Raw genomic sequence first — 115,343 nt, forward strand, 5'->3', positions numbered from 1 at the left:
GCTCAGGGGCGCAACCCGCTGCATCTCGTCTCCGCCTGGGCCAGCCGACAGCGGCTGGTGCTGGGCCAGCAAGCCTGCGAGGCGAAGTCGAACGAGATCACCGCCATTCCACTGCTGCTGGAGCGCTTGGCCCTGACCGGAGCATTGGTAACCATCGATGCCATGGGGTGCCAGACCAAGATCGCCCAAGCCATTCTCGACAAGGGTGCCGACTATCTGCTGGCGGTGAAGGGCAACTGGCCGATCCTGTGCGGGGAAATCGAGCGCTACTTCAGCGAGGCACGCGACGGCGTATCCGACACGTTCACCACCACCGACGGCGACCATGGCCGGATCGAAGTCCGCCACCATGTCGTCAGCCACGACGTCGACTGGCTGTCCACCGACCGCCGCTTCCCGGGCGAGCCCCGCTTCCCCGCCTTGACCAGCATCGCCATGGTCGAGGCCGACGTCGAGCGGGAGGGTAAGCCCAGCCGAGAACGGCGTTACTTTCTCTCCTCGGCACGCCTCGACGCCCGTCTCCTGGCCCACGCTGTCCGCTGCCATTGGCATGTCGAGAACCGCCTGCACTGGGTGCTTGATGTCGTCTTCCACGACGACCTCTCCCGCTTGCGGTCCGGCTTCGGCCCTCAAAACATGGCCGCCATCCGGCACATGGCCATAAACCTCATCCGAAAGGCCCCAGGCAAACAGAGCCTGACCGTCAAGCGTAAGAAAATGTCCTGGAACGCCGACTACCTCGAAACCGTCATCCGGCAGCGCGGCTAACGTCGGTCAAGCGATTGCCCTGGAGTCAAGTCCGACCGTTCATGGCGTGACGGCGGGTCCGGAAACTCTTGCGCCGCCGCGGACTTTACGCTCCCCTTGCCGACAGCGCGCCGGAAAGCGGGATGGAAGCGGCAGGATGGAAGCGATGGAACGGGTGGATTGCGTGGTCGTCGGGGCGGGCGTGGTCGGTCTGGCGGTGGCCCGCCGGCTGGCGCGAAGCGGACGCGAGGTGATCGTGCTGGAAGCGGCGGACGCCATCGGCACCGGAACCAGCTCGCGCAACTCCGAAGTCATCCATGCCGGCATCTATTACCCGACCGGCAGCCTGCGCGCCCGCCTGTGCGTGCCCGGCCGCGACGCGCTCTATGACTATTGCGCCGCCCATGGCGTGGGCCATCGCCGCATCGGCAAGCTGATCGTCGCGACCGAGGAGGCGCAGTTGCCGAAGCTGGCGGCGATCCGGGCCCAGGCCGCCGTCAACGGCGTCACCGACCTGACCGAGGTCGACGCCGCCACCGCGATGCGGTGGGAACCGAACCTGCGCGGCGTCGGCGCCCTGCTGTCGCCCTCCACCGGCATCGTCGACAGCCATGGGCTGATGCTGGCCTTGCTCGGCGACGCCGAGGAAGCCGGGGCGATGCTGGCTCTGCGGAGCCCGCTCGAGCGTTCCCACCGCGGCGTCGCCGGATTCGAGCTGGAGGTCGGCGGGGCGGAGCCGATGCGGATCGCCTGTTCCACCCTGGTCAACGCCGCCGGGCTCGGCGCCTGGGCCGTCGCCCGCGCTCTGGAGGGGCTGGATGCCGCGCATGTGCCGCCGCGCGTGCTGGCCAAGGGCAATTACTACGCCCTGGCCGCCGGGCGTTCCCCCTTCTCGCGGCTGGTCTATCCGGTGCCGATCGAAGGCGGGCTCGGCGTTCACCTGACGCTGGATCTGGCTGGACAGGCCCGCTTCGGTCCCGACGTGGAATGGCTGGGCGACCTCGCCGGGCCTGTCGACTACGCCGTCGATCCGTCCCGCGCCGAGTCCTTCTATGGCGCGGTGCGCGCCTATTGGCCGGGCCTGCCCGATGGCGCGCTGGTGCCGGCCTATTCCGGCGCGCGGCCGAAGCTGAGCGGGCCGGGGCAGCCGCAGGCCGATTTCCTGATCCAGGGGCCGGACAGCCACGGGGTCGAGGGGCTGGTCAACCTGTTCGGCATCGAATCGCCCGGCCTGACCTCCTGCCTGGCCATCGCCGACGCGGTGGCGATGGCGCTTGGCGAGGCTCCGGAAATCCTTAAACCCGCCTGAGACGCACGGGGTTCTTGACCCCGGCCGGGGATCTCCCAATCTATAGCCATGGTGGCGCCGGCCGATGCTGGGCCACCAACCCGCCGGGCGCCGGAAACGGGCCCACCTTTCGCAACTCGCTCCCGTCGTGAGGAGGATGCGTCGTGACGACTCGCCTTTCGCTCTTCAACAGCCCGCTGCTGCTCGGCTTCGACCAGTTCGAGCGGACGCTCGACCGGATCGCCAAGAATTCGGCCGAAGGCTATCCCCCCTACAACATCGAGCAGATCGGCGATGACGGCCTGCGCATCACGCTCGCCGTGGCCGGCTTCACCTCCGAGGACCTGTCGGTCCAGATCGAGGACAACCAACTGGTCATCCGTGGCCGCCAGACCGACGACAAATCGCGCGTCTACCTGCATCGCGGCATCGCCGCCCGGCAGTTCCAGCGCAGCTTCGTCCTGGCGGAGGGGATCGAGGTGGTGGGCTGCTCGCTCGACAACGGGCTGCTCAACATCGACCTGACCCGGCCGATGCCGGAGCCCAAGGTCCGCACCATCAAGATCGAACAGCCGAAGAAGGCCGCGGGCGGCGCCATGCCCCGCACCATCGACGTGTCGGCCGACGGCCGGGACGACTGACGGCGGCCATCCGATCCCCCGTTGATCCTGTCCCCGCTTTTATCTGATCCAGGTCACGGCCATCCTTCGGTTTTTCCGACATTCTATGCTTGCGGCCGCCCATGACGGGGAGCCGCCGGAGATCACCATCATGATGAACGACACTCACAGCCAGTTGCGCCAGCTGTCGTCCCAGGATTTCGCCAGCTTCGGCCTGGGCGACGTCGCCTATGTCCGGCCGGTCGAGATGGAAGGCACCGCCGCCTTCGCGATCCATGCCGCCGATGGCACGCCGCTGAGCGTCGTCGCCGACCGCGAGCTGGCCTTCGCCGCCATCATCCAGAACGACATGGAACCGGTCAGCGTCCACTGAGCCCCCGCAGCGACGCGCCCGCCACCGGACGGGCCCATCGCCATGCCTCAATTACTGATTGATTGTTGCGCTTTTCCGTTGCAACAGACAGCATCTCGATCCTTGTCAGCCCTGACTCCTGTTGTAAGGTAAGCTCAGCGATAATCGCCCATACGGGATGCGAAGAGCAATTGGGGGACGGTCGGTTGGACGGTGGGGCAAGCGAAACGGTGACGGATGCGAAGTCCGCTCCCGACATGGAAAAGCGCAGAGCCTGGGACGACGAGGCTCGTGACTCCCTGCATATTCTGCCCTTGTCAGCGATCCCGCTGGAAACCCCTGGGTTGCAGCACGCCCGGCTTATCAAGAATGTCCGGCTGCAAACCGTGGTGGAGATGTTCCGCGACGCCCAGGCCGGCAGCGGCCAGGTGGCGCCCCGCCATCTCCCCCCCTATTTCGAATCCAACAAGGATGAGATCGAACGCGATCTGATCAAACTGGAAAAGATCGGCACCGCGTCCAGCTTCGATGTCTATTCCTCACGGATCGAGCTACGGCGGCTGAACATCGACGTCAACAATGTCGAATCGCTGACCCTGTCCGACCGCAAGAAGGCCGAGCTGACCAACTACATGCGGGTCTTCACCCGGCCGTTGATGGAATATGTCTATGGAACGGAGGAGCTCCACGTCTCCGACGTCACCGACATCATCCAGCTGTTCGCCAATCCCAACCGGGACGAGGCTCTGCGTAATCTGCGCATGATGGCCGACCGGTTGGACATCGGCCTGAACGAGATCCCGCAGTTCCTGGAGGAATATGGCGACATCTTCCTGTCGCTGGCCTATTTCCGCAAATGCCTGGACGAGATCGTGCCGGAGGTCCAGCGTTTCGTCACCTGGATGGGGGAAATCCGCAGTTCCGCCGAAGTGAAGCGCGATTCCCGGCAGATGCGGATGCTCGACGATATCGCCCGCGACCTGACCGACATCTCCACCTCGATCACCGGCCGGTTCGAGAGCTTCGACAACCGCTCCAAGGATTTCTGGAGCGACATCAACGCCGATACCTTCCGGTCGATCCGCGAACTGATCTCCTCCCACCATGTCACCATCGGCGGGGTGCTGTGCGGTCTGGCGGTCAAGATGACCCTGTGGAAACACCGCTTCGCCCGCGGCGGCGGCGGGCCCAACCGACGCATGGAATTCGTGAAGTCGGAGATCCTGCCCGGCCTGTCGCACATCAAGGCGCTGGAACAGTCGGCACGCACCGGACACCTGTAGGGGGAAGGCGTCGCCAGCGGCACGCCTTCTTCCCCTCAATCCATCGACAACATCTTTCCGACACCATTATCGAACAGGATGGTGGCGAACAGCGTCAGGATCGGGACCAGAAACATCAGCCCGATGACGCAGCGCACGATCAGATCCTTGCGGCGGACGGAACGGCAGAGCGGGCAATCATTGGGACCATGCCCGTAATCGGACCCGCAATAGGGGCAGGCGGTGGTTTCGACCATGGCGGATGGACTTTCAGCACGGGACGACGGCCCTGGAACCGACGCCATTCTGAACCCGCGACCCGGTCAAACGTCATGAAATCCCTGTCATACTTAAGGCTTTTCCGGCCCGAGGCCCAACGGCGACTCCCGGCCGGCTCAGGCCGCCCGCTCCAGCGGAACCAGCCCGGCGACGCTGCGGCCGAACTGCGCGACGAAGCGGTCACGCTCGGCACCGGCCAAGCTGAAGGTGACATGCAGGCGACCATCCGGACCGGGCTGCGCCGCGCGCACGACGGCGGGAACCGGCTCCAGACCCGGCAGGGCGATGCGCAAGGCGCTCCCTTCCTTCAGCCCATCCCAGGCCTCCCGCGGCAGGCCGCTCAACTGGGCGCCGCCTTCCGACGCGTTGTCGACCGTCACCGGCACCTCTCGCCCGCCGACCACCAGCCGGCCGGCGCGGTTCAGCGGATAGCGCGGCGCGGCGCGGCGGTTCACCTCCGGCGTCGCCGTACGGATCGCCTCGATCAGGACGCGGCGCAACTGGTCGATGCTGGTGGCGACACGGGCGGACAGGCCGTTGACCTCGACGGCGCGCTCGCCGGTTGTCCCCGCTTCCTGAGAGACCGCGGCGATGCGGGTCGCCACCTCCTGCGCGGCGTTTGAGGTCTGGACGACGTTGCGGGCGATCTCTCCGGTCGCCGCCTCCTGCTCCTCGATGGCGGCGGCGACGGTGGCGGACACGGTTTCGACACCGCGCACCCGATCGGCGATGGCGCGCACGGCGTTCACCGCCTCGGCCGTGGTGGCCTGGATGGCGGCGATCTGGCTTTCGATCTCGTCGGTCGCCCGCGCGGTCTGGCCGGCCAACAGCTTCACCTCGCTGGCCACCACGGCGAAGCCCTTCCCCGCCTCGCCCGCCCGTGCCGCCTCGATGGTGGCGTTCAGCGCCAGCAGATTGGTCTGGCCGGCGACGTCGTTGATGAGATTGGTCACCTCGCCGATGCGGGTGACGGCGTCGGCAAGACGCTGGATGGTCTCCTCGGCCCGGACCGAGGCGTCGACGGCGTCGCCGGTCATCGTCGTCGCGGTGCCGATCTGCGTCGCGATCTCGCGGATCGAGGCGCTGAGCTGCTCCGACGCGGCGGCGACGGTCTGGGCGTTCGACAGGGCCTGGGTCGCGGCGGCGGCGACATTCTGGCTGTTGTCGCTGACCGCACGGGCGGACTCGGCCATGCGGGTGGCGTTGTCGGCCATCTGGTTGGTCTGGCTGGCGACCACATCGACGGCGTTCGACGCCTCGGTCTCCACCGTTTCGGCCATGAGCAGCAGGGCGGCCTGCTTCTCGCGCTCCGACCGTTCGCGCTCCTCGTCGCGCTGGCGCCGCAGCCGTTCGGCCTCCTCCGCATTCTCCTTGAAGACGCGCAAGGCGCGGGCCATCGCGCCGATCTCGTCGCCACGGTCGGCACCGGGAATGGCGACGGCGAGATTGCCCTGCGCCAGCGTCCGCATCGCCGCGGTCAAGTGACCGACCGGCCGCACCACCCGCAGCCGGATGCCAATCACGCCCAGCATCAGAACCGCCAGCACCAGGGCCGAAACCCCCCACACGGCGGCCATGAACAGGCGCTCCCGGTCGTCGGCATAGACCTCCGTCTCGCTGTTGTAACGGTTGGCATCCTCGACGATCCGGTCGATGACGGCGCGATGGGCGGCATAGGCGTCTGCGATGACCGCGTAGGAGGCGCGCGCCGCCGCGTCGTCCTTGCGGACGAGCGCCGGCAGGAACTTGGTCTCGACCTCGGTCCAGAAACGCATCACCGGCGCGTGGGATGTCCGGGTCAGTTGTTCGAGCAGGGGGGGATCGAAACTTTCCTTCAACCAATATTCATGGCGCTCGTCGTAATCCTTGCGCAGCTGCGCCAACCGGGCCCGGCGCTGATCGATCGACGCCGGGTCGTTCATCGCCAGCGTCGCCTCCAGATAGGCTTCGATCACATATTCCGGCGGCGGCAGGATGTCGGCGATCAGGTCCTTGCCCAGCACGATGCGCTGGTAGATCGGCCCCCCCACCTTCAGTTCCCGGATCGCCAGCGCGCCGGTGACCACCACCGCCAGGAAACCCAGCGTGACCACCACCCCGAACAGATTGGTCAACGCGGCAATCCGGAGTTTCTTCAACATGTTGCAACCCCTGCACGGAACCGAAGGCAAAAGGCTGCTTCTCAGAATACACCAGAGGTGACAAGTTAAAAACTTGCTCGATTATCGTGACAGAAAGAGATGACGCCCTGTTGCGCTCTTTGCCTGCGGAATGTGCGGGGTCTGCACAAAACAAGACCAAAGAATAGGTGCCAAGCTCAAGCCAGGACCAAGGTGCCAACCCAGCCGACCAGGGCGAGAATCACCAGCATCACCAGCAAGGCCACGATGACGGCGTTGGTGCGGCGAATCGAGAGGCAGCGCGGGCAGCCCTCCTCGGCAGCGGGGTAGCGATGGGCGCAGCGGGCGCAGCGGACAAGCTGTTCGGTTCCGGTCTGGTCCGTCATTGGCGGGTTCCATGGAGTCGGGAGACTGGGAGGCGCCATGGATAGCACGACAGCCAGCCCGCATCCATCGGCAGGGAGCCCGTCGCCCGGCCGCCCGTCAATCGGCCGCGGTGGTCTCGATCGGTGAGGTGGCGCGCAGTTCCGCCGCCTGCGGACGGCGCGGACTGTGGTCGAGCGGCTCCAGCAGCGGCATCTCCGCCCCCTCCGGAGCCGCATGCAGGTCGCGGAAGCGGCGGGCGCTGACCAGCACCCGCGATTCCAGCGTGCCGACCGCGCTGTTGTAACTGCCCACCGCCTTGTCAAGCTGCCCGCCCAGCCGTTCCATATGGCCGCCCAGGTCGGCCAGCCGCTTGTACAGCTCGGCGCCGAGAGCGCTGATTTCGCGGGCATTGTCGGCCAGCCTCTCCTGGCGCCAGCCATAGGCGACGGCCCGCAGCAGCGCGATCAGCGTCGTCGGGGTGGCGAGGATCACACGGTGGTCGATGCCGGCCTCGATCAACGCCGGATCCTGCTCCAGCGCCGCCGAGAAGAAATTCTCGCCGGGCAGGAACAGCACGACGAATTCCGGGCTGTCCGCGAACTGGTCCCAATAACCCTTGGTGCCGAGCTGCTTCATATGGTCGCGCACATGGCGGGCGTGGCGGGCCATGCCGTCGCGCCGCGCCACCTCCTCCGTCGCCTGGATACCGTCGAGATAGCCCTCCAGCGGCGTCTTGGCATCGACCACGATGGTCTTGCCGCCGGGCAGCGTGACGATCAGGTCGGGGCGCAGCCGGCCGCCATCCACCGAAAGCTGTTCGACGAAGTCGCAATGGTCGAGCATGCCGGCCATCTCGCAAACCCGGCGCAGCTGGATCTCCCCCCAGCGCCCGCGCGCCGCCGGGCTGCGCAGCGCCCGGACGAGGTTGCCGGTCTCCGTCCGGAGCGCGCTCTGGCTTTCCACCAGCGACAGCACCTGCTGCTTCAGCCCCTCATAGGCGCCGGCCCGCGTGCTTTCCAGCTCGCGGATCTGACGGTCCATCGCGTCCAGGGTCTGGCGCACCGGATCGACGATGGCGGCGATGGCGGTCTGGCGCTTGTCCAGGTCGCCCTTCGCCTGCTCCTGGAAGCCGGCCAGCGTCTCGCGCGCCAGATCGAGGAAGCTGCGGTTGTTCTGATGCAGGGCCTCGGCCGACAACGCCTTGAAGCTGTCGGCCAGCGCCGCCTGGGCACGCTCCAGCAGCGCCATCTTCTCCGCCGCCGCCGTCCGTTCGGCCTCCAGCCGGGTGGAGAGCTGGGCATGGCGTTCGCGGGCGGCGGCGACCTCGCCATGCAGGCGGGCGATCTGATGGTCGCGCGCCTCGATCTCCTCGCGCAGATCGTCCTCGCTCCGTTCGGCGAGGTCGAGGCGGGTGGCGAACTCCGCATGCAGGGCGGCGGCGGCGGCCTCGGTACGCCCGGCGGCGGCGCGCGACACCGCCCAGGCGGCGGAGACGCCCAGCAGCAATCCGGCCGCAAGCCCGATCGCCAGCGACAGGCCATCCACCACGATCCCGTTGACCAGGAACTGTGTCACCCCCCATCCCCCGCGTTTTCGATCCATGATCGGCGCCATCATCGCGCAAGCCGGCACAGCCTATCGGAACGAAACGGGAATTGGAACAGGGCGCGAACGGCATCAAACCAGCTCGCGGCAGCCGCGACGGCCGGGCCGGCGCTTTCTCCGCTTGCCCAACCAAGGATGTCGCGCCATATCGGAAGCCATGCCGAACGACCCCATCCCCGACGACAAATCTTCCGATTGCGGCCCCAACTGCGGCGGCCCGCGCGTCCGCGCCATTCCGCCCGGCGAGGACCGCGAGCGGCTGATGTGCCCGGATTGCGGCTACATCGCCTATCAGAACCCGCTGATCGTGGTCGGCGCGGTGGCGACCTGGGAGGATGGCCGCATCCTGCTGTGCCGCCGCGCCATCGAACCGCGCAAGGGCTTCTGGACCCTGCCCGCCGGCTATATGGAGGAGCGCGAGAGCACGCGGGAAGGTGCCGCCCGCGAAGCCTGGGAAGAGGCTCGGGCCCGCATCGAGATCGACCATCTGCTGGCGATCTACGACATCCCGCGCATCAGCCAGGTCCAGATGATCTTCCGCGCCCGCCTGATCTCCCCCGAGGTCGAGCCCGGCCCGGAAAGCCTGGAGGTCGGCCTGTTCGCCTGGAACGAGATTCCGTGGGGCGAGCTTGCCTTCCCCACCGTCATCTGGGCCTTGCGCGAGCATCGCGAACGGCTGGGCCGGTCTGACTGCGCCCCGGCGGTCAACCCCACCCCCGACGCGCTGGCGCGCTGGGAAAAGATGCTGTAGGCGGCGGCGAAAGCCGCCTATCTCCCCTCCGCCGGGAATTTCGCCACCAGCTCCCGCTCCGCCCCGTCGCGCCGGATGGTCAGCGGCAGCCAGGTGCCCGGCGCCTGACGGCGGATCAGCGCCACCAGATCGGCCGGCGCGTGCACCGGCATACCGGCGGCGATCAGGATGCGGTCGCCGGGGCGCAGGTCCGCCGCCGCCGCCACGCTGCCGGCGCTGACCGCCCCCACCGTGATCCCCTCCGGTCCGGGGTCGAGCTGGACGCCCAGCTTGGGGCGCGGCGGCTCGGCATCCTCGCGCTCCGGCCCCAGGCCGAAGACGGCGTCGGCGATGCGGCCGTCCAGCTCGTCGCAATCGCGGTCGGCATCCCACGGCAGCAGCACGGCGGCATCGGCGATGCCGAGGTCGGCCAGCTGGTGGGGAACGCCATCGCGGCCGGCGACATGGCCTTCGCCCAGGATGCCGATCACGCTGCGCCCGGTGGCGCGGCGGGTCTCGGCGATCCTCTCCGCCATCGCCCGGTCCCACACCCCCTGCGCCTCGATGAAGCGCTTGGCGGCGCTGTCGGCCACATCGGCGGCGGTATCGGCGCGGGCTGCGGAACGGGCTTCCGACCGGTCATGCGCCGCCAGCGTCTCGGTCAGGCGGGTGCGATAGGCCTCGGTCGGCGGGGCCGGCGTGCCGACGCCCTCGCGCTCCGCCTCCGGGATGGTGGCCCAGCCGTTGCGGGCGGTGCGGCTGATCAACGAGCGCTCCACATTCAGCGCCACCACCGGCAGCCGGTGCAGGCGGGCGAATTGCAGGATCGGCAGGTAGAATTGCGGGTCGAAGCCCCAGACCGTACGCCACTCCATCGCCTTCAGGAATTCGCCTTCCGTCATCCCGCCCGCCGTCCAGCGGTCGAGCACCGGCTGCAACCGCCGGGGCAGCATCTCCATCCCGATGGCGAGGTCGGGGTTCAGCGCATGCAGCCCGGCCAGGGTGTGGAGCTGCCAACGGTGATGGTCGGGCTTGTCATGCTGTTCACCCAGCAGGACCACCGGCGCCTCCGACAGGCGACGCATCAGCGGAACCGGCTCCATCGCGGCCCCCGTGCCGTCGGCCCAAAGTCCGGGCGGAACGCAGCCGGTGCGCACGGCGTCCCCGGATCCGACATCCGTAGCCCGGGCATCGGCGGCCTGGGCATCGGCGGCCCGGAAAGGATCGGCGAAGGACAGGAACGCCAGCCCCAGCAGGGCGATGAGGCGGCGCGGAGCGGGGGCGGCGAGACGGAAGGGCTGGCGCGGCAAGGCGGGGCTCCGTCGGTGCGGGGATTGCGCCAAGGTTGGCGTGGCGGGGCGCGCCGTCAATGGACAAGTCCGCCGGTTGCGTCGTTCGGCCGCGCCGGAAGCCGGAAGCCGGCAACTGGCGGAACCGCCGGCGGAATCGCGGGCCGGCATACTGCCGGATGACAGGCGGAGCGGCGGCGGTTAGGATCGCCGCAAGCGGTGGACCGCCGGCGGATGGGGCTCCCGATGCCGGCATCCGTACCTCCCAAGGCCGTTCCCAGGGCGTCCGCTTTCCCCGCCGACCGCAATCATTCGTGAAGCGCAGCCGCCATGCCGCACCGCAAAGTCGTCATTCTCACCGGCGCCAGCCGGGGTATCGGACACGCCACCGTCACCCGGTTCAGCAACGAAGGCTGGCGCGTGATCTCCTGCTCGCGCGAGGAGGTGCCGGCCCATTGCCGCCGCGACCCCAACTGGACCCACCATATCCCGGCCGACCTGTCGGACCCCGCCAGCCGCGCCGCCTTCGTCGAGGAGGCCAACAAGGCGCTGGATGGCGCGCCGCTGCACGCCCTGATCAACAATGCCGGCATCTCGCCCAAGACGCCGATCAAGGAGCGGCTGGGCTGCCTGAACGGCTCCATCGAGGGCTGGCACCGGGTGTTCGAACTGAATTTCTTCGCCGCCCTGGTGCTGGCGCGCGGCTTCGCCGCGCCGCTGTCGCGGGCGAAGGGGGCGATCGTCAACGTCACCTCGATCGCCGGCCATTCGGTGCATCCCTTCGCCGGCTCGGCCTATTCGACCTCGAAGGCGGCGCTGTCCGGCCTGACGCGCGAGATGGCGGTGGAGTTCGCCGAGATCGGCGTCCGCGTCAACGCCGTCGCTCCCGGCGAGATCGAGACGGCGATGACCGGCCCGGAATATGACGTGCTGATCCCGCGCATCCCGCTGAAGCGCATGGGCACGCCGGAGGATGTCGCCGCGGTGATCTTCTATCTGTGCGGCCCGGACTCGGCCTATGTGACCGGGACGGAGACCTTCATCACCGGCGGGCAGCATCTGTTCTGAGCGATGGGCGGGGGCTGCGGCATGCGCCCCCGCCCGACCAACCGCTATTCGACCAACCGCTATTTCCCGGCCCGCCAGGCGATCAGCCGCCGCGCCGCCTCGGCGATGGTCTCCTCCGACCCGGCGAAGCTGAAGCGCAGGAAGCGCCGGCCGCGGGCGGTGTCGAAATCGATGCCGGGAGTGCAGGCGATGCCGGTCTCCTCCAGGAGCCGCTTCGCAAGCGCCTCGCTGTCGTCGGTCAGATCCGACACGTCGGCATAGATGTAGAAGGCGCCGTCGGCCGGGGCCAGCTTGGCGAAGCCGGCCTTCGGCAGCTCCTCCAACAGCAGCGCGCGGTTGCGGGCATAGCGGGCGACGTGGCCGTCCAGCTCCTCCGTGCAGTCGAAGGCGGCCACCGCCGACACCTGGCTCAGCGTCGGCGCCGAGATGAACAGGTTCTGCGCCAGACATTCGACCGAGCGCAGCAGATCGTCCGGCACGATCATCCAACCGAGCCGCCAGCCGGTCATTGAGAAATATTTGGAGAAGCTGTTGACCACCAGCGCCTGATCGTTGACCTCCGCCGCGGTGACCGCGTCGGTGCCATAGGTCAGGCCGTGATAGATCTCGTCCGACACCATGCGCACGCCGTTGGCGCGGCACCAGTCGGACAGCGCCGTCAGCTCCTCCCGGCTCAGCATGGTGCCGGTCGGGTTGGCCGGGCTGGCGACGATCAGACCCTGCACCGGCTCGTCCAGCGCCTCCAGCAGCGCGACGGTCGGCTGGAAGCGGTGTTCCGGCCCGGTCGGCAACTCCACCGGGATGACGCCGGCGGCGGTCAGGGTGTGGCGGTAGGCCGGATAGCTGGGCGACGCCATCGCCACCCGGTCGCCCGGATCGAACGCCGCCAGGAAACCGAGCTGGAAGGCGCCGGAGGAGCCGGTGGTGACGACGACCCGCCGCTCCGGCACCTCGACGCCGTAGCGGTCCTTGTACCATTTGGCGATGGCCGCGCGCAGCGGCGGGATGCCGAGCGCGCCGGTGTAGCCCAGCGGATCGCTGCCGACCACGGCGGTCGCCGCCGCTTGCACCACTCCCTTCGGGGCGCCGCTGGAGGGCTGCCCCACCTCCATATGCAGCACCTCCAGACCGGCGGCCTCGCGCTCGGCCGCGGCGCGCATCACTTCCATCACGAAAAAGGGCGGGATGGCGCCCCGCTTGGAAACCTTGGGCTGCTTGCTCATGCTCGTCCGTCTCTAACGATTGTCCGGCTCTGCCGATTGTCCGGGCGGGATCAGTCCCGCTGGCGTTCGCTTTCCACCGTCAGCGCGAGGCTGTTGGCGCGCGGGTCGGCCGCCGTCTGGCAATAGCGGATGCCGTCCTCCGTCGACACCCGGCAGCCGACGAAGCTGACCCGGCCGGGGATCGATTGCGGGCGCGCCGACTGGATCTGCGTGGCGGTGGATTTCTCCTCAAGGGCGGCCGGAAGGGCGGCCGACAGCAGGGCCGCCGGGCCGGCGGCCGGGCCGTCGTCGCCGCCTGCGGTGCCGACCCCGGCGAACAGGGTGCGGCCGACGATGGCGTTGGCGATCAGCGCCGGGGCGCCGAAGCCGCCGCGATCCACGCCCTGGGCAACCAGCATGCCGGTGCCGGCGATGCCGCGGCCGGTGCCGAAGGGCGCGCCCTGGGTGAAGGCGCAGGCGGCGCCATTCTCCTCCGCATCGATCACCATCGCGCCGGCCCCGGCGGCGGTCGGCCCCCTGCCGGTGGCGCCCAGCAGCTGGGCGGCGCGGCTGGCGCGCTCGGCCGGCGGCAAGGCGGCGACCGCCTTCCAGGCCTGGATCAGGGCGGTACCGGCCTCCGGCTCGTTCAGGTCGGGAACATGCAGGTCGGTGATGTCGAAGGGCAGGGTCAGCGTGCCGGCGACGCGCGGCTGATAGGCGCGCAGCTGTGCCGGATCGATGCCGGTGCCCTGGGCGACCGTCGCCGCGAGCGGCCCGCTGTAGAAGGCCCCCACCCCCTGGCGCCGCAGGACCGACAGGGTCGCGGCCAGCTCCGGCTGGGCGGCCACCGCGCCGACGGCGGGGCTGCCGCCGGCCAGCAGGCGGCGGCGCGTGTCCGACTCGCCGGCCAGCTTGCCGCCGAAGGTGGTGAGATCCTGCACCAGCGCGCGGCTGAGGCCGGGGGAGAATTGCGCCAGCTGTTCGGCGGGAGCCACGACCTGCTCCCAGCGCAAGGTGCCGGCGGCGGCCTGGACGGCATAGAGCCCGCGCGCCATGGCCGGCATGGCGGCACCGCCGGGACCGGCCGGACGCGGCAGGAAATCGATGGTGCGGGCCTTCTTCGACGCGGCGTCGAACAGCACGCAGACGCCGCCGCCGGTCAGCCCGACGCGCGACGGCAGGCTGGCGGTCATCGCCAGCGCCATCGCCGCCACCGCGTCGCCGGCCTTGCCGCCCTGGGCGATGATGTCGCGCCCGACACCGGCGGCATAGGGCTCGTCGGCGACGACGAAGCTCTGCACCAGGGCGTTGGTCTTGAACTTGGTGTTGACGCAGCCCGGCAGCAGTGATGCAGCTATGGCAACCGCGCCCAACCGTCGCCAGATTCGCAAGCGAGTGTGTCGCGGCCCGGAGTTCCGCCGGTCGCGCGCGGGGGTCCGCTGTTCCAAGCCGGAGGTTGTCACGGTGCGCATGCCCAGCAGGCTGGTTTCGGTCGTCGCCATCATGTCCATGTGTCTGATGTCGCTGGTGTGGGGGGCGCCACCGGCAAACGCGCAGCGCCGCCAGGAGATGCAGATCCTGAGCGACGCCGAGACGGACCATATCATCCGCAAGATGGCCCGGCCAATCTTCCAGGCGGCCGGCATCGACCCGGAGTCCGTGCAGATCCTGCTGATCAACGACCCGACGGTGAACGCCTTCGTCGCCGGCGGACAGAACATCTTCATCCACACCGGGCTTCTGCTGGACGTCGACAACGCCGACCAGCTGCTGGGCGTGATCGCGCACGAGACCGGGCACATCGCCGGCGGCCACCTGATCCGTGGCGCCGACGCGATGGACAACGCCTTCCTCACCTCGCTGATCGGCATGGGGGTGGGCATCGCCGGCGGTCTGGCCTCGCGCAACGCCGGGGCGGGGGCGGCCGGCATCATGCTGGGCCAGCATCTGGCCGAACGGAACCTGCTGTCCTTCTCCCGCACGCAGGAGGCGTCGGCCGACCAGGCCGGCCTGTCCTTCCTGGAGCGCTCGGGCATCTCCGCCGTCGGGATGGAGACCTTCCTGGAAAAGCTGGGCGTCTTCGATCCGCTGCTCACCGACCGCGACGCCGGCTATCGCCGCACCCATCCGCTGACGCCCGAGCGCATCGACGCGGTCAAGGCCTTCGTCGCCCGCTCGCGCTATGCCAACGCCACGCTGCCGGCGGCGACCGAGGCCGACCTGCAACGGGTCAAGGCCAAGCTCTACGGCTATATCGACCCGCGCGGCGCCCTTCAGCGCTACAAGGCGACCGACCCGTCGCCCGCCGCCCGCTATGGCCGCGCCTACGCCTATTTCCGCCAGGGCGACCTCAAGCAGGCGACTCCGCTGGTCGACGGGCTGATCGCGGACGAGCCGACGAACCCCTATCTCTACGAGATGAAGGGCGACCTGATGCTGCAAACCGGCCGGGCGCCGGACGCGGTGGCCCCGTATCGAAAGGCCGTAGAGCTCGCTGGTTCCGAATCCGGAACGATTCGCGTCTCCCTCGCCCACGCGCTTCTGGAACAGCATGACCCCCGTCTGGCCGACGAGGCGCTGAAAAATCTCCAGATCGCCGCCAAGGGCAAGGCGCAGTCGGCCTTCCTGTGGCGGCTGACCGCCCAGGCCTGGAGCATGAAGCGGAACGACGGCATGGTCGCCTACGCCACCGCCGAAGAGGCGCTGGCGAGAGGCGACATGCCGATGGCCAAGGCCCAGGCGGAACGGGCGGAAAAGCTGCTGCCCGCCGGATCGCCCGGCTGGCTGCGCGCCCAGGACATCCGCGGCCAGACCGGCGGGGCCGGCGGCGACAGGCAATAGCGTGAGCGGCGGATCATCCGTCCGGTAACGCAATGGTCACCGAACCGTCCCCGCCGCGTCATCGCCGCTTGCTATTCCGCGAACATCGAGCGGGCTCCGGAGGGTCGGACGCCCGGTTCCGTCCACGGAGTACACCGCATGCCGTCCGTCCGTCCGTCGTCCTGGCGCGGCGCCCTGCTCGCCACCGCCACCCTTCTGTGCGCCGCCGGCCTGACCACCGTCCCGGCGAACGCCCAGAGCCAAGAGGCCAAGCGCTATCCCGCCACGCTGGCCGGTCATGCCGTGCTGCCGGCCGATACGCTGGTGCAGGCGCCGGCCGATGCCGGGCCGCTGTTCGCGACCTCCGGCAAATTCACCAATCCCGACCGCAGGCGGGTGGACGCGGTGGGCAGCATCCGCGCCACCTCCTTCGCCTCCGACCCCAAGGTCCCGCGCGAGACCGAGATCCTGCTGCCGGTCGCCGGCCAGGCGGTGCAGGGCTTCTCCGCCGTCGTTCCGCAGGCCGATGGCGAGTTCCTGACGCTGACCGACAATGGCTTCGGCAGCAAGGTGAACTCGGTCGACGCGCTGCTGATGATCCATCGCGTCAAGCCCGACTGGCGGAGCGGCGCCATGCGGCGGCTGGACACCCTCTTCCTGCGCGATCCCGACCGCAAGGTCCCCTTCGCCATCGTCAACGAGAACACCACCAGCCGCTACCTGACCGGTGCCGATTTCGATCCCGAATCGCTGGTGGTCCAGGCCGACCGCCTGTTCATCGGCGACGAGTTCGGCCCCTATATCCTGGAGCTGACCAAAGACGGCGTGGTCGTCGCGGTGCATGAGACGGTGGTCGACGGCAAGCCGGCCCGCTCGCCCGACCATTACCGCAACAACGGCCTGCCGGCGGTGCCGGGCGCGGTCAGCTTCGAGGTCCGCCGCTCCCGCGGGTTCGAGCCGATGGGCGTGTCGCCGGACGGCAGGACGCTGTACCCGTCGCTGGAAGGCCCGCTGTGGAACGCCGCGGCGAACGCCTTCGAGAACAAGGACGGCCGCGCGTACACCCGCATCCTGGAATTCGACGTCGCCAGCCGCACGTACACCGGCAAGTCCTGGAAGTACAGGCTGGAGGACAATGCCAACGTCGTCGCCGACATGGCGATGATCGACGCCGGCAGCGCCCTGGTGATCGAACGCGACGACACCACCGAAGGGGCGAGGACCGAGGCCTGCCAGGGCGAGGTGAAGCCGGATTGCTTCAACGCGCCGGCCGCCTTCAAGCGCATCTACAAGATCGACATCGCCGGCGCCGACGCCGACGGCTTCGTCCGCAAGGTCGGCTACATCGACCTGACCGACATCGCCGATCCCGACCACAAGGCCCGCGCCGGGCAGGCGCCGGACGGCCATTTCGTCATGCCCCATCTTGGACCGGAGGGGGTGACCATCGTCGATGCCGACCATATCGTCGTCGTCAACGACAACAACCTGCCCTATTCCACCGGCCGGACCATCGGCAAGGCCGACGGCGACGAGATGGCGCTGCTGTCGGTGGGCGACCTGCTGCGCGCCCGCTGACCGTCGCCGATCGCGCAAAGGTGATATCCGGGCAGGCGCTTTGCACTTGTCCGGATTTGATTGTCGGTTCAGTGTGGGCGGCCTTCGGCTCAATTCCTTTCGTGCTTCGGAGACCGCCCTCATGCGCCCCGCCCTGCCGTTCCTGCGTTCCGCCCTGCTCGCCCTGCCCGTCGCGGCGGTGGCGCTGTCCGCCGCCATGCCGGTCCGGGCGCAATCGGCGGGCTTCGACGGCACCCAGAAGGCCGCCATCGAGAAGATCGTCCGCGACTATCTGATGGAACATCCGGAGGTGATCCTCCAGGCCGTCGACGCCATGCAGGAGCGCCAGAAGACGGCGGAGGCCGAACAGGCCCGCAAGGCCCTGTCCGAGAACAAGCAGGCGCTGACCCGCAACCCGGCCGACGTCGTCGCCGGCAACCCGCAGGGTGACGTCACGGTGGTCGAGTTCTTCGACTACCAGTGCGGCTACTGCAAGGCGGTGCAGGCCGACACCCAGACGCTGATCAAGGGCGATCCCAAGCTGCGCTTCGTCCTGAAGGAATTCCCGATCCTGGGTCCGGCCTCCGTCGTCGCCTCGAAGGCGGCGATCGCCTCGCGCGGCCAGGGCAAATATATGGAATTCCACAACGCCCTGATGGCCCAGCGCGGCCAGCTGGACGAGGCCGTCATCATGCGGCTGGCCAAGTCGGTCGGGCTCGACACCGACCGGCTGAAGAAGGACATGGAAGCGCCCGACGTGCTGAAGGTGATCGCCACCAACCAGGCGCTGGCCGAGAAGCTGAACATCCGCGGCACCCCGGCCTTCATCTTCGGTGACGAGCTGGTGCCGGGCGCCATCAAGCTGGACGACATGAAGCGGCTGACCGATGCCGCGCGGGCCAAGGGCTGAGGCTGACCGTTCCATGACCGGAATGACCGAGCGGGCGAAGCCCTCCATCGTCGTCTTCGATGTCGGGCAGGTGCTGATCGAATGGGATCCGCGGCATCTCTACCGCGAGCTGTTCGACGGCTATGAAGACCTGATGGAGGATTTCCTCGACCGGGTCTGCACCCCGGCCTGGAACCTGGAGCAGGACCGCGGCCGCCCCTGGGCGGAGGCGGTCGCCCTGCTGACGGCGGAGCATCCGGACTGCGCCGAGCTGATCCGCGCCTATGACGATATGTGGGAGCGCATGGTGCCCGGCCCGATCCCCGGCACCGCCGACATCCTGGCGGAGCTGAAGGCGCGCGGCGTTCCGGTCTACGCCATCACCAACTTCTCGGTCGAGAAGTTCGAGTTGACGCGCAAGCGCTTCGACTTCCTGAACAGCTTCGACGGCCTCATCGTTTCGGGACAGGAACGATTGGTGAAGCCCGACCCGGCGATCTATCGGCTTTTCGTGGATCGTTACGATCTCGAAGCGAGCGATTGCTACTTCATCGACGACAACCCCGACAATGTCGAGGCGGCCAAGTCGGTCGGCATGTCGGCGCACCTGTTCGCCGGCGCCGAGGCTCTGCGGCGGGATTTGCTGGCTTTGGGGTTGCTGTAGGGCGGCGCGCGAAAGCCCCCGCCGGCTTCACTCCGCCGCCGCCTCGCGGTCGGTGGCGGAGTTGAAGGCATAGGTCTTCCAGGTCGGCTCATAGCTGTCGTCGGCCTGATTGCCCCAGACCGACCAGTTGGGCCGGGCGCCTCGGGCGAACATCTCCAGGAACGGACCGGGGCTGCATGCCTCGATCAGCTCATACTGCTCGTCGGGCTTGCGGCTGTGCTCGCGCTTGCGGCTTTCGATCAGGTTGACCTGGGTGCGGCCGGGCGGCAGCGTGCGGGCCTTCTTGCCGCGCACACCGAACAGGATCAGCTCGGTCACGTTGCGGAAATAGAAGCCGACGCCGCGCCCGTCGGATCCGCCATCCTTGCGCACCTTGTGCCAGATCAGATTCGTCTTGTACTCGAACCCCCAACTGCGCATCACCTGCAAGCCTTCCGGCAGCAGCGCGTTGGGAACCCAGAGATAAAGGTGGGCGGTCGGTGCCGCGATGTCGGCGACCGGCAGGGCGCAGATGTCCTCCACCGTCATGGTGCCGTAGCGCGACAGGCGGCGATGCTCCGGCGCCATCTTGCCGGTGCGGTTGACGAAGCGCCAGGGCGGGTCCGCCATCACGGTGGCGAAGCGCCGGTCACCGGCGAAGGCCACCAGATCCCGCGCCGGATCCGATGCCGTCGCCACCGTCTTGCTGTCGCCCATCGCTGCCTCGAAATCCTGAACAAATAGGGTACCGGAAGGGGTGCAAACTCGCACGGGGGGACAGCGGCGTCAATCCGGTCTGAACCGCCAAGCCGACGCCGTCACAGGCGGTGGCGAGGAGGAGCGTCAGGGCGGCCCGCCGCTCATTCCTCCTCGCCGGCCTCGGCCATGGCGCGCAGGGCGGCACGTTCGGCGACGCTCACGGTCAGCCCCTGGGTTTCCACACCGATGGCGCGCAGCTTGGCCAACGCCCGCGACAGGGTTTCCGGCTGCATGCCCAGACGCCGGGCGATCAGCGCCTTGTCGAAGGGCAGCTGGAACTGCGCCGGCCCGTCCCCCGGCGGGCAGACCCGCATCAGGAAGGCGGCGACCCGCTGGGGCGCCGGCTGGACCTGAAGCTGTTCGATCTGCGTCACCAGATGGCGCAGCCGGACCGACAGCGACCCCAGCATGCCGAAGGCGATGCGGTCATCCTCGCGCAGGCAACGGGCGAAACCGTCGGCGGTCAGGGTCAGGACACGGGCGTCGGTCACCGCCTCGGCACAGACCGGGAATTTGCCGTCGGCGAACATGGCGGCCTCGGCGAAGCTTTCCGCCGGGCCGATGACATGCACCACCGCCTCCGTCCCATCGCGGGTCAGGCGATACAGCTTCACCCAGCCGTCGAGCAGGACGAAGAAGCGGTCGGCCGGCTCGTCCTGAAGGAACAGCGTCGTTCCGCGCGCCACCGGGCGGACGATGGAAACGCCACCCAGCAGCGACACCGCCCGGTCGGTCAGCTTGGCGAACAGCGGAATGGCGCGCAGGGCGGCGGCATCCTCCGCCGACAAATGGGACGCCGACAAATGGGCCCCTGGCAAATGGGCCCCTGGCAAATGGGAATGATTGACGGTCATGACGGCTTCACCTCCCCGGCCGCTGGCGGCATTGGTGTTGGTGGGGGTGGCGCCAGCCGGGAACCGCGCAGCAGCTTCCAGCCATTGACGACGATCCCGGTCAGGTCCGAGACCATCGCCGGCAGCGACCCCACCAGACAGTTGTGCAGGAACCAACAGGGCAAGGCCACCAGCATGGTGCCGCGGAAGCGGGTAACCTCCGTTTGATAACGGGCGATGCTGATCAGCGCCGTGCCCGCGGCGGCGAAGGCGGAGGGCACCCCGGTCCAGGTGAGCGCCATCGCCAGGGCGATCACCGGCAGGATCGCCAGATAGACGATGCGGAACCCGGGCCGGCTGCCAAGCGCCAGCGCCGCCGCCACCTGCAACGCGGCAAGCCCGTTCAGCGCCGCTCCGGTCGGGGCGCCCACCATGGCGAAATGCAGGGCGAAGCACAGGCAAGGCACAAGCTGCACCAGCAGCATGCCGGTCCGGCTGCGGAAGAAGGGCCAGAGCATGCCGCCAAGCGTGCCGCAGAAGCCGAACAGCTGGGCGACGGACCATCCGCCGCCCTGTGCGGCGGGGAGCAGGTCGGTCAACAGCTCGCTCATACCGGATCGCGCCTTCGACAGCTTGGGAGCAACAAGGAAAAGCCGACAGCGAACCGGTCGACAGAGAACCGGATGGGATGCCGGCCACCCGCCAACGCCGGCCGCCCCGGAGGGCGGCACGATGGAGCGGACATCATCAAAAGCAGAAGAGCGGAAGACACACGCAACGAACAGCCGGGCGGGACTCGAGCCACGACCGGATCACTCACGAGCCAGGACCGCAAAAGCAGCAGAATAAAAGACAAGAACGCACGGCGCCCCCAACCGAGAGCACCGTGCGCTTAAAATCCGGATTCGCACCGGGACACCCGAAGCCAAAGCGGCTCGGGGCATCATCAGGCTTTTCAGCCAAGCGGAGCCAACCGTGATGGAGAGCGTCCGAACGGGACAATCGCCACCAAAGCCGAGGCCCGGATGAACCGGAACCTTACAGGTACTCGACCTTGCCCGCTTCCGGACCCTTCTGGCCCTGGCGAACGGTGACGCGCACCTGATCGCCTTCCTGAAGGGTCTGCATGCCCGAACGGCGCAGCACGTTGACATGGACGAAGACGTCCTTGCCACCGGTGCTGGGCGTGATGAAGCCAAAGCCCTTGTCGGCATTGAACCACTTCACGGTGCCGTCGACCTCTTCGCCGCCGCTGCCGCCGGCATCGTAGCCGCCGCGGTCATAGCCGCCACGGTCGAAGCCGCCGGTCCGCGGACGGGCCGAACGCTGAGCGGTCGACGCATCGACCGAGTGGATGGAGGCCACCTGCGGACCCTTCGGCCCACGGGCCAGGTCACAGGTGATGGTGGTGCCTTCGTCCAGCGCGTCGTAGCCGGCGGCCTGAACCGCGGAGACGTGCAGGAAGGCATCGGGCGAACCGTCCTCAGGCGACACGAAGCCGAACCCCTTGGTGGGGTTGAACCACTTCACGGTGGCGGTGACGTTGGACTTGGTGATCTCGGGAGCGCGGAAGCCCTGGCGGGGCGGGCGGTCGAACATGTGTCTTCAAGCTCATAGAGTGTGCCGAAAGTCTGTTGTCACAGGGATCCGGCCCCAGGTCAAGCCTTCCAAAGGAAAGATGACCGAATCGCTGCCAAATGCCCCACCCCCGACCAGGGCGTGCCGCCCAGCCGGCGCCCCGGACCAGCGTAAGCGGCACCGAAGTGCCGTCCCACGCCCCCGCTTCCCACCAGCGGCATGCCACCGATGGCGCGACTCGGGAGGTTTTACACGCGAGCCGTGCGGATCACGCCCAGCCCACCGGCAGGCTCAACGTGGGATGGTCGGTGTGCCCGTGACCATGCGGATGGATGGGTCGCTGGTCCACCGGACAGCAATGCCGGCAAAGGTGGACGGAACCTTTCCGCCCGCCCGGCGGTCATCCCGACAGCCCCCTCGTCAGGAACCGGGACGGCCAATGGAGCAGCGCTGGCCCCATCGCGCCTCCGGATCGTCCCCCACGCGCCCGCGACGCCGCGCAGGCCGCCGGCCCCGGCCGCTGGTTGGCCTCTGTGCGGCGGAGGGCGCGGCCCCGGACATGAACGGCGGCTGACGCCCTCAGCGCGCCGTGGCGGCGGCGGGAGCCGGGGCCGGCGGCAGGACCGGTATGGCGGTGGGTGGCGTGGTGCGGCGCGGCTGGGACGGCGCCACGTCGGCCGACAGGACGGCGTCACGGTCGCGGCAGCGGTCGACCACCTTCTGGCCGCAGGCGACGAATCCCAGATCCTTGTTCAGGCAGACCCGCACCTCCGCAACGTCGCGGCGGGAGCAGATGATGGCGACCCCTTCCGCCGTCAGGCCGGGGTTGGCCTCCAGGAACAGGCGTTCCACCTGCGTCGCCGGCACGGTCGGACCGGGAACCTTCAATTGTTCCGGGATCGCCACCTTGGCGGCCGCGCCGCGCAGCTTGGCGAAATAGTCGGTGGCGTTCAGGCCGGAGCAGGTCCCGTGCTTGGTCCATTCATGCATCATCAGCCCGACGCTGGGCATCACCGTCATGGTCTGGTCCACCACCGCCTTGGGCAGGTTGCGGTCGCGCGTGCAGGTGGCGGGATAGCTGCCGTCATTGTATTGCGGCCACAGGCCATGGACGACGAAGCCGTATTTCCGCTCGCCGCACTGGTCGGGATCGGGGCCGTTCTTGTCGCGGGCGCAATAGGTCGGCGTCCAGGACAGCGACAGCAGGTAATAGTCGAAATTGCCCGGCTCCGCCCGCCTCTGCGCCCAGGACGGGCTTGCGGCGAACAGTCCGGCAACCAGAACGGACAGGAATGCGGCAGCGGCGCATCTCATGACGGTCTTCCCCACGGATATGCTTCCCTGCGTTGCATACCATGGAAGGTGATTGCTGTCTCTGGGTCTCGACGCCAGTATCACTCGACCGGCCGTCCTTCGGCTGAACGCTCGCGCCTTCCCTCCCACAAGCGGGTATAGTGACCGGCATGTTCACCCTGTCCGCCCCGATCCTGCTGCGCGCCTATGCCGCCGGCATCTTCCCGATGGCCGAAAGCGCCGAATCGCGGGAGTTGCACTGGTTCGACCCGGAACGCCGCGGCATCCTGCCGCTGGATGGCTTCCACGTGTCGCGCAGCCTGCGCAAGACGCTGCGCCGCCGCCCGTTCGAGCTGCGCTTCGACAGCGCCTTCCGCGCGGTGATCGAGGGCTGCGCCGAAGCGACGGAGGAGCGGCCGAAGACCTGGATCAACGACGACATCATCCGCCTCTACGGCGACCTGTTCGATAGCGGTTTCGCCCACAGCGTGGAATGTTGGCGCGACGGCCGGCTGGTCGGCGGGCTTTACGGCGTGTCGATCGGCGGCGCCTATTTCGGCGAGAGCATGTTCAGCCGCGAGACCGGCGCCAGCAAGGTGGCGCTGGTCCATCTGGTCGCCCGCCTGCGCGCCGCCGGCTTCGCCCTGCTCGACACCCAGTTCGTGACCGAGCATCTGAGCCGCTTCGGCGCCGTCGAAATCCCGCGCACCGAATACCGCCGCCGCCTCGCCGCTGCGATGGAGCGCAAGACCGATTTCCGCGGCGTCGATCAGCCGGCGGCACTGGCCGAGCTGCTGGAGACGGCGGCCACGCCCCCCTCCTGAGCGTCTCCCGCCACCGGGAAGCCACCGGGGGTTATGCCGGAAGCGTCACGCCGCCGCCTCCCCCTACCACGCCCGATCCGTTGTGCGTCGCGGCGACGCCCGCCATGCTCCGGCGATCCGATGCCCCGTCGATCGCCCGATCCACCACCATGGCTGAAAGGCGCCCATGCGCTTTCGCGACATCTCCTGGTTCCTTCCGGCCCTGACCATCGTCCTGACCATCGTCCTGGCCGGCATTCTGATCGGCGCGCCGATGATGGTGCTGAACGGCTTCCCGCTGACCTTCGACGACACGCCGGGCTATCTGGAGCCGGCCTTCAACATCCTGCACCGGGCGGCCCAACCGGCCTGGACGCCACCGGCCGACCTGTCGCCGCACGGCCCCGTCTCGACCAACATCTTCTTCCTGCGGCCCTTCGGCTACATGCTGTTCCTGCTGCCCTTCGCCAGCGGCTGGGGCCTGTGGCTGATCCCGCTGGCCCAGGGCATCCTGGCGGCGGCGGTCCTGCGCGCCGCCTTGAGCGCCTGCTTTGCCGCCGGAGGCGCGGCGATCCGGCCGGGAGCCTTCCTCGGCATCGCCGCCGTGCTGGGGTTGACCACCAGCCTGTCCCTGCATGTGGCGACGATCATGCCGGATTTCCTCACCGGGCTGCTGATCCTGCTGGTCTATGTCGTCGCCGTCCGCTGGCCGGCGCTGACCATGGCGCAGCGGTTGCTGGTCATCACCACCCTCACCGGGATGATCGTCTCCCATCTCAGCCATCTGGCGATCCTGGGCGGGATGACCGTCCTGCTCGGGCTGTGGGCGTTGTGGCGGGACCGCGGAATGCTGCGGTCGCTGGCCTGGGGAGTGCTGCCGCCGATGCTGCTGGCGGCCGGACTGCTGACGACCGCCAACCTGCTGACGGCGGGGCGGGCGGTGCTGTCGGAAAGCTCCCCCGTCTTCCTGCTGGCCCGGCTGATCGGCGACGGCCCGGCCCGCGATTATCTGGCCGAAGCCTGCCGCAGCCGCGATTACCTGCTGTGCGGCAGCCTGGACCGGCTGGACCGCAGCGCGCCGGGCTATGTCACCTCCGACTATTTCCTCTGGCATCCCGACGGCGCCCGCCGCCGGTTCGGCGACCAGCCGCGCTTCGTGGAGGAGGCGGCGGAGATCGCCCATGACACCATCGCCACCCGGCCGCTCGCCGTCGCCGGACACGGGCTGGCGAATGCCGCCGGACAGCTTCTGAAGGTGCAGCCGGACGATACCCTGGACGATCCGGTCAAGCCGCTGACCCGCCGCCTGTTCAGCCGGTTTCCCGCGACGGTCTATGCCGCCTTCGACCAGTCGCTGCAAACGCGGCGGATCTTCCCGCGCGACGGGCTGGCCCTGGTCCAGGATTTGGCGCTGTCACTCGGCGGACTCGGGCTCGCCGCCCTGGGGCTGGGCCGCTGGCGGCGGATCGACGGCCGGCTGCGGATGCTGCTTCTGGTGATCGGGCTGGGGTTGGCGCTGAACGCCATCGTCACCGGCGGCTTGTCGGCGGTCCATGACCGCTATCAGAACCGCGTCATCTGGCTGTTGCCCTTCGCCGCCCTGGTTCTGCTGGTGGCGGCCCGCAGCCGCGACGCCCTGCCCGCCGGGCGCGGGGATCACGAGCGAAGGGATCATGAGCGCGGGGATCAGGCGGCCGGGTGGAACACGCCGCCGGGCATGGGCGCCGGAACGCCGGTGGTTCCCGGCAGGCTGAGCGGCAGCCCGAGCCGGCTGCGCACGGCGAGATAGCCGAAGGCCTGGGCCTCCAGCGCGTCGCCGTCCCAGCCGACCCGGTCGGCCGGCTCGACGGGCACGCCCAGCCGGTCGGCCAGCATCGCCATCAGCGTGGCGTTGTGACGCCCGCCACCGCAGACCAGCCAGCGCACCGGCGCCGCCGGCAGATGGGGCAGCACGCGGGCGACCGAGCCGGCGGTGAAGGCGGTCAGGGTGGCGGCGCCATCCTGCGGCGACAGGCCGGCCACCGGCGCCGGGTCGAAGGCGTCGCGATCCAGCGACTTGGGCGCCGGACGGTCGAAATAGGGATGGGCCATCAGCGTGGCCAGCGCCGCATCGTCGACCAGCCCCGCCGCCGCCAGCGCGCCGCCGGCATCGAAGCGGCCGAGCCCGTGGCGCAGCACCCAATCATCGATCAGGGCGTTGCCCGGCCCGGTGTCGCAGGCGACCACCTCGGCCTCCCCACCCCCTGCCTGCCCGCCCCCTGCCTCCCCGCCGCCCGCCGGCTCAGGCCCGATCCAGGTGACGTTGGCGACGCCGCCGATGTTGAGGATGGCGAGCGGACGCGGCAGCCCATGGGCCAGTGCCCGGTGGAACAGCGGGACCAGCGGCGCCCCCTGCCCGCCGGCGGCGACATCGGCGCTGCGGAGATCATTGACCACGGCGATGCCGGTCGATGCCGCCAGCCGGGCGCCGTCGCCGATCTGCCGGGTCAGGCGCCGGTCGGGATCATGGTGGATGGTGTGGCCGTGAAAACCGATCAGCGCAACCGCCGCCGGCGGGACGCCCGCCCGCTCCAGCAGGCGGCGCACCGCGTCGGCATGGGCCTCGGTCAGCTCCCGCTCCACCCCGGCCACCGGCTCGCCGCCATCGGTACGGCCGAGACAGCCGCGCAGCCGGGCGCGGAACGCGTCGTCATAGGGGATGGTCAGGAAGCCAAGCGCCTCCACCCGGTCACGGCCGTCGGTGCGCAGCAGGGCGGCGTCGATGCCGTCCATCGACGTGCCGCTCATCAGGCCGACCACCGTGCGCAGCCCCTCCGTCGCTTCCATCATCCGCTCCGCGTCCCCTGAAAGATGCGGAACACCCTAACTCAACTGAGCCAGAGTTGCAGCATCAGCCGCTCGCGGCTGACCGGCGGGGTGGCCCGGTGGTAGCAGGAGGTGTCCTCCAGGAAGCCGGTGCCGGCCGGCCCCTGCACCACCAGCATGCGGTCGCGGGCGAAGCGGGCGAACAGCTCCTCGTCACGGGCGTTGGCGGAGCCCAGCAGCATCCGCAGCGACTTGCCCTGGTGGCTGCCGCGAACCAGCGCATGCTCGCCGGCGCCGGGACCGACATCGGTCAGATAGAATTGCGCCGAACAGAAATGGAAATCATGGACATCGTAATGCCAGTCGATGGTCTGGCCCAGCCGCCGGCGCTCGTCGTCGTCGGCGTCGGTGACGAAACTCCAGAACAGGCGCGGGATGATCTTGCTGGCGGGAAAGCCCAGGAAGGCGCCGGCGCAGTCCATCAGCAACGGGTCGCGGCAGACCCGGCGCACCGCCGGGCAATCCAGCGGATCGGGAACGATGCCCATCACCGCGGGCGATCCATCCTCAAGCCGGCCGTTGCGGACGGACTGGCGGTGGAACATGCGGTCGTCGCGCAGCCGGCGCTGCAAGGGGGAGTGGGTGGCGAACTCCACCATCTCCTCCACCAGCGGCCGGGGCAGGTCGAAACCGAAGGCGATCGACTGGCGCCGCAGGTCGGCCAGGGCGCGCTCCACCGTCTGGCCGGCGAACAGGCTGGAGGGAAGCGGAGGCAGGGCGATGGGCGGACCGGCGGGCGCCCGCTGCCGCGAGCCGGGCGACAGGCGGCGCAGCGCGCTGTAGCCGCGCCGCACCGATTCGAACCGGCCCAGCGCATAGTGAAGCTCTCCGGCGACGAGGCGCCGGGCAATATTCGCAACATTCATGGCGTCTGCATCCCTGGAACGGCCGAAGGACCAAGAGCGCGGTGAGCGAACCGCGGCTGGTTGCGCGGCCTCTGGTGCCGGAATGCGCGAAGTGTAGGCAGGTTTGCGGTGTTTCCAAAAATACCCTTCTGGCGTACGACCACCTGTCGGGCGGCCACATGCCGGGAGGATAGCCGGGCCGGCGGGGCGCCCGCCCCGTCCGGTCCTTACCGGACGGAAAGGGGCCCCATCCCGCCATTCGCGGTTACAGCGCCTGCACCGCCTTCAGCACCGCGGCGACATGGCCGGTGACCTTCACCTTGCGCCAGACGTTGCGCACCACGCCGTCCTTGTCGATCACGAAGGTGGCGCGGTCGATGCCCATGTATTTGCGGCCATACATGCTCTTCTCGACCCAGGTGCCATAGGCCTCGCAGACGGCGCCGTCGCCGTCCGACGCCAGGGTGAAGGTCAGCTCGTGCTTGGCCTTGAACTTGTCATGGCTGGCGACGCCGTCCTTGGAGACGCCGATCACCACCGCGTCGACGGCGGAGAAGTCGGGCAGCTGGTCGCGGAAGCCGCAGGCCTCCGAGGTACAGCCCGAGGTGTCGTCCTTCGGGTAGAAATAGAGAACCACCGGCTTGCCGCGCAGGGCCGACAGGGTGACGCTGCCCCCGCCATCGGTCGGCATGGTGAAATCCGGGGCGGGCGATCCGACGTCTACGGTCATGGCTGCTCGAATGTCCTTCTCGTTGGTGGCGGGGGTGGGGAACCCTCAGGCCGGGGGCGTGGTGTCGGGTGGGGCCAGACGGCCCGCCGGCTCCTCGACCAGGGCCTTGAAATGGCCATGGGCGCGGGCGGCGACGGCACGGATTCTGTGGTCAAGCTCCGGGAAGTCAACAGCGCCCGGCTCGCGCCCGCCCGGAAAACCGGTGGGAAAGGCGGCGCGGACCAGCCCGGCCAGCAGGCTGGGCGCCACCTGGTCGGGGTCCAGCACACCCGCCGTGGTCAGCCGCAGGAAGCCCTGCACCCGCCGCCACAGCCGCAGCGTCGCCTCCAGCTCCTCCGCCACCGCCGGGTCCAGGGCGCCGGCCGCGGCGGCGGAGCGCAACGCGCTGGCGGTGCCGATATGCAGGATGCCCGGCCGCTCGTGGGCGAAGCGCAGTTGCAGATATTGGGCGATGAACTCGATGTCGATCAGGCCGCCGCGGGCGTATTTGACGTTCCAGACATTGGCCGTCCCGAACTCCTTGTCGATCCGGCGGCGCATGTCGGCGACATCCCGCAGCAGCCGGTCGGCATCGCGCGGCGCCGTCAACACCGAGCGGAACGCCGCCGACACCCGCTCCGCCAGGGCGGGGTCGCCGCCGATCACCCGGGCGCGGGTCAGCGCCATATGCTCCCAGGTCCAGGCGTCGCCGGCCTGATACTTGGCGAAGGCCTCCAGCGAGGTGGCGAGCGGCCCGGCATTGCCGGACGGGCGCAGCCGCATGTCGACCTCGTACAGCCGGCCGTCACCCATCGGCGCCGTGATGGCGTTGGTCAGGCGCTGGGTCAGCTTGATGTAATATTCGTTGGGCGACAGCGGCTTGGCGCCATCCGACAGGCGCGGCCCCTCACCCGGCGCCACGTCGTAGATCACGATCAGGTCGATGTCGGACGTGATCGTCAGCTGGCGGCTGCCCAGCTTGCCCATCGCCGCGACCACCCAAGCACCGCCGGGAATGCGGCCATGGCGCTGGGCGAACTCCTCCTCGACCCGGCGGGCGAGGTCGGGCACGACGATGTCGGCGAGATCGGCCAGGAAGACGCCGCAGCGGTCGCCGTCGGTGATGCCGCGCAGGATGTGCACCCCGGCGCGGAAGCGCTGGTCGTTGGTCCAGCGCCGCGACAGGGTCAGCGCATCCTCGAAATCGCGGGCCGCCGCCATCACGCGGGCATGGTCGGCGGCCAGCCCCTGGTCCCTGCCCGGCAGCGGATCGAAGAAATCGGGCGACAGCACCGCGTCCAGCAGCGACGGGTTGCGTGACAGGGTCTGCGCCAGCTGGGGCGCGATGCCCATGATCTCCGCCACCAGCTCCAGCAGCCAGGGATTGGCGACGAACAGCGAGAACAGCCCGACGCCGGCCGGCAGCTTGCCGAGGAAATCGTCGAAATTCATCAGCGCCGAATCGGGCGTCGGCGTCTTGGCCAGCGCGCTCAGCAGGGCCGGCGTCAGCTCGGTCAGCAGCTCGCGCGCGCGGGCCGACCGGGTGGCGCGGTAGCGGCCGCGGTGCCAGGCCGACACCACGCTGATGACGCGGGCCGGATCGGCGAAGCCCATGCCGGTCAGCGTTTCCACCGTGCCGGGATCGGGGTCGGTGCCGGTGAAGACGAGGTTGCCGGGACCGGACAGCGACGGCGCCTCCTCGAACAGCTCGGCGTAACGGTCCTCGACCTGCCCCAGCGTCGCCAGCAGCTCCGCCCGGAAACCGGCCGGGTCGTCATAGCCGAGGAAGGTGGCGAGATGCGCCACCCCGGCGTCATCGGCGGGAATGCGGTGGGTCTGCTGGTCGTCGATCATCTGGATGCGATGTTCGACCCGGCGCAGGAAATGATAGGCCCCCGCAAGCTCCTCCACCGTCTGCGCCGGCACCCGGCCGACACCGCAAAGCGCCTCGTTCGCCATCAGGGTCGGGGCGATGCGGACGCGCGGGTCGCGCCCGCCGAAGATCAGCTGCTGGGTCTGGGCGAAGAATTCGATCTCGCGGATGCCGCCCCGCCCGACCTTGATGTCGTGGCCGTTGACCGTCACCTCGCGGTGGCCCTTGTGGGCGTTGATCTGGCGCTTGATCGAATGGATGTCCTGGATGGCGGCGAAATCCAGGTTGCGGCGCCAGACGAAGGGTTCCAGGAAACGCAGGAAGGCGGCCCCCGCCTCCGGATCGCCGGCGATCGGACGGGCCTTGATCATCGCCGCGCGTTCCCAGTTCTGGCCGACGCTGCCGTAATAAATTTCGGCCGCGGAGACGGAAACCGCCAGCGGCGTCGCCCCCGGATCGGGGCGGAGCCGGAGGTCGGTGCGGAAGACGTAGCCGTCCTTGGTCCGTTCATCCATAATGCGGACAAGATCGCGTGCGAGCCTGATGAAGGTCCGTGCGAGGTTGTCCGGCTGGGGCGTCTGCACAACAGCGTCGTCGTACAGGACGATCAGGTCGATGTCGCTGGAATAGTTGAGTTCGCGCCCGCCAAGCTTGCCCATGCCCAACACGATCAGGCCCGAACCGATCCACGGCCGCTGCGGATCCGGCAGCGTCAGCGTCCCCGCCTCCGCCGCGCGGCGCAGCAGGAAAGCCGTGGCCAATCGCACCCCCGTCTCCGCCAGTTCCGACAGGGCGCCGGTGACGCGGAACAGCGGCCAGGCCCCGGTGATGTCGGCCAGCGCGATCAGCAGCGCCGCCCGCCGCTTCGCCACCCGCAAACCGGCCATCAGCCGGTCCATCGATTTTTCCCCGCCATGCTCGGCATGGAGGGAGGCGATCAGGGCGGCGAAGGTGGCGTCGAAGCCGTCCGTCAGCGTCCGGACGACGAAGGGCAGCTCCCGCGTCAGGCTGTGGCCGAGATACGGGCTGTTGCCGCACACCGCCGCGATCAGCGCCCGCCCCGGCTCCGACTCGGCGAAGGCCTCGGCCCAGGCCCGCGCCTCCGGCTCCGCCATGGCGGCCTGCTGGCGCCAGCGTTCCATCCCCTGCGCCGCCTGCGCGGCGTCGAAGGGCTTCGGCAAGGGGCTTGGGAACGACATGGACGTTGGCATGGGCGCTGGCATGGCGGCGGTCTTTCCTGCTCAAAACATGTGCAGAAAGCTGCACGCCTCGACGGATAAGGTCAATCTGAGCGTGCTTTTTTCGCATCACGGTGCCCCTTGATCCGTCGCACCACCAAGATTCTCACCCTGACGCTGACCGGAAGCGCCGCCGTCGCCATCGCGGCGGGCGGGCTGTTCGCCTGGCGACTGGCGCAGGGGCCGATCACACTCGACGCGCTGATCCCCTATGTCGAACGGGCGTTGAGCGACCGCGACGGCCGCGTCCGCACCGAAGTGGGGGAACTGGTGCTGTCGCTGGAGAGCGACGACGCGCTCCAGGATGGCGGCGGCCGGCGCCTGGACCTGCGCGCCCGCCGGGTACGGGCGCTGAACGCCGACGGGGTGGAGCTGGCGGCGGTGCCGGAGATGGGCATCGGCTTCTCCATCCCGGCGCTGCTGCGCGGCACGCTGTCGCCGACGCGCATCGATCTGGTGCGCCCGCGCCTCAGCGTGCTGCGCCGGGCCGACGGCAGCCTCGCCTTCGACGTGCGGGCGGAGACCGAACCGGACCGCAAGCCCGATGACGGCGCTCCCGACCTGATGGACGAGGCGCTGGAAAGCCTGCGCCGCCCGCCCGACATCGACCGGCCGCTGGGGCTGCTGCGCCGGCTGTCGGTGGCGGGGGCCGACCTGCGGGTCGAGAACCGCATGCTCGGCCTGTCCTGGCATGCCACCCGCGCCGACATCGTCCTGACCCGCGACGCCCAGGGCGCCCAGGGCCGCGCCCGCGTGACGCTCGATCTCGGCACCGCGGGCGGCGGCACAGCCGGCGGAACCGGGGCCGCCCGCGCGGTGACCGTCGCCGCCACCGGCCATTACAACATCGCCGACACCACCACCGACCTTTCCCTCTCCGTCGATGGGCTGGAGCCGGCGGCCCTGGCGGAGATCGGCCCGGCGCTGGCGCCGCTGTCGGCGATCAGGCTGCCGCTGTCGGGCACGGTGAGGACGCGGCTCGATTCGCGGTTCCAGCCCTTGACGGCCGACCTCGCGCTCAACAGTGGCGGTGGCGGTGGCGGCACCATCGCCTTGCCCGAGCTGTGGCCGCGACCCGTCTCCGTACAGAGCCTGGCGCTGCGCGGCACCCTGGATGTGGCGGGCCGGCGGTTGCGGATCGCCGATCTGGCGCTGAAGGCGGAGTCGCCCGACGACAGCGGCCCGCTGGCGCTGAATGGCCAGGGAGAGCTGGGTGAGACCAACGGGGCCCGCGATCTGCAAGCCCGCCTGTCGTTGACCGCCGGCGGCCGGACCGCCGGGCTGGAGCTGTCGGGACGGCAGGGACCGGACGGGAACGGCGGCGCGACGGCCCGCCTGACCACGCTCACCCCCGCCGCCATCGCCGGCCTCGCCCCGCCGCTGGCGCCGCTGAAGGCGGCCGAGCTGCCGCTGTCGGGAACGGTCGAGGTCGCCTTCGATTCCTTCCTGCGGCCGACCGGCGGCAAGGCCGACCTCAGCGCCGGCCGGGGACGGGTGATCCGGCCCGACCTGTTCGACGGGCCGCTGCCGATCGATTCGGCCCGGCTCCGCCTGCATGGCGACCGCGACCGCATCGAGCTGGACGGGCTGAACGCGGTCCTGGGCGAGAGCGGCGGACCGCAGCCGCGGCTGGAGGCCAGCGGCACCGCGCTGCGCCAGGGCGACCGCTTGACGGTGGAGGCGAAGACCGTCGCCCGCGCCGTGGCGCTGGACGAGCTGCACCGCTACTGGCCCCTGGTCGCCAGCCCCAACGCGCGGGAGTGGGTGACCCGGAACCTGTCCCGCGGAACGGTGACCGAGGCGCGGGCGGAGGCCACGCTCTCCCTGCCGCTCGGCGGTTCGGGGGGCTCGGGGGGCGCGGGCGAGCCCGATCTGACCCGCTTCCTCGCGACCATGGCGGGGGAGAACATCAGCGTCCGCTATTTCAACGACCTCACTCCAGTCACCGGCGCCGGGCTGGAGGCGACGACCGACGGCACGACCTTCACCGTCCTGACCAAGGGCGGGCGGATTCACGATCCGAAATCGGGCGACATCGAGCTTGGCGACGGCAAGGTGGTGATCGGCGGGCTGGACATCGGCAAGGAGACGATGGACATCCGCCTGCCCATCCAGGGGCCGGTCCGCTCGATCATGACCCTGATCGACATGCCGCCGCTGGGCTATCCGACCAAGCTGGAGATGGACCCCAAGCGCACCCAGGGCACGGCGGAGGCCCAGCTCCACTTCGCCTTCCCGCTGCTGGCCGACCTGAAGGTCGAGCAGCTGGAGCTGGACGTGGCCGGCAAGCTGCACAAGGTCGGGGTGGAGAAGGTGGCTGCCGGGATGAACGCCACCGATGGCGAGCTGTCGCTGGCGCTCGACCTGAAGGCGATGCAGATCAAGGGCGCCACCAAGCTGGACGGCATCCCGGTCGCCATCGATTGGACCGAGTCGTTCGACGGCGCCGCCAAGGGTCCGCGCACCCGCATCGCGGTGAAGGGCGACGCCACCGCCGACGACCTGCGCGCCCATGGCATCGACCTGGAGGACCGGGTGCAGGGCCCCTTCGGCGCCGACCTCCTGTTCACGGTCGACCGCAGGCGCAAGCTGGCGCTGACCGCCGCGCTGAACCTGGAGAAGACCCGGCTGTCGATCGAGGAGCTGGGCTGGGCCAAGCCCCCCGGCAAGCCCGGCACCGGCAAGCTGACGCTGGAGTTCGACAAGGACCGCCCGACCCGGATCAGCAACCTGACCATCGACGCCGGCGGGCTGAAGAGCGTCACCAACCTGGAACTGGCCGATGGCGGCAAGCGGGTGGCGCGGGTGCAGACCCCCAGCTTCACGCTGGGCCAGACCGACCTGCGCGCCGACCTGACCGTGCTGCCCCCGACGAAGCCCGGCGGCCCGTCCGGCGGCTATTCCGGCACCATCACCGGCGCCAGCCTGGACGCCCGTGGGCTGACCGGCAAGACGCCGTCGGGCGAGGGCGCGGTGACGCCGCCCAAGAAGCCGTCATCGGCCAGCGACGGCGGCCGCAACACCCCGCTGGACGTCACCATCAAGTTCGATTCGGTGGTGTTCGGCGACGGGCGACGGCTGCGGCAGGTCGCCGGCTCGCTGCGGCGGGACGCCAATGCCTGGACCCTGCTGGACGTCAGCGGACGCAGCGACGGCGGCGGCGTGTCGCTGAAATGGCGGCCGGGGCCGCAGGGCCTCTATGACCTCGCCATCTCCGCCGAGGATCTGGGGTCGGCCTTGATGGCGATGGACCTGAACGACCGCATGCGCGGCGGCCGGCTGACCCTGACCGGCCGGTCGGCGGAAGCGCGGGCCGATGCCGCCATCGTCGGCAAGGCGGAGATCCGCGACTACACGCTGATCGACGTTCCGGCCTTGGCCCGCATCCTCAACGCCATCTCGCCGTCGGGCTTCGCCGAGCTGCTGGGCGGCGGCAAGGGCATCAATTTCGGCCGCATGTCGGCGGAGTTCCGCAAGGAAGGCCGGACGCTGACGCTGAAGGATTTGCGCACGTCGGGCTCGGCGTTGGGCCTGACGCTGGAGGGCCAGATCGATCTGGACACGGAAAGCGCCAATCTGAGAGGCACCATCGTGCCGATCTATGGCCTGAACCGCCTGATCGGCCAGATTCCACTGCTCGGCGACGTGCTGAGCGGCGGCGAGGGCCAGGGCATCTTCTCCGCCACCTGGCATGTCCAGGGACCACTGTCGGACCCCGACGTGTCGGTCAACCCGCTGGCGGTGCTGGCCCCGGGCTTCCTGCGCAACCTGTTCTTCCTGGGCGACGGCGGCGCGACGGCGCCGGACACGAGGCCGCCGCCGGAGTCGCATATGAGGTGAGGGGTCAGCCCCCCACCTTCACCAGCGCGTGGCGCTTCTTGCCGGCGCTGAGCTTCACCACGCCGTCGGCGTTCAGGTCGGCGGCGGTCGCCTTCGCCGTCTCGTCGGCGATCGGTCCGTCGTTCAGCTTGGCGCCGCCGCCCTTGATCAGCCGGCGCGCCTCGCCCTTCGACGCCGCCAGACCGGCCGACACCAGCAGATCCACCACCGGCAGACCGGCCTCCAGATCGGCGCGGGCGACCTCGATGCTGGGCAGCCCGTCGGCGGCGGCGCCCTCCTCGAAGGCGCGGCGCGCGGTCTCGGCGGCCTCCAGCGCGGCCTCCTCGCCATGGGCCAGCCTCGTCACCTCGTTGGCCAGGATCTTCTTGGCCTCGTTGATCTCGGCACCCTGGAGGCTCTCCAGCCGGGCGACCTCGTCCAGCGGCAGTTCGGTGTAGAGGCGCAGGAAGCGGCCGACGTCGGCATCCTCGGTGTTGCGCCAATATTGCCAGAACTCATAGCTGCCGAGCTTGTCGGCGGTCAGCCAGATGGCGCCGGCCGCCGTCTTGCCCATCTTGGCGCCCGACGAGGTGGTCAGCAGCGGCGTGGTCAGGCCGAACAGTTCCGCCCCGTCGGTGCGGCGGCCGAGCTCGACGCCGTTGACGATGTTGCCCCACTGGTCCGACCCGCCCATCTGCAAGCTGCAACCATGGCGCCGCTTCAGCTCGACGAAGTCGTAGGCCTGGAGGATCATGTAGTTGAATTCCAGGAAGGTCAGCGGCTGCTCGCGCTCCAGCCGCAGCTTGACCGAATCGAAGGTCATCATGCGGTTGATGGTGAAGTGGCGGCCGATGTCGCGCAGCAGCGGAATGTATTTCAGCTCATCGAGCCAGTCGGCATTGTTGACCATAACCGCGTCGGTCGGGCCACCCGTTGTTCCTTCGGGGGCGAAGGTCAGGTATCGGCCGAAGATGCGCTTGATGCCCGCCATGTTGCCGGCGATCACCTCGTCGGTCAGCAGCTGGCGCGCCTCGTCCTTGCCCGACGGGTCGCCGATCTTGGTGGTGCCGCCGCCCATCAGGACGATCGGCTTGTGTCCGGTCTTCTGCAACCAGCGCAGCATCATGATCGGCAGCAGGCTGCCGACATGCAGGGACTCGGCGGTGCAGTCGAAGCCGATATAGGCGACGATCGGCCCCTTCCGCGCCCGCTCGTCCAGCGTGGCGAGGTCGGTGCACTGGTGGATGAACCCGCGCTCCTGAAGGGTGCGCAGGAACTCCGAGGCGGGAGCCGAGGGGGTCGTCGTCGTCATGGCCGCAATCCGGCAGTCGTTGGAAAGAAGGGCGGAGAATTACCGCGGTCTGTTAGCACGGAAACGGCCCCTGCCTCAATGCGGCGGCCCGGTCGCAACGGCGGGAACCCCGGCGGCCGCGGCTCCGTTCCCATCTCCAGACATCGCGGCGCCGCAGCAAGTGAAAACCCATATTCGAAACCTGGGAATTCGCGTGGATCGCCGACAAACGCAATTGACATTGATTCTCAAGACAAGCGGCCGCCTCGCTCTGTATTTCCAGCAGCATGGGCCAGACCAAATGATAGTGACTATCAACTACATCTTTGTTTCAAACAGAGATTTTTATTGTCGGAGTCCTTCAGCCGTGCCAAGGTGCGACAAATCGTCTATTTCGGAGTTGCCCGCCATGCAAGGCGATCAAGGGGTCCTGGACCGTCTGAACAAGCTGCTCACCGGTGAATTGAGCGCCGCCGACCAGTATCTGTCCCATGCGCGGACCATGGAGGACATGGGCCTCAAGGCGCTGAGCGAGCGCATCTCGCACGAGCGGGTGGAGGAGCTGGAGCATGCCGACAAGCTGATCCGCCGCATCCTGTTCCTGGAAGGCACGGCCGACGTCGCCAGCCGCGACCCGATTCACATCGGCAAGACCGTGCCGGAGATGCTGCGCAACGACCTGAACCTGGAATATGAGGTGGTCGCCGCCCTGAAGGAGGCCATCGCCTATTGCGAGCAGGTGAAGGATTACGACACCCGCCGCATCCTGGTGGAACTGCTGGTCGACACCGAGGAGGACCACGCCTACTGGCTGGAGCAGCAGCTCGGCCTCATCGACATGCTCGGCCTGCAGAACTACCTGCAATCGGCCATGGGCGGCTTTCCGAGCTGAGGGGGGAACGGACCATGAAGGGCAACAGTGACGTCATCGCCCAGTTGCAGATCGTCCTCAAGGACCAGCTGACCCAGATCAACCAGTATTTCCTGCACGCCCGCATGCTGAAGAACTGGGGCGTCAAGGCGCTGGGCAAGTGGGAGTATCACGCCTCCATCGAGGTGATGAAGAGCGCGGACGAGATCATCGAACGCATCCTGTTCATCGAGGCGATCCCCAACCTTCAGGATCTCGGCAAGCTGCGCATCGGCGAGAATGTGCAGGAAATCCTGTCGAGCGACCTCGACGCCGAGCAGGAGGCCCGCGACCGCATCGCCGCCGCCATCGCCGTCTGCGAGGAGAAGGCCGATTACGTGTCGCGCGACGAGCTGTCCGAGCTGCTGGAAGAGTCGGAAGAGCGCATCGACTATCTGGAAACCCAGCTGAGCCTGATCGACGACATCGGTCTGGCCAACTACATCCAGTCGGCGATGGGCGAGATCAAGGACTGAGTGGAATTGGGGGGCAAGCGCTCCTTGCCCTCTTCCCCTCAGGCCCGCGCCAGAATCTCCTCCGCCAGCGCCTGCATCTCGGCAGCCGCCTGGGTTTTGCGCGCGGCCTCCGTCACCGACAGCCCGGTCATCAGCGTGCCGGCATAGGCGGTGCGGTTGCCGACCTGCGCCGCCGCCAGCTCGACCGCTGGCGGGGCGACCAGCTCATGCACCTTCGCCACCAGCTCGTCGGCGATGCGGGCGCGCGGCGGCACGCGGTTCAACACCAGCAACAAACGGCGCTTCTCCTGCGCCGCCAAATCGATGGTGGGGTGGACCGCCCACAAATCCATCGGGCTCGGCTGCACCGGCGCCACCACCAAGGAGGCGGCGCGGACGGCGATGCGCGCCTCGGTCTGGGCATGGGGGGGGCTGTCCACCACGACGATGTCATGGCCGCGCGCCAGCCTCTCCACCTCCGCCTGGGTGCGCCAGCCGGTGATCTGCACATGGGTGAAGCCGGGCCGGCCATTGGTCGCCTCCGCCCGCACGGCATGCCAGCGGGTCAGGCTGCCCTGCGGGTCGATGTCGACGGTGGCGACGCGGTGGCCGAGCTGCGCCCAGGCGATGGCGAGATGGGCGGCCAGCGTGGTCTTGCCGGCGCCGCCCTTCTGCTGCGCCACGGTGAAGACCTTGCCCGTCATGCCCGCACCCATCATGTTGTGTTCGGTGATTGCGCACTCCCCTCATAACCTTCGGCATGGCACCGGTGCAACCGCGCGAATTGACACCGGTGCAGCACGGGCTAGAAAGACGCCGTGACCGACCATCCCGCCCCCGCCCCCGGTGAAAAGCGCCCGGCGCTGATCCCGACCACCGCCGCCGGCCTCAAGCGCGCGGGCGAGCTGCTGCGCGCCGGCCGTCTGGTCGCCTTCCCGACCGAGACGGTCTATGGGCTGGGCGCCGACGCCACCGACGACCGCGCCGTCGCCGCCATCTTCGCCGCCAAGGGCAGGCCTCAGTTCAACCCGCTGATCGCCCATCTGCCCGATCTGGCCTCCGCCCAGTCCTGGGGTCTGTTCGACGAGCGGGCGCTCGACCTCGCCGCCCAGTTCTGGCCCGGCCCGCTGACCATGGTGGTGCCGCGCCCGGCCAACTCCGCCCTGTCGCTGCTGGTCAGCGCCGGGCTGGACAGCATCGCCATCCGCGTGCCCGGCCACCCGGTCGCCCAGGCCATCCTGCGCGCCGCCGGCAAGCCGATCGCCGCCCCCAGCGCCAACCGCTCCGGCGCCGTCAGCCCGACCACGCCGCACCATGTGCTGGAAAGCCTGGGCGAGCGGGTCGACGCCATCGTCACCGGCGGCAAATGCATGGTCGGGCTGGAATCCACCGTCATCGACCTGACCGGTCCGGAGGCGGTGCTGCTGCGGCCCGGCGCCGTGCTGCCCGACGAGATGGAGCGGCTGATCGGCCCGGTCCGCCTGTCGGCCGGCGACCCGACCGCGCCCAAATCGCCCGGCCAGTTGGAAAGCCATTACGCCCCCGACGCCGCGGTGCGCCTGAACGCCTCCTCGGCGGCGGAGGACGAGGCGTTCCTGACCTTCGGTCCCGACCGATTCGTCTTCGGCGGCGCCACCCGGCTGAATCTGAGCCTGGAGGGTGACCTGAACGAGGCGGCGGCCAACCTGTTCTCCCACCTGCGCAGCCTGGACCAGAGCGGCGCCAAGCGCATCGCCGTGATGCCGATCCCGGAGCTGGGCTTGGGGCTGGCGATCAACGACCGGCTGCGCCGGGCGGCGGCGCCGCGGGGATGAGGGCATCGCCGGCCTCCGCCCTGATCCAGCGGAGAAAGGCGCCCACCGCCGGCTTTTCCTCCGCCCCGCCCGGATAGACGAGGTGATAGGCGAGGCCGTTCGACAGACGTTGGTCGAACAGGACGATAAGACGCCCCGCCGCAAGATCGTCGGCGGCAAAACAGTGCCGGACCAGCGCTATTCCCAATCCGGCCTTGGCAGCCTCCATCACGCCGTTGCCATCGGCGAAGACGGGCCCGCGATCCGCGCCCGCATCCGGCACGCCGGCGGCACGGAACCACAGCGCCCAGTCCCCGCGGTGCTCGTCATGCAGAAGCCGGTGCGCCGCTGGCCCCCCTGCCGGATCGGCCGCCAGATCCGCCGCCAGATCCGCCGGATGCCGAACCGGCGGTGCGGCGCGCAGATAGTCGGGGCTGCACACCGGAACCAGCCCGTCGTCGATCAACCGCTCGGCACATAGGCCTTCGTAGGCACCCGGCCCGTGACGCACGGCGACGTCGACACGGTCCTGCGCGAAATCGACAAGCCGGTTGGTGACCCCGATCCGGACATCGATTCCGGGCGCGACCGCCTCGAAGCGCGGCAGGCGCGGAACCAGCCATTGCACGGCGAAGGCAGGGGTGCAGGACAGCGTCAGTTCCGGCCTGCGGAGCCCAACCGTGAGTTCGGCGGTCGCGTCCCGGATCAGGCGGAAGGCGGTCCGTATGGCCGCATGATAGGCCGCCCCCTCGGCGGTCAAGGCGAGGCTGCGCGGCCCGCGCTCGAACAGCCGCAAGCCGAGCGCCGTTTCCAGCTCCTTGACCTGGAGGCTGACCGCGCCCGGCGTCACGTTCAGCTCCCGCGCGGCAAGCGTCATGCTGAGGTGACGCGCGGTCGCTTCGAAGGCGCGCAGACCGGCAAGCGGGGGCAAGGAAGGCATCATGATTTAGAAAATCTCACTCCTATCCGAAAAAAGACTCGTTTGCCCAACATCAAGACCGGACGCTAATTTTAGCTCAGCTCAATTGAACAGGAAAGGCCGGACCATGGCGGGAGCGCTTGGACCAGGACCGACCATGGCACGGGCACCCCAAACATCCGTTTCGACGGCAATGGCAATTCCACCGCAAGAAACGGATCGCTGCCAGTCGACGCCGCCGTGCAGGATGCCGGAACCCGGCATGTCCAGCCCCGGACACACAGCCGAACACTCAAGCCATCGATGGAAGGCCGCCCGATGACCGCACCGAACCGCAAGCCGATGGACCTGACCGACTGGAGCCTGCTGGTCGCACTTTCCATTCTGTGGGGTGGGTCCTTCTTCTTCATCGGCATCGCCGTGCGGGAGTTGCCGCCGCTCACCGTCGTCGCCATGCGGGTCGCGCTGGCGGCCTTGGCGCTCGGCGGGCTGTTGCGGATCCTGGGATGGCGGATGCCACGCGACCGCCGGACATGGACCGCCTTCTTCGGCATGGGGGCTTTGAACAACCTCGTTCCCTTCTGCCTGATCGTCTGGGGACAGACCCAGATCGCCAGCGGCGTCGCCTCCGTCCTCAACGCCACCACGCCGCTGTTCGGTGTCGTGGTGGCGCATGTCCTGACCCGCGACGAGAAGATGACCGGCAACCGGATGGCCGGGGTTCTCGTCGGCTTTGCCGGCGTGGCGGCGATGATCGGCCCCTCCGCATTGAACGGGCTTGTCGGAGCCGGGCCGCAAAGCGGATTGCTGCCGCAACTGGCGGTGCTGTGCGCCGCTCTGTCCTATTCCTTCGCCGGCATCTTCGGCCGGCGATTCAAGAACATGGGGGTGTCGCCCCTGGTCACCGCGACGGGACAGGTCACCGCCTCCACCCTGATGCTGGTGCCGGTGGCCCTGCTGACCGATCGCCCCTGGACCCTGCCGATGCCCGGTGCGGCCACCTGGGGCGCCGTCATCGGCATCGCCCTGCTGTCCACCGCCCTGGCCTATGTCATCTTCTTCCGCGTCCTGGCTTCGGCCGGCGCGACCAACCTGATGCTGGTCACCTTCCTGATCCCGGTCAGCGCCATCCTGCTGGGCAGCCTGTTCCTCGGCGAACGGCTGGCGGTCAGGCATGGGGTCGGGATGGCACTGATCGCCGGCGGGCTCGCCGCCATCGATGGAAGACTGCTCGCACGGCTGGGACAACGCAGATCCGCATAAGCCGCCAAGGGATAGAAAATGATCGGCGAAGACGTTAGAAGGGACCGATTGCAAGCCCCTTAACCTGCTTCGGACGCCTTGCCATGACCGTTGCCGCCGCCCTCGACCAGATCCGCGCCATCGTCGGCCCGTCCGGCATCCTCACCGACGCCGCCGACATGGCCCCCTACCTCGCGGAATGGCGCGGGCGCTTCAAGGGCAACAGCCCGGCGGTGGTCCGCCCGGCCAGCACCGAGGAAGTCGCGGCGGTCGTGAAGATCTGCGCCGGGGCCGGCATTCCCATCGTCCCCCAGGGCGGCAACACCAGCCTCGTCGGCGGCTCCATCCCCTATGAGGAGGGTCGCGAGATCGTGCTCAGCCTGTCGCGCCTGAACCGCATCCGCGACATCGACACGCTGAACTACACCATGACGGTCGAGGCCGGCGTGGTGCTGACCAGCATCCAGGAGGCCGCGGCCGACGCCGACCGCCTGTTCCCGCTCAGCCTGGGCGCGGAGGGCACGGCGCAGATCGGCGGGCTGATCTCCACCAACGCCGGCGGCATCAACGTCCTGCGTTATGGCAACACCCGCGATCTGGTGCTGGGGCTGGAGGTGGTCCTGGCCGACGGCCGCGTCTGGGACGGCATGCGCCGGCTGCGCAAGAACAACACCGGCTACGACCTGAAGAACCTGTTCATCGGGGCGGAGGGCACGCTGGGCATCGTCACCGCCGCGGTGCTGAAGCTGTTCCCCCGCCCGCGCCAGTCGATCACCGCCTTCGTCGCCGTGCCGAGCCCCGCCGCCGCCATCGAGCTGCTGGCCCGCCTGCGCGCCGCCTCCGGCGACGCCGTGTCGGCCTTCGAGCTGATGTCGCGCCGCTGCCTGGATTTCGCGCTGAAACACGTCGCCGGCACCATCGACCCGCTGTCGGAGCCGTCGCCCTGGTATGTCCTGACCGAGCTGACCGCCGGCACCCGGTCCGACGCCTTCCAGGAGACGGTGGAGACGGCGCTTGGCGAGGCGTTCGAGGCGGAGCTCGCGACCGACGCCACGCTGGCCCAGTCCGACGCCCAGGCCAAGCAGCTTTGGTTCATCCGCGAAGCCATCGTCGAAGCGCAGAAGTTCGAGGGCGGCTCGATCAAGAACGACGTGTCGATCCCGGTGTCCCGCGTCGCCGAGTTCATCGAACTGGCGGAAGCGGCGGTGGCGCAGGCCTGCCCCGGCATTCGCCCGACCCCCTTCGGCCATGTCGGCGACGGCAACATCCACTTCAACCTCAGCCAGCCCGAGGGGACCGACACCAAGGCCTATCTCGACCGCTGGGACGAGATTTGCCATGTGGTGAACGAGGTGATCTTCAAGCTCGACGGCTCGATCTCCGCCGAGCATGGCGTCGGCCGCTTCAAGAAGGACGAGATGCCGGCCATCAAGGGCCCGGTCGAGTTCGACATGCTGCGCGCCATCAAGGCGACACTCGATCCCAACGGCCTGCTGAACCCCGGCAAGATGCTGCCCTGAGGACCTCTCACCGGTCGCCCCCATCGGCCGCCCCCATCGGCCGCCAGTGTCATAATATTGCGGGGGACAGGCTTGCGGCGAAAGACGTAGGCCGCGCTTGTCCCCGGCGCGACACAAGGCTATGGTGCGGCCTCCGTTTCTTCTGCGCCTGTCGTACCGCGAGAGAGAGTTTTTCCGATGTCCAAGCCGCGCACTCTGTTCGACAAGATCTGGGACAGCCACGTCGTGCATCGCCAGGACGACGGCACCTGCATCCTCTACATCGACCGCCATCTGGTCCATGAAGTGACCAGCCCGCAGGCGTTCGAAGGACTGCGCGTCGCCGGCCGCAAGGTGCGGCGTCCGGAAGCCACTCTCGCCGTTCCCGACCACAACGTCCCCACCACCGACCGCTCCAAGGGCATCGTCGAGGAGGAGAGCCGGATCCAGGTCGAGACGCTGGACAAGAACGCCCGCGACTTCGGCGTCCGCTATTTCCCGATGGACGACGTCCGCCAGGGCATCGTCCATATCGTCGGTCCGGAACAGGGCTTCACCCTGCCGGGTGCGACCATCGTCTGCGGTGACAGCCACACCGCCACCCATGGTGCCTTCGGCGCCCTGGCCTTCGGCATCGGCACGTCGGAGGTGGAGCATGTGCTGGCCACCCAGACCCTGCTGCAGAAGCCGGCCAAGAACATGCTGATCCGCGTGGACGGCAAGGTGAATCCGGGCGTCACCGCCAAGGACATCGTGCTGGCGATCATCGGCCGGATCGGCACCGCCGGCGGCACCGGCTACGTCATCGAATTCGCCGGCGAGGCCATCCGCGACCTGTCGATGGAAGGCCGCATGACCGTCTGCAACATGGCGATCGAAGGCGGCGCCCGCGCCGGCCTGATCGCCCCGGACGAGAAGACCTTCGCCTATGTCCAGGGCCGCGCCCTGGCGCCGAAGGCCGGTGCCTGGGAGCAGGCCGTCGAATATTGGAAGACGCTGCCGTCGGACGAGGGTGCGGTCTATGACGCCACCGTCGTGCTGAACGCCGCCGACATCGCCCCGCAGGTCACCTGGGGCACCAGCCCGGAAGACGTGCTGCCGATCACCGCGACGGTGCCGAACCCGGCCGAGATCGCCGATGCCGGCAAGCGCGCCGCCGTCGAGCGCTCGCTCGCCTACATGGGCCTGACCCCCGGCCAGCCGCTGACCGAGGTGAAGGTGGACACCGTCTTCATCGGCTCCTGCACCAACGGCCGCATCGAAGACCTGCGCGCCGCCGCCGAGGTCGCCAAGGGCCGCAAGGTCGCCGCGGGTGTGCGCGCCCTCGTGGTTCCCGGCTCGGGCCTGGTCAAGGAGCAGGCCGAGGAGGAGGGTCTGGACAAGGTCTTCACCGAGGCCGGCTTCGAGTGGCGCGAGCCGGGCTGTTCGATGTGCCTGGCGATGAACGCCGACCGCCTGGCTCCCGGCGAGCGCAGCGCCTCGACCTCCAACCGCAACTTCGAGGGCCGCCAGGGCCGCGGCGGCCGCACCCACCTCGTCAGCCCGGCGATGGCGGTGGCGGCGGCGGTGACCGGCCATCTGGCCGACGTGCGCACGCTCGCCTGAAGACGGTAAGCGGTCCGGATTCCGGATACGGCAAAACGCCGGCTGCGATGATCCCGCAGCCGGCGTTTTTTATGTCTCCAACCCCGTTCAGGTCGGAACTGGCAACGCCTCTATGAGCAGCTGTTCATAGGTCCAGGGCATATGCTGCCACAGCAAGGAATAGGTGGTGTTCACATAGAGGCTCGATGATGTCGGAATGTTTATGTTCCAAGGCTGGGGAACGGTCCCGGTTGCGGGTGCATTTTCGGGTGCCGAACCCTGCTGGACGAGATACGCCGGGAAAGGAACCTGGGATTCGCCGTTCATCGGAAAAGTGTAGGTATCTGCCGGAGTCTGTGGGCTTGCAGCAGTGACCGGAGTTCCGTTCAGGATCACCGGCGTTCCGACATGCATATAATTCAGGTTGCTAGGAAGATTCAGATCACTCAGAAAGGATAGAACATAGTTAGTAACCTTCTGATAACCAACCGTATCACCCGCAAGTTCTGCGATCTGCTCGATAGAAGACCAATAGTTCAAGTCACTGGTGGTTTGCAAGGTTACGGGAACCTGCGGAACCGTGTCCAGGCTGTTCAGCACGGCATAGAAACCAAGGCTCTGCTCACCGAAAAGCGCGCCTTGCTGCTGACAGAGAATATTGGTCGCGTAAGAGAAATAGTCGTTGCCCGGCTTGGGCTGGGCAAAGGCATAGCACTTGACGTTGATCGTGCAGTTGGAAAACGGCTGTGTCGCCAGCCAAGCAGCATACAGCGCCGCCATGCCCGCGCCCAGGCTATGCCCGGTGACGTAAATGTTGACCTGGGGAAGTCCGGTCACCGGATTTAAGGTCGCCGTATTATGCGCGGCATTGCTGTTTGCCACAACCTCTCCCAAAATTTTAGAGAGACGACCGTAAAGAGAATTGATGACCGGAATCGTCACTTCTTTCCAGAGTATTTTCTTAGTCTCGTATTCAACTACCTTTTCTTCCAGGGCATTATCCAAGCTCTCCAAAGACATTCGGAACCCGAGATGAACGAGCGCGTTCTGAGCCACCTGAATATTGGAGGCGTCGACATAGCTTCTTTTTGAACTGAAGTCATTTAGAAGCGACTGCACATCAGCCGGCAAATTGTTCCAAATATCCGCAGGAATAAGACTTTGCATCGACCCCGGCGGTATCTCTTGCGCGGTGATCGGCAGGGCGATGAAATCCTCAACCGCGTTAAGGCCAGTCATCGTCCCACGAAACGCTACACAATAGGTCGGGATCTCAGACTGATTCACCAGACCGGCAAACAATGCCTGATTGCCAAGTGAGGAATTGACAATCCAGTTACCCCAAGTACCGCTACCAGCCGCACACCAGTCCGACGGCCAGCGATCATAGAAAAGCGACGGCAGATTCTGCTGGGTGGCCGAATCGAAAGGCGCGCCGCTGGCTGGCAATGTGGGGTCAAGCAGAGCCACCGCGCCTGATGGAACATTAAGGGGAACAAAACTATCAACGGCAGCTGCAATCTGCATGATTTCCAGAGCTTCAGCAGCATCATAGGCAGCGCCGAACGGCGGAAGAGCCATCTCAATCTCCCTTTATCATCATTTTTGAATGGGTTCCATGGAGGGCGCGTTTGCATCTGAAACTTGCGCCTTCAATTGTTATTTTGCGTTCAAAATAAATAATTTAAAATAGTATTTTTGATATAATTTTCTACTATATTCTTCTTTTCTCTCGAATCATGTATTACAAATTGTATTTTTTGATCACAATGATCATTTTATTCATATGGTTTCCATACATTTCCCCCACTTTTCTGATTTTCCGATAATTTTCCGCTTAAGAGTGCCGTAAACATTGCCCTCTGACAAAACCGCGAATTGCCTCTTCGCCCATAATAATTGCCAGACATAACGCATTTCCCCGATTTTCGAAATATGGCATGGGGAAATCCAAGACAAACATGTGTCGTTGACATTACCGCAAAAAAATTTATGCGAGCTTCTTCACTGCATCGTCTTCGTTTTTTTATGATGCATGGTGCAGAAGCTCCACTTTCATAGAGCGCATTCTAAGGATCGCGCCAACCCTTCGGTTCAATCACCCCGGCCGCGCGCCTGCCCCAGCAACCCTTGCGGCCGGAAGATCAGGAACAGCGTCAGCAGCCCGAATGCCACGATGTCCTTGTAGGCGAGGGCGAAATAGGCCGACCAAAACGTTTCGACCAGCCCCAGCAGGGCGCCGCCCAGCATTGCCCCCGGCACCGAGCCGATGCCGCCGACCACCGCCGCGGCCAGCGCCTTGAAGCCGATCAAGTAGCCGGTGAAAAAGTTCACCCCGCCGTAATAGAGCGCGATCACCGCCCCCGCCGCCGCGGCCAGCCCGCCGCCGATGGCGAAGGTCGCCGCCACCGTGCGGTTGACGTCCACCCCCACCAGTTCCGCCGCCGCGATGTCGTCGGTGCAGGCGCGGTGCGCCCGGCCGAAGGCGGTGTGCCGCATGATCCCCCACAAGGCCGCATAGAGCCCGCCGGTCAGCGCCAGGATCGCCAGCTGCGCCGTCAGCGCGGTGACGGTGAAGGCGCCGTCGCTGGCCAGGTCGAAACGCTGGGTCAGCACCGGTGCCGGCCACCAGTCGCGGGCGCCATGCAGCAGCCGCACCCCTTCCTGATAGGCGATCGACAGCCCGACAGCGACGATCAGCGGCGTGTGGCCGCGCACCCCGCGCAGGCGGCGGAACACCAGCCGGTCCATGGTCCAGCCCTGCACCGCGGTGAAACCGATCACCAGCACCAGCACGCCGAGCAGGGCCGGCGGCCATGTCGCCCAACCCGCCATCCCCAGCCCGGCCCCCGCGATCGCCGTCACCATGGCACCGATCATCGTCAGTTCCCCCATCGCCAGATTGATCTGGCCGAGGATGGCGTAGACCAGGGTATAGCCAAGCGCCAGCAGCCCATAGACACAGGCGACGGTGGCGGCGTTGATGATCTGCTGGGCCAGGAACAGAACGGGGGTCCAGCGTGTCGGCGGCGCCCGCTTGGCCTCGACCACGCCGCCGGCGGCATCCCGCGGCGGCTTGATGCGCAGCCATTGCATCAGCATGGCGAAGCGGACGTCCGTCAGCCAGCCGCCGCGGTCGGTCGCCGCCGCGACGAGGATCCGCCGTCCCTCCTCCATGCCGGTGCCGGCGAAGCGGCAGGCGACCCAGTGGCCCTGATTGGCGCTGCGGTAATCGACGCGCAGCACATGCCTGTCTTCGCCGTAGGTCCGGGTGGAGAGGTCGGTGACCGGGCCGGACTCGAAGGCCGGGATCAGCTTCCGGCACAGCATGTCCTGGTCGGCGTCGACGCCGCACCCGGTGAGCATCAGCAGGACGAGGCACAGCAGCGGCAGGATGCGGAGCACGGAACCGCCCGGTCAGGTGGGATGCGTCAGCCTACCGTCAATTCGGACGGGTGGGAAGGCGGGAGGATCGCACGCCCAGGGGAATCGCATACGGAAAAGCCTTGCCATTCCTATCGGATTTGATTCTACCCGGCGGACCGATTTGGGCGTTGGGGGAACGAGATGGAAGGGTTCAAAGCGTGCTTTGGAGCGCTGGACGATCCACGACGGGGCAATGCTCGTCAACACGACCTTCATGAAATGCTGATGATCGCTCTCTGCACGTTCCTGTGCGGTGGGCGAACCTGCATCGACATGGCGGAGTTCGCTGACGAACGTCAGGAGTTTCTGGGCGAATTCCTCACCTTAAAGGGCGGTCCGCCATCGCACGATACCTTCAGCCGGCTGTTTCGTCTCCTTGATCCCAAGCAGTTTCAGGCCTGTTTCCGCACCTTCATGGACCGCTTTGCCGAGACCTGCCAGGGCGTCATCGCCATCGACGGCAAGGCGCTGCGGCGCTCCTTCGATACGGCGAGTGCTAAGTCGCCCCTGCACATGGTCAGCGCCTGGGGGTGCGAGCAGCGTCTGGTGCTCGCTCAGATCGCCACCGACGCCAAGTCCAACGAAATCACCGCCGTGCCCACGTTGTTGGAGATGCTGGCGCTCAAAGGGACCATCGTGACCGTCGACGCGCTCAACTGCCAGCGCGACATCGCCCAGAAAATCATCGATCGGAAGGGCGACTACGCCTTGGCGCTCAAAGGCAATCAGGGCACGCTCCATGCTGACGTGAGCCTGTTTCTCGACGATCCCGAGACCACGACCACCACCAGCCACACCACCGTTGATGGCGATCATGGCCGCATTGAGACCCGTACCAGCGTCGTCTCCACCGACATTACCTGGCTCCAGGCCATTCACCAATGGCCTGGGCTGGCGGCCATCGGCAAGGTGGTCCGTACCCGCGAAACCCCGGCCAAGACGACGACGGAGACCGCCTACTACCTGTTCAGCACGCCGCTCTCCGCCGAACGCTGCGGTGAGGTCGTCCGCGCCCATTGGGGCGTGGAGAACAGCCTGCATTGGCGCCTCGACGTCACCATGAACGAGGATCAAGCCCGTAACCGCAAGGACAACGGCCCCGAAAACCTCGCCGTCCTCCGGCACCTCGCCATCAACCTCGTCTCAAAGGATGCTTCCAAGGGGTCTACCCGCGTCAAGCTGCTGCGAGCCGCCTGGAATTCCGCCTTCCTCCGAAAACTGCTCGCCCAAATCTGATATGCGATTGCCCTGATCGCACGCCTCCTTCTTCGCCGACCGTGCCTACACACAATATCCTGATCCGTATCAAGCCCGCCATCTTTGAGCAATGCGTGCGATATCTCTGCCCATCAGAGATGGCCACCTGTTCAACTCCATGTTTTTTTCTGTCGATAAGGGCTATTCTTATGAACGAATATCAGATCAACCTGCCACAGGGCGATATCCAAAGGTCTATGCAAGTAATCGATGATATCATACACAACAAAATCAAAGGGCCTGAAGAAATCTATAATTTTCCCCATGCGAGGATTTTCGTCAAGCATCGACGCCTCAATAACAAAAATGGAAGACTCTTCAATAAGAGAAGTCGCCCCCTTAAGAACCTCCATCTCAGCCCCATCAACATCAATTTTCACCAGATATGGTCCGATTTTCCCTGAATCTTTGCAAAATTCATTAAGAGAAATACCCTCTACTATACGGCATTCACCACCCGTCACACGGTTCCTTGCCAAGACGTCAGAGTATTTTCGGTCATCCGAGACCCAAAGCTCAACAGGGGCATTTTTTGATGCAACCGCAACCATATGATATTCGGCACTCTTGAGCTGTGAACACAGCCCCTTAAGAGCGTTTTCACATTCCGCCACCGGTTCAAACATCACATGATGCGCCTGAGGAAACACATCGAATAACGGAGGAGTGCCGGTTTGGGCGCCGACGTCGAACACCGTGGCCGGCTGGAATCCCAAACGCATAAGATTGTAGAGAGCGCCGTGCTTGGAATTCCTGACGAATGACGTTTGTCCCCTGGCAAGGTAAAGCAGGGTTCTGGCGATCAGATCACTGGGATTGCGACTCAGGAAATCCTCGTACTCTTTTTGGACGCCCTCCGCATCTCCCTCAATATGCTTCTCAATAATATCCAGAAGAGTGCTGCTATTCATGAGACAATCCCCAAACTGACGGTGTCTGAGAGAATTTTATGCGATTTCATTAGGATATGGTAGTGCCTCACGGAGAGGCGGCCCAATCCGCCACCTATGACGCAAACCTTTGTTCCGCCACCGCTGAACCATGCATGCGGAGGCTGGCGCGCTGAAGCGGTGGCGATCCGAATCGATGCAACCCAATGGCCTGAAGACCGCGGCCGGGCATTCGCTGACGGCGGACAGGTCCATGCCATCGGCGGGCAAGCGGCCTGCCCGCACGCCAACATCGCAAGCCGCCATCGCCTGCCGCCCCGCTCTCCAAAGGAGATCCGGTTCAGCGCCGATCAGCCCCCCAAGCTGAACCCTCACTCCACCATGTAATCCCGCACCAGCAGCTCGGCGATCTGCACCGCGTTCAGCGCCGCACCCTTGCGCAGATTGTCGGCGACGCACCAGAAGGACAGGCCGTTCTCGACCGTGATGTCGTCGCGGATACGGCTGACGAAGACCGGGTTGTCACCGGCGACCTCGACCGGGGTGACATAGCCCTCGCCGGTCTGCTGGTCGACCACCGACAGGCCGGGGGCGGCGCGCAGGACGACACGGGCCTCCTCGGCGCTGATCGGCTCCTCCGTCTCGATGTTGATCGACAGGGCATGGCCGATGAAGGTCGGCACGCGGACGCAGGTGGCGGCGACCTTGATCTTGGGATCGAGGATCTTCTTGGTCTCCACCGTCATCTTCCACTCCTCCTTGGTGGAGCCGTCCTCCATGAAGACGTCGATGTGGGGGATGACGTTGAAGGCGATCTGCTTGGGGAAGACACTCTTGGCGACGGGATCATTGACGAAGATGGCGCGGGTCTGGGTGAACAGCTCGTCCATCGCCTCCTTGCCGGCGCCCGACACCGACTGGTAGGTCGAGACCACGACGCGGTGGATTTTGAAGCGGTCGTGCAGCGGCTTCAACGCCACCGCCATCTGGATGGTGGAGCAGTTGGGGTTGGCGATGATGCCGCGCTTGCGATAGCCGGCCAGCGCCTCCGGATTGACCTCCGGCACCACCAGCGGCACGTCGGGATCCATGCGGAACTGCGAGGTGTTGTCGATCACCACGGCCCCGGCGGCGGCGGCGCGCGGCACATGGACGGCCGACACCTTGGCGCCGGGCGAGGACAGCACGATGTCGACGCCGTGGAAGTCGAACTTGTTCAGGTCCTGGACCTTGAGGATGTCATCCTCGCCATAGGACACCTCCTGGCCGATCGACTTTTCGGAGGCGAGCGCGATGACCGTGTCGGCCGGGAACTTCCGCTCGGCCAGCGTTTGCAGGATCTCGCGCCCGACATTGCCGGTGGCGCCGATGACCGCGACGGTATAGCCCATGACGGTGGTTTCCTTCTGCCGAATGTCCGCGAAGACAAGAATGGTGCCGGGGGGCGATAGGAGCTAGGCGCTTTCCCGGCGAATTGCAACCCGTCCGGCCGAACGGACGGGGCATGACAGATCACCGGGCGGGTTGACATGCGATGGAAGGCGGCGGGAAGATTCCCGCGCCTCAACAGCGCCCCAAGGGGCCTCCAGGGAGATATCACGGATGACCAGCTTCAAGCGCGGCCTTATCGCGCGGACTGTTCTTGGCGCCGCCGCCCTCGCCCTCGCCGGTTTCGCGACCCCGGCCCTCGCCGACACGCCGAAGGACGCGCTGGTGATGGCCTGGCAGTTCGACGACATCGTCAGCCTCGACCCCGGTGAAATCTTCGAGCTGTCGGGCGCCGAATACAGCGCCCAGGTCTATGACCGGCTGATCCATTTCGACGTCAACGACGTCAGCAGGATCGAGGGCGAGGCCGCCGAAAGCTGGACCGTGTCGCCCGACGGCAAGACCTTCACCTTCACGATGCGCAAGGGCATCGCCTTCCATTCCGGCAACCCGCTGACGGCCGAGGATGTCGCCTGGTCCTTCTCCCGCGCGGTGAAGATGAACAAGGGCCCGGCCTTCATCCTGAACCAGTTCGGTCTGACCCCGGACAATGTCGACCAGATGGTCCGCGCCACCGATCCGCAGACGCTGGTCTTCACCACCGACAAGGTCTATGCGCCGACCTTCGTGCTCTATTGCCTGACCGCCGACGTCGCCTCCATCGTCGATTCCAAGCTGGTGAAGAGCAAGGAGAAGGACGGCGATTTCGGCGCCGGCTGGCTGAAGACCAACTCCGCCGGCTCCGGCCCCTTCATCCTGAAGCAGTGGAAGGCGAGCGAGCTGCTGACCCTCGACGCCAACCCGAAATACTGGCGCGGCGCGCCGAAGCTCAAGCGCGTGCTGATCCGCCACATCGCGGAACCGGCGACCCAGCGCCTGCTGCTGGAGAAGGGCGACGTCGACGTCGCGCGCAACCTGAAGCCGGAGCAGTTCGAGCCGCTGAAGGCCAGCGACACCATCCGTCTGGTCCAGGCGCCGAAGGGCACGCTGTGGTATCTCAGCCTGAACCAGAAGAACCCCGCCCTGGCCAAGCCCGAGGTGCGCGAGGCGTTCAAATATCTGGTCGATTACGACGCCATGGCCGGATCGATCATGAACGGCATCGGCGCCGTCCATCAGGCCTTCCTGCCCAAGGGCTTCCTGGGCGCCGTCAACGAGAACCCCTACAAATACGATCCCGCCAAGGCGAAGGAGCTGCTGGCGAAGGCCGGCTATCCCGACGGTTTCACCGTCAGCATGGATGTCCGCAACACCAACCCGACCCAGGACATGGCCCAGGCGATCCAGGCCAGCGCCGCCAAGGCCGGCGTGAAGATCGAGATCATCCCCGGCGACGGCAAGCAGGTGCTGACCAAGTACCGCGCCCGCAACCATGAATTGATGATCCAGCAATGGGGCGCCGACTACCAGGATCCGCACTCCAACGCGGAGACCTTCGCCTCCAACCCGGACAATGGCGACAACGCCAAGTCCAAGACGCTGGCCTGGCGCAACGCCTGGGACATTCCGGAGCTGACCAGGAAGACCGCCGCCGCCGTCGAGGAGCGCGACGCCGCCAAGCGCGCCAAGATCTATGACGAGTTGCAGCGTTCGATCCTGGCCGATTCGCCCTTCGTCGTCATGTTCCAGCAGACGGAGATGATCGCCGAGCGCAAGAGCGTCACCGGCCTCGTCTGGGGCCCGAGCTTCGACACCAACTTCTACTGGAAGGCCGAGAAGAAGTAAGGATGCGGAGGGGGCGCCCACCGCGCCCCCTCCCGTCCCGGTTACGCCCAGGCCCGCGCGTCCTCGACCACCACGGCGAGGCTGTCGGACAGGCCGGTCAGCACACCGCGCTGGATGTCCGCCGCCGGCACCACCCCGCCCTTGCCGTCGGGCAGATCGCGGGTGGCGGTGGCCGACGCCACGACCGTCACCCGCCAGCCATGATCCACCGCCGACCGCGCGGTGCTGCTGACGCAGTTGTGGGTCATGAAGCCGGCGACGATCATCTCCGTCCGCCCGGTGTCGCGGGCCACCGCCTGCAAGCCCGTGCCGGCGAAGGCGTTGGCGAGCTTTTTCACGATCACCGCTTCACCGGCGCGCGGGGCGACGGCCGGAATGATCTCCGCCGTCGGTCCGGTGGGATCGAACAGCGGCGCTCCGGCCGCCGTGTGATGGACGATGTGGATCACCGGCACGCCGTTGGCGCGGGCGAGATCCAGCAGGGCCGCCGCCCGACCGACCGCCGCATCGACGCCCGACAGCCGCAGGGCGCCATCGGTATATTCACGCTGAAGATCGATCAGCACCAGCACCGCCTTGTCGAGCGGGCTCGGGGTGTTGGGCGCGCCGACGATCTGGCGCAGGGTGGTGGCCGCCGGGGTGGTCATCGCGGAATGCTCCGTGGTCATTGAACCTCGATGGCCCGATGGTGCCCGGTTCACCGATGCCCAGCCATCCGCTATCCTCGCACGATGACTGTTCAGAAATTCACAGGCCCGCCGCTCGACTGGGACGACCTGCGGGTTTTCCTGGAGTTGGCGCGGACCGGCAGCCTGTCGGCGGCGGCGCGCGGCCTGCGGCTCAGCCACGCCACGGTCGGGCGCCGGCTCGCTGCGCTGGAGGCCACGCTCGGCCGCGGCCTGATGGAACGGCGGCCCGACGGCTATGTCCTGACCGGGGAGGGCGAGAGCGTCCGTGCCCTGGCCGAGGCGATGGACGAGCGGGCGCAGGCCATCCGCCGCCGCGAGGGCGGCGACACCGGGCTGACCGGCACGGTGCGGCTGACCATGACCCAGGCGCTGGCCGACCTGTTCCTGATCCCGCGCCTGGGGCCGTTGCGGGCGGCCAACCCGGCGCTCGATCTCGAGATCATCGTCGACAACCGCACCCTCAGCCTCGCCCGGCGCGAGGCCGATCTGGCGATCCGGCTCGCCCAGCCGCAGCGCGGCGATCTGGTCGGGCGGCGGCTGGCGACGCTGGGCTACGGGCTCTATGCCGCGCCGGGCGCGCCCGACACGCTGATCGCCTATGACGACTCGATGGCGGAATTGCCGGAGGCACTGTGGCTGGACCGTCATGGCGGCGGCCGGCGCGTCGCCTTCCGCTGCAACAGCGTGCAGGGGCAACTGGCGGCGGCGGTGGCCGGATTCGGCACCGCCCTGCTGCCCTGCATGCTTGCCGACGGCGTGCCGGGACTGGAGCGCCTTGCGCCGACCGGCCCGCCGCTGACCCGCGAAGCCTGGCTGCTGGTCCACCGCGACCGCCGCGACGTGCCGCGCGTGCGGACGGTGATCGAGCATCTGGTGACGGTCTTCACCGCCGAACGCGCAAGGTTGGAAGGCGCAAGGTTGGAAGGCGGTTGACGGCCCCCCACCGCCGCCGCCACCCTCCGCCGGCCATCATCGGAAAGGGCTTGTCCGCCATGTCGCTCCGCTTCCTCTGGTTGGCGGGCCTCGCCATCGCGATGGCATTCCCCGCCCCACTCCCCGCCCAGGCGCAGTCCCGGCCCAACGACGAAGCCTTCTCCAACGCGGTGGTCGCCGCAGGAAAAACCATCACCCGGGCGCAATGCGCCGGGTTGGAGGTGCGGGAGACCGCCAGCTGGGTGGAGATCGACGGTCGCGGCGAATGCCTGCGCTATTACGCCGCCGGCCTGAGGCCTGGATCAAACCCGATCGTCGCGGCCTGGATGCATGGCGACGTCATGGGCTCCAAACCGGAGCAGATCGGGCATCAGGAGGGGTTGAGCGTCGCCACCATGATCGAACAGGAACGGGTCCTGTCGGCGCGCTTCGGCGTGCCCTTCATCTTCCTGGCCCGTCCGGGAGCCTATGGCAGCTCCGGCAAATTCTGGACCATGCGCCATACCCGGCGCGAGGCGGCGCTGATGAACGCCCATCTCGACCTGCTCAAGAAGCGCTACGGCATCGGGCGATGGTCGCTCGGCGGAAGCAGTGCGGGAGGCACGCTGACGGCCGAATTCCTGGCCCGCCGCAGCGACCTGACATGCGCCGTCATCTCGTCGGGAGCCTCCGCTTACGAAGCCTATCTCCAGGCGCATGGCGTCAAGACCCGGCCGGCCAAGCCGGAAACCTGGTTCGACCCCTACCGCTCGCTCGACCTGATTCCCAAGGACCCGGCGCGCCGCATCTTCGTCATCGGCGATCCCAGGGAAACCAATGTGCTGTTCCGCACCCAGCGCCTGTATTTCGACGGGCTGACGGCACGCGGGCTCCAGGCCTGGCTGGTCCCGCTCGAACGGGCCCGGCCGCCGCGCTATCACGGTCTGGTTGATTTCGGCGAAACCGCCACCGGCCTCTGTGCCCAGGGCGTCGCGACGGAAGCGCTGTTGAAGACGCTCCGATCCATGCCCGACCAGCCGGAGCGGATCAGCAACTGACCGGCATCAGTAGCGCGCCGCCAGGAAATAGAGCCCGTCCGGCGGGCAGGTCGGCCCGGCCTTGGCGCGGTCGCAGGCCTCCAGCGCCCGGCGCACGTCGTCCGCCGTCCATTTGCCGGCGCCGACCAGCTCCAGCGTGCCGACCATGTTGCGGACCTGATGATGCAGGAAGGAGCGCGCGGCGGCATGGACGCGGATCTCGTCGCCCTGGCGTTCCACCGCCAAGCGGTCGAGCGTCTTCACCGGCGACTTGGCCTGGCACAGCGCGGCGCGGAAGCTGGAGAAGTCATGCTGGCCGACCAGCACCTGCGCCGCCGCGTGCATCGCGTCGGCATCCAGCGGGCGGGTGACATGCCAGGCCCGGCCGGATTCCAGCGCCAGCGGCGCCCGGCGGTTGACGATGCGGTAGACATAGGCGCGGCCGGTCGAGGTCAGGCGGGCGTGGAAGTCCTCGGTCACCGCCTCCACCTCCAGCACGGCGATCGGCGCCGGCTTCAGATGGAAATTCAGGGCGTCGCGCAGCTTCAGCGCGGTGAAGGGCTTTTCCAGGTCGAAATGGCAGACCTGCCCCAGCGCATGCACCCCGGCATCGGTGCGGCCGGAGCCATGGACCCGCGCCACCTCGCCCGACAGGCGCCGCACCGCCTCCTCCAGGCTCTGCTGGACGGAGGGGCCGTTGTCCTGGCGCTGCCAGCCGACGAAGGGACGGCCGTCATACTCGACGGTCAGTTTCCAGCGCTGCACGGCGGTCAGTCCGCGACCGCTTCGGTCGAAAGGGGAGCGGAGACCGGCTGCCCGACCGCCAGCGCGAAGCCGCGCAGGAAGGCCGCCCCATCGACCGGCGCCTTGCCCGGCCGCTGCACCAAGATCAGCCGCACCGCGCCGTCGGCGCAGGCGACCGTCAGCCGCTCATCCAGCAATGTACCGGGGGTTCCGGCGCCGGTCGCCGGCTCGGCGGCCAGAACCTTGATGCGCTCACCGTTCGCCGCATCGAACCAGCAGCCGGGCCAGGGCGTCAGCGCCCGGACCTGCCGCTCGACATAAGCGGCGGGCCGGGTCCAGTCGAGCCGGCCATCCTCGCGCGTCAGCTTGGCGGCATAGGTGACGCCCTCCTCCGGCTGCGGCTCGGCGGTGAGCGTGCCGGCGGCGAGCCCCGCCAGCGCCGGGACGATCAGGCGGGCGCCAAGGGCGGCCAACTCGTCATGCAGGCTGCTGGCGGTGGTGGCGGGGGTGATCGCCACCGCTTCCCGAGACAGCATGGCGCCGGTGTCGAGCCCGATGTCCATCTGCATGATGGTGATCCCGGTCTCGGCATCGCCGGCCAGGATGGAACGCTGGATCGGCGCCGCCCCGCGCCAGCGCGGCAGCAGCGAGCCATGCACGTTGACGCAGCCCAGCCGCGGCGCCTCGAGGATCGGCTGCGGCAGGATCAGGCCATAGGCGGCGACCACGGCGACATCAGCCTTCAGATCGGCGAACTCCGCCTGGGCCTCGGCGTTGCGCAGGCTCTTGGGCGTGCGCACGGGGATGCCATGCTCCTCGGCGAAGCGGTGGACGGGCGATTTCCGCACCTGCTGGCCACGGCCGGCCGGGCGCGGCGGCTGGCTGTAGACGCGGACGACCTGATGCCCCGCCTGGATCAGCGCGGCAAGGCTGGGCACGGCGAAATCCGGCGTGCCCATGAAGACGAGACGGAGCGGGGTCATCGGGATTCGATCGAGGCGGGTCAGGCCGTCGCCTTCTGCATCTTCTGGACCTTCTTCAGCAGGATGTTCCGCTTCAGCATCGACAGGTAATCGACGAACAGGACGCCGTTCAGATGGTCGATCTCATGCTGGAGGCAGGTGGCGAGCATGCCCTCGGCCTCGATCTCCTGCGGCTGGTTCCGTTCGTCGAGATAGCGGACGCGGACGCGCTGCGGACGCGTGACCTCGGCATACTGTTCGGGCACCGACAGGCACCCCTCCTCGCACACCGCCTTGTCTTCGGAGGACCAGATGATTTCCGGGTTGGCGAGGCGGATCGGGTTCGGCGGCTCGCCCTTCTCATGGACATCGACGACGATGACGCGGTCGAGCACGCCGACCTGGGGGGCGGCCAGACCGATGCCGGCGGCGTCGTACATGGTCTCGACCATGTCGTCCATCAGCTTGACGACGCGCGCATCCACTTCGGCGACGGGTTGCGCCTTGCGCTTCAGGATCGGATGCGGGGCGACGAGGATCGGAAGACGGGCCATGGGTGCTCAATGCCGGTAAGGGGGAGATCAAACGGACAAGGTAGGCGGACCGAAGGGTCCGGTCAAGGAATCGGACCTGTGCGAACGACGCGAAACCACCCGCCGAGCAGGGTTGCACCCGGCGCCGGTTGGGCGTAGTCGATGCCGATCATGCCGGATGCCGCCCCCTCACCGCCCCCTCCCACTCCCCCGCCCCCGCGCTGGACCCAGGATGCCGCCCTGGCGCTGGTGTTCCTGACCCGCCTGCCCGTCCCTTCCATCGGTCCGCTCGCCAATCCACTGGCCGGTCCGCTGGCCGACGGCGCGTCCGCGCGGGCGATGGGGTGGTTTCCGCTGGTCGGCGCGCTGGTCGGGCTGGCGGGCGGAGCGGTGTTCGCCGCCGCCGCCGCGCTGCACCTGCCGCCGCTGGCGGGAGCGCTGCTCGCCCTGGCGGCGACGGTGCGGCTGACCGGCGGGCTGCACGAGGATGGCGCCGCCGACGTCGCCGACGGCTTCGGCGGCGGGCGCGACGTGGCGCGCAAGCTGGAGATCATGCGCGACAGCCGGGTCGGCAGCTATGGCGTGCTGGCGCTGGTCTTCTCGGTCGGCATCCGCGCCGCCGCCCTGGCCGCCCTGCCGGTGCCGGCGGCGGTGGCGGCGCTGGTGGCGGCCGGCGCCCTGTCGCGTTGCGGGCTGGCGGCGATGGCCCGCGTCCTGGCGCCGGCGCGACGCGACGGGCTGGCGGCGGCACAGGGCAAGCCGGCGATGACCACCGTGCTGCTGGCGCCGGCGTTCGGCATCGCCATCGCCGCGGCGGCGCTCGGCGGGCTGGCCCTGCCGGTGCTAGCCTTCCCCTCGCTGGCGGCGACGCTGCTGGCGGTGGCCGCGGTGACCGCGCTCGCCCGGACGCAGATCGGCGGACACACCGGCGACGTCTTCGGCGCCGCGCAGCAGGTGGCGGAGGCCACCGTCCTTCTGACCCTCTCCGCGTTACTGGGAACCACGGCATGAGCGCGCCGAGCCTCACCCCCCTGACCGTCACCCGCTGGTGGCTGATCCGCCATGCGCCGGTCCACAACCCGGACAATGTCATCTGCGGATCGAGCGACCGGGAGGCCGACACCGGCAACCGCGCCGCGGCGGCGGCGCTGGCGGCCGGGCTGCCGGCCGACGCCCTGTGGCTGACCAGCCCGCTGCGCCGCAGCCGCCAGACCGCCCAGGCGCTGTGGAGCCGCAACCCCCGCCTCGCCGGCGCCGCCGTCGTCGAACCGGCATTGGCCGAACAGGATTTCGGCGCGTGGGAGGGCATCAGCCACGACAGGGCGGCGATGCGCGACGCGGAGGCGGCGGCGCGCTTCTGGCGCGATCCCGCCAACCACGCCCCGCCGGGCGGCGAGAGCTTCGCCCTGGTGATGGAGCGCGCGGCGGCGGCGCTGCTGCGGCTGACCGAGATCCATGCCGGGCGGGACGTGGTGGCGGTGATCCATGCCGGAACCATCCGGGCGGCGCTGGCGCTGGCGCTGGATCTGACGCCGGAGGCGGCGCTGCGGCTGCGGATCGACCCGTGGTCGCTGACCCGGATCGACCATCACCAGCACGCCGCCCGGGACGCCGCCGACGCCGCCGCGGGCTCCTGGTCCGTCGGGGGAGTGAATCAGCGGATGGGAACCTTCTGACCCCGCCAGCCGTTCCCCTGTCTCCGTTGGGCTACCGAACGAGAGGCAGACCATGGCTCACAGCACCACCGCCGGCCAGAGCCCCGACAAGGGCGATGTCAAGAAGCTCTGGGAGATGATGAAGGGCGTCCAGGTCGCGATGATGACGACGCTGGACGACAATGGCCGGCTGAACTCCCGTCCGATGGCGACGCTGTCCCATGCGGGGTTCGAAGATGGCGCCTTGTGGTTCTTCACCCGCGCCCATTCCGAAAAGGTGGCGGAGATCGACCGCCATTGGCGCGTCAACCTCGCCTACGCCAACCCCGACAAGCAGGATTACGTCTCGGTCTCCGGCATCGCCGAGGTGGTGCGCGACCGCGACAAGATCCGCTTCCTGTGGCGGGACATCATGACCACCTGGTTTCCCCAGGGACCGGACGACCCCGAGGTCGCCCTGCTGAAGGTGTCGGTCGATCAGGCCGAATATTGGGACAGCCCGTCGAGCGCCATGGTCCACGCCTATGGCTATGTGAAGGCGAAGCTGACCGGCCAGTCGCCCGATCCGGGCGATAACGCGAAGATCGCGTTCCAGTAGAGCGGGCCGGTAAAGAGCGGGTCAGCAATGGGCTGGCGGCGGAAGCCAGCCTGACATGAAAACGCCCTCCCCAACCGACCGCGAGGCCGGCAAGGGAGGGCGTTATTCATTGAACGGTCGGATCGACGCTCAAAAGCGTCGGAAACGCCGCTTACCAGCTCTTGGCGCGGGCCGCCGGCTTGCCGTTGCCGTGGGCGTCACGGCGGGCATGGCCATGGTCCGGGCGGGAGTCGCCGCGGTGGTTGTCGTTGCGGGCATAGTCCGGACGCGGGCCGCGCGGGGCGTGCGGACCCTTGGACTCGCCGTTGCGGTGCCACGGCTTGCCGGCGCCGCCGCCCGGACGGCCGTTGCGCCCGGCCGGACGGCCGCCGCCACCGGTGGTGAAGGGGCGCGTCGGCTCCAGGCCGGGCACCACATGCACCTCCAGCGTCGCCTTCGTGTAGCGCTCGATGCGGACCAGGGTCTCGCGGTCGGCGCGGGCGGCGAAGGAGATCGCCACGCCAGAGGCGCCGGCGCGGCCGGTACGGCCGATGCGGTGGACATAATCCTCCGCCGAACGCGGCAGGTCGAAGTTGATGACGTGGGTGATGTCGCGCACATCGATGCCGCGGGCGGCGACGTCGGTGGCGACCAGCAGGCGGACCTGGCCGGTGCGCAGGCGCTGGAGCGTGCGGTTGCGCTTGGTCTGGTCCATGTCGCCGTGCAGGGCGGCGGCGGCATGGCCGGCGGCGCTCAGCTCCTCGGCCAGCGTGTCGGCGTCACGCTTGGTGGCGGCGAAGATGATCGCCTTGCCGACCTCTTCCTGGGCGGCGAAATGCTGCAACAGGCGGCGCTTGTGGTCCATGTCGTCGGCATGGTGCAGGCGCTGCTCGACATTGACCGAGGTCGCCTGGCTCTCGACGGCCACGCGCTCCGGGTTGCGCAGCAGGTTGCCGGCCAGCTGCGCCATGCGGCGGTCCAGCGTGGCGGTGAACAGCAGGGTCTGGCGCGTCGGCGGGCAGCATTTGGCGATGGTCTCGACATCGTCGAGGAAGCCCATGTCCAGCATGCGGTCGGCCTCGTCGAGGATCAGCACCTCGACCTCGTCCAGGGCGATGCGGCGGCGGGCGACATGGTCCAGCAGGCGGCCCGGGGTGGCGACGAGAACGTCGACCGGGCGCGACAGCAGGCGCAGCTGCTCGCGGTAGGGCATGCCGCCGACCACGTCCACGATGTTCAGCTTCATGAACTTCGCGTATTTGCGGGCGGCGTCGGTGACCTGCTTGGCCAGCTCGCGGGTCGGGGCCAGAACCAGCACGCGCGGGGTGGCGGCGCCGTTCAGCGGCAGCTCGGCGGTGCGGGTCAGCGCCGGCAGCATGAAGGCGGCGGTCTTGCCGGTACCGGTCTCGGCGGTGGCGAGGATGTCGCGGCCCTGGAGCGCCGGCGGAATGGCGGCGAGCTGGACCGGGGTCGGGGTGGTGTATTCGAACGCCTCAAGGGCCTTCAGGACGAGCGGGTGCAGACCGAGTTCGGAAAACGACAAGTCGGATCAACCTTCTCAAAGCAACACGGCACGGCCCCGCGCGCCCCGATGGCGGGCGTGGGACATACCGGCGAACTCGCCGGGAGGAGGTCGATAGAGGGAGAGGCGTCTATCCGATGCAACGGCAAGAGCGCCCCCATCACCTCGGGACGTTAACCGTTGCGCAATCACAGCGCGTCTCGCTCAAGAGACGCGCGAGCCTCCAGCGATCAAGGCGCTCTACATAGGCTATTGCGCCGCACAAGACAAGGCCCATCGCGGAACGAGCCCCGCGCCGGTCACTTGACGACCATGCGTTCGATGTAGATGTCGCGGAACAGGCCGGTCCCGGCCTCGCGGTTCACCGCTTCCTTGATCCGCGCCTTCAGGAAGTCGGCGGAGCCGCTGCCGGTGAGATTTTCGGCGCCGGCCTGGCTGACGGTCTGGAACAGCCGGTCGGCGATGCGCTCCTGATAGCGCAGGATGCGGTCGGCCTCGACCTTCGGCGCCAGCACCAGCGAGACCTGCATCTCGACCGCCCGCGACCCGTCCAGCGGCACCTCGAGCGCCGGCAGCCGCGCCAGCTGCGGCTTCGGCCCCATCCGCGCCTCGATCCGCCGCTGGTCCAGCATGCGGTCCAGCGCCATGCCGCCGCCATAGGCCAGCCCGGCCAGGGTCAGCAGGGCGATCACGACGATGATCAGCAGGCGGGCGGGACTTCCCGGCTGCGGCGGGACATGGGGATGGGTCTCCGGCTCCTCGCCGACCGGAGCGAGCGGCCGGGTCTGGAACGGTGATCCATGCAAAGTGCGGTGCGTGGCCATGGTCGGCCTCCTCCGGGCCGGACAGTGGCATGCCCAAGGATAGGGCGATGGCGTTAAGATTCAGTGGAGGTGATCGTATGATCCCTCCTCACCGCACGCAATCCGCCAGCCCGTCGCGGCGCACCAGCGCCATCCGCCGTTCGATCACCCCGGCCCGCCGGGCGACATAGGGGCCGGGGCGCGTCGGCGACCAGTCGCGCGGGTTGGGCAGCACCACCGCCAGCAGGGCCGCCTCGCGCCGGGTCAGCGCCGCGGCGGACTTGCCGAAATGATGCCGCGCGGCGGCCTCGGCGCCATAGACCCCGTCATCCCACTCGATGATGTTCAGATAGACCTCCAGGATGCGGCGCTTGCTCCACAGCTGCTCGATCAGCAGGGTGAACCATGCCTCCGCCCCCTTGCGGGCCCAGCTGCGGTCGGGCCAGAGGAAGGCGTTCTTGGCGGTCTGCTGGCTGATGGTGCTGCCGCCGCGCAGGCGCTTGCCGTCCTCATTCTCCTCGAAGGCATCCTCGATGGCGGCCCAGTCGAAGCCGCCATGGCCGCAGAAACCGCTGTCCTCCGAGGCGATCACCGCCTCGACCAGGGCCGGGGAGATGCGGTCCAGCGGCTCCCAGTCGCGCGACAGGCCGGAGCCGCCGATCGCCCGGATCAGCATCAGCGGGGTGACCGGCGGCGGCACCACCCGGTAGAGCGCCGCCCACAGGAGGGAGACGGCGACCAGCCCCACCACCCCGATCAGCGCCCAGCGCAACAGCCTCCGCATCCCGCCCCGTCCCCGCTTCGCATCCCGTCCCCCTCAATGGGGGTGAAGCGGCGGCCCGTCAACATCCGGCGCTCGCTTTGCGGCACGCCACCGCCCTATAGTGCCGGCGATGGACCTGACCGCCGACCCCAGCCCGATGCAAGGCCCGATGCACAGCCTCGACGACGCGCCCGCCATGGTGGCCGGCGCGCGCCGCGTCGTGTCTCTGACGCTTGACGGCGAGGTCGAGGAGCTGTCGCTGGCCGCCGCCGCGTCGGCGGTGCGCCGCCAGCCGCCGCTGCTCTGCCATGCCCGCGCCTTCGCCCGCCGGCTGGGCATCGACGGCTTCCCGGCCTTCGACGTGCTGGAGCTGTTCGCCTTCGTCCATCCCGCCCGCTTCTGCGTCCCCACCCCGCGCGGCATCGCCGGGGCGCTCGACCTGCCCACCCCCGACGGGCACGAGGCGGAGGCGCTGGCGCTCCAGCGCGCGGTGCGCCGGCTGCTCGGCGATTTGGGAGCGGCCGGGCGAGAGGAGGCGTCCGACCCGGTCGCCTTCGCCTGGGAGATGGGGCGTGCCGGCTGGCCCTGGGCGCCCGCCGTGCTGGCGGCGCTCGGCAAGCCGGACGGGCCGGAGAAGGGGGCCGCCCGCTCGGGCCTGCGCGTCTGGACCCGCATCAAGGAGTGGGAGGAGGGCGCGCCGCCGCCGCCGCCCGCCCAGAATCCGGTCGATCCGGAGGAGGCGCGCCGCCGGCTCGCCGTCCTGCTGTCGGCCAGCGTGCCGGGCAAGATGGCGGAGCCGCGGCCGCAGCAGGCGGATTACTCCAGCGCGGTGTCCGCCGCCTTCGCCCCGCGCCAGCTGCCCGACACCCCGAACGTCGTGCTGGCGGAGGCCGGGACCGGGGTCGGCAAGACTCTCGGCTATCTGGCGCCGGCCACGCTGTGGGCGGAGAAGAATGGCGGCACCGTCTGGATTTCCACCTACACCCGCAACCTCCAGCACCAGATCGACGCCGAGCTGGACCGGCTCTATGCCGACCCGGCGACCAAGACGCGCAAGGTGGTGCTGCGCAAGGGGCGCGAGAATTACCTGTGCCTGCTGAATCTGGAGGAGGCGGTGCGCGCCATGCCCTTCCAGCCGCACAACGCCGTCGGCGTCGGGCTGATGGCGCGCTGGGCGGCGGCGACGCGCGACGGCGACATGACCGGCGGCGACTTCCCCGGCTGGCTGGCCGACATCGCCGGGCGCGGCCCGACGCTGGGGCTGGCCGACCGCCGCGGCGAATGCATCTATTCCGCCTGCGACCATTACGCCCGCTGCTACATCGAGAAGAGCGTGCGGCGGGCGCGGCGCGCCGACATCGTCATCGCCAACCACGCGCTGGTGATGGTGCAGGCGGCGCTGGGCGGCGGCGAGGAGCCGACGCTGCCCAGCCGCTATGTCTTCGACGAGGGGCACCATGTCTTCGACGCCGCCGACAGCGCCTTCGCCGGCCATCTGACCGGGCGCGAGACGCAGGAGCTGCGGCGCTGGCTGCTCGGGGCGGAGGAGACCGGGCGCAGCCGCGCCCGCGGCCTGAAGCGCCGGCTGGAGGACATCGTCGCCAACGACGAGGAGGCGCTGCGCCATCTCGACGACGTCCTGATGGGGGCCCGCGTGCTGCCCGGCGACGGCTGGTCGGCCCGGCTGGCCGCCGACAACCCGCAGGGGCCGACCGAGCGCTTCCTGCTGCTGGCGCGCCAGCAGGTCTATGCCCGCACCGCCGGCCAGGGCGGCCCCTACAGCCTGGAGGCCGACAAGGCCTATCCGGTCGACGGGCTGCTCGACGCGGCGGCGGAGCTGGAGCAGGCGCTGGTCCGCCTGTCAGAACCGGTGGAGGCGCTGGCCCGCCGGCTGGCCCAACGGCTGGAGGACGAGGGCGCCGAACTGGAGTCCGACCAGCGCCGCCGCATCGACGCGCTGTCGCGCGGCCTGCACCGCCGCGGCACTCTGACGGTGGAGGCATGGCGCGCCATGCTGCGCACCCTGCCGACCGAGACGCCCTCCCACTTCGTCGACTGGTTCGCGGTGGAGCGGATCGACGGGCGCGACGTCGATGTCGGCCTCTACCGCCACTGGGTCGATCCGACCGTTCCCTTCGCCGAGGCGCTGGCCGGTCCCGCCCATGGGCTGGTGGTGACCAGCGCCACCCTGACCGACGGCACCGGCGACGTCGGCCAGGATTGGCGGGCGGCGGAGGACCGATGCGGCGCCAGCCATCTGCCGGCCCCGGCGATCCGCGCCCAGGTGCCCTCCCCCTTCGACTATCCCAAACGCACCCGCGTCTTCGTCGTCAACGACGTGCGCAAGGACGATCTCGGGCAGGTGTCGGCGGCCTACAAGTCGCTGTTTCTGGCGGCGGGCGGCGGCGGGCTCGGCCTGTTCACCGCGATCAGCCGGCTGCGCGCCGTGCGCGACCGCATCGCCGAGCCGCTGGACCAGGTCGGCATCCCGCTCTACGCCCAGCATGTCGATCCGCTCGACGTCTCCACCCTGATCGACATCTTCCGCAACGAGGAACATGCCTGCCTGCTCGGCACCGACGCGGTGCGCGACGGGGTGGACGTGCCGGGCCGATCCTTACGCCTGATCGTCTTCGACCGCGTGCCCTGGCCGCGCCCGGACATCCTGCACCGCGCCCGGCGCGACGCCTTCGGCCGCCGCCGCTACGAGGACATGATCACCCGGCTGCGGCTGAAACAGGCCTTCGGCCGGCTGGTCCGCCGCGCCGACGACACCGGCGTCTTCGTGCTGCTGGACCCGATGATGCCGAGCCGGCTTGGCGGCGCCTTCCCGGAGGGGGTGGAGATGCGGCGCGTCGGGCTGAAGCAGGCGGTGGAGGAAACCGCGGAGTTCCTGCGGGGCTGGTGAGGGGAGGAGATCCGGAACTCACCCGGATCCCCTCCCCCGATCCGCACCGCCCATCCGCATCGAAGACCGGGAGCGCCTATGCCGCCTTGATGGCGTCGAGGAAACGCTCAACGTCGCGGCGCAGCCCCTCGGCCTGCTGCGACAGGCTGCCGGCCGCGCCCAGCACCTGCTCGGCCGCGACGCCGGTCTCCCCGGTGGACTGGGTGACGCCGCCGATCGTCGAGGACACCTGCCGGGTGCCGACGGCGGCCTGCTGCACATTCCGCGAAATCTCGGCGGTCGCCGCCCCCTGTTCCTCGATGGCGGCGGCGATCGACATCGAGATGTCGCTGATCGACGAGATCGTGCCGCTGATGCCCTCGATGGCCTTCACGGCGCCACCGGTGGCGTCCTGGATGGCGGCGATCTGGGCGGCGATCTCCTCGGTGGCCTTGGCCGTCTGGTTGGCCAGGCTCTTGACCTCGCTGGCGACGACGGCGAAGCCCTTGCCGGCCTCCCCGGCGCGGGCGGCTTCGATGGTGGCGTTCAGCGCCAGCAGATTGGTCTGGCCGGCGATGCTGGTGATCAGTTGCACCACCGCGCCGATCCGCTGCGCGGCGTCGGCAAGCCCGCGCACCGTCTCGTTGGTCCGGCCGGCTTCGGTCACCGCCTGCCCGGCGATCCCGGTGGAGCGCGTCACCAGCGTCCCGATTTCGCGGATGGAGGTCGACATCTCCTCCGCGGCGCTGGCGACGGTCTGCACGTTGGCGCTGGTCTGTTCGGCCGCCGCCGACGCGGTGGTCGCCTGTTCCCGCGTCTGCGTGGCGGTTCGCGACATGCTCTGGGCGGTGCTGTCGAGTTCGGTGGCCGCGGCCGCGACGGTCCGCAACGCCTCGGCGGCCTGCGCTTCGAACCCTCGGATCAGATTGTCGACCGCTTCGGCGCGGCGCAGCTTCACCTCCTGTTCGGCGGCCTGCGCGGCGGCAAGCCGGTCGGCCTCGATCAGGCCATCCTTGAAGATCTGGACCGTCCGCGCCATCTCGCCGATCTCGTCCCCACGCGCGATGCCGATCACCGTCGCCCCATAATCGCGGCGGGAGAGGCGCAGCATCGCATTGGTCAGGGAGACGACCGGGCCGGCGATGGTCTTCACGGCCAGGACGCCGCCGCCGGCGCCGACCATCAAAGCCAGGACGATCGCGATCCCGACGCCGTTGAACGCGCTGCGGTAGGCGGCTTCGCCCTCCTGCGCCGCCGCGTCGGCTTCGCCCGCGTTGAACGCGATCACCTCTTCCAGCGCCGCGTCCAGCTTGCCTGAAAGCACGGCGGATTCGGTCCGATAGATCTCGGCGGCTTCGGCATCCGCGTTCTTGCGGGCGAGCGGCAGCAGCTTCTCTTCACTGAGGGTTTGATACTGCTTCCAGTAACCAAGGAAGTCCTGATACAGCGCGGTTTCACGCCCGGGTGTGATCAGCTTTTCATAGCTGGACTGTGCGGCCTTGAGCTTGCCCAGCACCTCCATACGGCGATTTTCGGCGGTCTGCAGGTCGGCCGGAGCATCACTCAGAATGACGCGGGCCTCGCGACTGCGGTAGAGCGCAACGAAGGTACGGATTTCGCCGAGGGCGCGGACCGATGGCAGCGCATTGCCGCGAATGACTTCGGCCCGCCCATTGAGAATCGAGACCTCCTTCAACCCGAAGCCGCCCAATCCTATGATCAACACCAGCATGATGCCGATCAGATACAGAATCTTGTTCCGTATCGACAGATTTTCCACCAGCTTCATCTTCGCCCCCTTCTTTCAAAGCGTGGATTTCCAAGCACGCCTGCGACACAGTTCGACCCGATCCGGTCACGGCCATGCCATCCCGCTCCTCAAGAGCGGATGCCGGTCGTCGCGCTATGAACCGTCAGTCTCCCGATCCAGGCCGGCGCCCGCCCCATCGGCCTTGCCGATGGCCAGGGACAGGCCGCAGAGCGCGAAGGCCAGCACCGCCCCAATCCCGATCCCGAGACCCATGAAGGCCGATCGGCGGGCGGTCTCGCCATTCAACGCGGTTCGGTTCGCCTCGGTTCGGGTCGCCTGGGCGGCATTGAACGCGATCAGTTCATCGAGAACCCTGTTGGCCTGGTCGAACAGGGAATAGGAGTCTGTTTGATAGACCCGGAACGCCGCGTTCCTGTCATTTCTGTGGATCGCGGCAAATATCCTCTGTGTGCTGACGGCCTGGTAGATTTCCCAGATTTCCGTGTATTTCCCGTAGAGCTCGCTTTCCTTTCCCATTCCCAGGATTTTCTCGTACCTGGAGCGGGCCGCATTCAGAGCCCAGGCCTTCTCGGCCAGCAGACTTTCCCTGTCCTGGAATTCCCCGGACCCGGCCTCAAGGACCGCCAGACCTTCGGTATTCCGGTAAATCCCGCTGCGCGTTCGGATTTCCCCCAGCGCGACGACCGATGGCAGCCAAATCCCCCGATCACCCCTTTCCCCAGGATCGATGCCCGAAAGCCACCCCAGGACACCGGCCACGAGCCCCACACCGATCATCACTCCGACCAGGCAGAGCCGCTTTGTCCCTACCAGGGTCTGGTCGCGCATTCTCGCTCATGACCCCGAGGAACAAGGTAAGGCACGTTTTTTCATGTCATTTCCCGCTAGACTTTAATGCGGAGTTTTTATTGATACACGTAAAAACGCGCTACAAACACATTATAATCCCATCCACAGCCGCATCTCCATACGGCTGCGGGTGACGTTACAAAATTTCAATGATGAAATTTTACATAATTATCTTTAAGATTATTGCCCTAATTTATTCATTTCATTCCGACGGCTTCGCCGCTCACCCCCCTTCGATGCCAACCACCATGACCCTGGAGTCGCGCCCGGACCATGGACACGGATTGCCCAACAATGAGGCAATGGATTTCCGTGTCAACCACCTGTCATGCGATACCCCCACGCCGGACAGGGAACAACCCTCGCCCCCAGCGCTCTTGCCCGATAAAACCAAATAATTGAATTATGATCACCGCATATATCTAGATAAAAATAATCGTGTAAGATTTTTACCCTCATAATGAAACTAAATTTCTCACAAAACTCCATAATGAATGCACACAGTACAAAAAAAATTTTGTTAACGCATATTAATATATATATTTGATTTTACAATGTGTATCTTAATTGATAACTGAATCAATGCTGACTTATCGGTTCTACTTGATGGATTTCGCCTATTCACAAGATCATATTCATCTGCCACTTTCCAGCCTGCAACCTACACAAGATAACGACTTGCGCAGCGTATTGCGTGTCTTTTGGCACGACTGCCACATCGACCGACGACAAACCGCGAAAGTGATTATAATAAATAGCGATTCCATGTCGCAGGCAAAGCGTTAGGATTGAGTCATATTAAAGCAAGACGCCCAGACCCAGCCGTAGGCACAGACCAAGATGCTTGACAGAAGCACAAAAAATAATGCCGCATATCTCCCAGACTCTCATTTGCATACGCTATTTATTGTATATCAATTGCACGAATACAAGTGCCATTCGTCGATGAGGCACCAGCCTATCCGCAGCGCGCCCTGCGGATCCGAAGGCATGACGATGGGCTTTGAATCATTCCGCCATCATCGTCGCATCATGAATCGGATTGAGAGACGGCGATGAATCCATATTCCGAACGTCTGAAGTCAATCAGAGACGATCTTGACGAAACCCAGCGATCGATGTCCAGGCGCTTCAATCTTGGAGAGAACACCTGGCAGTCATACGAACTCCACGGGAAGCTGCCGAAGGGAGAAACCTTGGTGGAGCTGGCCCGACTTGGGTATGACATCAACTGGTTGCTGACAGGGCGCGGCGCCATGAAGGTCACGCCGACGGAAGAGGCGACGGCATCACCGTTGAACGACGCTCTGATTGCCGACGCGATCGACTTCGTTGAACGGTGGCTCTCGGAAAATGGCTGCCACCTTGCGCCCCGGTTGAAAGGCAGAATTGTTTCCGCGCTCTACACCTTGGGAATCGACGAGGCCGGCGGCGACAGGCCAAGGCTCAACACGGCGGCGGCAAGACAGCTGATCTGGTTCGCGCTGCAAACCGAGAGGCAGGAAAAACCCTCCTGAAAGCGGCTGGCCGGCGCTGGGGAAAGCCCGGTTGTGGACCTTCCCCCTTGAAGTCGGCCGGCAAAGACGACCGGCTTGCGTCACGCCGCGCGGACGGAGGCCAGAAAGTCCTGCACCTCCCGGCTCAGGCGGTCGGCGTTCCGCGACAGCAACCCGGCGGACTCGAGCACCTTGCCGGCGGCGCTTCCGGTGGCCTCGGCGCTCTGGGTGACCCCGCCGATGCTGCCGCTGACCTGATGGGTTCCCTGGGCGGCCTGCTGCACGTTGCGGGCGATCTCGCGGGTGGCGCTGCCCTGCTCCTCGACCGCGGAGGAGATGGTGGTGGAAATCCCCTTGATCTGCTCGATGATGTTGGAAATGCCCTGGATGGCGGCGACGGTGTTGCGCGTCTCCTCCTGGACCGAAGCGATCTGCTGGCTGATGTCCTCGGTCGCCCGCGCCGTCTGGTTCGCCAGACTCTTCACCTCGCTGGCGACGACGGCGAAGCCCTTGCCGGCCTCACCCGCACGCGCCGCCTCGATGGTCGCGTTCAGGGCCAGCAGGTTGGTCTGGCCGGCGATGTCGTTGATCAGGCTCACCACCTCGCCGATGCGGTCGGCCGCCGCCGTCAGCTTGCGCACCAGTTCGTTGGTGTTGGCGGCCTCGGCCGACGCGGTGTTGGCGACGCGGGCCGATTCCTCCACCTGACGGGCGATCTCGGTGATGGAGGAGGACAGCTCCTCGGTCGCGGCGGCGACGGTCTGCACATTGGCCGATGTCTGCTCGGCCGCGGCGGCGACGGTGGCGGCGGCCGACGTCGACTCGTCGGCGACCGACGACATGCTGCGCGCGGTGCTCTGCAACTCCCCCGACGAGGAGGACACCGCCGTCACCATGACCATCACCTTCTGTTCGAAATCGTCGGCCATCCGGTTCATGGCGCGCTTCTGCTCCTCGGCGGCACGGGCCTTCTGCGCCTCCTGCTCCTGGCGCAGGCGTTCGACCTCCAGGGCGTTGGTCTTGAACACCTCGACCGTGCGGGCCATCGCGCCGACCTCGTCGTGCCGGGCGGTGCCGGGCACCTCGGCGGCCAGATCGTTGCCGGCCAGCCGCTCCATCACGGCGCGCAGGGCGTTGACCGGCCCGGTGATGCCGCGACCGATCAGCCATGCGGCCAGCATGCCGAGCAGCGCACCGATGACGCCGGCGATGAGGGCGGCACGGGAAGCCCAATCGATGCGGTCGCCGATGTCCTTCGCGGTGTCGCTGTTGAGACGCTCGACATAGGCGCTGGCGGCGTTGTTGGCGTCGGCATAGCGCTTGGCCCCGGCATTCACCTCGACGATGGCCTTCTGGTATTCGGGCGAGGCGCCGTCGGCACCCTTGGCCTTCAGATCGTTGAAGGCCCGCGCCTTCGCCTCGAAATCGACGATCGACTCCTCGAAGGCCTTGACCAGCCTGCGCCCCTCATCGGTGATCAGCAGGCTCTGGACAGTCTGCAACTGGGTGCGCGCCTGGGCGAACGCCTCGTCGCGGCCCTTCAGATAGCCGGCGTCGCCGGTGGCGGCATAGCTCCAGGCCATGACCCGTCCCTGCCGGACGCTCAGGTAGGAGTCCTTCATGCCGATCACGACCGCCGATCGCCTCTGCGCCAAGGCGGCATGGTCCCCGAGGCTCTCGAACTCGGCCATCGAGAAAGCCGCGAGGGCGATGATCAAAGCGACAAGAAGTCCAAACCCCGCCATCAAGCGCGCGGAGATGTTCAACCTAGCAAGCACCGTTCGTCTCCAAATCCATCGAGAGTGTCGTTCCAGGTGGCCGCCCAGCAGGGGAAGCCAGGCTCACTGGCGACCTCCACGCGCCTCCGCAAAGGGCAGGCCCGAAAACGCCCACCCCCCAAATGCGTCAACCATACCGGAGATACATTAATATACGGATAAATGAAGAACACTCAGCCACGTTGAAAACGCAACACTGCGTTAAACCACTATACAGAGAAGGTCCGTTGCGAACTTGAAACAGAGCCTGCGCACCATAGGGAAACCGGCGCCCCAGCCAGCCACGAGCATTCCGGTCCCAGGCAATTTCAACACTGATGGTTTGGAATCCCCCCATATCTCTTCCACTTATCCTTGCGAACCCGACCCGCAGCCGCCGATCTATAGGAGTGCCGGCCTTCATCGGTCACCGTCGGCCGCCGGGATGGCGGCTGCTGGACGATGATGAGGAGGAGCTGGAGCGGCCCGCGCCAGATCACCCCGCCGGATGCGAAACCGCCGCCGGCTCCAGATATTTCCGGGCGGAGGCGGGAACGCCGCCGGGAAGATAGCCGGCGGCGATGTCGGCGAGCGGCACCGGACGGCCCAGCAGATAGCCCTGCATCAGGTCGCAGCCCCTGGATCGCAGGAAGCGGAACTGCTCCTCCGTCTCCACCCCCTCGGCGATGGTTTCCAGGCCGAGGCCGTGGGCCATGGCGATGATGGCCTCGACCAGCCGGGCCGCCGCGGCGCCGCCGCACATCTCCGAGACGAAGCAGCGGTCGATCTTCAGCATGTCGAAGGGATAGCGTTGCAGATAGCTCAGCGACGAGTAGCCGGTGCCGAAATCATCGATCGACAGGCGGATGCCGTGGTCGCACAGCCGGTGCAGGGCCTCGGCCACCTCCGGCGCCTCGCCCATCAGGACTCCCTCGGTGATCTCCAGCTCCAGCCGGCTTGGCGGCAGGCCATGGCGGGACAACGCCCCGACCACATGGGCGACGAAGGACGGGTCGCGCAGCTGGCGGGGAGAGACGTTGACGGCGACCCGCGGCGCCGACGGCCCGATGCCGAACAGCCCCACCGTTTCATGGATCGCCGTTTCGATCACCCAGGCGCCGATCTCGCCGATCAGCCCGACCTCCTCCGCCACCCCGATGAAGTCCCCCGGCGCGGTCAGCGAGCCGTCGGGCTGGCGCCAGCGCAGCAGGGCCTCCAGGGCGATCAGCCGGTGGCCCTCCCCGCCGGCCGGTCCCCCGGCCCGGAGAATCGGTTGGTAATGCAGAACGAACTCCGACCGCTGGATCGCCAGCCGCAAGCGGCCCTCCAGGGCGATGCGCCGCTGCGCCCGCTCATTGATCTCCGCCGTGAAGAACTCGTAACGGTTCCGGCCGCGCTCCTTCGCCCGGTACAGCGCGAGGTCGGCGCTGCGCATCAGGTCGGGCCCGTCGGCGCCGTCGGTCGGGAACAGCGCGATGCCGATGCTCGCCGTCACGAAATGATCCTGCCCACCGATGCGGAAGGGCGGCACGAAGGCGTCCAGCACCCGTTCCGCCACGCCGCGGGCGGCGTCGGTCCCGGCGATGCAGGGCAGGACCACCAGGAACTCGTCCCCGCCCATGCGGGCCAGCGTGTCGCCCTGGCGGATGATGGTCGACAGCCGGCCGGCCGCCGCCTTCAGCAGCCGGTCTCCCGCCTCATGGCCGAGCGTGTCGTTGACATTCTTGAAATTGTCGAGGTCGATGAACAGCAGCGCCGACGTCAGCTGGCCGCGCCGGGAATTCACGATGGCCTGTTCCAGCCGGTCGCGGGTCAGCAGGCGGTTGGCCAGTCCGGTGAGCTCGTCGAAATGCGCCTGCCGATAAAGTTGCTCCTCATAGCGGCGGCGGAGGGCGATGTCAGTCTCCAGCGCCGCATTGACCCCGGCCAGTTCGCAGTTGGCCGCATAGAGATCGCCCGCCAGATCATTGAAGGAGTGGATCAGCTGGTCGAGTTCGTCCGGGCCCCCCCGTTTCGGCCGCCCCCATTTGGATCGCTCGATGGACAGCGACAGCGGGGAGGACCGGGGATCGTGGCTGCGCAGGGCGGTCGCGATGGCGATCAGATGGCGGGTCACCAGCCGGTGGCAGATGAACAGGATGAAGCCGGACAGCAGGAATGTCCTGATGCCCTGGCTGATCAGGATCACCTCCGCCGTGGTGAGGAGGCGGCGGTAGACGTCGTTCAGGCTCGCCTGCACGCGCAGCACGCCGAGCGTCACCGCCTTGCCCTCCATCTCGCGGGTCAGCGGCATCTCGACCTCGATGTCGGCCACCTCCAGCGGCGTGCCGACCGTAAGGGCGAGGCGGCTGTTCGCAAGCTCCCCGGTCTCCCTCACCTGCGCCATCCTGATGTCCGGCAGACCGACCACACCATTCAGCAGCAGGCGGAGCTGGTCCTGATCCACCACCCACAGGCTGTTGCTCAGGCTCGGAACCGTGCTGAGGCGGATGTCCTCGAAGCGGTCATGGATGTCGCCCACCTCGCGCCGGAATTCGAGATAGAGCTGCGCCGCGGTCGACAGCAGCGTGATGAGGGAACTGAACAGAAGGATCGACAGCAGAAGGCGCATGGCGATGCCTTCGCCGGGCCACAGGGCTCGCAGGCGTCCTTTCCAGGATCGGGGTTGGGGCTGCGAACAGCCCTTTCCGTCCGGACGGAGCGTCATCGCTCGTTCCGGGCGGCCTGCTTCGGACATGACATGGCTCCGCTGTGATCACCGACAGGAACGGTAGCTGAAGCGCAGGCACGGGAAAAAGTCAGGGACGCTGCTGATCCGTCATCGCCAGCCGGCCCCGCCGGCCCCGCCAAACGCGTTCCTCGCCGCCCCCGCAGCGAACTCCCGAGTTGTCGCATCGCATCCGCCCCGCGTCACCCAACCCACCGCAACGGCACCGCAATCGGTCCCTGGGAGTATCCCTGGCCACCCCCTTAAGCTCATCTGAACTTTTATGAACTTATTATGATCGGCTCATGCGACCGGACCAGTTGTTGCAATCGAGAAAAGGCGACGCGAAACTTTCTCCAGCGCGCCAATGGCCATAGTGCTTCCGGCGCCTCGACAGCTTGAAGGCGGACAATTCGGAAACGCCAGTTTTCGATGCTCATCGTAATCCCGGCCATTCTACACTGGAGACGGCGTGATGAAAGCTCTTCCTCGCCTGTTGCTGGCCATCGCGGTCTGTTTCCTTGTCACCGATGGCGCCCAGGCACGCGATCCTTCCGTCACCTTCATCAATCCGGGAGCCGAGCGCTCGGGCGACGTGTGGGAGCTGATGCCGCGTTTCATGAAGGCGGCGGCGGATCAGCTCGGTCTCCGGCTCGAGGTCGTCTATGCCAACCGCGACCGGATCCGCATGGTGGAGCTTGCGCACCAGATCGCCGCAAGGCCGGTCCCGCCCGATTACGTGGTGCTGGTCAATGAGAAGGAACGCGCGCCCGAGATGATGGAGGCGTTCCGCGGCACGGCCAGCCGGCTGTTCCTGATCCACAACGACCTGAGCGCCGACCAGCGGCGTCTCCTGGGGAACGAGCGCGGGGCGCTGGCCAACTGGATCGGCACCATCACCGCCGACGACGGCGAGATCATCCGGGCGCTGATGGGCGGCCTCTACCGCAAGACCACCGGGGAGCCGCGGATCATCGGGATCGGCGGCGATGTCGCCACCCCGGTCTCCGCCCTGCGCGAGGCGGCCATGCGCGACTTCGTCGCCGGATCCGGGCGCGGCCGGGTCCTGCAAGTGGTGCCGGGCAATTGGGAACGGGATGACGCCCGCAGGAAGACGGCGAGCCTGCTGGCGCGCTATCCGGATGCCAACATGGTGTGGGCCGCCAACGACAGCATGGCGCTGGGCGCCTTCGACGCCGTCGCCGACGGCGGGCGCCGGGCCGCGGTGAGGGTCGGCGGCATGGGCGCCTTTCCCCAGGCGCTGGACAGCGTGGCGACGGGGGGGCTCGCCGTCACCTCCGGCGGCAATCTGCTGACCGGGGCCTGGTGCATGGTGATGATCCGCGACTATGACGACGGCGTCGATTTCGCCGCGGCGGGCGGCGCGCGCCAGACCAGGGGGACCATCCTGCTGGCCGAGGACGAACGCTCGGCCACGCTGTTCCGCGGCCTGATCGCCGAGCCGTCCCGCATCGACTTCCGCCGCTTCCTGCGCTCGGCCGATCCGCGAAAGGCGGGCTATGATTTCAGCATCGGCACCGTGACCGCGGCGGCCCGCTGAGGGGCAATCCGTTGAGACGCGGCCGGTTCAGGCCGCACCCTCAGCCGCCGGGCGCATAGACCGCCAGCAGCGCCGACAGCGTCACCACGCTGAGCACCGTCGACACCAGGATGGCGGAGGAGGTGCGCTCGACATAGGTCTGGTACTGGTTCGCCACTACGAAGGTCAGCGCCCCCGTCGGCAGCGCCGCCAGGATCACCGCGCTGGCGGTCCAGAAGGGATCCATCGGAAACAGCGTCCGCGTCAGCCCCCAGGCCAGCGCCGGATGGACCAGCAGCTTCAGGGCGCTGATCCACCCGGCCTCCGCCAGCCCGGCGGTCAGCCGTTGCGAGGCCAGGAACAGGCCGATGGCGAACAGCGCGCAGGGGCCGGCGGGGGACCCCATCAGCTCGCAGAAGGTGGCGACCGGCTTCGGCACCGCCACGCCCGGCAGCAGCGCCGACCAGGCGATGCCGGCGGCGGTGGACAGGATCAGCGGATTGCGCGCCAGCGCCCGGCCGACGTCGCGCAGAGCCTTGCCCAGCCCGTTGCCATGGCTGTTGGCGAATTCCATCCAGATCACGGCGATGCCGACCATGATGGCGCTCATGATGACGGTCGCCAGGATGGTGGGGGCGAGATGGTCCGGGCCGAAGGCGGCCAGGAACAGCGGAATGCCCATGTAGCCGGTGTTGGAGAAGGCGGCGTTCAGCCCCTGCATGCAGTGGATCTGCGTGCGGTCCCGGTGGAGGGCGCGGCCGAGCAGCGCCCCCAGCCCATAGACCAGCAGCATCGACCCCAGAAAGGCGCCGATGAAGGGACCGTTGAAGATCTCGGGAATCGAGCGCCGCGCCGTGCCGAGGAACAGCACCGGCGGCAGAGCCATCCAATAGACGAACTTGTTCAGCGCCTCCGACGCGGCGGCGCCGAGCAACTTCGACTTCCCGGACAGGAAGCCGGCCAGGATGATGGCGAATACGGGAAATGCGACATTGAGGACGACGGTCATGGCGCGCAACAATAGGCGACCCCAACCGTCGGCGTCGAGCGGGCGACCCCACCGCGCCGAGCATGGCACCCTTGACGCCGCACGGACGGCGTTCAAGAGTGCCGACCCGACATGCGACCACTCCCCGGGGGAGACCGCCCCATGAGAAAGCCGACCGATTCCATGATCGACCACCATAGCGCGCTCATCTACGTCATGGTCCTGGTGTCCGCCTGCGACGGCGACATGACCGACCCGGAACTCGAGGCGATCGGCGAGAATGTGCGCTACCTGCCGATCTTCAAAGATTACAGCGGCGATCAGGTGATGGCCGCCACCCGCGAATGCACGGCCATGCTGACCGACAGCGACGGGCTGGACACCGTGCTGACCATCATCGAGCAGGCCCTGCCGTCCAAGCTGCGCGAGACCGCCTATGCGGTGGCCTGCGACATCGCCGCCGCCGACCCCAAGGCCTCGCAGGAGGAGCTGCGGATGCTGGAGATGCTGCGCCACCGGCTGGGGGTGGACCGTCTCTGCGCCGCCGCCATCGAACGCGGCGCCCGCGCCCGCCACATGCGCCTGTGACCGTTTCCATCCGTATCGTTGAAAGCACCGACATGAGCGAAGAGACCATCCGCCCCGACCTCGGCGGCCAGCGCATCGGCTTCATCGGGCTGGGCCTGATGGGCAAGCCGATGGCCCGTGCGCTCGCCCGCGCCGGCGCCGAACTGGTGGTGACCAGCCGCAGCCCCGGCCCGGTCGCCGAACTGGCGGCGGAGGGCATGATCGCCGCCACCGGCCCGGCCGCCGTCACCGGTCAGGCCGACATCATCATCCTGATGCTGCCCGACACCGTGACGGTGGAGTCGGTCGCCGACGCCCTGCTGCCGGTCCTGCGCCCCGGCCATCTGGTGATCGACATGGGCACCACCGCCGTCGCCGCCACCCGCGCGCTGGCCGGGCGGGTTGCCGAAGCCGGCGCCGAATGGCTCGACGCCCCGGTTTCCGGCGGCACCGTCGCGGCGGAGTCGGCGATCCTGACCATCATGGCCGGCGGCAGCGACGCCGCCTTCGCCCGCGCCCTGCCGCTGTTGCAGGCGATGGGCCGCCGCATCACCCATGTCGGGGGGAGCGGGTCCGGCCAGATCGCCAAATCGGCCAATCAGGTCATCGTCGCCCTGACCATCGGCGCGGTGGCGGAGGCGCTGGCGCTGGCCAGGGCCGCCGGCGCCGATCCGGCCAAGGTGCGCGACGCCATCCGCGGCGGCTTCGCCGAATCCCGCATCCTCGACCTGCATGGCGCCCGCATGGTCAGCGGCGATTTCACCCCCGGCGGCCGCGTCGCCACCCAGGTCAAGGATCTGCGGCAGGCGGAGGAGCTGGCGGAGCAGTCCGGCATCGACCTGCCGACCCTCGGCCTGACGCTGGAGCTGTTCGAGATGCTGGTCGAACAGGGCGACGGCGCGCTCGACCATTCCGCCCTCTACCGCCTGTTCGCGCGCTGAGGCTGAAGGGCTGGAACCGCGGGGACGGAGCCGGACGCTCCGTCCCGTCCGTCATCATTTCACCCCGCCGCCATTTCCTCCATTGCGGCGAAGCTCCGCTTTCCGCAAGTTTCTTGTCAAAACGATTGAGCGCAGGCGCCGCATCGTCCATTCTCCCGGCTTTCCACAGGGTGGCAAGACACTGCCGATCCCTATCGTCTAGACAGGTCAGGCGGCGATGACGGGCGAACGCATCTATCTCTACGACACCACGCTGCGCGACGGGGCGCAGACGCAGGATGTGGATTTCTCGGTCGCCGACAAGATCGCGATTGCCAGGGACCTCGACCGGCTGGGCATCGACTACATCGAAGGCGGCTGGCCGGGCGCCAACCCGACCGACGACCGGTTCTTCGCCGAGGCGCCGGAACTGAGCCGCGCCATCTTCACCGCCTTCGGCATGACCCGCCGTCCCGGCCGCAGCGCCGCCAACGACCCGCAGCTGACGGCGCTGGCGCAGTCGCGCGCCAAGGCGGTGTGCATGGTCGGCAAGAGCTGGGACTTCCATGTCGACGTCGCGCTGAACATCCCGCGCGCGGAGAATCTCGACCTCATCCGCGACAGCATCGCCGCCCTCCGCGCCGCCAAGGGCGAGGCGCTGTTCGATGCCGAACATTTCTTCGACGGCTACAAGCGCAACCCGGCCTATGCGGTCTCCTGCATCAAGGCCGCCCAAGACGCCGGGGCGCGCTGGATCGTGCTGTGCGACACCAATGGCGGCACCCTGCCGCACGAGATCGACGCCATCGTCCGCGAGGTGGTGGAGACGCACGGCATCCCCGGCGACCAACTGGGCATCCACTGCCACAACGATACGGAAAACGCCGTCGCCAACTCGCTGGCGGCGGTCAGGGCCGGCGCCCGCATGGTCCAGGGCACCATCAACGGGCTGGGCGAGCGTTGCGGCAACGCCAACCTCGTCTCGCTGATCCCGACGCTGATGCTGAAGATGGGCTACGAGACCGGCATCCGCCGCGAGGATCTGCCGCTCCTGACCCAGTTGAGCCGCGCCTTCGACGACCGGCTGAACCGCGCCCCCAACCGCCATGCGCCCTATGTCGGCGCCAGCGCCTTCGCCCACAAGGGCGGGCTGCATGTCTCGGCGGTGGAGAAGGACCCATCCTCCTACGAGCATGTGGCACCCGACGCCATCGGCAACCGCCGCCAGATCGTCATGTCGGATCAGGCCGGCCGCTCCAACCTCATCGCGCGGCTGCGCGATATCGGGATGGCGGTGGACGCCAAGGACGAGCGGCTGACCGGCCTGCTCGATCTGGTCAAGCGGCGCGACAGCGACGGCTACGCCTATGACACCGCCGAGGCCAGTTTCGAGCTGCTGGTGCGGCGCGAGCTGGGCGAGGTGCCGCGCTTCTTCGAGCTGCTGCGGTTCCATGTCACCGACGAGCGCCGCTACAACGCGGTCGGCGAGATGGTGGTGGAGTCGGAGGCGGTGGTGCGCGTGCGCATCGGCGACGAGCTGCGGATGGAGGTGGCCGACGGCAACGGCCCGGTGCATGCGCTGGACGTCGCCATGCGCAAGGCGCTGGAGCCGGCCTATCCGGCGCTCGCCAAGGTCAGCCTGTCCGACTACCGCGTCCGCATCCTGGCCGCCAAGGACGGCACCGGCGCCATGCCGCGCGTGCTGATCCGCAGCGCCCGCACCGACGGCACCGAATGGTCAACGCTGGGCGTCTCCACCAACATCATCGAAGCCTCGATGGAAGCGCTGGTGGACAGCTACACCTACGCCCTGATGAAGGGCGACGCGACTCCGGTGTGATCCCCGCCCCCCCTTCGGGGAAAGAGGATCACGCGTCCCCTTCCCAGCGGGGCGGCGATCTGTTAGGGAACGCGGTTTCGGGGCGCTCGCATTCACGCGGGGACGGCTCCGGTCATCAGCGCCCGTATTGCCGCGGGACCGCTCTCGGAGGATCATCGCCATGCTCTGGCTCGCCGCCTATATCGGCAGCATTCTTGCCATCAACTTCGCGTTCAGCCTGTTTCCGCACCTCGATCTCGTCTGGTCCTGCTGGGCCGGGCTGATCTTCATCCTGCGCGACATGGTGCAGGTGCGCTATGGCCATTGGGCGCTCGCCGCCATGCTGGGCGGCACCGTGCTGTCCTACCTGCTGACCGATCCCTTCGTCGCCACCGCCAGCGTCGCCGCCTTCGCCGTGTCGGAGTTGATCGACTGGGCGGTCTTCACCATCACCCGCCGCCCGCTGCGCGACCGGCTGTGGATCAGCGCCGCCCTGTCGGTGCCGGTCGACACCGCCATCTTCTTCGGCATGCTCGATGTCTGGGATCCCAGCGTCTGGGCCGCCAGCTTCGCGTCGAAGCTGCTGGGCGTCTCGGTGGTCTGGCTGCTGATGCGGGCGCGCGACGGCCGCATGGTCGGCGCGGCGGCGTAAATCCGCGGGCGCCCCTCCCCCGCTCGCGCACAGGCCCGCGGAACGGGGCGCCTTCCGCTCAGAAGCCGCTGACGAACCGGTTGAACAACCGCCCCAGCGGCCCGGTCAGCCGCAGCCCGCCGACGGTGGTGGTGAGGCACAGGCACCCCTCCTCGTCGGCGACGGGCCGATGGTCCAGCGACGGATCGCCGACGGCGATGTCGCCAGGCTGGAAGGTGCCGAACTCGTCGGTGAAACCGCCCTCCAGCACCACGGTCAGCTCGATCTCGCCATGGGTGTGGCGCGGCACCCCGGCCCCGCCCTTCATCCGGATCAGCCGCGTCGATCCCCTCGGCCCGGACAGCAGATCCATGCAGCGCATGCCCGGCTGGAGAAAGCGCCAGCCCTTCCCTCCCAGCCGCCCGTCGCGGTCGAGCCGGCCGCGCAGATAGCCGCGCAGCGGCTCGGGAAAAAGCGAGCGTTCGCTCGGCGATGCCGCCATGGCCGGGTGGGAGGCCGGGCGGGCGGCGGGACGGACCATGAGACGGCAAGGCGCCGGCCGCTCGTGATCGAGCCGGGCCATCAGCGCCTCCAGACAGCCGTCGGACAGCGGCTCCGGCTCCAGCTCGTCGAGCAGGGCCCCGCCGATCGCCTCCATCTCCGCCACCGCATGGCGACAGGCGGGGCAGAAGGCCATATGGGTGGCGACGGCCAGCGCCGCGCCTTCGCACAGGGCGCCGCCGGCGTAATCGATCAGCAGGGTATCACCCGGATGGTGGCTTGGCCGGTTCATCGGAAATGCCTCACCCGACATCCTTCAGCGACCGCCGCAGGCGGTCCATCGCCAGGCGCAGGCGCGATTTGACGGTGCCGAGCGGGATGCCGTGCTCCACCGAGATCACGCTGTGCGGCTTGTCCTCGAAATAGGCCATGCGCAGCAACTCCGCCTGTTCGGGCGGCAGCTCCTTCAGCGCGGCGCGCAGGCGGCCGCCGCTTTCCTTCGCCTCGATCCGGCGATCCGCCGACTCCTGGGGTTCGGGCACCAGGGCGGGATCGTCCGGGTCGATCTCCGGCCGCTGTTCACGCCGCAACGCATCGATTCGCTTGTTGCGGGCGATGGTGAACACCCAGGTTCCGGCAGAGGCATGGACCGGGTCATAGGTTTCGGCGCGGCGCCAGACCAACAGCATCACCTCCTGAACAAGCTCCTCGGCCGCCCCGGCATCGCACCCCAACCGGCGCAGATACGTCTTCAGCCGCGGCGCGAAATGATCGAACAGAACCCCGAACGCCTGCTTGTCCCGCGCGCGCCCGACGGCGACGAGACGGTCTTCCAGGCTGGGGGCCGTGTCGGCCGCGGGGGTGTGCTGATCCTGCATGCGCCCATTCAAGGGGAACATCGGCCCCGGCACAAGCCGGGGATGACACCCATTCCCGGAAATCGCGCCGCCGCCCCCCTTTTCAAGGCCCCTGCGTCAATCGCGCATCCCACCCGCGAACAAGCCGGCCCCGCATATCGTATCCCGCCTGTCGATACGCAACCCTCCGGTCGTCGGATCACGAGGACTCCCGGCCTGCGGCTTTTTTCAGGAATGTCCGGGCGGGCCCTAGCGCGGAAAACCCATGGCACGCAGGGACTCCGCCACCTCCGGCGTCTCCAGCGCCTCGATGAAGCGGCGGACGGCGGGACGGTCACGGCGGACGGACGGAACGACGAAGTCGTAATGCTCCTCCTGCAACGGCAGGAACCCCAGGCCATAGAGGTTGGCCGCGGTTTCGATGGCCATTCCCCAGTCGGCGCGGCCCTGCGCCACCGCGACGGCCACGGCGTTGTGCGATTTGGCCTGCGTCCAGTATCCCACCGGCCGCGCGCCGCCCAGCAACCGGTCGGTCAGGATGCGGGTGCCGCTGCCGGCATTGCGGTTGATCAGGATGCAGTCGGCCAGCCCGGCCACTCCGCCCACCGCCTCTTCCGCCGTCCGGCCTTCGAAGCGCGGATCGCCACGGCGGAAGACGATGCCCTGCATCCGGCGGTAGCCGGTGACGAGCTCCAGCCCCGGCGCCAGGAAGGGCGTGTTGTAGGCGCCGGTGGCCGGATCCATCAGATGGACGGGGGCGATGTCGCATTCCCCCCGCCGCGCCGCCGCCAGCCCGCCCATCGAGCCGACATTCAGCGCCTTGACCGTCATTCCCTCCGCGATCAGCCGGCCGAGCACCGCGTTCAGACCGATGCACTGGCTGCCGACCACGATCAGCTCCGCCGGCGCCAGCGCCCGGCCGATCAGCTGGACCGACACCGGCGTGCCCGCCTCCACCGCCTCGGCCTGGGCGTCGATGGCGAGGAAGCCGTCGGCATGGCTGAAGGCGGTGACCGCACCCGATCCCTTGGACAGCGGATAGGCCGCCAACTCCTCCTCGCCGGCGCCCTGGACCAGCGAGACCATCACATATTCGGTGCGCCCGCGCTCCGACCCCAGCCGCACCGGCAGGGTCGCGGCCACCTCCTCCGCCGTCGCCGACGGCAGCCCGGCCATGGCGCGGATGACCGGCGCCACGAAGCTGTGGAAGGTGAACATGGCGGAGGTGGGGAAGCCCGGCAGGATCACCACCGGCTTGCCGGCGGTGACGGCCAGGCACAGCGGCTTGCCCGGCTTCAGCGCCACGCCATGGGCGACGATGCCGGGGTCGGACAGCCGCGCCACGATGCGGTGGGAGCGGTCGCCCGCCCCCTTCGAGGTGCCGCCCGACAGCAGCAGCGCGTCGCACTCCAGCCCCTGGGCGACCAGCCGCTCCAGCGCACCGTCCTCGTCCGGAGCGATGCCGAGCGGCACCGGTTCCGCCCCCAGCTCGGCGACCGCGGCGGCCAGGATGGCGCCGTTGCTGTCATAGACCGCCCCGGTGCGGATCGGCTGTCCGGGGGCGATGATCTCGTCGCCGGTGGACAGGATGGCGACGCGCGGCCGCCGCACCACCGGAACCTCGGCCAGCCCGATGGCGGCGAGCACGCCGATCTCGCGCGAGGTCAGGGACTGGCCCCGGCGCAGCACCACCTCGCCCCGGCCGATGTCGGAGCCGGCGGCGGCGACGAAGGCGCCGGGATTGGCCGGACGGCCGAGGGTGACGAACAATCCTTCCGGCCGCTCCACCGCCTCGGTCGTCTCGACCATCACCACGGCGTCGGCGCCGCGCGGCAGCATGCCGCCGGTGGCGATCACCGTGGCGGTGCCGGGCTCCACCGTCAGCCGCGGGACATGGCCGGCGGCGAGCACCTCGTCATTCAGGCGCAGGGCGACCGGACGGTCCTCCGCCGCCCCCGCCGTGTCGCCGGCGCGCACGGCGAAGCCGTCGACCATCGAGCGGTCGAAGCCGGGCACATCCACCTCCGCCGCCACGTCGGCGGCCAGGACGCGGCCAAGGGCGGCGGACAGCGCGACGCGCTCCTCCCCCCGCGGCGACAGGTCGAGATGGCGGTGGAAGCGGGCGCGCGCCTCGTCGCCGCTGACCACCTCCAGGAACTGGTCCTGGCGGGCGGCCTGGGCGACGAAACGGCGGATGTCCTCGCTGCTGCGGTCGGAGCTGGGCACGCGGCGAACCTTTGCGGTATTGGGCCAGGGCGGATTGGGATCGGGGCAGGATGGGATCAGGAGAAGCGATGCAAGATAACATCCGCTCCGTCCGGCACACCTTCGCTTTCCGCCGCGATCAGGACGAAGCCGTCGGCGCGCGCCGCCGCCGCCAGTCCCGGCCAACCGGGGGAGGCCACCGGCTCGACCTTGCCGGCCTCATCCAGCCGGACCCGGTGGAGGTCGAGGCAGCCGATTTCCGACACCAGCTTGCGCGCGGTCACCGCGCCGACCATCGCATGGGGAAGAGCCGTCGGCAAGCCGGCGGCATGCCGAACCGCGCGTCCGGCCAACAGCTCGTAGGCGGCCAGCGCCGCCATCGGTTCGCCGGGCAGCAGCAGGACCGGCACGCCGCCGGACCTGCCGAGACCGGCGCTGCCGCCGGGACGCATGGCGATGCCGTGCAGGTCGAGGCCGCCGACCCGCGCCAGGGCCGGCGGCGCCACATCGTCCGGACCGGTTCCGGTGCGCCCGGCCGACAGGATCAGGTCGGCGCCGGGCCGGGAGAAGGCATCGGCCAAAGCGTCGATGTCCACCGGAATGACCTCGACCGTCTCCACGACACCACCGTCGCGCCCGACCAGCGCCGCCAGCATCGCCCCGAGCTGCTCGGGCGCGTCGGCCTTGGGGCCGCCGGCCAGCAGGATGCGCACCCGCGGCGCCGGCCGCACCGGCACCATCCCCCGACCAACGGGGCCGTATCCGGACACCGCCAGCAGGCCGAGGTCGCCGGGGCGCAGGCGCCGCCCGGCCGGCAGCAGCAAACTTCCGGCGGCGCTCCAGGCCCCCCGCCGCTCCACCCCGTTGCCGGGCGCCACGCCGTCGATCGCCTCGATGACGGGGCCGGCGGCCTGCACCGCCTCATAGGGGATCACGGCGTCGCAGCCCGCCGGCAGCGGGTCGCCGGCGCTGACCGCCACGGCCGCCGTCAGCGGCACCGGGTTGTAGGAGCCGGCCCCCAGCGTGTCGGCCGCCGCCACGGCATAGCCGTCCGCCGTCGCCCGGTCGGCCGGCGGCCAATCACCCATCGCCACGACATCGCCCGCCAGCCGCAATCCGGCGCAGTCGGCCAGCGGCAGCCGCCTTGCCGCCGGCGGGGCGACATGGCTGTCGATCCACTCCCAGGCGACCGCCAACGGGACGCGGCGGGCGAAGCCACGCCCGCGGACGTCATGCACCGGCAAGCCGGACGGGACGGTCACAGCGCCGGCACCGTGTCATCCTGCGCCGTGGCGTCCCGCACGCGGTTCCGGCCGGCGCGCTTGGCACGGTAGAGCAGCTGGTCGGCGATCTCCGCCAGCCGTTCGGGGCCCCCCTCGTCCGACGGGATCACGGTGGCGACGCCCAGGCTGATGGTGACATAGGGCGCGACCGGTGATTGCGCATGCGGAATCCGCCGGTCGGCGACGCCCGCCCGGAACCCTTCGGCCAGGCGGACGGCGCCCTCGCCATCGGTCTCCGGCAGCAGGCAGACGAACTCCTCGCCGCCATAGCGGGCGACGAGGTCGCTCGGCCGGCGCGCCCGCTCCGACAGCACATCGGCCACGATGCGCAGGCATTCGTCGCCGCTCTGATGGCCGTAATGATCGTTGTAGGCCTTGAAATGATCGACATCGAGGATGACGAGCGACAGCGGCAGATGGGACCGGCCGCAACGCCGCCATTCGCGCCGAAGCGCGTCATCGAACCGGCGGCGGTTGGCGATGCCGGTCAGCCCGTCGAGAAAGGACAGGCTGCGCAGCAGGTCGGCCTGCCGCTTCAGCAGAAGATGGTTGCGCACCCGCGCCCTGACGATCGGCGGGCTGATCGGCTTGGTGATGAAGTCGATGGCCCCGACCTCCAGCCCGCGGGTCTCATCCTCCACCTCGCCCTTGGCGGAGATGAAGATGACGGGGATGTCGTGGGTGGCGGGATCGGCCTTGATGCGGCGGCAGACCTCGAAGCCGTCCATCCCCGGCATCATGATGTCCAGCAGCACGAGGTCCGGCATCCGCGACTGGACGAGCTCCAGCGCCCTCTCGCCATCGGTGGCGAAATAGATGTCGTAGTCGTCCTTCAGGATTCGGCTCAACACATGGACGTTGGACGGAATATCGTCCACCACCAGGATTTTCGGGCGGGGATCGGTCATCGGCTCGCTCAGACCGTCGGTGGCGGGAGGCCGAGGTCCCGTGCGATCCGCCGCACGATGCCAAGCGCCTTGGTGAAGTCGAGACCGTCGATGGCGGCGGACAGCCCCTTCATCGTCGAAGGGTCGATCCATTCCGTCAGCGACGGCACCAGAATAGCGAACTCCTCCGCCGCTGCGAAGTTGCTGTCGTGCAACAGGGCCGCGAACTCCGGCAGACGCTCCGCCAGCAGCGTCCGGCTCTCCGCCGAACGGCCGGTTCCGGCAGGCCCGCCGGCCGCTCCCTCCGCCCCCGCCGCGGCATCGTCCTTCAGACGACGGGCGCTTTCCAGCACGAGCGCCAGTTCGGAGCGCAGCACCGGCATCTGGGCCGCCGCCGCCGCCGCATCCTGCCGTTGGGCGGCGGTCTGCACCGCGTCGGCGGCGACCGAGAGGCGACGGGCGCCGACATTGCCGGCGACGCTTTTCAGATCGTGCGCGATCGACTTGGCGGTCGCCAGATCCTCCCCCTCCAGCGCCTCGGCGATCCGCTCGGCGATGCCGGCATAGCTGTCGGCGAACTGACCGATGAAGCGGCGGAACAGAGCGGTATCGCCGTCCAGCCGGTTGAGCGCATCGGTCAGGTCGATGCCCGGAAGCTGGTCGGGAAAGCGACCGGACTTCGGAGCGGGCGGAACGGCGGACGGCGCGCCGGCGGAGGCGGAGGCGGCGGCGGTCACCAAGGCGTCATTCCGGGCCGGAATCGGTGCGGCGGCGCAGGGCCTGACCGCCACCAGCGGCGGCCCGATCCAGCGGGCCAACGTCGCGAAAAGCTGCGGCAGGTCGAGCGGCTTCGGCACATGGGCGTCCATCCCGCTGTCGAGGCAGCGCTGGCGGTCCGCCGGCAGGGCGCTCGCGGTCATCGCGATGATCGGCAGACGCCGCCCCACGGGCAATGCGCGGATCGCCGCGGTGGCGGCGAAGCCGTCCATGTCCGGCATCTGCACATCCAGCAGCACGGCATCGAAGGGCTGGTCGGCCATCCGCACGCGGTCCACCGCCTGCCGTCCGGTGGCGGCCTCGGTGACATCGGCCCCGGCCCGCTCCAGAATCTCGCGGGCCACCTGACGGCTGATCGCATTGTCGTCGGCCAGCAGCAGGCGGCGGCCACGCAGCGCCCGGCTGGCATCCCAGGCCGGCCCGCCCAACCCGCCCCCAGAGGTCGAAACCGGGGCCGGGGCTCGGGCCGGGGCTGGGGTTGGGACCGGTTCCGGAACCGGGCTGGGCAAGCGCGGCCCGCCGACGGCCGGCTCGGACTGTCCGCCGCCGCTCCGGGCATAGGCGACGGTGACGGCGTCGAGCAGGGTGGAGGCGGTGACGGGCTTGACCAGGAAGCCGGAAATCGCGGTCTCTTCGGTACGGGCGTCCATCCGCTCGCGGCCATAGCCGCTGACCACGATGATCATCGGCATGCCGGCGCCGGCATCGGCGTGGATGCGCCGCGCCGTCTCGATGCCATCCATCCCCGGCATCTTCCAGTCCATCAGAACCACGTCATAGGCACGGCCGGCGGCGGCGGCGCGCTCCACCTCGTCGATGGCGGACCGGCCGTCACCGCAAGCGGTCACCGCCCAGCCGAAGGCGGTGACGATCTCGCCCAGCACCTCGCGCGCGGTGGGATTGTCGTCGACGACCAGAACCGTCAGATCGCGGGGCACCGGCCGCGCCGGCTGAAGCGGGACGTCCGCCCCCTCCGGGCCGGAGGCGCCGGGGCGGCGGCCGAACTCCGCCCGGAAGCGGAAGACGCTGCCCTTGCCGGGCTCGCTCTCCACATCCATGGCGCCATTCATCAGCCGGACAAGCCGGGCGCAGATCGCCAGCCCCAGCCCGGTGCCGCCGAAGCGCCGGGTGGTGGAGCTGTCGCCCTGGCTGAAGGCCTCGAACAGCCGCTCGCGCTGTTCCGGCGCGATGCCGATGCCGGTGTCGCGCACGGAGAAATCCAGCACGGCGCCGTCGTCGGCCAGCGTCCGGAGCCGGACCGACACCACCACCTCGCCGGTCTCGGTGAACTTGATGGCGTTGCCGGCGAGATTGATCAGGATCTGCTGAAGGCGCAGCGGATCGCCGACCAGCTCCAGCGGCACATCCGGCGCCACCGAGAACAGGACGTCGATGTCCTTCTCCTGCGCGGCCGAGCCGACGATCACCGCCAGCGTCTGAAGCAGGTCGTCCAGACGGAAATCGGCGCGCTCCAGCTCCAGCTTGCCGGCCTCCACCTTCGAGAAGTCAAGAATGTCGTTCAGGATGCCCAGCAGCGACTGCGCCGACACCCGCACCTTCTGCACATAGTCCGCCTGCCGGCCGGTCAGCTCCGTCTGCTGCAACAGATGGATCAGCCCGAGGATCGCGTTCATCGGCGTGCGGATCTCATGGCTCATGTTGGCCAGGAACTCGCTCTTGGCGCGGCTGGCCGCCTCCGCCGCCAGACGGGCGCGCTGCATCGCCGCCTCCGCCCGCTTGCGCTCGGCGATCTCGTGGAAGACCAGCACGGCACCCTCCACCTTGCCGTCCGCCAGCATCGGCGACGCCGTGTATTCCACCAGGAAGGGCTTACCGCCCTTGGTCCAATAGGTGTCCTCCAGCCCGCGGCGGCTCTCCCCGCTCAGCAGAACCTCGGTCACCGGGCATTCCAGCGCCGGGAAATGGCCGCCGTCGGCGCGGCGCGCATGGATCAGCTCATGCAGGTTGCCGCCCAGAAGCTCCTCGTTGGCATAGCCGGTCAGCGCGGAGGTGGCGGGATTGGCGAAGGTGACCAGCCCGTTGCGATCGACGCCGCAGATGCTGTCGGAAGCGGAACGCAGGATCAGGTTCAGCCGGCGGTTGGCGCTGGCGAAGGCCTCGTTGGCGCTTTCCAGCTCCCGCTTCTTGGCGTCCAGCTCGGCATTGGTGTCGGCCAGCCGGCGGCGGCCAGCCACTTCGCGTTCCAGGCTGCGCAGCGCGGCATAGGCCAGCCCGGCGCAGGCCAGCACCGCCAGCGCGACCAGAATGCTGCCGCGGATCGTCCGCTCCCGCCAGGGCGCCAGCTCCGTCGGCTCCGACAGGGCGACGAAGACGACCAGCGGCAGGTCCGGCACCCGCTGGTAGGACAGGATACGCCTCGTCCCCGCCTCCGTCCCGTCGATCTCGAAGGTCTCGGTCGCCGCCTCCGCCGCATGGCGCAGCACGATCGGCCCATCCGGCCCGGCCAGCGGTTCGCTGGCGGGGAAGCGCAGCACCGGCTTGCCGTCGGTGCGGTAGAGCGCGATGGCGGAGCCGGGGCCGATATCGAGGCTTTCATACAGCTGGCGGTAATAGTCGAGATCGACATTGGTATGGACCACGCCCTGGAAGCGGCCCTCCACCATGATCGAACGGCTGACCGTGAAGAACTCCGTCCCGGTGATGCGTCCGGCGATGCGCTCGCCGACATGGAACTCCGTGCCGTCGAGATGCGCCTTGAAGAAGCTGCGGTCCGCGGCGCTGACCTGTGGGGTCGGAAACTGCCGGCTGGTCAGGATGGCGTCGCCGGCCGGGCCGTCGATCCACAGCGCCGCGATCTCCGGCAGGGCGTCCACCATGTCGCGGATGGTGATCCAGGCCTCGCGGTTGGTGTCCAGCCCGGCCAGGCCGTGATAGCGGATGAGATCCCGCGCGCGGCTGAGGGCGAGGTCGGCGGTCGCGACCGTTCGACGCACATGCTCCTGAAGCAGGCGGGCGGTCGACTGGGCCTGTTCCCGGCTGTGATGCAACGTCTGTTCCCGATCCGCCCAGACGACGTAGCTCCAGAAGCCGACGCCCAGCAGCGCGATCAGGGCGAAAGCGCCGGACAACAGCACGCGTGTCCGAATCGGGGATGCCGGAGGAGCCGGAGCGTCGATCGCGTTTCTGTCCATCATCGCCGAGTTGTCGCCGCATCGCCGCCGGCGACCGGCGCCGCCCGCCGGCCCTTCCGCCTACATCGGCCGGAGTATGATCTTGCGTCGGCGGCAACCGCAAGCGACTTGATTGGCACGGCGGGGGCGGTGGCGATGCCAGTGGCGATGGCGGCGGCGACAGCCGGCGCTTGCGGGGAACCCCTCCGGTACAGCCTCGCTTGCCCCGCCTGCCTTCCCGCGCGGGCTGCGGCATTGTCGGTATGCCGGGCCTGAAATTGTCACAGATGCCCCGCCCTCCGTCTCCGCCGTGAAAGCGCCCGTCCGATGGCCGACCGCCGCATCCCGCCGCTCACGCCCCGCCCGACCAGACCGCCCACCGGTCTGCTCGCCGGCCTGTTCCTCGGCTCGTTTCTCCTGGCCGCCGGCTCCGCCCTGGCCCAGGCGGCGCTGACCGGTCCGATCCGCTCCGATCCGATGCAGACGGTCGGCGCCGAGGTGCATGTCCGGGTCGAAACCCTGCCGAAGCCCTACGCCACCCCCGCCGTCGCCAACGAGGCGGTGCTGGTGCCCCGCCCCGGCGACCAGCCGCTGCGGGCGCCGCGCGGCTTCACCGTCACCCTGTTCCGCGACCATGTGGAGAATGCCCGCAACCTGCTGGTCCTGCCCAATGGCGACGTGCTGGTGGCGCAGCAGCGGCCGGGCACCCTGACCCTGCTGCGCGACGCCGACGGCGACGGCCGGGCGGAGACGGCGCGGATCTGGGCCGAGGGGTTCGACCATCCCTTCGGCCTCGCCTTTCAGGACGGCGCGGTGCTGGTCGGCGATCTGGCGGGGGTGTGGCGGCTGCCCTGGACCGCCGGAACCGGGACGGCGGGAGAAAGGCGGCGGCTGACGCCCGAGGGCGCCTTCGGCAAGCGCGGCGGGCACAACACCCGCTCCATCGCCGTGGCGCCGGACGGGCGGCATTTCTATGTCGGCATCGGATCGGAGTCGAACATCGGGGTGGAGCCGGAACCGCGCGCCACCATCCAGGAATTCCGCAGCGACGGCAGCGGCCAGCGCACCTATGCCGCCGGCCTGCGCAACCCGGTCGGCCTCGCCTTCAAGCCCGGAACCGGCGACCTCTATGCCGTGGTCAACGAGCGCGACGGGCTGGGCGACCAGCTGGTTCCCGACTTCCTGACGGCGGTGAAGCCGGGTGGTTTCTATGGCTGGCCCTATTCCTACATCGGCGGCAACCCGCAGCCGGACCTTGCCGGGCGGCGGCCCGATCTGGTGAAGGCGGCGCTGGTGCCGGGGCTGCTGTTGCAGGCCCATTCGGCGCCGATCGGGCTGGCCTTCGGCGACGCCACCCATTTCCCGGAGCGCTACCGCATGGGCGCCTTCGTGTCGCTGCACGGATCGTGGAACCGCTCGCGCCCCACCGGCTACGCCATCGCCTTCGTGCCCTTCGACACCGCCCCCTTCGACAGAAGCAAGCCCACCGGCACCTATGAGACCTTCGTCACCGGCTTCCGCGTGACGGATGCCGCCGGGGCCGGAACGGGGAATGCCGCGGAGGGCGACGAGACGCCGAAGGTCTGGGGCCGCCCGAGCGGGCTGGCGGTGACCGCCGACGGCGCCCTGCTGATCGCCGAGGACGCCTCCGGCACGGTGTGGCGCGTCGCCTATGCGGCCGCCGAAAAGGAACAGGAGAGGGAGCCGGAGAAGGAGCCGGCGGCCAAACCCTGACGGCTCAGCAGCATTCGTCCTCCAATTGGCGCAGCATCGCCAGCCCGTCCTCGTCGTCATGCTCCTCGAACAGGTCGGCGATGTAATAGATGTTGGCGCAGAGCAGGCACAGCCCGTCGGCCTGCCGTTTCAGCGGGTCCTCGGCGATCGCCAGCTTGGCGCGGAAGCGCTCCCAGAAGGCGTTGGTCTTGGCGGGGTCGTCGATGTGCATGTGGAGCCGGTCGATGATGCGACGGCTGTTGCCCTCGCAGTCGATGCCCTTGAACGACACATAGCGGTCGGGTGCGTCGAAGCTGTCCACGGAAGCGGTCTCCTGATGCGGGCGCCGGCGGTCAGGCCGAGGGTTTGGAAGGCTGCGCCGATGCTTCCCCGTCGGCGATCCCGCCATCAAGCGGCCCTGCACCAACGGCATCCCGCCCGCGCGAATGGCGGGATCGCCGCACGAATGGCGGCCGGCTACAACGCCAGCCGCCGCTTCAGCACCTCGGCCCGGTTGCGGCTCACCGGCACGCGGGGGCCGCCGGGGGCCGCCATGACGAGGGCGGCGCGGCCGTCCCGCCGTTCCACCGCGCGGGCATGGCGCAGATTGACGATGTAGCCGCGATGGATGCGGAGGAAGGAGCGGGTATCCAGCCGCGCCTCCAGTTCCGACAACGGCAGGCCGCAGAAGAAGGCGCCGTCGGCCGTGTGGACCGTCGTGTAATGGCCGTCGGCCTGGAGATAGACCGCATCGGCCGGATCGAGCAGAACGATGCCCCGCCCCGTCTCCACCGGCAGCTTGACCAGCGGGTCGGGAGGATGGGGGGGAACCGGCGCATCGGCCGATGCCGGCCGCGCCGCCTCCATCAGCATCAGGGCGGTGACCGCGCTCCCCTCCGCCACCGCGGCGGCGGGGGCCAGGGCGGTCGCCTTCACCACCAGAACCCGGCCGGGCAGCGCCACCATCATCGAGCAGGCCGATGCCGGGGCGGCGGGATCGCCGGCGGCGGCCAGCAGCAGTTCCACCTTGGCCCGGTGCGAGGGCGGATGCAGGTCGTGCAGATAGGCGCCGGCCAGCCCGGCCGCCCGGTCCCCCAGCAGCCGGACCGCCGCCGGATTCAGCGCCAGCACCCGCCGCGCGCCGTCCAGCAGCACCAGCCCGACGTCCATGTTCTGCAACGCATAGTCCATGGACGCCCACTATAGCGACGCTTCGGCCTTAATTCTCGCCTTTCCGCCGGCTGCCCTGGACCAGGGCGGCGACGACCCCGTGGAAGGTCCGCACCTCCTGCTCGGTCATCTCCATCCGCTCGAAGGCGTTGCGGAGCGTGCGCACCATCGAGGGACGCTTCTCCTCGCTGGTGAAGAAGCCGGTGCGGTCGAGCGCCGCCTCCAGCCGCTCGAAGAAATTCACCCGCTCGGCCATCGTCGCCGGGCGGGTCTGGCCGGTGTGCAGGAAGCGGTCGGGCGTACGGTCGCCGGCCTGGAACCACTCATAGCCGATCAGCAGCACCGCCTGCGCCAGATTGAGCGAGGAGAAGGCCGGGTTCAGCGGCACCGTCACCAAGGTCTGGGCCAGGGTCAGGTCGTCGTTGACCAGCCCGGTGCGCTCCGGCCCGAACATGACGCCGAGCTTCTGCCCGGCGGCGTAGCGCTCCCGCATCTCGCCCGCCGCGACGCGCGGGGTGACGAAGCGCTGGATCATGTCGCGGGTGCGCACGGTGGTGGCGAAGACCGCCTCCAGATCGGCGACCGCCTCGGCCGTCGTCTCGAAGATGCGGGCGTTCTCGATGACGGGATCGGCGCCGGACGCCGCGGCGTTCGCCTTCGGGTTGGGCCAGCCGTCGCGCGGCTTGACCAGTCGCAGGTCGGTCAGCCCGCAATTCAGCATCGCGCGCGCGCAGGCGCCGATATTCTCGCCGAGCTGCGGCTGCACCAGGATGACGGCGGGGCCGCCGAGGATGGAGTCGCGGGTGGGATTCTGGCCGGAGGTCATGGGAGGTGGGTTCGTTTCGAGGTGATGTGCCGAGGACCCGCGCGCTTTCTATTCCTGCTGCTCCGCCTTCTCCGCCTCGACCTTGACCGGGCCGCCGTCGAGGGCGGTCAGGCGCTTCTTGAGGTCGGAGACGTCGGCGAACAGGCGCTTCAGGCGGGCGAGACCCTTGTATTGTTCGAAGGCGCGGGCGCGCGGCACGGCGGGATAGCCCATCCACACCGATTTCGGCGGAATGTCCATGCCGACGCCGGAATTGGCGGCGACCACCGCGTCGCTGCCGATCTTGACATGGTCGGCGACGCCGACCTTGCCGGCCAGAACCACGCGGTCGCCGATCACCGTGCTGCCGGCGATGCCGACATGGCCGCACAGCATGCAGTTGGTGCCGACCTGGACGTTGTGGCCGATCTGGACGAGATTGTCGATCTTGGTGCCGTTGCCGATGCGGGTCGCCGTCACCGTGCCGCGGTCGATGGTGGCGCCGGCCCCGACCTCGACATCGTCGCCGAGGATCACCGTGCCGATGGAGTTCACCCGGCGGATCAGCACGTTGGTGCCGGTGACGCGCCCGGTGGTCTTGGCCGATTCGACGCTGCCCGGCTCCGGCGTGACGAAGCTGAAGCCGTCATTGCCGACGGCGGCGTTGGGATGGATGATGCAGCGGGCGCCCATCTCCACCCGCTCGCCGATGCGGGCGCCGGGATGCAGCAGGCTGCCCTCGCCGATCACCGCGTCGGCGCCGACCGTCACATGCGGCAGGATGACCGCCCCGGCGCCGATCCGGGCGCGCGGACCGACATAGGCGAAGGGCGCGATGGAGGCGTCGGGCGCCACCACCGCGTCGGGCGCGACATAGGCCTGGGGCGACACCCCCGGCTCGGCATGGACCGGCCGCTCGAAGAGGTCGAGCATCCCGGCCATGGCATAGCGCGGGCGCTTCACCACGATGCGGCCCTTGACGGTGTCGGGCACCTCGACCCCTTCGGCGACCACGGCGGCCGCCGCCTTGCTGCCGGGCAGCAGGGCCAGCAGCTCCTTGTCCATCGCCAGCGCCAGATCCTCCGGCCCCTCGGCCTCCGACGGGTGGACGGCGCGGCGGACCTCGAGGGAGCCGTCGCCTTCGACCGTGGCGCCCAGCGCTTCGGCGATCTCGGCCAAGGTACGGGGGGGCAAGGTCATGGGAAGCTTGGTCATGGTCGGGGACACCGGGGTCTGGGTCTTCGCGGGCCGTCCTGTCGCACGGCGCGGCGGACCCTAACACGGGCGTCCGGCGGATTGCGAGGTGTCAGAACGCGGTCCCGGCCTGCGCGGTCCCCGCCTTGCCGTCGGCGGCCCCCCGCCGCAGCCAGCCCATGACCCGCAGCCTCATCCGCCGCAGCAGCGGCTGGCGGGCCTGGACCGCGTAGTATTTGCGCACCGTCTCCAGGATCTCCCAGGTGCCGGTGAAGCCCATCGGCAGGACCAGCGCATCCCCGGCCTTGTATTCCCGGGGAGCTCCGCCCTGCGGCGTGATGATCACCCGGCCGGACAGCAGCAGGCAGAACTCGTGATAGGGCCAGTCCGTCATACGGACGAGGCCGGGCGTGCATTGCCATACCCCCGACCGGAAGCGGCCGAGGTCGCCTTGGAACAGGTTGCGGTTTATCTCCATCGGCTGGCCGGACAGGATGGCGCCGAACACCGCCGGCTTGCCGACCTCGTCATCGGCGATGCGGTGGCCGTCGATCGGAATGGGGCCAGGGGACATGGCGCTAGGGGACATGGCGCTGTGGTCCGGCATCGGCTCTCCCGGTTTGGGGGTTTGGAGGACGATCCTGCGCAACACCCCACCCCGCCGAAGGTTCCCTACGGCTCCGAACCATCGCGGCTCCAGGAACCGTCAGCCGCCCAGATTGATGATCTCCACCCGCCGGTTGGCCGCCGCCGTCGGCTGGTCGGGCAGCAGCAGCTCGCGCGCGCCCATACCCGACACCTCCAGCCGGTCGCGCTGGATCCGGTGCCGTGACGCCAGATACTCGACCACCGCCGCCGCCCGCCGCTTGGACAAAGCGAGGTTGGCCGCGTCGCCGCCGACCGCGTCGGTGTGGCCGACGATGCGGAAGCGGGTGGTGCCGGCCGTCGTCATCACCGCCGCCACCTTGTCCAGGACCGCCCGCGATTCCGGTTTGATCACCGCCGAATTGAAATCGAACTCGACCCGGAAGGCGGCGCGCAGTTCCGGCGCCGGCAGGGCGGCCGGTCCCGGCAGCGGCGGCAGCGTCACCGCCCCCGGCCGCTGCGCTGACGGCGTCGCGGCCGGCGGTGCCGCCGGCCGCTGCATCGCCAACGGCGGGCAATCGGGTCCGGTGGTGCCGAGCAGCGCCGCCTCGATCTCGCATTCGCTGGGATTCGGCCCCATCGGCATGGTCGGCCCCGGCAGCGCCCGCATTTGCGTTTGGGTCTGGGCCAACCCCACGCCGGGCAGCGCCAACCAGAGGCAGGCGCTCCAGACACACGCACCCCTGACACATTGGCCAAGCATCCGGCCCGGCCGCATGGCGGCGTTGTCCGGGCCACCGACGGTCACTTCAAATTGCGCGTGGAACAGTCCTGCGTCCATCTGTAGGATCCCGGTCCGTATCTTTCGCATAGGGCGCTTGGGAGGAAACAAGCATGAAATCGCTGAAGGCTCTGCTCGCCGGCATCGCGCTGGCCGCGCTGACGGTTCCCGCCGTTCTCGCCGGTGCCGCGACCGCTGCCGACTACAAGGCGGAGTACAAGCTTTCCACCGTTCTGGGCAAGCCCTTCCCCTGGGGTGTCGGCGGCGAGCGCTGGGCCGAACTGGTCAAGGAGAAGACCGGCGGCCGCATCACCATCAAGATGTATCCCGGCACCTCGCTGGTGAACGGCGACCAGACCAAGGAATTCACCGCGCTGCGCCAGGGCACCATCGACATGGCGGTCGGCTCCACCATCAACTGGTCGCCGCAGGTGAAGGAGCTGAACCTGTTCTCCCTGCCCTTCCTGATGCCCGACCACAAGGCGCTGGACGCCCTGACCCAGGGCGAGGTGGGGAAGAAGCTGTTCGACCTGCTGTCCACCAAGGATGTCGTGCCGCTGGCCTGGGGCGAGAACGGCTTCCGCGAGATCTCCAACTCCAAGCACGCCATCCGCAGCCCGGCCGACCTGAAGGGGCTGAAGATCCGCGTCGTCGGCTCTCCGCTCTATCTCGACACCTTCACGGCGCTGGGCGCCAACCCGACGCAGATGAGCTGGGCCGACGCCCAGCCGGCGCTGTCCACCGGCGCCGTCGACGGGCAGGAGAACCCGCTGACCATCTTCGTCGCCGCCAAGCTGGCGACGTTGGGCCAGAAGCATCTGACCCTGTGGGGTTATGTCGCCGACCCGCTGATCTTCGTCGTCAACAAGGAGGTCTGGGCCAGCTGGTCGAAGGAGGACCAGGAGGCGGTGCGCGCCGCCGCCGTGCAGGCCGCGGCGGAAGAGGTCGCGATCTCCCGCAAGGGCATCACCGCCGCCGACGACAGCCTGCTGAAGGACATCGCCGCCCAGGGGGTCGACGTGGTGCGCCTGACGCCGGAGGAGCAGAAGGCGTTCCAGGCCGCGACCCAGCCGGTCTTCGAGAAATGGACCAAGCAGATCGGCCCCGATCTGGTGAAGGCGGCCCAGACCGCCATCGCCGCCGGGAAGTAAGCGGACCTCGTCACCCGGCCGGGAAGACGGCGCCGCCCCGGGGTGGCGCCGTTTTCATGCCCGCCTCCCATTTGCTTGTGATGCGAGCCCGGACGGATTGCGCTACAACTTCGCGGACGGGCGTCCCGATCCGGGTTCGCCGCCAACGGCTTGCGGAACCGGGTTGCGGAGCGGGCGCCTATGACCTCGGAGATGCTGCTGGCGCTGTTCTGCATCGGCGCCACCCTGCTGTTTCTCGGCATCCGCCGCGGGCTTATCCTGCGGACGGAGCGGGAAATCCGCCGTTGCGGCAGGGTCCTGGTCAGCGAACGCGACGCGCTGGAGACCCAGGCCAACGAGCTGGAGGCCATGCAGGCCGACATCGAGGCGATGAAGGCCAAACTGGCCGAGCTGTCGACCGAGAAACTGGTTCTCGACCGCCGTGGCGGCAAGCGCACCGCCGCCAGCCGCCGCTTCATCCATGAGATCGGCCGGCATGAGCCGGGCCGCGCCCACTTCACCTTCCGGCTGGCGATGGCCCCCGGCTTCACCGGCAGGCCCGATGCCAAGGCGGTGGTCCATCCCGCCATCTGGCGCTTCGAGAACGAGGCGCGGGTCTGGGCCGCCGACTTCGCCGCCGCCCAGATGCTGACCCGCAACATCTTTCACGAGGGGGTGGGCGTCACCGTCTCGGGCGAAGACACGGAAGCCGTGGCGGCACCGGCCGGAGCGGTCGCGCCATGAGCATGCTCTGGGTGCTGGGATCGGTCACCGCCCTGCTGATCGGGCTGCTGGGCGAACGGTTCCTCGGCCGGCGCGCCAGCCGCCAGTCGAAAAAGCTGGACGCCTTGAAGGAACGGCTGGAGGTCTACGCCAATTACGGCAAGCTCGCCGCCCTCCGCCGCGCCGAGGCGGAGGAGACGCTGTCCGAACTGCGCCGCGAAATGGCGGAGGTCGTAGGCGAAATCCTCTCCCTGCAATCCGCCGCCACCGACGATGCGGCTTTGGCGCCGATGGTGTTCCACTGCATCGACCGGGTCGCCCGCTCCGGCGGGCCGCTGTGGTATGTCGCGGTGGAGGCGTTGGATGCCGGCGCCGCCTGGTCCGGCATGCGCGCCTACGCCGTCGCGGCGGACAGCGCGGAGGAGGCGCGCAAGCGGATCACCGAACGCTATCCCTCCCCCACCTCCTTCGCCATCTCGCCCGCCGCCCAGTTGACGCTGCCGGAGCGGTGACGGGGGCCGACAACTCCGCAAGGAAAAGGGGGCGCCCCACCGGAGCGCCCCCTTTTTCCATCATGCCGTCACTCAACCGTTGTTCATGCGGTTGTCGATCAGGTCGGTGACGACGCCCGGATCGGCCAGCGTCGAGGTGTCGCCCAGGCTGTCATGCTCGTTCGCGGCGATCTTGCGCAGGATGCGGCGCATGATCTTGCCGGAGCGGGTCTTCGGCAGGCCGGGAGCCCACTGGATCAGGTCGGGCGAGGCGATCGGGCCGATCTCCTTGCGGACCCAGGCGACCAGCTCCTTGCGCAGCTCCTCCGTCGGGGTCTCGCCGGCGTTCAGCGTGACATAGGCGTAGATGCCCTGGCCCTTGAGGTCGTGCGGATAGCCGACGACCGCCGCCTCGGCGACCTTCGGATGGGCGACCAGCGCGCTTTCGACCTCGGCGGTGCCCATGCGGTGGCCGGACACGTTGATGACGTCGTCGACGCGGCCGGTGATCCAGTAATAGCCGTCGGCGTCGCGGCGGCAGCCGTCGCCGGTGAAATACTTGCCCGGGAAGGTCGAGAAGTAGGTCTGGACGAAGCGCTCATGGTCGCCATAGACGGTGCGCATCATGCCGGGCCAGGCGTCGGCGATGCAGAGGTTGCCCTCGGTCTCGCCCTCCAGGATCTGGCCCTCATTGTCGACGACGACCGGCTGGACGCCGAAGAAGGGCTTGGTCGCCGAGCCCGGCTTCTGGCCGATGGCGCCGACCAGCGGGGTGATCAGGATGCCGCCGGTCTCGGTCTGCCACCAGGTGTCGACGATCGGGCAGCGGGCGTCGCCGACCACGTTGTAATACCACAGCCAGGCTTCCGGATTGATCGGCTCGCCGACCGACCCCAGAACGCGGAGCGAGGCGCGCGAGGTGTTCTTCACCGGGCCTTCGCCTTCGCGCATCAGCGAGCGGATGGCGGTGGGCGCGGTGTAGAAGATGTTGACCTTGTGCTTGTCGATGACCTGCCAGAAGCGCGAAACGTCCGGGTAGGTCGGGATGCCTTCGAACATCAGCGTGGTGGCGCCGTTGGCAAGCGGACCGTAGACGATGTAGCTGTGACCGGTGACCCAGCCCACGTCGGCGGTGCACCAATAGACCTCGCCCTCCTTGTAGTCGAAGACATACTGGTGGGTCATCGACGCATAGACGAGATAGCCGCCGGTGGTGTGCAGCACGCCCTTCGGCTTGCCGGTCGAACCGGAAGTGTAGAGGATGAACAGCGGATCCTCGGCGCTCATCTCCTCCGGCGGGCAGTCGGCGGAGACGCTCTCGATCTCCTCGTGATACCAGAGGTCGCGGCCCTCGGTCCAGGCGACGGCGCCGCCGGTGTGCTTGACCACCAGGACGTGGCGGACCATCGGCGCGCCGGCCACCGCCTTGTCGGCGTTGGCCTTCAGCGGCACCTTGCGGCCGCCGCGCAGGCCCTCGTCCGACGTGATGACGAAATGGCTGTCGCAGTCGACGATGCGGTCCTTCAGGCTGTCGGGGGAGAAGCCGCCGAAGACGATGGAATGGATGGCGCCGATGCGGGTGCAGGCCAGCATCGCATAGGCGGCCTCCGGGATCATCGGCAGATAGATGGTGACGCGGTCACCCTTCCTGACGCCGTTCTTCTTCAGGACATTGGCGAGGCGGCAGACCTTCTCGTGCAGTTCCTTGTAGGTGATGGCCTTGGAAACGCCGGGGTCGTCGCCTTCGAACAGGATCGCGGTCTGGTCGCCGCGGGTCGCCAGATGGCGGTCGATGCAGTTGGCCGACACGTTCAGCGTGCCGTCCTGGAACCAGCGGATGTGGACGTCGCCGTTGAAATCGACGTCCTTCACCTTGGAATAGGGCTTGATCCAGTCGAGCCGCTTGCCCTGCTCGCCCCAGAACGCCTCGGGGTCCTTGACCGACTGCTCGTACATGCGGGCATAGGCCTCCGCATTCACGTGGGCGGTCGCCGCGATCTCGGGCTTCACCGGAAAGAAGCTGGTGTCGGTCATGGGTGCGATTCCCCCGTGGTGCTTCCGAATTGGCCGGAAGATGTTGCAGGGCGGCGGGCCGCCGCCCGGAATTGAGCGGCATTATCCACACAAGTCGCGGGACGAACAAGCAAATCGGCCCCCGCAGGCCCCCCGACCAAAGGAGGATTGTGCCGCTGATTTTGCAGCGCGAAACTGTTTCCTCTCCAAGCATACCAAGGCACTCGGGCATCGGGTGCATCGGCGGGTGCATCGGCCATCGGGCGGCGGAGGTCCCTTGCCGCGACCATCCGCCGCGCCACGCCGAAAAGCGCCTCATGACCGTCCTGTAACGAGACGTCCCCCGCTTAACCCGACCTTAACCGGCCGGCAGCTATAGAGTTGCTGCATTACGGTAACGATCATCGGCGGCAAGGATCGCAATGCCCAGCACCACAAACGCGGACGATCTTCCCGAAACCGGCGACGACACCGCCCGTCTGGTCGGTCTGGCCGACCGCAGCAGCCTGATGGCGATCGACGCCACGCTGCGCACGCTGGCCGGCCCCGCCGGGGCCATCTCCGCCGGCACCTCCGCCGTCGGCATGGCGGACATCGCCCGGCGGATGCTTCAGGCGACCCATGATTTCAGCGCCGCGATGCAGGAGGCGGCGGAGTAGAGGGGCTACCCCCTCGGGGTCGGGGCGGGCCGCCCCATCCGTCCCCGAACGGGGGAGCGGATGGGGACATCGGTTGGATACAAGGCCAAAGCCTCAGGCCGGAACACCGACCCCCGCCAGATCACAGACCCGCGTCCATTCGTCATCGCTGACCGGACAGACCGACAGGCGGGACTGGCGGACCAGCGCCATCGATTGCAGCAACGGGTCGGCCTTGATCTGCTTCAACGTGACGGGCGTCCTCACCGGCGTCACCGGGGCCACATCGACCATGCCGAAACGGCCGGACTCGTCGCTGGGGTCCGGGTAATAGGTGCGGACGATCTCGACGATGCCGACGATCTCCAGCCCTTCGTTGGAGTGATAGAAGAAGGCGCGGTCGCCCACCTCCATCGCCTTCAGGTTGTTGGAGGCCTGGTAGTTGCGCACCCCGTCCCAATGGGTCCGGCCATCGGCGACCATGCGGTCCCAGGAATATTTGAACGGCTCGGATTTCACCAGCCAATAGGCCATCGCCGCGATCCCTCCCGCTCAGGCCTTGGGATAGACGCGGCGCCAGGGCCGGATCGTCACGCTGTCGAACAGGCCGGCCTTGGCATAGGGGTCGCCGGCGGCGAAGGATTCAGCGGCGGCGGCATCCGCGCACTCGACGATCAGCAGGCTGCCGACCATGCCGCTCTGGTCGTCCGACAGCAGCGGGCCGGCGGCGAACAGACGCTCGGCGTTGGCCTCCAGATAGGCCAGATGCTCGGGGCGGTTGGCGGCGCGGATGTCGGCGCCCCCCGCCTTGTCGACGCAATGGAACATGAACAGCATGCGGTCCCCTCCTCCATTCGATGGAGCGGGAGCCTAGCGCAGGGAAGGACGGCGGGAAAGCGTCGGCTGACGGTTGCGGATCACGCCACCACGCGCGGGCGCCGCGGCGGCGTTTTGGCGCCCTTGCAGGGGGAATAACCACCGGGGGCGATGCGCCCCAGGCTGATGCCGGTGCGCTCGATCTCGCCGAAACCGCGCAGCCCCATCTCCAGCGCCGCGGCCAGCGCGATGCGCCCACAGGCCTCGGCGTCGCTGCCGGCATGATGGTGATCCAGCGCGATGCCGAGGAAATCGGCCAGATGGTTCAGCCGGTGCCCGGTCAGCGCCGGCCAGGCCCGGCGTGCCAGCATCACGGTGCAGAGATAGTCGCAGGCCGGCCAGTCCAGCCCATAGTCGGTCAGGGTATGGCGCAGCACGCTGATGTCGAAGGCGGCGTTGTGGGCCAGGATCAGCCGGCCACGCACCCGCTCGCGCAAGGTCGCCCACACCTCCGGGAATTCGGGAGCGTCGGCGACATCCTCCGCCCGGATGCCGTGGATGGCGCTGTTGAAGCTGTTGAAGCGCGGCTCGCGCGGGCGGATCAGATGCTCCTCCGTCGCGGTCACGCGGCCATCCTCGATCCAGGCGACGCCGATGGAGCAGGCGCTGGTCCGGGTTTCGTTGGCGGTCTCGAAATCGATGGCGACGGCGTGGCCGGAAATGACGGTCATGAAGCTCCAGCGGAAAGACAGGTCAGAGACGCAGGCGGCTGGCGAGGTCCTCGGGCAGCGCGCCGGTCGCCGCCAGAATCCGCAGCTTCAGCAGGCTGGCCACCGCCATGGCGTCGGTGATGGCGCCGGACAGCACCATGTCGATCACCTCGGCGAAGGGCAGGCGGCGCAGCGCCAGCACCTCGGTCTCGTCGGGAGCGGATTGGCCCTGCTCCAGACCCCAGGCGACGAAGCTATGGGCGACCTCGTCGGTGATGCAGTTGGACAGGTGCAGCGTCATCAGCGGCATCCAGCATCGCGCCGTCAGGCCGGTCTCCTCGCGCAGTTCACGCGCGGCGGACTCCTGCGGCTCCACCCCCTTGCGTCCGCCGCCCTCGGGGATTTCCCAGCTATATTGCTTCAGCGGGAAACGATACTGGCCGACCAGTGTCACCGTGCCGTCGTCATGGACCGGCACCACGCCGGTGGCGAGGCTGCGGGGATGGACGACGCCATAGATGCCGGGCGCGCCCTTCGGGGTCAGAACCTTGTGTTCGACCACCTCCATCCAGGCATTCTCGTACTTCGTCGTGCTGGTCAGCACGATCCAGGGATTGCCGGTGGATTCACCGGTTTCGATCGGCACGCCAGGCCCCTCCTTCGATTGCGGCCGGAGTATAGGCAGCCGCCCCCGCCGCCGCAATGCCCGCCCATCGCCGCCATGCAGACAAAAACCGGTAAAATTTCTCAGAAATTGACGAAAACGAAGTCAAAATCGTTAAATAATGGTTTCTTGACAGGCAAATCAGCAGGACATACTTCTAAATCAGGCAAGCAAAAGCCGACAACATACCCCGAAAGTGGTAATTCCTGTTCCGCCCATTGATTTTGAAAGGGCAGGCGCGTGGTTCCGCAGATCAGTCCGCAGGAGCTGGAGCGATGGCGAAACCCCGACTGGCGCATCCGTCTGGCCGCCTGGTGGGAAGGCTATGACCTGTCCCGCCTGCCCCGCATCAGCGACCGGACGGGACCGCGCAAGCCGGAGGAGCGCCGCCATCCCGCACCGGTGACGGCGATCGGCCCCACATCCCCGGTGATCGCCCCGGTAATGGCCCCGGCGACGGCCCCAACGATGGGCCCGGCCCCGCCGTCGGACCCGGCCGCGGCCGCCGGCAATCCGGAGCTGGACCGGCTGGCGTTGATGCAGCTCGACCGTCACGGCGAGCCCGTCTGGTCGCCGGCGCGCAGCGAGGGCGCCCAACTGCTGTGGGGCCAGGACATGACCGGGCCGGAGGAGAGCGCATGGATGGTCGACTCCGTCCGTTCCTTCGGACTCAGTCCGGCCAAAAGCGTGCTGGACCTGTCGGCCGGTCTCGGCGGCACCGCCCGCGCGCTGGTGGCGAGCTGCGACACCTGGGTGACCGGTCTGGAACCGTCGCCGCTGCTGGCGAAGCTGGCGATGGACCGGTCCAAGACGCTCGGCGTCTCGAAGAAGGCGCCGATCGCCCAGTATGATCCGGAGCATTTCAATCAGGCGGGCAGCTTCGACCTCGTCCTGGCCGACCGCCTGCTTCACCGCGTGCGCGACAAGGATTTGTTTCTCGACCGTGTCGGCGAGTGCGTGAAACCCAAGGGCGGCATCGCCCTGTTCGATTATGTGATCGACGGCGCCCCCGGCTCCTGGGACAGCTGGAACGCCTGGCGGGAGGAGGAGCCGATGGATGTCTATCCCTGGACCGCCACCCGCATGGCCGACGAGCTGACCCGACGCAACCTCGACCTCCGCATTTCGGAGGATCTGACCCAGCTGCACCGCCGCCACATCATCGACCGGGTGCGCAAGCTTGGCGACACGCTGACCGCCGCCTCCCCGCCCCCGCCGGTCCTGGCGGCGCTGAAGCGCGAGCTTGCCCTGTGGTGGGCGCGGCTGCGGGTGCTGGGCAGCGGCCTGCGCTTCGTCCGTTACGTGGCGATGAAGCCGGTGTGAGCCGCCCGCCTGTTCAAAGGCCATATGAATTTCGATGTTCATATGAGTAAAGAACGCGTCCCTGAAAATGTCATAGGATGATCGGCGCATGATCGGCGGGGAGGGGAGCGATCCGGCGCCCCGGCCTTGTCCATGCTCCCGCTTTCCTGGAGCCATGCGTTTGGCCTGACCCTTTGTTCCGGGCGTTTGATCTGCCGAGCCCCCGCCCTACATCTTGGCTGCAAGACGCGTGGGCGCCCGCAAGGCGCCCCAGGTCTTTTGGACAATCCATCGAGTCCTTCGACCGATCGTCCTTTGGACCGCCGTCACCTGAACCGCAACCGAAGCGCTCTCCCAAGCGCCGACCAAGGCGCATGCCAGACCCAATCGCCAAGGAGGCTTCCCCGTGACCACCTTCACCGGTCAGGATTCGCTGAAGACCCGCCGCTCCCTCACCGCCGGCGGCAAGAGCTACGATTATTTCAGCCTGAAGGCCGCCGGCGAGGCAGGTCTCGGCGACCTGTCGCGGCTGCCGTTCTCGATGAAGGTGCTGCTGGAAAATCTGCTGCGGTTCGAGGATGGGCGCACCGTCTCCGTCGACGACGTGAAGGCGGTGGCGCAATGGCTGGTGGATACCCGGTCCGACCGCGAGATCGCCTATCGCCCGGCGCGCGTGCTGATGCAGGACTTCACCGGCGTGCCGGCGGTCTGCGATCTGGCGGCGATGCGCGAGGCGATGGCGTCGCTCGGCGGCGATCCGGCGAAGATCAACCCGCTGGTGCCGGTCGACCTCGTCATCGACCATTCGGTGATGGTCGATTATTTCGGCGGCGCCGACGCCTTTCAGAAGAATGTCGAGCTGGAGTTCGAGCGCAACCTGGAGCGCTACGCCTTCCTGCGCTGGGGCCAGAAGGCCTTCGATAATTTCCGCGTGGTGCCGCCGGGAACCGGCATCTGCCATCAGGTCAATACCGAATATCTGTCGCAGGTGGTGTGGACCGACAACGACCCTTCGGGCAAGCCGGTCGCCTATCCCGACACGCTGGTCGGCACCGACAGCCACACCACCATGGTCAACGGCCTGTCCGTGCTGGGCTGGGGCGTCGGCGGCATCGAGGCGGAGGCCGCCATGCTGGGCCAGCCGATCTCCATGCTGATCCCGGAGGTCGTCGGCTTCCGCCTGACCGGCCGGCTGAAGGAGGGCACCACCGCCACCGATCTGGTGCTGACCGTCACCCAGATGCTGCGCCGGAAGGGCGTGGTCGGCAAGTTCGTCGAGTTCTTCGGGCCGGGGCTGGACAGCATGACGCTGCCCGACCGCGCCACCATCGGCAATATGGCCCCCGAATATGGCGCGACCTGCGGCATCTTCCCGATCGACGCCGAGACCATCCGCTACCTGACCTTCACCGGCCGCGACCCCGACCGCGTGGCGCTGGTCGAGGCCTACGCCAAGGCCCAGGGCATGTGGCGCGAGCCGGGCGGCCCCGACCCGGTCTTCACCGACGTGCTGGAGCTGGACATGGGCACGGTGGAGCCGTCGCTGGCCGGGCCGAAGCGGCCGCAGGACCGCGTCGCCCTGTCGGCGGTGGCGCAGGGCTTCGCCAGGGACATGACCGAGGCCTACAAGGCCGACGACCCCAGGAAGGCGGTGCCGGTGAAGGGCGCCGGCTACAGCCTGGAACAGGGGGCGGTCGTCATCGCCGCCATCACCTCCTGCACCAACACCTCCAACCCGGCGGTGCTGGTCGCCGCCGGCCTCCTGGCCAAGAAGGCCGTTGAGAAGGGTCTGACGCAGAAGCCGTGGGTCAAGACCTCGCTGGCTCCAGGCAGCCAGGTGGTCACCGACTATCTCGCCAAGGCCGGGCTGCAACCCTATCTCGACCGCATCGGCTTCAACATCGTCGGCTATGGCTGTACCACCTGCATCGGCAATTCCGGCCCGCTGCCCGATGCCATCGCCGCGGCGGTGGAGGAGGGCAACCTCGTGGTCGGCGCCGTGCTGTCGGGCAACCGCAACTTCGAGGGCCGCGTCAACCCGCACACCCGCGCCAACTATCTGGCCTCGCCGCCGCTCTGCGTCGCCTACGCGCTGGCCGGCAACCTCAACATCGACCTTGCCACCGATCCGCTCGGCACCGGCGGCGATGGCCAGCCGGTCTATCTGAAGGACATCTGGCCGAGCAGCCGCGAGGTGCAGGACGCCATCGACGCCTCGCTGACCGCCGAGATGTTCCGCAGCCGCTATTCCGATGTCTTCAAGGGGCCGGAGCAGTGGCAGGCCATCGCCACCGCCGAGGGCCAGACCTATCAGTGGCAGGACGGCTCCACCTATGTGAAGCTGCCGCCCTTCTTCAGCGGCCTGACCGCGACGCCCGACCCGGTGTCGGACGTGCGCGGCGCGCGGGCGCTGGCGGTGCTGGGCGATTCCATCACCACCGACCACATCTCCCCCGCCGGCTCGATCAAGAAGACCAGCCCGGCCGGCGAATATCTGCTGAGCTATCAGGTGCGCCCCCAGGACTTCAACAGCTACGGCGCCCGCCGCGGCAACCATGAGGTCATGATGCGCGGCACCTTCGCCAATATCCGCATCCGCAACGAGCTGATCCCCGGCGTCGAGGGCGGCGAGACCAGGCATTACCCCTCGGGCGAACGGCTGCCGATCTACAGCGCCGCCATGCGCTATGCCGACGAAGGGGTGCCGCTGGTGGTGGTCGCCGGCAAGGAATACGGCACGGGATCGAGCCGCGACTGGGCGGCGAAGGGCACCAGGCTGCTGGGCGTCCGCGCGGTGATCGCCGAAAGCTTCGAGCGCATTCACCGCTCCAACCTCGTCGGCATGGGCATCCTTCCCTTGCAGTTCAAGGACGGCGTCACCCGCGCCGACCTGAGGCTGGACGGGTCGGAACGCTTCGACATCGCCGGCATCGAGCAGGATCTGCGTCCGCGCAAGGACGTCGCCCTGACCCTGACCCGCGCCGACGGAACGGTCGAGACCCACACGCTGCTTCTGCGCATCGATACGCTGGACGAGGTCGAATATTACCGGAACGGTGGCGTGCTGAACTTCGTGCTGCGGACCCTGGCGAAGTGACCATGCCGAAGGCCGGGTGAGAAAGGGGCCGCCTCCCGGCGGGGGGAGGGAGGGACCCGCGAAACGGGGGGGGGTGGGGCAAAATCGCTGCCGCGGCAGCCCCCCGTCACGCCGTCCCGGCGCTCGCCATCATGCGGCGCAGCTCGTTGGGGAAGACCGGCTTGTGCAGGAGGCGGAAGCCGCGGCGTTCCGCCTCCTCCTGGCGTTCGGGATTGGTATCGCCGGTCAGGATGATGCCGGGAACGGCCTGCCCCAGCATGGTCTGGACGGCGCTGACCGCCTCCGGCCCGGTGCGGCCCTGCTGGAGCTGGTAGTCGGCCAGCACGATCCGGGGACAGCGGCCGTCGGCGCGCAGCCGCTCCAGCGCCTGATCGCCCGACTTGGCGGTCAGCACGTCGTAGCCCCACCCCTCCAGGATCGCCTTGAGGCCGAGCAGGATGATCGCCTCGTCGTCGATCACCAGCACCATGCCCTTGGCCGCTTCCGCCCCAGCCCCATTCGCCGCCTGGACGACGGCCGCCCGCCCGGCGGCCGCCTTCGCGGCTCCACCGTCCTTGCGGCCACCGAAGGCGGCGGCGATGGCGCTGATCGCCTGCCCGCGGCCGTTGGCCGCACCGTCGCCACCATCCCGGGCGCCATCCCGGCCTCCATCATTGGCGACCGATCGGCGCGCCAGGGTCGCGGCGGCGGCGGCGGTGCCGTTGGCTGGACGCTGGGATCCCAGGATCACCCGCGGCAGTTCCACCGCAAAGACCGACCCCCTGCCCTCCCACGACCGCACGGTCACCGGATGGCCGAGCAGACGCGACAACCGCTTGACGATGGCGAGCCCAAGGCCCAGGCCGCGCTCGCTGCGCTCGCCGAGCTGGGTGAATTCCTCGAAGATGTCCTCCAGCCGGTCGGCGGGGATGCCGACACCGGTGTCCCACACCTCCACCCGCATGCCGGACGACGTCCGGCGGCAGCCCAGCAGCACCTTGCCCTTGCCGGTGTAGCGCAGCGCGTTCTCGACAAGGTTACGCAGGATGCGTTCCAGATGGGCAGGATCGGTGCGGACCCAGGCGCGGGTCGGCACGGCGCGCAGTTCCAGCCCCTTCTGGGTGGCGCGCGGTCCATATTCGGCGACCAGCCGGCCGAGCAGCTGGTTCAGCCGCACCTCGACCGGAGCGGCGACGATCTTGCCCGATTCCAGCCGCGACATGTCCAGCAGCCCGTCGAGCAGGCCCTTCAGCGTGTCGAGCCCCTGGCGGATGTTGTCGAGGATCGGCAGCGCCGGATGCCCCTGGATGCGGTCGCCCAGAGCCGCGGTGAAGAGGTAGAGCGACTGGACCGGCTGGCGCAGGTCATGGCTGGCGGCGGCGAGGAACTTCGACTTGCCGTCATTGGCCTGATCGGCCTCCTCCCGCGCGCGGTGCAGTTCGGCCTCGGTGCGCTTGCGCTCGGTGATGTCGATCCCGGTGGCGATCAGGTGGGTGACCTGACCGTCGGCATCGACCATCGGGGTCAAGGTGACGTCCACCGTCATCTCGCGCGCCGCCCTGTCCCGCCCATCCCTGTCCCGCCCCGCCGTCAGCCGGAGGCCGGCGTCGAAGCGGGAGGAGCAGCCGTCAGCCCCCAGAGCCAGCGCCTGGCGCAGCCGATCGCGCCCGGCATCGTCGAAGGACAGCCAGCAGATCTCCTCGAAGGGGCGGCCGAGGATGCGGGCGGGCGGCAGTCCGGCCGCGTCGGCGGCGGCCCGGTTGACCTGGGCCACCGCCCCGTCGGGCGTCAGCACGCCGACATAGGCGGGCAGCGCGTCGAGCACGGCGCGGATATGGCCCTCGGACCGGCGCAGCGCCGCTTCCCGCGCCTCCAGGCGGTCCGCCATCATGTCGAAGGCATGGCCGAGCTGGCCGATCTCCGACGAGCGGTCGGACAGCTTGACGCGGGTGGCGGTCTTGCCCTCGCTCCAGTCGCGGGCGGCGGAGACCAGCGCGTCGACCGGCCGGCGGATGAACAGGGTGCCGCCGATCCAGGCGGCGGCGGCGGCGACCAGGAAGCCGGACAGCGTCATCAGCAGCCCGTCGCGGGTGGCGCGGTCCACCATGCCCATGGCGGCGCCACGGTCGACCCCGACGCTGAGGAACAGGTCGTGGATGCCGACGGATGGCGGGGAATAGGCCAGGATGCTCGGCACGCCGTCCGGCCCGGACAGGGTGGCGACCCCCTGCTCCCGCGCGGTCAGCAGCGGCAGGTAGCTGTCCGGCAGCCGTTCGCCGGCCCGGCCCTGGAAGCCCAGCAGCTTGACGAGGATGGTGCCCGAGCGGTCGGCGACGGTCAGGGTGGTGTTCGGCGGCAATGGCCGGGCGGCGAACACCGCGGTCAGCCGCGGCACGTCCAGCGACAGGGCGACAACGCCGGCCCGCCGGCCTTCGGGGTCGATGAAGGGGGCGGCCACCGGCAATTCCCCGCCGCCGGCATCGGATCGGGTCAGGGTCCATTCGCCGATGGCGAAATGCCCCTCCGCCATCGCCCGGCGGAAATGGGGCTGGGCGGCCAGCGAGGCGCCGACGCGCGACGGATCGGCGCTGCACAGGATGCGCCCGTCGGCGTCGACGATCGACAGGGTGCGGTAATCGGGCGAGCGGTTGGCCAGCCGTTCCAGATAGGCCTGACAGTTGACCATGTCGCCCCGGCGCAGGAACGGCGCCTCCGTCACCGCGGTCACCAGCAGGCGGGCGCTGTCGATGACGCGGGCATGCTCGCTCTCGATCTGACGCAACAGCCGTTCGGCCTGGAAGGTGACCTCCGCCTCGCGTTCCGCCCGCTGTTCGAGCACGCCGTAGATCTGGATGCCGATGGCCGGCAGGACCGCGAGCAGGACCAGAATGAAGAGGCGTGCCAGAAGGGTCATGGCGTGGACGGGGCTCCTCCGCGAAGCCGACCGGATGGAACGCCGGATGCGCGACCGGTCCGCAAGTTCGTTGCTACCGCACTTATGGTTAAGCGCCGGTTAATTTGGCAAACAACAGTACCGGATATACGAAAGAATATGAACCGAAGGCGGGATTTTCCGCCGGCACTTCGGTAATCGATCCATATCCACATCCGAAATCAAAATATACCCCGATTGGGCGGCGGCCGTCCAAATGGCTATAGCCTGGCGGCTTTCTTGAATTCCCGCGATTACCGCGCCCTGCGATTTCCAGCCACGCTGGAGTTGTGTCACGGGACCGCCGGCGGGAACAGGCCGCCATGCGGGCTGTTGAAGGGCTGCGATGACCATTCCCTTCCTCCTCCCTCCGCTCCGCACCACCGCACAGGGCATGCCGCGCCGCGTGGGGGTGGAGCTCGAGTTCGCCGATCTCGACGCGCCCTCGGCCGCGGCCTGCGTCCACCGGCTGTTCGGCGGCTCGGTGACCGTCGAAAACCCGCACCGCTGTCTGGTGACGGGCACCCGGCTCGGCGACTTCACGGTCGAGCTGGACATGCGCTCCGCCCACGGCGGCAAGGGAGGGGCGGCGATGCTGGATCCCCTGCGCCCGCTGTGGGGCAACATCGGCAGCCTGGTGATGCCCTTCGAGATCGCCGCACCGCCGGTGACGATGGACCAACTGCCGGACCTGGAGGAGCTGGTGGTCTGCCTGCGCGCACTGGGCGCCGCCGGGACCGAGGCCAGCCCGCTGTTCGCCTTCGGCCTGCATTTCAATCCGGAGGTGGCGCGGACCGACGGCGACCACCTGCTGGACATGCTGAAGGCCTTCCTGCTGCTGGCCCCCTGGCTGCGGCGGGAAATCCGGGTCGACGTCACCCGCCGGCTGTCCGGCTTCATCGCTCCCTTCCCGGCCACCTATGCCGCCAAGCTGGTCGATCCCGCCTATCGCCCGGACCTCGGCGGACTGATCGACGATTATCTGGCCGACAACCCCACCCGAAACCGCGAGTTGGACCTGTTCCCGCTGTTCGCCCATCTCGCCCGCGCCGCCCTGAATCCCATTCCCGGCCGTCTGGCGACGGTGCTGGCGGATCCGCATGTCCGGCCACGCCCGACCTTCCATTACCGGCTGCCGAACGCGCGGCTGAGCGATCCCGGCTGGTCGCTCGCCGCCGACTGGAACCGCTGGGTGACGGTGGAGCGGCTGGCCGCCGACCGCGCCCTGCTCGACGGTCTCGGCACCGAGTACCGCCACGCCGCGCAAGCGCGGCGGTTGGAGGGCTGGGCCGGACGCATCGACGAGCTGCTGGGGGCGAATCCCGGCATCCATGGCGGCGCCACAGGCGGCGCCGCCCGTCAGGCCGGCTGAAGGAGCGCGCGATGGCAGCCCTGATCGCCAGGTCGCGGCCGCTGGTCGGCCTCACCGCCTCGGTCCATGGCAGCCGCATCGCCGCCCTGGCCAACCGGCTGGCGCTGTGGCGGGCCGGCGCCTCCTCCGTCCGCATCACCGCCGACGCGCCCTTCCCCATCGACCGGCTGGACGCCCTGGTGGTCGGCGGCGGCGACGACATCGACGCCGCGCTCTATGGCGAGTCGGCCAGTCCGCAAATCCGCATCGATCCGGAGCGCGACCGGCTGGAGCTGCGGGCGCTGGATTGCGCCGCCAAGGTCGCGCTGCCGGTGCTGGGCATCTGCCGCGGATCGCAGATGATCAACGTCCACCGCGGCGGCTCGCTCCACGTCGACATCCACGCGGTGTATGAGGAGGCGCCGCACATGCGCACGGTCCTGCCGCGCAAACGCATCCGGATCGAGCCGGACAGCCGGCTCTACCGCATCCTCGGCATCGGCGAATGCCGGGTGAACGCGCTGCATCACCAGTCGGTGGACCGCGTCGGCGACGGCCTGCGCATCGTCGCCCGCGAGCGCGCCGGCATCGTCCAGGGCATCGAGGCGCCGCAGGAGCCCTTTTTGCTCGGCGTGCAATGGCATCCCGAATATCTGGTCGCCGACAGCCGGCAGCAGGCGCTGTTCCGCCATCTGGTCGCCACGGCGGCCGGCACAGGGGCGGGCACGGGGGCGGGCACCGCGCCCCCGCCCCTGGAGGATCCGGCGGAAGACCCGCCCGTCCGGCGGCGGCCGGCGCGGGCTTCCCGCTGACACATCCCGCTGACGGCGGCTGCGGAAACGGCGGCGAAAAGGGTCACGAAAACAGCGCGGGCGCCGCCGGAGGGTCAGGGAATGGCCGCTCCGGGACGCCCGCGCCGTTGGCGGGGATGCGGCGGTTACTGGCCGCCGCTTCCGCCGTTGCCGCCCGGACCGCAATTCGGCGTGCCCGGCGGGCAATGGGTGCCGGTGGCGGTCTGGTTGTCGCGCGGAATGGTGCTGCCGGTGTTGTTGCCCATGCCGGAGGGCGCGGTGGTGACGCCCGGCATCACCGAACCCGAGGACCCCGTCATGCCGCCGTCGCCGGTCCCGGACGAGCCGGATGTCCCCGTCCCGTTGGGGGAGGTGGTGAGAGGACCGCCGGACGAGCCGGCCGACGGCGACATGGTGGAACCCGGCGGGGTGCGGACGACTCCGTCCGGGCCGGTGTTGCCGCTGCCGGCGCTCGGGGCGGTGTCGTAGGCGCCGCTGCCCTTGAGGGTGCCGGGGTTGGCTTGCTGAGCGGTTTGGGCCAAGGCCGGGGTGGTCAGCAGGAGAACCGCCGAAACGGCACCGATCATCAGGTTACGCATCCTCGAACTCCTTCATGGTGGCGACGCCTCGCATACGGGCATCTTCTGGAAACCGGGCGGGCCGGCACCGTGGGCCGCCATCGCGGCGTCCGATGCGGGCCTCGCGTCCTTCACCGGTTTAGAACAGGCCGATCCGGCGATGGTCACGGTCGCCACCA

At 68.5% G+C, this 115,343-nt stretch carries 97 protein-coding genes (1 of these 97 only partly in view); 43 read left to right on the plus strand and 54 right to left on the minus strand.

Features of this window, described 5'->3' with window-relative positions; translation table 11 throughout:
- From AZL_RS12550 to AZL_RS12570, 5 genes are all read left to right on the plus strand, one after another.
- Positions 1–768, plus strand: the 3' portion of a protein-coding gene (locus tag AZL_RS12550) for an ISAs1-like element ISAzs15 family transposase (protein ID WP_012974918.1). Its footprint begins 363 nt before the window's first position; 768 of the gene's 1,131 nt are visible here — the last part of the coding sequence; the start codon falls outside the window, past its left edge; it ends in the stop codon at positions 766–768.
- A gap of 145 nt (positions 769–913) precedes the next feature.
- Positions 914–2,056 (plus strand): NAD(P)/FAD-dependent oxidoreductase, encoded by a 1,143-nt coding sequence (locus tag AZL_RS12555; protein ID WP_012974919.1) that lies wholly within the window; start codon positions 914–916, stop codon positions 2,054–2,056.
- 143 nt (positions 2,057–2,199) lie between these two features.
- A complete protein-coding gene (locus tag AZL_RS12560; protein ID WP_012974920.1) occupies positions 2,200–2,676 on the plus strand; it encodes an Hsp20 family protein in 477 nt (158 codons plus the stop codon).
- 130 nt (positions 2,677–2,806) lie between these two features.
- Entirely contained in the window at positions 2,807–3,028 is a 222-nt protein-coding gene (locus AZL_RS12565) for a DUF1150 family protein (RefSeq protein ID WP_128083401.1), read from the plus strand.
- Between the two features lie 236 nt (positions 3,029–3,264).
- On the plus strand, positions 3,265–4,290 hold the full coding sequence (locus tag AZL_RS12570; protein ID WP_042443087.1) for a hypothetical protein: 1,026 nt from the start codon (positions 3,265–3,267) through the stop codon (positions 4,288–4,290).
- A gap of 35 nt (positions 4,291–4,325) precedes the next feature.
- Here the strand turns inward: AZL_RS12570 and AZL_RS12575 are convergent, their stop codons facing one another.
- From AZL_RS12575 to rmuC, 4 genes are all read right to left on the minus strand, one after another.
- Positions 4,326–4,526, minus strand: coding sequence for a hypothetical protein (locus tag AZL_RS12575; RefSeq protein WP_247894209.1), 201 nt, complete (start codon positions 4,524–4,526; stop codon positions 4,326–4,328).
- 138 nt (positions 4,527–4,664) lie between these two features.
- Entirely contained in the window at positions 4,665–6,689 is a 2,025-nt protein-coding gene (locus AZL_RS12580; protein ID WP_012974924.1) for a methyl-accepting chemotaxis protein, read from the minus strand.
- 176 nt (positions 6,690–6,865) lie between these two features.
- Positions 6,866–7,054, minus strand: a complete 189-nt coding sequence (locus AZL_RS12585) for a hypothetical protein (protein WP_042443089.1) — start codon at positions 7,052–7,054, stop codon at positions 6,866–6,868.
- A gap of 97 nt (positions 7,055–7,151) precedes the next feature.
- On the minus strand, positions 7,152–8,609 hold the full coding sequence (gene rmuC / locus AZL_RS12590; RefSeq protein WP_148219310.1) for a DNA recombination protein RmuC: 1,458 nt from the start codon (positions 8,607–8,609) through the stop codon (positions 7,152–7,154).
- A 187-nt stretch (positions 8,610–8,796) separates the two neighbouring features.
- On the opposite strand from rmuC, the gene AZL_RS12595 reads away from it, so the two are divergent.
- Positions 8,797–9,390 (plus strand): NUDIX hydrolase, encoded by a 594-nt coding sequence (locus tag AZL_RS12595; RefSeq protein WP_012974926.1) that lies wholly within the window; start codon positions 8,797–8,799, stop codon positions 9,388–9,390.
- A 17-nt stretch (positions 9,391–9,407) separates the two neighbouring features.
- Here the strand turns inward: AZL_RS12595 and AZL_RS12600 are convergent, their stop codons facing one another.
- Positions 9,408–10,679 carry a ChaN family lipoprotein gene (locus AZL_RS12600; protein ID WP_247894210.1) on the minus strand — a complete coding sequence of 424 codons (1,272 nt, stop codon included), beginning with the start codon at positions 10,677–10,679 and terminating at the stop codon, positions 9,408–9,410.
- Positions 10,680–10,988: 309 nt separating this feature from the next.
- Between AZL_RS12600 and AZL_RS12605 the strand changes: the two genes are divergently transcribed.
- Positions 10,989–11,726, plus strand: a complete 738-nt coding sequence (locus AZL_RS12605) for an SDR family NAD(P)-dependent oxidoreductase (protein ID WP_012974928.1) — start codon at positions 10,989–10,991, stop codon at positions 11,724–11,726.
- Between the two features lie 59 nt (positions 11,727–11,785).
- Here AZL_RS12605 and AZL_RS12610 read toward each other — a convergent pair whose 3' ends face one another.
- Positions 11,786–12,949 carry a pyridoxal phosphate-dependent aminotransferase gene (locus AZL_RS12610; RefSeq protein ID WP_012974929.1) on the minus strand — a complete coding sequence of 388 codons (1,164 nt, stop codon included), beginning with the start codon at positions 12,947–12,949 and terminating at the stop codon, positions 11,786–11,788.
- Between the two features lie 50 nt (positions 12,950–12,999).
- Positions 13,000–14,301, minus strand: a complete 1,302-nt coding sequence (locus AZL_RS12615; RefSeq protein ID WP_042443092.1) for a gamma-glutamyltransferase — start codon at positions 14,299–14,301, stop codon at positions 13,000–13,002.
- A gap of 97 nt (positions 14,302–14,398) precedes the next feature.
- Here AZL_RS12615 and AZL_RS12620 point away from each other — a divergent pair, with 97 nt between their 5' ends.
- From AZL_RS12620 to AZL_RS12635, 4 genes are all read left to right on the plus strand, one after another.
- On the plus strand, positions 14,399–15,769 hold the full coding sequence (locus AZL_RS12620; RefSeq protein WP_042443094.1) for a M48 family metalloprotease: 1,371 nt from the start codon (positions 14,399–14,401) through the stop codon (positions 15,767–15,769).
- A 138-nt stretch (positions 15,770–15,907) separates the two neighbouring features.
- Positions 15,908–17,326 (plus strand): esterase-like activity of phytase family protein, encoded by a 1,419-nt coding sequence (locus AZL_RS12625; RefSeq protein WP_012974932.1) that lies wholly within the window; start codon positions 15,908–15,910, stop codon positions 17,324–17,326.
- Between the two features lie 121 nt (positions 17,327–17,447).
- The gene (locus AZL_RS12630) at positions 17,448–18,215 is read left to right on the plus strand and encodes a DsbA family protein (RefSeq protein WP_012974933.1); all 768 of its coding nucleotides are present in this window, start codon (positions 17,448–17,450) and stop codon (positions 18,213–18,215) included.
- Positions 18,216–18,228: 13 nt separating this feature from the next.
- Positions 18,229–18,858, plus strand: coding sequence for an HAD family hydrolase (locus tag AZL_RS12635; protein ID WP_197540137.1), 630 nt, complete (start codon positions 18,229–18,231; stop codon positions 18,856–18,858).
- Positions 18,859–18,885: 27 nt separating this feature from the next.
- Here the strand turns inward: AZL_RS12635 and AZL_RS12640 are convergent, their stop codons facing one another.
- The 5 genes from AZL_RS12640 to AZL_RS12660 all read right to left on the minus strand — a co-directional run bounded on the left by AZL_RS12640 (position 18,886) and on the right by AZL_RS12660 (position 23,321).
- Complete coding sequence (locus AZL_RS12640) at positions 18,886–19,554, minus strand: MT-A70 family methyltransferase (protein ID WP_012974935.1); 669 nt, start codon at positions 19,552–19,554, stop codon at positions 18,886–18,888.
- 143 nt (positions 19,555–19,697) lie between these two features.
- Positions 19,698–20,399 (minus strand): Crp/Fnr family transcriptional regulator, encoded by a 702-nt coding sequence (locus tag AZL_RS12645; protein WP_148219312.1) that lies wholly within the window; start codon positions 20,397–20,399, stop codon positions 19,698–19,700.
- Positions 20,400–20,446: 47 nt separating this feature from the next.
- The gene (locus AZL_RS12650) at positions 20,447–21,040 is read right to left on the minus strand and encodes a YgjV family protein (RefSeq protein WP_148219313.1); all 594 of its coding nucleotides are present in this window, start codon (positions 21,038–21,040) and stop codon (positions 20,447–20,449) included.
- Positions 21,041–21,467: 427 nt separating this feature from the next.
- Positions 21,468–22,028, minus strand: a complete 561-nt coding sequence (locus tag AZL_RS37510; protein ID WP_012974938.1) for a cold-shock protein — start codon at positions 22,026–22,028, stop codon at positions 21,468–21,470.
- Positions 22,029–22,586: 558 nt separating this feature from the next.
- Positions 22,587–23,321 (minus strand): ribonuclease T2 family protein, encoded by a 735-nt coding sequence (locus AZL_RS12660; protein ID WP_012974939.1) that lies wholly within the window; start codon positions 23,319–23,321, stop codon positions 22,587–22,589.
- A gap of 149 nt (positions 23,322–23,470) precedes the next feature.
- Between AZL_RS12660 and aat the strand changes: the two genes are divergently transcribed.
- Together aat and AZL_RS12670 are read left to right on the plus strand one after the other, a co-directional pair.
- Positions 23,471–24,124, plus strand: coding sequence for a leucyl/phenylalanyl-tRNA--protein transferase (gene aat / locus AZL_RS12665; protein ID WP_012974940.1), 654 nt, complete (start codon positions 23,471–23,473; stop codon positions 24,122–24,124).
- A 166-nt stretch (positions 24,125–24,290) separates the two neighbouring features.
- Positions 24,291–25,892, plus strand: coding sequence for a hypothetical protein (locus tag AZL_RS12670; RefSeq protein WP_012974941.1), 1,602 nt, complete (start codon positions 24,291–24,293; stop codon positions 25,890–25,892).
- Here AZL_RS12670 and AZL_RS34215 read toward each other — a convergent pair.
- The 4 genes from AZL_RS34215 to AZL_RS12690 form a co-directional block, all read right to left on the minus strand.
- Positions 25,790–26,932 (minus strand): anhydro-N-acetylmuramic acid kinase, encoded by a 1,143-nt coding sequence (locus AZL_RS34215; RefSeq protein ID WP_012974942.1) that lies wholly within the window; start codon positions 26,930–26,932, stop codon positions 25,790–25,792. The two genes, AZL_RS12670 and AZL_RS34215, sit on opposite strands and share 103 nt — an antisense overlap.
- Positions 26,933–26,970: 38 nt before the next feature.
- Positions 26,971–27,834 (minus strand): hypothetical protein, encoded by an 864-nt coding sequence (locus tag AZL_RS12680; RefSeq protein ID WP_012974943.1) that lies wholly within the window; start codon positions 27,832–27,834, stop codon positions 26,971–26,973.
- A gap of 244 nt (positions 27,835–28,078) precedes the next feature.
- Positions 28,079–28,543 (minus strand): thioredoxin-dependent thiol peroxidase, encoded by a 465-nt coding sequence (gene bcp / locus AZL_RS12685; RefSeq protein WP_012974944.1) that lies wholly within the window; start codon positions 28,541–28,543, stop codon positions 28,079–28,081.
- 45 nt (positions 28,544–28,588) lie between these two features.
- Entirely contained in the window at positions 28,589–31,594 is a 3,006-nt protein-coding gene (locus tag AZL_RS12690) for a bifunctional [glutamine synthetase] adenylyltransferase/[glutamine synthetase]-adenylyl-L-tyrosine phosphorylase (RefSeq protein WP_042443799.1), read from the minus strand.
- A gap of 120 nt (positions 31,595–31,714) precedes the next feature.
- On the opposite strand from AZL_RS12690, the gene AZL_RS12695 reads away from it, so the two are divergent.
- Entirely contained in the window at positions 31,715–35,473 is a 3,759-nt protein-coding gene (locus AZL_RS12695; RefSeq protein ID WP_042443099.1) for a DUF3971 domain-containing protein, read from the plus strand.
- Between the two features lie 4 nt (positions 35,474–35,477).
- Here the strand turns inward: AZL_RS12695 and tyrS are convergent, their stop codons facing one another.
- Positions 35,478–36,764: a tyrosine--tRNA ligase gene (gene tyrS / locus AZL_RS12700; RefSeq protein ID WP_012974947.1), complete on the minus strand. Its 1,287-nt coding sequence runs from the start codon at positions 36,762–36,764 to the stop codon at positions 35,478–35,480.
- A 388-nt stretch (positions 36,765–37,152) separates the two neighbouring features.
- Here tyrS and bfr (AZL_RS12705) point away from each other — a divergent pair, with 388 nt between their 5' ends.
- Together bfr (AZL_RS12705) and bfr (AZL_RS12710) are read left to right on the plus strand one after the other, a co-directional pair.
- Entirely contained in the window at positions 37,153–37,635 is a 483-nt protein-coding gene (gene bfr / locus AZL_RS12705) for a bacterioferritin (RefSeq protein WP_012974948.1), read from the plus strand.
- Between the two features lie 14 nt (positions 37,636–37,649).
- Positions 37,650–38,129 carry a bacterioferritin gene (gene bfr / locus AZL_RS12710; RefSeq protein ID WP_012974949.1) on the plus strand — a complete coding sequence of 160 codons (480 nt, stop codon included), beginning with the start codon at positions 37,650–37,652 and terminating at the stop codon, positions 38,127–38,129.
- A 38-nt stretch (positions 38,130–38,167) separates the two neighbouring features.
- On the opposite strand, the gene parA is transcribed toward bfr (AZL_RS12710), so the two are convergent.
- Positions 38,168–38,812 carry a ParA family partition ATPase gene (parA, locus tag AZL_RS12715; protein ID WP_012974950.1) on the minus strand — a complete coding sequence of 215 codons (645 nt, stop codon included), beginning with the start codon at positions 38,810–38,812 and terminating at the stop codon, positions 38,168–38,170.
- A gap of 114 nt (positions 38,813–38,926) precedes the next feature.
- On the opposite strand from parA, the gene AZL_RS12720 reads away from it, so the two are divergent.
- Positions 38,927–39,922 (plus strand): L-threonylcarbamoyladenylate synthase, encoded by a 996-nt coding sequence (locus AZL_RS12720; protein ID WP_012974951.1) that lies wholly within the window; start codon positions 38,927–38,929, stop codon positions 39,920–39,922.
- Here the strand turns inward: AZL_RS12720 and gcvA are convergent.
- A complete protein-coding gene (gene gcvA / locus AZL_RS12725; RefSeq protein ID WP_012974952.1) occupies positions 39,882–40,844 on the minus strand; it encodes a transcriptional regulator GcvA in 963 nt (320 codons plus the stop codon). The genes AZL_RS12720 and gcvA overlap by 41 nt on opposite strands.
- Positions 40,845–41,138: 294 nt before the next feature.
- Between gcvA and AZL_RS12730 the strand changes: the two genes are divergently transcribed.
- The 3 genes from AZL_RS12730 (at position 41,139) to leuC (ending at position 45,166) form a co-directional block, all read left to right on the plus strand.
- Complete coding sequence (locus AZL_RS12730; RefSeq protein ID WP_012974953.1) at positions 41,139–42,083, plus strand: DMT family transporter; 945 nt, start codon at positions 41,139–41,141, stop codon at positions 42,081–42,083.
- Positions 42,084–42,166: 83 nt separating this feature from the next.
- Complete coding sequence (locus AZL_RS12735) at positions 42,167–43,582, plus strand: FAD-binding oxidoreductase (RefSeq protein WP_012974954.1); 1,416 nt, start codon at positions 42,167–42,169, stop codon at positions 43,580–43,582.
- 177 nt (positions 43,583–43,759) lie between these two features.
- Positions 43,760–45,166, plus strand: coding sequence for a 3-isopropylmalate dehydratase large subunit (gene leuC / locus AZL_RS12740; RefSeq protein WP_012974955.1), 1,407 nt, complete (start codon positions 43,760–43,762; stop codon positions 45,164–45,166).
- Positions 45,167–45,253: 87 nt separating this feature from the next.
- Here leuC and AZL_RS12745 read toward each other — a convergent pair whose 3' ends face one another.
- Both AZL_RS12745 and AZL_RS12750 read right to left on the minus strand, forming a co-directional pair.
- Positions 45,254–46,726, minus strand: a complete 1,473-nt coding sequence (locus AZL_RS12745; RefSeq protein ID WP_012974956.1) for a lipase family protein — start codon at positions 46,724–46,726, stop codon at positions 45,254–45,256.
- 513 nt (positions 46,727–47,239) lie between these two features.
- The gene (locus AZL_RS12750) at positions 47,240–48,550 is read right to left on the minus strand and encodes a branched-chain amino acid ABC transporter permease (protein WP_052293665.1); all 1,311 of its coding nucleotides are present in this window, start codon (positions 48,548–48,550) and stop codon (positions 47,240–47,242) included.
- Positions 48,551–48,712: 162 nt separating this feature from the next.
- On the opposite strand from AZL_RS12750, the gene AZL_RS12755 reads away from it, so the two are divergent.
- A complete protein-coding gene (locus AZL_RS12755) occupies positions 48,713–49,807 on the plus strand; it encodes an ISAs1-like element ISAzs12 family transposase (RefSeq protein ID WP_012974334.1) in 1,095 nt (364 codons plus the stop codon).
- A gap of 131 nt (positions 49,808–49,938) precedes the next feature.
- Here AZL_RS12755 and AZL_RS34220 read toward each other — a convergent pair whose 3' ends face one another.
- On the minus strand, positions 49,939–50,739 hold the full coding sequence (locus tag AZL_RS34220; RefSeq protein WP_012974958.1) for an FkbM family methyltransferase: 801 nt from the start codon (positions 50,737–50,739) through the stop codon (positions 49,939–49,941).
- 350 nt (positions 50,740–51,089) lie between these two features.
- A complete protein-coding gene (locus tag AZL_RS12765; protein ID WP_012974960.1) occupies positions 51,090–52,109 on the minus strand; it encodes an aspartate-semialdehyde dehydrogenase in 1,020 nt (339 codons plus the stop codon).
- A 211-nt stretch (positions 52,110–52,320) separates the two neighbouring features.
- Here AZL_RS12765 and AZL_RS12770 point away from each other — a divergent pair, with 211 nt between their 5' ends.
- The gene (locus tag AZL_RS12770) at positions 52,321–53,931 is read left to right on the plus strand and encodes an ABC transporter substrate-binding protein (RefSeq protein WP_012974961.1); all 1,611 of its coding nucleotides are present in this window, start codon (positions 52,321–52,323) and stop codon (positions 53,929–53,931) included.
- Between the two features lie 41 nt (positions 53,932–53,972).
- On the opposite strand, the gene AZL_RS12775 is transcribed toward AZL_RS12770, so the two are convergent.
- On the minus strand, positions 53,973–54,578 hold the full coding sequence (locus tag AZL_RS12775) for a cysteine hydrolase family protein (RefSeq protein WP_012974962.1): 606 nt from the start codon (positions 54,576–54,578) through the stop codon (positions 53,973–53,975).
- 84 nt (positions 54,579–54,662) lie between these two features.
- On the opposite strand from AZL_RS12775, the gene AZL_RS12780 reads away from it, so the two are divergent.
- Both AZL_RS12780 and AZL_RS12785 read left to right on the plus strand, forming a co-directional pair.
- Positions 54,663–55,553 (plus strand): LysR family transcriptional regulator, encoded by an 891-nt coding sequence (locus tag AZL_RS12780; RefSeq protein ID WP_042443104.1) that lies wholly within the window; start codon positions 54,663–54,665, stop codon positions 55,551–55,553.
- 59 nt (positions 55,554–55,612) lie between these two features.
- Positions 55,613–56,590 carry a hypothetical protein gene (locus AZL_RS12785; RefSeq protein ID WP_012974964.1) on the plus strand — a complete coding sequence of 326 codons (978 nt, stop codon included), beginning with the start codon at positions 55,613–55,615 and terminating at the stop codon, positions 56,588–56,590.
- A gap of 6 nt (positions 56,591–56,596) precedes the next feature.
- Here AZL_RS12785 and truA read toward each other — a convergent pair whose 3' ends face one another.
- Genes truA through def form a run of 3 tightly spaced genes read right to left on the minus strand, consistent with a single transcriptional unit; the run spans position 56,597 to position 58,829 of the window.
- Positions 56,597–57,334, minus strand: coding sequence for a tRNA pseudouridine(38-40) synthase TruA (gene truA, locus AZL_RS12790; RefSeq protein WP_012974965.1), 738 nt, complete (start codon positions 57,332–57,334; stop codon positions 56,597–56,599).
- Between the two features lie 5 nt (positions 57,335–57,339).
- Complete coding sequence (fmt, locus tag AZL_RS12795; RefSeq protein ID WP_012974966.1) at positions 57,340–58,296, minus strand: methionyl-tRNA formyltransferase; 957 nt, start codon at positions 58,294–58,296, stop codon at positions 57,340–57,342.
- A 20-nt stretch (positions 58,297–58,316) separates the two neighbouring features.
- On the minus strand, positions 58,317–58,829 hold the full coding sequence (gene def, locus AZL_RS12800) for a peptide deformylase (protein ID WP_012974967.1): 513 nt from the start codon (positions 58,827–58,829) through the stop codon (positions 58,317–58,319).
- 141 nt (positions 58,830–58,970) lie between these two features.
- Here def and cobS point away from each other — a divergent pair, with 141 nt between their 5' ends.
- The 3 genes from cobS to AZL_RS12815 are packed head-to-tail and all read left to right on the plus strand — an operon-like array spanning position 58,971 to position 61,061.
- A complete protein-coding gene (cobS, locus tag AZL_RS12805; RefSeq protein ID WP_012974968.1) occupies positions 58,971–59,819 on the plus strand; it encodes an adenosylcobinamide-GDP ribazoletransferase in 849 nt (282 codons plus the stop codon).
- The gene (locus tag AZL_RS12810; protein ID WP_012974969.1) at positions 59,816–60,484 is read left to right on the plus strand and encodes a histidine phosphatase family protein; all 669 of its coding nucleotides are present in this window, start codon (positions 59,816–59,818) and stop codon (positions 60,482–60,484) included. Before cobS ends, AZL_RS12810 begins: the two co-directional genes overlap by 4 nt.
- A gap of 52 nt (positions 60,485–60,536) precedes the next feature.
- Positions 60,537–61,061: a pyridoxamine 5'-phosphate oxidase family protein gene (locus tag AZL_RS12815; RefSeq protein ID WP_012974970.1), complete on the plus strand. Its 525-nt coding sequence runs from the start codon at positions 60,537–60,539 to the stop codon at positions 61,059–61,061.
- A gap of 151 nt (positions 61,062–61,212) precedes the next feature.
- Here AZL_RS12815 and AZL_RS12820 read toward each other — a convergent pair whose 3' ends face one another.
- The 3 genes from AZL_RS12820 to mtgA form a co-directional block, all read right to left on the minus strand.
- Entirely contained in the window at positions 61,213–62,583 is a 1,371-nt protein-coding gene (locus AZL_RS12820; RefSeq protein ID WP_012974971.1) for a DEAD/DEAH box helicase, read from the minus strand.
- A gap of 278 nt (positions 62,584–62,861) precedes the next feature.
- Positions 62,862–63,386: a flagellar basal body-associated FliL family protein gene (locus AZL_RS12825; RefSeq protein ID WP_012974972.1), complete on the minus strand. Its 525-nt coding sequence runs from the start codon at positions 63,384–63,386 to the stop codon at positions 62,862–62,864.
- Between the two features lie 88 nt (positions 63,387–63,474).
- Entirely contained in the window at positions 63,475–64,149 is a 675-nt protein-coding gene (gene mtgA / locus AZL_RS12830) for a monofunctional biosynthetic peptidoglycan transglycosylase (RefSeq protein WP_012974973.1), read from the minus strand.
- Positions 64,150–64,258: 109 nt separating this feature from the next.
- Here mtgA and AZL_RS12835 point away from each other — a divergent pair, with 109 nt between their 5' ends.
- Positions 64,259–67,036, plus strand: coding sequence for an ATP-dependent DNA helicase (locus AZL_RS12835; protein WP_042443107.1), 2,778 nt, complete (start codon positions 64,259–64,261; stop codon positions 67,034–67,036).
- Positions 67,037–67,112: 76 nt separating this feature from the next.
- On the opposite strand, the gene AZL_RS12840 is transcribed toward AZL_RS12835, so the two are convergent.
- Both AZL_RS12840 and AZL_RS12845 read right to left on the minus strand, forming a co-directional pair.
- A complete protein-coding gene (locus AZL_RS12840) occupies positions 67,113–68,804 on the minus strand; it encodes a methyl-accepting chemotaxis protein (RefSeq protein WP_012974975.1) in 1,692 nt (563 codons plus the stop codon).
- A 114-nt stretch (positions 68,805–68,918) separates the two neighbouring features.
- Positions 68,919–69,614 (minus strand): MCP four helix bundle domain-containing protein, encoded by a 696-nt coding sequence (locus AZL_RS12845; protein ID WP_012974976.1) that lies wholly within the window; start codon positions 69,612–69,614, stop codon positions 68,919–68,921.
- Between the two features lie 1,139 nt (positions 69,615–70,753).
- Here AZL_RS12845 and AZL_RS12850 point away from each other — a divergent pair.
- A complete protein-coding gene (locus tag AZL_RS12850) occupies positions 70,754–71,152 on the plus strand; it encodes a hypothetical protein (protein WP_042443109.1) in 399 nt (132 codons plus the stop codon).
- Between the two features lie 80 nt (positions 71,153–71,232).
- Here the strand turns inward: AZL_RS12850 and AZL_RS12855 are convergent, their stop codons facing one another.
- The gene (locus AZL_RS12855; RefSeq protein WP_158305975.1) at positions 71,233–72,822 is read right to left on the minus strand and encodes a methyl-accepting chemotaxis protein; all 1,590 of its coding nucleotides are present in this window, start codon (positions 72,820–72,822) and stop codon (positions 71,233–71,235) included.
- A gap of 562 nt (positions 72,823–73,384) precedes the next feature.
- Positions 73,385–75,499, minus strand: coding sequence for a putative bifunctional diguanylate cyclase/phosphodiesterase (locus AZL_RS12860; RefSeq protein ID WP_247894211.1), 2,115 nt, complete (start codon positions 75,497–75,499; stop codon positions 73,385–73,387).
- A gap of 571 nt (positions 75,500–76,070) precedes the next feature.
- On the opposite strand from AZL_RS12860, the gene AZL_RS12865 reads away from it, so the two are divergent.
- A complete protein-coding gene (locus AZL_RS12865) occupies positions 76,071–77,156 on the plus strand; it encodes an ABC transporter substrate-binding protein (protein ID WP_042443111.1) in 1,086 nt (361 codons plus the stop codon).
- 40 nt (positions 77,157–77,196) lie between these two features.
- On the opposite strand, the gene AZL_RS12870 is transcribed toward AZL_RS12865, so the two are convergent.
- Positions 77,197–78,144, minus strand: coding sequence for an AEC family transporter (locus tag AZL_RS12870; RefSeq protein WP_012974980.1), 948 nt, complete (start codon positions 78,142–78,144; stop codon positions 77,197–77,199).
- A gap of 141 nt (positions 78,145–78,285) precedes the next feature.
- Between AZL_RS12870 and AZL_RS12875 the strand changes: the two genes are divergently transcribed.
- The 4 genes from AZL_RS12875 (at position 78,286) to AZL_RS12890 (ending at position 82,081) form a co-directional block, all read left to right on the plus strand.
- Complete coding sequence (locus tag AZL_RS12875) at positions 78,286–78,711, plus strand: tellurite resistance TerB family protein (protein ID WP_012974981.1); 426 nt, start codon at positions 78,286–78,288, stop codon at positions 78,709–78,711.
- 32 nt (positions 78,712–78,743) lie between these two features.
- On the plus strand, positions 78,744–79,631 hold the full coding sequence (locus AZL_RS12880) for an NAD(P)-dependent oxidoreductase (protein WP_012974982.1): 888 nt from the start codon (positions 78,744–78,746) through the stop codon (positions 79,629–79,631).
- Positions 79,632–79,848: 217 nt separating this feature from the next.
- Positions 79,849–81,450 carry a citramalate synthase gene (cimA, locus tag AZL_RS12885; RefSeq protein WP_012974983.1) on the plus strand — a complete coding sequence of 534 codons (1,602 nt, stop codon included), beginning with the start codon at positions 79,849–79,851 and terminating at the stop codon, positions 81,448–81,450.
- 160 nt (positions 81,451–81,610) lie between these two features.
- Entirely contained in the window at positions 81,611–82,081 is a 471-nt protein-coding gene (locus AZL_RS12890) for a preQ0 transporter (protein WP_012974984.1), read from the plus strand.
- A gap of 58 nt (positions 82,082–82,139) precedes the next feature.
- On the opposite strand, the gene AZL_RS12895 is transcribed toward AZL_RS12890, so the two are convergent.
- From AZL_RS12895 to AZL_RS12920, 6 genes are all read right to left on the minus strand, one after another.
- Positions 82,140–82,853 (minus strand): ChrR family anti-sigma-E factor, encoded by a 714-nt coding sequence (locus AZL_RS12895; protein ID WP_012974985.1) that lies wholly within the window; start codon positions 82,851–82,853, stop codon positions 82,140–82,142.
- A 10-nt stretch (positions 82,854–82,863) separates the two neighbouring features.
- On the minus strand, positions 82,864–83,439 hold the full coding sequence (locus AZL_RS12900) for a sigma-70 family RNA polymerase sigma factor (RefSeq protein WP_042443810.1): 576 nt from the start codon (positions 83,437–83,439) through the stop codon (positions 82,864–82,866).
- Positions 83,440–83,667: 228 nt separating this feature from the next.
- Positions 83,668–85,644 (minus strand): molybdopterin biosynthesis protein, encoded by a 1,977-nt coding sequence (locus AZL_RS12905; RefSeq protein ID WP_012974987.1) that lies wholly within the window; start codon positions 85,642–85,644, stop codon positions 83,668–83,670.
- A 56-nt stretch (positions 85,645–85,700) separates the two neighbouring features.
- Positions 85,701–86,885: a molybdopterin-binding protein gene (locus tag AZL_RS12910; RefSeq protein WP_012974988.1), complete on the minus strand. Its 1,185-nt coding sequence runs from the start codon at positions 86,883–86,885 to the stop codon at positions 85,701–85,703.
- Positions 86,882–87,814, minus strand: a complete 933-nt coding sequence (locus AZL_RS12915) for a diguanylate cyclase domain-containing protein (protein WP_012974989.1) — start codon at positions 87,812–87,814, stop codon at positions 86,882–86,884. The genes AZL_RS12910 and AZL_RS12915 overlap by 4 nt, the downstream gene beginning before the upstream one ends.
- 8 nt (positions 87,815–87,822) lie before the next feature.
- Complete coding sequence (locus AZL_RS12920; protein WP_247894212.1) at positions 87,823–91,665, minus strand: response regulator; 3,843 nt, start codon at positions 91,663–91,665, stop codon at positions 87,823–87,825.
- A 363-nt stretch (positions 91,666–92,028) separates the two neighbouring features.
- Between AZL_RS12920 and AZL_RS12925 the strand changes: the two genes are divergently transcribed.
- On the plus strand, positions 92,029–93,435 hold the full coding sequence (locus tag AZL_RS12925; protein ID WP_012974991.1) for a PQQ-dependent sugar dehydrogenase: 1,407 nt from the start codon (positions 92,029–92,031) through the stop codon (positions 93,433–93,435).
- A gap of 4 nt (positions 93,436–93,439) precedes the next feature.
- Here AZL_RS12925 and cowN read toward each other — a convergent pair whose 3' ends face one another.
- The 6 genes from cowN to AZL_RS12955 form a co-directional block, all read right to left on the minus strand.
- Positions 93,440–93,736, minus strand: a complete 297-nt coding sequence (gene cowN / locus AZL_RS12930) for a N(2)-fixation sustaining protein CowN (RefSeq protein WP_012974992.1) — start codon at positions 93,734–93,736, stop codon at positions 93,440–93,442.
- Between the two features lie 155 nt (positions 93,737–93,891).
- Positions 93,892–94,605 (minus strand): LytTR family DNA-binding domain-containing protein, encoded by a 714-nt coding sequence (locus AZL_RS12935; RefSeq protein WP_012974993.1) that lies wholly within the window; start codon positions 94,603–94,605, stop codon positions 93,892–93,894.
- A gap of 28 nt (positions 94,606–94,633) precedes the next feature.
- A complete protein-coding gene (locus AZL_RS12940; protein ID WP_012974994.1) occupies positions 94,634–95,410 on the minus strand; it encodes an RNA methyltransferase in 777 nt (258 codons plus the stop codon).
- Between the two features lie 48 nt (positions 95,411–95,458).
- Positions 95,459–96,604 (minus strand): UDP-3-O-(3-hydroxymyristoyl)glucosamine N-acyltransferase, encoded by a 1,146-nt coding sequence (gene lpxD, locus AZL_RS12945; protein ID WP_086935362.1) that lies wholly within the window; start codon positions 96,602–96,604, stop codon positions 95,459–95,461.
- A 91-nt stretch (positions 96,605–96,695) separates the two neighbouring features.
- The gene (locus AZL_RS12950) at positions 96,696–97,172 is read right to left on the minus strand and encodes a cupin domain-containing protein (protein WP_247894213.1); all 477 of its coding nucleotides are present in this window, start codon (positions 97,170–97,172) and stop codon (positions 96,696–96,698) included.
- Positions 97,173–97,289: 117 nt separating this feature from the next.
- The gene (locus AZL_RS12955) at positions 97,290–97,838 is read right to left on the minus strand and encodes an OmpA family protein (RefSeq protein ID WP_247894214.1); all 549 of its coding nucleotides are present in this window, start codon (positions 97,836–97,838) and stop codon (positions 97,290–97,292) included.
- Positions 97,839–98,062: 224 nt separating this feature from the next.
- Here AZL_RS12955 and AZL_RS12960 point away from each other — a divergent pair, with 224 nt between their 5' ends.
- From AZL_RS12960 to AZL_RS12970, 3 genes are all read left to right on the plus strand, one after another.
- Positions 98,063–99,100 carry a DctP family TRAP transporter solute-binding subunit gene (locus AZL_RS12960; protein ID WP_012974998.1) on the plus strand — a complete coding sequence of 346 codons (1,038 nt, stop codon included), beginning with the start codon at positions 98,063–98,065 and terminating at the stop codon, positions 99,098–99,100.
- 180 nt (positions 99,101–99,280) lie between these two features.
- Entirely contained in the window at positions 99,281–99,823 is a 543-nt protein-coding gene (locus tag AZL_RS12965; RefSeq protein ID WP_042443115.1) for a hypothetical protein, read from the plus strand.
- A complete protein-coding gene (locus AZL_RS12970; protein ID WP_012974999.1) occupies positions 99,820–100,314 on the plus strand; it encodes a hypothetical protein in 495 nt (164 codons plus the stop codon). The genes AZL_RS12965 and AZL_RS12970 overlap by 4 nt, the downstream gene beginning before the upstream one ends.
- A gap of 72 nt (positions 100,315–100,386) precedes the next feature.
- Here AZL_RS12970 and acs read toward each other — a convergent pair whose 3' ends face one another.
- Positions 100,387–102,327: an acetate--CoA ligase gene (gene acs / locus AZL_RS12975; RefSeq protein ID WP_012975000.1), complete on the minus strand. Its 1,941-nt coding sequence runs from the start codon at positions 102,325–102,327 to the stop codon at positions 100,387–100,389.
- Between the two features lie 401 nt (positions 102,328–102,728).
- Between acs and AZL_RS12980 the strand changes: the two genes are divergently transcribed.
- Positions 102,729–102,965 (plus strand): hypothetical protein, encoded by a 237-nt coding sequence (locus AZL_RS12980; protein WP_042443117.1) that lies wholly within the window; start codon positions 102,729–102,731, stop codon positions 102,963–102,965.
- 93 nt (positions 102,966–103,058) lie between these two features.
- Here AZL_RS12980 and AZL_RS12985 read toward each other — a convergent pair whose 3' ends face one another.
- The 4 genes from AZL_RS12985 to AZL_RS13000 form a co-directional block, all read right to left on the minus strand.
- The gene (locus AZL_RS12985) at positions 103,059–103,478 is read right to left on the minus strand and encodes an EVE domain-containing protein (protein WP_012975001.1); all 420 of its coding nucleotides are present in this window, start codon (positions 103,476–103,478) and stop codon (positions 103,059–103,061) included.
- Between the two features lie 18 nt (positions 103,479–103,496).
- A complete protein-coding gene (locus tag AZL_RS12990; RefSeq protein ID WP_012975002.1) occupies positions 103,497–103,781 on the minus strand; it encodes a YciI family protein in 285 nt (94 codons plus the stop codon).
- Between the two features lie 80 nt (positions 103,782–103,861).
- Complete coding sequence (locus AZL_RS12995; RefSeq protein ID WP_012975003.1) at positions 103,862–104,491, minus strand: 3'-5' exonuclease; 630 nt, start codon at positions 104,489–104,491, stop codon at positions 103,862–103,864.
- A gap of 22 nt (positions 104,492–104,513) precedes the next feature.
- Complete coding sequence (locus tag AZL_RS13000; RefSeq protein ID WP_012975004.1) at positions 104,514–105,116, minus strand: NUDIX domain-containing protein; 603 nt, start codon at positions 105,114–105,116, stop codon at positions 104,514–104,516.
- Positions 105,117–105,374: 258 nt separating this feature from the next.
- Here AZL_RS13000 and AZL_RS13005 point away from each other — a divergent pair, with 258 nt between their 5' ends.
- Positions 105,375–106,457, plus strand: a complete 1,083-nt coding sequence (locus AZL_RS13005; RefSeq protein ID WP_012975005.1) for a class I SAM-dependent methyltransferase — start codon at positions 105,375–105,377, stop codon at positions 106,455–106,457.
- A gap of 385 nt (positions 106,458–106,842) precedes the next feature.
- On the plus strand, positions 106,843–109,533 hold the full coding sequence (gene acnA, locus AZL_RS13010) for an aconitate hydratase AcnA (RefSeq protein ID WP_012975006.1): 2,691 nt from the start codon (positions 106,843–106,845) through the stop codon (positions 109,531–109,533).
- A gap of 106 nt (positions 109,534–109,639) precedes the next feature.
- Here acnA and AZL_RS13015 read toward each other — a convergent pair whose 3' ends face one another.
- The gene (locus AZL_RS13015) at positions 109,640–112,426 is read right to left on the minus strand and encodes a hybrid sensor histidine kinase/response regulator (protein WP_012975007.1); all 2,787 of its coding nucleotides are present in this window, start codon (positions 112,424–112,426) and stop codon (positions 109,640–109,642) included.
- Between the two features lie 364 nt (positions 112,427–112,790).
- Here AZL_RS13015 and AZL_RS13020 point away from each other — a divergent pair, with 364 nt between their 5' ends.
- Both AZL_RS13020 and AZL_RS13025 read left to right on the plus strand, forming a co-directional pair.
- Positions 112,791–113,816 carry an amidoligase family protein gene (locus AZL_RS13020; protein WP_012975008.1) on the plus strand — a complete coding sequence of 342 codons (1,026 nt, stop codon included), beginning with the start codon at positions 112,791–112,793 and terminating at the stop codon, positions 113,814–113,816.
- Positions 113,817–113,827: 11 nt separating this feature from the next.
- Entirely contained in the window at positions 113,828–114,607 is a 780-nt protein-coding gene (locus tag AZL_RS13025; RefSeq protein WP_012975009.1) for a gamma-glutamyl-gamma-aminobutyrate hydrolase family protein, read from the plus strand.
- A gap of 125 nt (positions 114,608–114,732) precedes the next feature.
- Here AZL_RS13025 and AZL_RS13030 read toward each other — a convergent pair whose 3' ends face one another.
- Positions 114,733–115,185 carry a hypothetical protein gene (locus tag AZL_RS13030; protein WP_042443119.1) on the minus strand — a complete coding sequence of 151 codons (453 nt, stop codon included), beginning with the start codon at positions 115,183–115,185 and terminating at the stop codon, positions 114,733–114,735.
- Positions 115,186–115,343 lie beyond the last annotated feature (158 nt).

The organism is Azospirillum sp. B510 (genome assembly GCF_000010725.1).
Classification (GTDB): Bacteria; Pseudomonadota; Alphaproteobacteria; order Azospirillales; family Azospirillaceae; genus Azospirillum; species Azospirillum lipoferum_B.

Excerpts from the sequence above, each read along its gene's own strand:
- AZL_RS12555 (WP_012974919.1), top strand. The coding sequence starts at position 914 with ATGGAACGGGTGGATTGCGTGGTCGTCGGGGCGGGCGTGGTCGGTCTG.
- AZL_RS12565 (WP_128083401.1), top strand. The coding sequence starts at position 2,807 with ATGATGAACGACACTCACAGCCAGTTGCGCCAGCTGTCGTCCCAGGAT.
- AZL_RS12570 (WP_042443087.1), top strand. The coding sequence starts at position 3,265 with ATGGAAAAGCGCAGAGCCTGGGACGACGAGGCTCGTGACTCCCTGCAT.
- AZL_RS12575 (WP_247894209.1), bottom strand. The coding sequence starts at position 4,526 with ATGGTCGAAACCACCGCCTGCCCCTATTGCGGGTCCGATTACGGGCAT.
- AZL_RS12580 (WP_012974924.1), bottom strand. The coding sequence starts at position 6,689 with ATGTTGAAGAAACTCCGGATTGCCGCGTTGACCAATCTGTTCGGGGTG.
- AZL_RS12585 (WP_042443089.1), bottom strand. The coding sequence starts at position 7,054 with ATGACGGACCAGACCGGAACCGAACAGCTTGTCCGCTGCGCCCGCTGC.
- AZL_RS12595 (WP_012974926.1), top strand. The coding sequence starts at position 8,797 with ATGCCGAACGACCCCATCCCCGACGACAAATCTTCCGATTGCGGCCCC.
- AZL_RS12605 (WP_012974928.1), top strand. The coding sequence starts at position 10,989 with ATGCCGCACCGCAAAGTCGTCATTCTCACCGGCGCCAGCCGGGGTATC.
- AZL_RS12610 (WP_012974929.1), bottom strand. The coding sequence starts at position 12,949 with ATGAGCAAGCAGCCCAAGGTTTCCAAGCGGGGCGCCATCCCGCCCTTT.
- AZL_RS12620 (WP_042443094.1), top strand. The coding sequence starts at position 14,399 with ATGCCCAGCAGGCTGGTTTCGGTCGTCGCCATCATGTCCATGTGTCTG.
- AZL_RS12625 (WP_012974932.1), top strand. The coding sequence starts at position 15,908 with ATGCCGTCCGTCCGTCCGTCGTCCTGGCGCGGCGCCCTGCTCGCCACC.
- AZL_RS12630 (WP_012974933.1), top strand. The coding sequence starts at position 17,448 with ATGCGCCCCGCCCTGCCGTTCCTGCGTTCCGCCCTGCTCGCCCTGCCC.
- AZL_RS12635 (WP_197540137.1), top strand. The coding sequence starts at position 18,229 with ATGACCGGAATGACCGAGCGGGCGAAGCCCTCCATCGTCGTCTTCGAT.
- AZL_RS12640 (WP_012974935.1), bottom strand. The coding sequence starts at position 19,554 with ATGGGCGACAGCAAGACGGTGGCGACGGCATCGGATCCGGCGCGGGAT.
- AZL_RS12650 (WP_148219313.1), bottom strand. The coding sequence starts at position 21,040 with ATGAGCGAGCTGTTGACCGACCTGCTCCCCGCCGCACAGGGCGGCGGA.
- AZL_RS37510 (WP_012974938.1), bottom strand. The coding sequence starts at position 22,028 with ATGTTCGACCGCCCGCCCCGCCAGGGCTTCCGCGCTCCCGAGATCACC.
- AZL_RS12660 (WP_012974939.1), bottom strand. The coding sequence starts at position 23,321 with ATGAGATGCGCCGCTGCCGCATTCCTGTCCGTTCTGGTTGCCGGACTG.
- aat (WP_012974940.1), top strand. The coding sequence starts at position 23,471 with ATGTTCACCCTGTCCGCCCCGATCCTGCTGCGCGCCTATGCCGCCGGC.
- AZL_RS12670 (WP_012974941.1), top strand. The coding sequence starts at position 24,291 with ATGCGCTTTCGCGACATCTCCTGGTTCCTTCCGGCCCTGACCATCGTC.
- AZL_RS34215 (WP_012974942.1), bottom strand. The coding sequence starts at position 26,932 with ATGATGGAAGCGACGGAGGGGCTGCGCACGGTGGTCGGCCTGATGAGC.
- AZL_RS12680 (WP_012974943.1), bottom strand. The coding sequence starts at position 27,834 with ATGAATGTTGCGAATATTGCCCGGCGCCTCGTCGCCGGAGAGCTTCAC.
- bcp (WP_012974944.1), bottom strand. The coding sequence starts at position 28,543 with ATGACCGTAGACGTCGGATCGCCCGCCCCGGATTTCACCATGCCGACC.
- AZL_RS12690 (WP_042443799.1), bottom strand. The coding sequence starts at position 31,594 with ATGTCGTTCCCAAGCCCCTTGCCGAAGCCCTTCGACGCCGCGCAGGCG.
- tyrS (WP_012974947.1), bottom strand. The coding sequence starts at position 36,764 with ATGACGACGACGACCCCCTCGGCTCCCGCCTCGGAGTTCCTGCGCACC.
- bfr (WP_012974948.1), top strand. The coding sequence starts at position 37,153 with ATGCAAGGCGATCAAGGGGTCCTGGACCGTCTGAACAAGCTGCTCACC.
- bfr (WP_012974949.1), top strand. The coding sequence starts at position 37,650 with ATGAAGGGCAACAGTGACGTCATCGCCCAGTTGCAGATCGTCCTCAAG.
- parA (WP_012974950.1), bottom strand. The coding sequence starts at position 38,812 with ATGACGGGCAAGGTCTTCACCGTGGCGCAGCAGAAGGGCGGCGCCGGC.
- gcvA (WP_012974952.1), bottom strand. The coding sequence starts at position 40,844 with ATGATGCCTTCCTTGCCCCCGCTTGCCGGTCTGCGCGCCTTCGAAGCG.
- AZL_RS12730 (WP_012974953.1), top strand. The coding sequence starts at position 41,139 with ATGACCGCACCGAACCGCAAGCCGATGGACCTGACCGACTGGAGCCTG.
- AZL_RS12735 (WP_012974954.1), top strand. The coding sequence starts at position 42,167 with ATGACCGTTGCCGCCGCCCTCGACCAGATCCGCGCCATCGTCGGCCCG.
- leuC (WP_012974955.1), top strand. The coding sequence starts at position 43,760 with ATGTCCAAGCCGCGCACTCTGTTCGACAAGATCTGGGACAGCCACGTC.
- AZL_RS12745 (WP_012974956.1), bottom strand. The coding sequence starts at position 46,726 with ATGGCTCTTCCGCCGTTCGGCGCTGCCTATGATGCTGCTGAAGCTCTG.
- AZL_RS12755 (WP_012974334.1), top strand. The coding sequence starts at position 48,713 with ATGGAAGGGTTCAAAGCGTGCTTTGGAGCGCTGGACGATCCACGACGG.
- AZL_RS34220 (WP_012974958.1), bottom strand. The coding sequence starts at position 50,739 with ATGAATAGCAGCACTCTTCTGGATATTATTGAGAAGCATATTGAGGGA.
- AZL_RS12765 (WP_012974960.1), bottom strand. The coding sequence starts at position 52,109 with ATGGGCTATACCGTCGCGGTCATCGGCGCCACCGGCAATGTCGGGCGC.
- AZL_RS12770 (WP_012974961.1), top strand. The coding sequence starts at position 52,321 with ATGACCAGCTTCAAGCGCGGCCTTATCGCGCGGACTGTTCTTGGCGCC.
- AZL_RS12775 (WP_012974962.1), bottom strand. The coding sequence starts at position 54,578 with ATGACCACCCCGGCGGCCACCACCCTGCGCCAGATCGTCGGCGCGCCC.
- AZL_RS12780 (WP_042443104.1), top strand. The coding sequence starts at position 54,663 with ATGACTGTTCAGAAATTCACAGGCCCGCCGCTCGACTGGGACGACCTG.
- AZL_RS12785 (WP_012974964.1), top strand. The coding sequence starts at position 55,613 with ATGTCGCTCCGCTTCCTCTGGTTGGCGGGCCTCGCCATCGCGATGGCA.
- fmt (WP_012974966.1), bottom strand. The coding sequence starts at position 58,296 with ATGACCCCGCTCCGTCTCGTCTTCATGGGCACGCCGGATTTCGCCGTG.
- def (WP_012974967.1), bottom strand. The coding sequence starts at position 58,829 with ATGGCCCGTCTTCCGATCCTCGTCGCCCCGCATCCGATCCTGAAGCGC.
- cobS (WP_012974968.1), top strand. The coding sequence starts at position 58,971 with ATGCCGATCATGCCGGATGCCGCCCCCTCACCGCCCCCTCCCACTCCC.
- AZL_RS12810 (WP_012974969.1), top strand. The coding sequence starts at position 59,816 with ATGAGCGCGCCGAGCCTCACCCCCCTGACCGTCACCCGCTGGTGGCTG.
- AZL_RS12815 (WP_012974970.1), top strand. The coding sequence starts at position 60,537 with ATGGCTCACAGCACCACCGCCGGCCAGAGCCCCGACAAGGGCGATGTC.
- AZL_RS12825 (WP_012974972.1), bottom strand. The coding sequence starts at position 63,386 with ATGGCCACGCACCGCACTTTGCATGGATCACCGTTCCAGACCCGGCCG.
- mtgA (WP_012974973.1), bottom strand. The coding sequence starts at position 64,149 with ATGCGGAGGCTGTTGCGCTGGGCGCTGATCGGGGTGGTGGGGCTGGTC.
- AZL_RS12835 (WP_042443107.1), top strand. The coding sequence starts at position 64,259 with ATGGACCTGACCGCCGACCCCAGCCCGATGCAAGGCCCGATGCACAGC.
- AZL_RS12840 (WP_012974975.1), bottom strand. The coding sequence starts at position 68,804 with ATGAAGCTGGTGGAAAATCTGTCGATACGGAACAAGATTCTGTATCTG.
- AZL_RS12845 (WP_012974976.1), bottom strand. The coding sequence starts at position 69,614 with ATGCGCGACCAGACCCTGGTAGGGACAAAGCGGCTCTGCCTGGTCGGA.
- AZL_RS12850 (WP_042443109.1), top strand. The coding sequence starts at position 70,754 with ATGTCCAGGCGCTTCAATCTTGGAGAGAACACCTGGCAGTCATACGAA.
- AZL_RS12855 (WP_158305975.1), bottom strand. The coding sequence starts at position 72,822 with ATGGCCGAGTTCGAGAGCCTCGGGGACCATGCCGCCTTGGCGCAGAGG.
- AZL_RS12860 (WP_247894211.1), bottom strand. The coding sequence starts at position 75,499 with ATGCGCCTTCTGCTGTCGATCCTTCTGTTCAGTTCCCTCATCACGCTG.
- AZL_RS12865 (WP_042443111.1), top strand. The coding sequence starts at position 76,071 with ATGAAAGCTCTTCCTCGCCTGTTGCTGGCCATCGCGGTCTGTTTCCTT.
- AZL_RS12870 (WP_012974980.1), bottom strand. The coding sequence starts at position 78,144 with ATGACCGTCGTCCTCAATGTCGCATTTCCCGTATTCGCCATCATCCTG.
- AZL_RS12875 (WP_012974981.1), top strand. The coding sequence starts at position 78,286 with ATGAGAAAGCCGACCGATTCCATGATCGACCACCATAGCGCGCTCATC.
- AZL_RS12880 (WP_012974982.1), top strand. The coding sequence starts at position 78,744 with ATGAGCGAAGAGACCATCCGCCCCGACCTCGGCGGCCAGCGCATCGGC.
- cimA (WP_012974983.1), top strand. The coding sequence starts at position 79,849 with ATGACGGGCGAACGCATCTATCTCTACGACACCACGCTGCGCGACGGG.
- AZL_RS12890 (WP_012974984.1), top strand. The coding sequence starts at position 81,611 with ATGCTCTGGCTCGCCGCCTATATCGGCAGCATTCTTGCCATCAACTTC.
- AZL_RS12895 (WP_012974985.1), bottom strand. The coding sequence starts at position 82,853 with ATGAACCGGCCAAGCCACCATCCGGGTGATACCCTGCTGATCGATTAC.
- AZL_RS12900 (WP_042443810.1), bottom strand. The coding sequence starts at position 83,439 with ATGCAGGATCAGCACACCCCCGCGGCCGACACGGCCCCCAGCCTGGAA.
- AZL_RS12915 (WP_012974989.1), bottom strand. The coding sequence starts at position 87,814 with ATGACCGATCCCCGCCCGAAAATCCTGGTGGTGGACGATATTCCGTCC.
- AZL_RS12925 (WP_012974991.1), top strand. The coding sequence starts at position 92,029 with ATGGCCGACCGCCGCATCCCGCCGCTCACGCCCCGCCCGACCAGACCG.
- AZL_RS12935 (WP_012974993.1), bottom strand. The coding sequence starts at position 94,605 with ATGGACTATGCGTTGCAGAACATGGACGTCGGGCTGGTGCTGCTGGAC.
- AZL_RS12940 (WP_012974994.1), bottom strand. The coding sequence starts at position 95,410 with ATGACCTCCGGCCAGAATCCCACCCGCGACTCCATCCTCGGCGGCCCC.
- lpxD (WP_086935362.1), bottom strand. The coding sequence starts at position 96,604 with ATGACCAAGCTTCCCATGACCTTGCCCCCCCGTACCTTGGCCGAGATC.
- AZL_RS12950 (WP_247894213.1), bottom strand. The coding sequence starts at position 97,172 with ATGTCCCCTAGCGCCATGTCCCCTGGCCCCATTCCGATCGACGGCCAC.
- AZL_RS12955 (WP_247894214.1), bottom strand. The coding sequence starts at position 97,838 with ATGCGGGCGCTGCCGGGGCCGACCATGCCGATGGGGCCGAATCCCAGC.
- AZL_RS12960 (WP_012974998.1), top strand. The coding sequence starts at position 98,063 with ATGAAATCGCTGAAGGCTCTGCTCGCCGGCATCGCGCTGGCCGCGCTG.
- AZL_RS12965 (WP_042443115.1), top strand. The coding sequence starts at position 99,281 with ATGACCTCGGAGATGCTGCTGGCGCTGTTCTGCATCGGCGCCACCCTG.
- AZL_RS12970 (WP_012974999.1), top strand. The coding sequence starts at position 99,820 with ATGAGCATGCTCTGGGTGCTGGGATCGGTCACCGCCCTGCTGATCGGG.
- acs (WP_012975000.1), bottom strand. The coding sequence starts at position 102,327 with ATGACCGACACCAGCTTCTTTCCGGTGAAGCCCGAGATCGCGGCGACC.
- AZL_RS12980 (WP_042443117.1), top strand. The coding sequence starts at position 102,729 with ATGCCCAGCACCACAAACGCGGACGATCTTCCCGAAACCGGCGACGAC.
- AZL_RS12985 (WP_012975001.1), bottom strand. The coding sequence starts at position 103,478 with ATGGCCTATTGGCTGGTGAAATCCGAGCCGTTCAAATATTCCTGGGAC.
- AZL_RS12990 (WP_012975002.1), bottom strand. The coding sequence starts at position 103,781 with ATGCTGTTCATGTTCCATTGCGTCGACAAGGCGGGGGGCGCCGACATC.
- AZL_RS12995 (WP_012975003.1), bottom strand. The coding sequence starts at position 104,491 with ATGACCGTCATTTCCGGCCACGCCGTCGCCATCGATTTCGAGACCGCC.
- AZL_RS13015 (WP_012975007.1), bottom strand. The coding sequence starts at position 112,426 with ATGACCCTTCTGGCACGCCTCTTCATTCTGGTCCTGCTCGCGGTCCTG.
- AZL_RS13020 (WP_012975008.1), top strand. The coding sequence starts at position 112,791 with ATGACCATTCCCTTCCTCCTCCCTCCGCTCCGCACCACCGCACAGGGC.
- AZL_RS13025 (WP_012975009.1), top strand. The coding sequence starts at position 113,828 with ATGGCAGCCCTGATCGCCAGGTCGCGGCCGCTGGTCGGCCTCACCGCC.
- AZL_RS13030 (WP_042443119.1), bottom strand. The coding sequence starts at position 115,185 with ATGCGTAACCTGATGATCGGTGCCGTTTCGGCGGTTCTCCTGCTGACC.